115 protein-coding genes, 1 tRNA gene and 1 pseudogene (1 of these 117 cut by a window edge) are annotated in these 111,304 nt (G+C 65.8%); 61 read left to right on the top strand and 56 right to left on the bottom strand.

What is annotated here, in order from left to right; translation table 11 throughout:
* Positions 1-3 precede the first annotated feature (3 nt).
* The 4 genes from ASD05_RS13480 (at position 4) to ASD05_RS13465 (ending at position 6,085) form a co-directional block, all read left to right on the top strand.
* The gene (locus ASD05_RS13480) at positions 4-2,238 is read left to right on the top strand and encodes a LamG-like jellyroll fold domain-containing protein (protein ID WP_056592835.1); all 2,235 of its coding nucleotides are present in this window, start codon (positions 4-6) and stop codon (positions 2,236-2,238) included.
* 460 nt (positions 2,239-2,698) lie between these two features.
* Positions 2,699-3,667 (top strand): hypothetical protein, encoded by a 969-nt coding sequence (locus ASD05_RS13475; protein ID WP_235507992.1) that lies wholly within the window; start codon positions 2,699-2,701, stop codon positions 3,665-3,667.
* Between the two features lie 448 nt (positions 3,668-4,115).
* Positions 4,116-5,108: an ornithine cyclodeaminase family protein gene (locus tag ASD05_RS13470; protein WP_056592830.1), complete on the top strand. Its 993-nt coding sequence runs from the start codon at positions 4,116-4,118 to the stop codon at positions 5,106-5,108.
* On the top strand, positions 5,105-6,085 hold the full coding sequence (locus ASD05_RS13465) for a threonine/serine dehydratase (protein WP_235507956.1): 981 nt from the start codon (positions 5,105-5,107) through the stop codon (positions 6,083-6,085). The genes ASD05_RS13470 and ASD05_RS13465 overlap by 4 nt, the downstream gene beginning before the upstream one ends.
* Positions 6,086-6,100: 15 nt before the next feature.
* On the opposite strand, the gene ASD05_RS13460 is transcribed toward ASD05_RS13465, so the two are convergent.
* Genes ASD05_RS13460 through ASD05_RS13445 form a run of 4 tightly spaced genes read right to left on the bottom strand, consistent with a single transcriptional unit; the run spans position 6,101 to position 9,737 of the window.
* Positions 6,101-6,601, bottom strand: coding sequence for an Lrp/AsnC family transcriptional regulator (locus ASD05_RS13460; protein ID WP_056592826.1), 501 nt, complete (start codon positions 6,599-6,601; stop codon positions 6,101-6,103).
* A 15-nt stretch (positions 6,602-6,616) separates the two neighbouring features.
* Complete coding sequence (locus tag ASD05_RS13455; RefSeq protein ID WP_056592823.1) at positions 6,617-7,975, bottom strand: aspartate aminotransferase family protein; 1,359 nt, start codon at positions 7,973-7,975, stop codon at positions 6,617-6,619.
* The gene (locus tag ASD05_RS13450) at positions 7,972-9,072 is read right to left on the bottom strand and encodes a phosphotransferase (protein WP_200955425.1); all 1,101 of its coding nucleotides are present in this window, start codon (positions 9,070-9,072) and stop codon (positions 7,972-7,974) included. The genes ASD05_RS13455 and ASD05_RS13450 overlap by 4 nt, the downstream gene beginning before the upstream one ends.
* Positions 9,072-9,737, bottom strand: coding sequence for a haloacid dehalogenase type II (locus tag ASD05_RS13445; protein WP_082572050.1), 666 nt, complete (start codon positions 9,735-9,737; stop codon positions 9,072-9,074). Before ASD05_RS13445 ends, ASD05_RS13450 begins: the two co-directional genes overlap by 1 nt.
* A 238-nt stretch (positions 9,738-9,975) precedes the next feature.
* Here ASD05_RS13445 and ASD05_RS13440 point away from each other — a divergent pair, with 238 nt between their 5' ends.
* From ASD05_RS13440 to ASD05_RS13425, 4 genes are all read left to right on the top strand, one after another.
* Positions 9,976-10,941, top strand: coding sequence for a LysR substrate-binding domain-containing protein (locus tag ASD05_RS13440; RefSeq protein ID WP_009124794.1), 966 nt, complete (start codon positions 9,976-9,978; stop codon positions 10,939-10,941).
* 138 nt (positions 10,942-11,079) lie between these two features.
* Complete coding sequence (locus tag ASD05_RS13435; protein ID WP_056592820.1) at positions 11,080-11,655, top strand: Dps family protein; 576 nt, start codon at positions 11,080-11,082, stop codon at positions 11,653-11,655.
* Positions 11,645-12,544 carry a 4-hydroxybenzoate octaprenyltransferase gene (ubiA, locus tag ASD05_RS13430; protein ID WP_200955424.1) on the top strand — a complete coding sequence of 300 codons (900 nt, stop codon included), beginning with the start codon at positions 11,645-11,647 and terminating at the stop codon, positions 12,542-12,544. Before ASD05_RS13435 ends, ubiA begins: the two co-directional genes overlap by 11 nt.
* A gap of 10 nt (positions 12,545-12,554) precedes the next feature.
* Positions 12,555-13,025, top strand: coding sequence for a MaoC/PaaZ C-terminal domain-containing protein (locus tag ASD05_RS13425; protein WP_056592814.1), 471 nt, complete (start codon positions 12,555-12,557; stop codon positions 13,023-13,025).
* A 2-nt stretch (positions 13,026-13,027) separates the two neighbouring features.
* Here the strand turns inward: ASD05_RS13425 and proC are convergent, their stop codons facing one another.
* Both proC and ASD05_RS13415 read right to left on the bottom strand, forming a co-directional pair.
* Positions 13,028-13,885, bottom strand: a complete 858-nt coding sequence (gene proC, locus ASD05_RS13420; RefSeq protein WP_056592811.1) for a pyrroline-5-carboxylate reductase — start codon at positions 13,883-13,885, stop codon at positions 13,028-13,030.
* The gene (locus ASD05_RS13415; RefSeq protein ID WP_414930045.1) at positions 13,882-15,045 is read right to left on the bottom strand and encodes an esterase-like activity of phytase family protein; all 1,164 of its coding nucleotides are present in this window, start codon (positions 15,043-15,045) and stop codon (positions 13,882-13,884) included. Before ASD05_RS13415 ends, proC begins: the two co-directional genes overlap by 4 nt.
* A gap of 213 nt (positions 15,046-15,258) precedes the next feature.
* Between ASD05_RS13415 and rplN the strand changes: the two genes are divergently transcribed.
* The 18 genes from rplN to ASD05_RS13330 all read left to right on the top strand — a co-directional run bounded on the left by rplN (position 15,259) and on the right by ASD05_RS13330 (position 24,189).
* Positions 15,259-15,627 carry a 50S ribosomal protein L14 gene (gene rplN, locus ASD05_RS13410; RefSeq protein WP_009124801.1) on the top strand — a complete coding sequence of 123 codons (369 nt, stop codon included), beginning with the start codon at positions 15,259-15,261 and terminating at the stop codon, positions 15,625-15,627.
* Positions 15,628-15,640: 13 nt separating this feature from the next.
* Entirely contained in the window at positions 15,641-15,973 is a 333-nt protein-coding gene (gene rplX / locus ASD05_RS13405) for a 50S ribosomal protein L24 (RefSeq protein WP_056592808.1), read from the top strand.
* 11 nt (positions 15,974-15,984) lie between these two features.
* The gene (gene rplE, locus ASD05_RS13400; RefSeq protein ID WP_009124804.1) at positions 15,985-16,524 is read left to right on the top strand and encodes a 50S ribosomal protein L5; all 540 of its coding nucleotides are present in this window, start codon (positions 15,985-15,987) and stop codon (positions 16,522-16,524) included.
* 8 nt (positions 16,525-16,532) lie between these two features.
* Positions 16,533-16,838, top strand: a complete 306-nt coding sequence (gene rpsN / locus ASD05_RS13395) for a 30S ribosomal protein S14 (RefSeq protein ID WP_009124806.1) — start codon at positions 16,533-16,535, stop codon at positions 16,836-16,838.
* A 20-nt stretch (positions 16,839-16,858) separates the two neighbouring features.
* A complete protein-coding gene (rpsH, locus tag ASD05_RS13390) occupies positions 16,859-17,254 on the top strand; it encodes a 30S ribosomal protein S8 (RefSeq protein ID WP_009124808.1) in 396 nt (131 codons plus the stop codon).
* 24 nt (positions 17,255-17,278) lie between these two features.
* A complete protein-coding gene (gene rplF, locus ASD05_RS13385; protein ID WP_009124809.1) occupies positions 17,279-17,812 on the top strand; it encodes a 50S ribosomal protein L6 in 534 nt (177 codons plus the stop codon).
* 14 nt (positions 17,813-17,826) lie between these two features.
* Complete coding sequence (rplR, locus tag ASD05_RS13380) at positions 17,827-18,192, top strand: 50S ribosomal protein L18 (RefSeq protein ID WP_042672913.1); 366 nt, start codon at positions 17,827-17,829, stop codon at positions 18,190-18,192.
* An 18-nt stretch (positions 18,193-18,210) separates the two neighbouring features.
* Entirely contained in the window at positions 18,211-18,729 is a 519-nt protein-coding gene (gene rpsE, locus ASD05_RS13375; protein WP_009124813.1) for a 30S ribosomal protein S5, read from the top strand.
* A gap of 35 nt (positions 18,730-18,764) precedes the next feature.
* Positions 18,765-18,950 carry a 50S ribosomal protein L30 gene (gene rpmD / locus ASD05_RS13370; RefSeq protein ID WP_009124818.1) on the top strand — a complete coding sequence of 62 codons (186 nt, stop codon included), beginning with the start codon at positions 18,765-18,767 and terminating at the stop codon, positions 18,948-18,950.
* A gap of 11 nt (positions 18,951-18,961) precedes the next feature.
* A complete protein-coding gene (gene rplO / locus ASD05_RS13365; protein ID WP_009124820.1) occupies positions 18,962-19,393 on the top strand; it encodes a 50S ribosomal protein L15 in 432 nt (143 codons plus the stop codon).
* Between the two features lie 27 nt (positions 19,394-19,420).
* Positions 19,421-20,734 carry a preprotein translocase subunit SecY gene (gene secY, locus ASD05_RS13360; protein WP_009124822.1) on the top strand — a complete coding sequence of 438 codons (1,314 nt, stop codon included), beginning with the start codon at positions 19,421-19,423 and terminating at the stop codon, positions 20,732-20,734.
* 64 nt (positions 20,735-20,798) lie between these two features.
* Entirely contained in the window at positions 20,799-20,912 is a 114-nt protein-coding gene (rpmJ, locus tag ASD05_RS29465; protein WP_013544106.1) for a 50S ribosomal protein L36, read from the top strand.
* A gap of 23 nt (positions 20,913-20,935) precedes the next feature.
* Entirely contained in the window at positions 20,936-21,301 is a 366-nt protein-coding gene (rpsM, locus tag ASD05_RS13355) for a 30S ribosomal protein S13 (protein WP_013544105.1), read from the top strand.
* Between the two features lie 12 nt (positions 21,302-21,313).
* A complete protein-coding gene (rpsK, locus tag ASD05_RS13350) occupies positions 21,314-21,718 on the top strand; it encodes a 30S ribosomal protein S11 (protein ID WP_009124825.1) in 405 nt (134 codons plus the stop codon).
* 130 nt (positions 21,719-21,848) lie between these two features.
* On the top strand, positions 21,849-22,472 hold the full coding sequence (rpsD, locus tag ASD05_RS13345) for a 30S ribosomal protein S4 (protein ID WP_009124826.1): 624 nt from the start codon (positions 21,849-21,851) through the stop codon (positions 22,470-22,472).
* Positions 22,473-22,614: 142 nt separating this feature from the next.
* On the top strand, positions 22,615-23,604 hold the full coding sequence (locus ASD05_RS13340) for a DNA-directed RNA polymerase subunit alpha (RefSeq protein WP_009124827.1): 990 nt from the start codon (positions 22,615-22,617) through the stop codon (positions 23,602-23,604).
* 91 nt (positions 23,605-23,695) lie between these two features.
* A complete protein-coding gene (gene rplQ / locus ASD05_RS13335; protein ID WP_056592806.1) occupies positions 23,696-24,094 on the top strand; it encodes a 50S ribosomal protein L17 in 399 nt (132 codons plus the stop codon).
* Positions 24,095-24,112: 18 nt separating this feature from the next.
* Positions 24,113-24,189 (top strand) — tRNA-Met (locus tag ASD05_RS13330).
* A 136-nt stretch (positions 24,190-24,325) separates the two neighbouring features.
* On the opposite strand, the gene ASD05_RS13325 is transcribed toward ASD05_RS13330, so the two are convergent.
* The 6 genes from ASD05_RS13325 to ASD05_RS13300 are packed head-to-tail and all read right to left on the bottom strand — an operon-like array spanning position 24,326 to position 31,257.
* Positions 24,326-24,724, bottom strand: a complete 399-nt coding sequence (locus ASD05_RS13325; protein WP_009124829.1) for a RidA family protein — start codon at positions 24,722-24,724, stop codon at positions 24,326-24,328.
* Positions 24,721-26,343 carry an AMP-binding protein gene (locus tag ASD05_RS13320; protein WP_056592804.1) on the bottom strand — a complete coding sequence of 541 codons (1,623 nt, stop codon included), beginning with the start codon at positions 26,341-26,343 and terminating at the stop codon, positions 24,721-24,723. The genes ASD05_RS13325 and ASD05_RS13320 overlap by 4 nt, the downstream gene beginning before the upstream one ends.
* 5 nt (positions 26,344-26,348) lie before the next feature.
* Entirely contained in the window at positions 26,349-27,542 is a 1,194-nt protein-coding gene (locus ASD05_RS13315) for an acyl-CoA dehydrogenase family protein (protein ID WP_056592800.1), read from the bottom strand.
* A 4-nt stretch (positions 27,543-27,546) separates the two neighbouring features.
* Positions 27,547-28,401: an enoyl-CoA hydratase family protein gene (locus tag ASD05_RS13310; protein ID WP_056592798.1), complete on the bottom strand. Its 855-nt coding sequence runs from the start codon at positions 28,399-28,401 to the stop codon at positions 27,547-27,549.
* The gene (locus ASD05_RS13305; RefSeq protein WP_009124835.1) at positions 28,398-28,880 is read right to left on the bottom strand and encodes a MarR family winged helix-turn-helix transcriptional regulator; all 483 of its coding nucleotides are present in this window, start codon (positions 28,878-28,880) and stop codon (positions 28,398-28,400) included. Before ASD05_RS13305 ends, ASD05_RS13310 begins: the two co-directional genes overlap by 4 nt.
* A 1-nt stretch (position 28,881) precedes the next feature.
* Positions 28,882-31,257, bottom strand: a complete 2,376-nt coding sequence (locus ASD05_RS13300; RefSeq protein WP_056592795.1) for a bifunctional salicylyl-CoA 5-hydroxylase/oxidoreductase — start codon at positions 31,255-31,257, stop codon at positions 28,882-28,884.
* Between the two features lie 131 nt (positions 31,258-31,388).
* On the opposite strand from ASD05_RS13300, the gene ASD05_RS13295 reads away from it, so the two are divergent.
* Positions 31,389-32,657, top strand: coding sequence for an SAM-dependent methyltransferase (locus ASD05_RS13295; protein ID WP_056594366.1), 1,269 nt, complete (start codon positions 31,389-31,391; stop codon positions 32,655-32,657).
* An 11-nt stretch (positions 32,658-32,668) separates the two neighbouring features.
* A complete protein-coding gene (locus ASD05_RS13290) occupies positions 32,669-32,992 on the top strand; it encodes a DUF1840 domain-containing protein (protein ID WP_056592792.1) in 324 nt (107 codons plus the stop codon).
* A 109-nt stretch (positions 32,993-33,101) separates the two neighbouring features.
* On the opposite strand, the gene ASD05_RS13285 is transcribed toward ASD05_RS13290, so the two are convergent.
* Both ASD05_RS13285 and ASD05_RS13280 read right to left on the bottom strand, forming a co-directional pair.
* A complete protein-coding gene (locus tag ASD05_RS13285; protein WP_056592790.1) occupies positions 33,102-34,130 on the bottom strand; it encodes a Bug family tripartite tricarboxylate transporter substrate binding protein in 1,029 nt (342 codons plus the stop codon).
* 66 nt (positions 34,131-34,196) lie between these two features.
* Positions 34,197-35,123 (bottom strand): LysR family transcriptional regulator, encoded by a 927-nt coding sequence (locus ASD05_RS13280; protein WP_056592787.1) that lies wholly within the window; start codon positions 35,121-35,123, stop codon positions 34,197-34,199.
* A 123-nt stretch (positions 35,124-35,246) separates the two neighbouring features.
* Here ASD05_RS13280 and ASD05_RS13275 point away from each other — a divergent pair, with 123 nt between their 5' ends.
* The 5 genes from ASD05_RS13275 (at position 35,247) to ASD05_RS13255 (ending at position 40,776) form a co-directional block, all read left to right on the top strand.
* Positions 35,247-36,011, top strand: a complete 765-nt coding sequence (locus ASD05_RS13275; protein WP_056594363.1) for an SDR family oxidoreductase — start codon at positions 35,247-35,249, stop codon at positions 36,009-36,011.
* Positions 36,012-36,199: 188 nt separating this feature from the next.
* Positions 36,200-37,222 (top strand): D-xylose ABC transporter substrate-binding protein, encoded by a 1,023-nt coding sequence (gene xylF, locus ASD05_RS13270; protein WP_056592784.1) that lies wholly within the window; start codon positions 36,200-36,202, stop codon positions 37,220-37,222.
* A gap of 96 nt (positions 37,223-37,318) precedes the next feature.
* Positions 37,319-38,509, top strand: a complete 1,191-nt coding sequence (locus ASD05_RS13265) for a sugar ABC transporter permease (protein ID WP_007830539.1) — start codon at positions 37,319-37,321, stop codon at positions 38,507-38,509.
* A gap of 301 nt (positions 38,510-38,810) precedes the next feature.
* A complete protein-coding gene (locus ASD05_RS13260) occupies positions 38,811-39,611 on the top strand; it encodes an ATP-binding cassette domain-containing protein (protein WP_056592781.1) in 801 nt (266 codons plus the stop codon).
* 1 nt (position 39,612) lies between these two features.
* A complete protein-coding gene (locus ASD05_RS13255) occupies positions 39,613-40,776 on the top strand; it encodes an ROK family transcriptional regulator (RefSeq protein ID WP_056592779.1) in 1,164 nt (387 codons plus the stop codon).
* Between the two features lie 4 nt (positions 40,777-40,780).
* Here the strand turns inward: ASD05_RS13255 and ASD05_RS13250 are convergent, their stop codons facing one another.
* Positions 40,781-42,052, bottom strand: a complete 1,272-nt coding sequence (locus tag ASD05_RS13250) for a helix-turn-helix domain-containing protein (RefSeq protein ID WP_056594361.1) — start codon at positions 42,050-42,052, stop codon at positions 40,781-40,783.
* A gap of 143 nt (positions 42,053-42,195) precedes the next feature.
* Here ASD05_RS13250 and ASD05_RS13245 point away from each other — a divergent pair, with 143 nt between their 5' ends.
* On the top strand, positions 42,196-44,310 hold the full coding sequence (locus ASD05_RS13245; RefSeq protein ID WP_056592776.1) for a PQQ-dependent dehydrogenase, methanol/ethanol family: 2,115 nt from the start codon (positions 42,196-42,198) through the stop codon (positions 44,308-44,310).
* A 161-nt stretch (positions 44,311-44,471) separates the two neighbouring features.
* Here ASD05_RS13245 and ASD05_RS13240 read toward each other — a convergent pair whose 3' ends face one another.
* Positions 44,472-45,446, bottom strand: coding sequence for a tripartite tricarboxylate transporter substrate-binding protein (locus tag ASD05_RS13240; protein WP_056592772.1), 975 nt, complete (start codon positions 45,444-45,446; stop codon positions 44,472-44,474).
* A 301-nt stretch (positions 45,447-45,747) separates the two neighbouring features.
* On the opposite strand from ASD05_RS13240, the gene ASD05_RS13235 reads away from it, so the two are divergent.
* Positions 45,748-46,317 carry a type 1 glutamine amidotransferase domain-containing protein gene (locus ASD05_RS13235; RefSeq protein WP_056592768.1) on the top strand — a complete coding sequence of 190 codons (570 nt, stop codon included), beginning with the start codon at positions 45,748-45,750 and terminating at the stop codon, positions 46,315-46,317.
* A 134-nt stretch (positions 46,318-46,451) separates the two neighbouring features.
* Positions 46,452-47,459 (top strand): hypothetical protein, encoded by a 1,008-nt coding sequence (locus ASD05_RS13230; protein WP_056592764.1) that lies wholly within the window; start codon positions 46,452-46,454, stop codon positions 47,457-47,459.
* Here the strand turns inward: ASD05_RS13230 and ASD05_RS13225 are convergent.
* From ASD05_RS13225 to ASD05_RS13195, 7 genes are all read right to left on the bottom strand, one after another.
* Positions 47,450-48,700 carry a phenylacetate--CoA ligase family protein gene (locus ASD05_RS13225; RefSeq protein ID WP_056592762.1) on the bottom strand — a complete coding sequence of 417 codons (1,251 nt, stop codon included), beginning with the start codon at positions 48,698-48,700 and terminating at the stop codon, positions 47,450-47,452. The two genes, ASD05_RS13230 and ASD05_RS13225, sit on opposite strands and share 10 nt — an antisense overlap.
* A gap of 320 nt (positions 48,701-49,020) precedes the next feature.
* On the bottom strand, positions 49,021-49,833 hold the full coding sequence (locus ASD05_RS13220) for an ABC transporter ATP-binding protein (protein WP_007830556.1): 813 nt from the start codon (positions 49,831-49,833) through the stop codon (positions 49,021-49,023).
* 172 nt (positions 49,834-50,005) lie between these two features.
* Positions 50,006-51,337, bottom strand: coding sequence for an ABC transporter substrate-binding protein (locus ASD05_RS13215; RefSeq protein WP_056592759.1), 1,332 nt, complete (start codon positions 51,335-51,337; stop codon positions 50,006-50,008).
* 55 nt (positions 51,338-51,392) lie between these two features.
* The gene (locus tag ASD05_RS13210) at positions 51,393-52,457 is read right to left on the bottom strand and encodes a branched-chain amino acid ABC transporter permease (RefSeq protein ID WP_007830558.1); all 1,065 of its coding nucleotides are present in this window, start codon (positions 52,455-52,457) and stop codon (positions 51,393-51,395) included.
* A 5-nt stretch (positions 52,458-52,462) separates the two neighbouring features.
* Positions 52,463-53,392 carry a branched-chain amino acid ABC transporter permease gene (locus ASD05_RS13205; RefSeq protein ID WP_007830559.1) on the bottom strand — a complete coding sequence of 310 codons (930 nt, stop codon included), beginning with the start codon at positions 53,390-53,392 and terminating at the stop codon, positions 52,463-52,465.
* A 168-nt stretch (positions 53,393-53,560) separates the two neighbouring features.
* Positions 53,561-54,346 (bottom strand): ABC transporter ATP-binding protein, encoded by a 786-nt coding sequence (locus tag ASD05_RS13200; protein WP_056592756.1) that lies wholly within the window; start codon positions 54,344-54,346, stop codon positions 53,561-53,563.
* The gene (locus tag ASD05_RS13195; protein WP_200955423.1) at positions 54,343-56,340 is read right to left on the bottom strand and encodes an AMP-dependent synthetase/ligase; all 1,998 of its coding nucleotides are present in this window, start codon (positions 56,338-56,340) and stop codon (positions 54,343-54,345) included. Before ASD05_RS13195 ends, ASD05_RS13200 begins: the two co-directional genes overlap by 4 nt.
* Positions 56,341-56,382: 42 nt before the next feature.
* On the opposite strand from ASD05_RS13195, the gene ASD05_RS13190 reads away from it, so the two are divergent.
* The 4 genes from ASD05_RS13190 (at position 56,383) to ASD05_RS13175 (ending at position 58,731) form a co-directional block, all read left to right on the top strand.
* Entirely contained in the window at positions 56,383-57,156 is a 774-nt protein-coding gene (locus ASD05_RS13190; RefSeq protein WP_056592749.1) for a Crp/Fnr family transcriptional regulator, read from the top strand.
* The gene (locus tag ASD05_RS13185) at positions 57,153-57,623 is read left to right on the top strand and encodes a hypothetical protein (protein ID WP_056592746.1); all 471 of its coding nucleotides are present in this window, start codon (positions 57,153-57,155) and stop codon (positions 57,621-57,623) included. The genes ASD05_RS13190 and ASD05_RS13185 overlap by 4 nt, the downstream gene beginning before the upstream one ends.
* 65 nt (positions 57,624-57,688) lie before the next feature.
* Positions 57,689-58,453: an SDR family NAD(P)-dependent oxidoreductase gene (locus tag ASD05_RS13180; protein WP_056592743.1), complete on the top strand. Its 765-nt coding sequence runs from the start codon at positions 57,689-57,691 to the stop codon at positions 58,451-58,453.
* 20 nt (positions 58,454-58,473) lie between these two features.
* Complete coding sequence (locus tag ASD05_RS13175; RefSeq protein ID WP_056592740.1) at positions 58,474-58,731, top strand: hypothetical protein; 258 nt, start codon at positions 58,474-58,476, stop codon at positions 58,729-58,731.
* A 132-nt stretch (positions 58,732-58,863) separates the two neighbouring features.
* On the opposite strand, the gene ASD05_RS13170 is transcribed toward ASD05_RS13175, so the two are convergent.
* Positions 58,864-59,841 (bottom strand): Bug family tripartite tricarboxylate transporter substrate binding protein, encoded by a 978-nt coding sequence (locus ASD05_RS13170; RefSeq protein WP_056592737.1) that lies wholly within the window; start codon positions 59,839-59,841, stop codon positions 58,864-58,866.
* 252 nt (positions 59,842-60,093) lie between these two features.
* On the opposite strand from ASD05_RS13170, the gene ASD05_RS13165 reads away from it, so the two are divergent.
* A complete protein-coding gene (locus ASD05_RS13165; protein ID WP_056592734.1) occupies positions 60,094-60,471 on the top strand; it encodes a VOC family protein in 378 nt (125 codons plus the stop codon).
* A 4-nt stretch (positions 60,472-60,475) separates the two neighbouring features.
* On the opposite strand, the pseudogene ASD05_RS13160 reads toward ASD05_RS13165, so the two are convergent.
* Positions 60,476-61,140 (bottom strand): annotated as a pseudogene (locus ASD05_RS13160) (superoxide dismutase).
* Positions 61,141-61,189: 49 nt separating this feature from the next.
* On the bottom strand, positions 61,190-62,503 hold the full coding sequence (gene xseA, locus ASD05_RS13155) for an exodeoxyribonuclease VII large subunit (protein WP_056592732.1): 1,314 nt from the start codon (positions 62,501-62,503) through the stop codon (positions 61,190-61,192).
* A gap of 315 nt (positions 62,504-62,818) precedes the next feature.
* Here xseA and ASD05_RS13150 point away from each other — a divergent pair, with 315 nt between their 5' ends.
* The 6 genes from ASD05_RS13150 to adk all read left to right on the top strand — a co-directional run bounded on the left by ASD05_RS13150 (position 62,819) and on the right by adk (position 66,643).
* Positions 62,819-63,451 (top strand): MotA/TolQ/ExbB proton channel family protein, encoded by a 633-nt coding sequence (locus tag ASD05_RS13150; protein WP_042674017.1) that lies wholly within the window; start codon positions 62,819-62,821, stop codon positions 63,449-63,451.
* Positions 63,452-63,462: 11 nt separating this feature from the next.
* Entirely contained in the window at positions 63,463-63,888 is a 426-nt protein-coding gene (locus ASD05_RS13145) for an ExbD/TolR family protein (protein ID WP_042674034.1), read from the top strand.
* Positions 63,889-64,920: a tetraacyldisaccharide 4'-kinase gene (lpxK, locus tag ASD05_RS13140; RefSeq protein ID WP_056592728.1), complete on the top strand. Its 1,032-nt coding sequence runs from the start codon at positions 63,889-63,891 to the stop codon at positions 64,918-64,920.
* Positions 64,901-65,083 carry a Trm112 family protein gene (locus ASD05_RS13135; RefSeq protein ID WP_007836935.1) on the top strand — a complete coding sequence of 61 codons (183 nt, stop codon included), beginning with the start codon at positions 64,901-64,903 and terminating at the stop codon, positions 65,081-65,083. The genes lpxK and ASD05_RS13135 overlap by 20 nt, the downstream gene beginning before the upstream one ends.
* Complete coding sequence (gene kdsB, locus ASD05_RS13130) at positions 65,080-65,853, top strand: 3-deoxy-manno-octulosonate cytidylyltransferase (protein WP_056592726.1); 774 nt, start codon at positions 65,080-65,082, stop codon at positions 65,851-65,853. The genes ASD05_RS13135 and kdsB overlap by 4 nt, the downstream gene beginning before the upstream one ends.
* Positions 65,854-65,986: 133 nt before the next feature.
* Positions 65,987-66,643, top strand: coding sequence for an adenylate kinase (gene adk, locus ASD05_RS13125; RefSeq protein WP_056592723.1), 657 nt, complete (start codon positions 65,987-65,989; stop codon positions 66,641-66,643).
* Positions 66,644-66,679: 36 nt separating this feature from the next.
* On the opposite strand, the gene ASD05_RS13120 is transcribed toward adk, so the two are convergent.
* Positions 66,680-67,645, bottom strand: a complete 966-nt coding sequence (locus tag ASD05_RS13120) for an asparaginase (RefSeq protein ID WP_056592720.1) — start codon at positions 67,643-67,645, stop codon at positions 66,680-66,682.
* A 73-nt stretch (positions 67,646-67,718) separates the two neighbouring features.
* Between ASD05_RS13120 and lexA the strand changes: the two genes are divergently transcribed.
* The 9 genes from lexA to ASD05_RS13075 all read left to right on the top strand — a co-directional run bounded on the left by lexA (position 67,719) and on the right by ASD05_RS13075 (position 76,769).
* The gene (lexA, locus tag ASD05_RS13115; RefSeq protein WP_013541704.1) at positions 67,719-68,402 is read left to right on the top strand and encodes a transcriptional repressor LexA; all 684 of its coding nucleotides are present in this window, start codon (positions 67,719-67,721) and stop codon (positions 68,400-68,402) included.
* Between the two features lie 138 nt (positions 68,403-68,540).
* Positions 68,541-68,918, top strand: coding sequence for a hypothetical protein (locus ASD05_RS13110; RefSeq protein WP_056592717.1), 378 nt, complete (start codon positions 68,541-68,543; stop codon positions 68,916-68,918).
* 90 nt (positions 68,919-69,008) lie between these two features.
* Entirely contained in the window at positions 69,009-70,016 is a 1,008-nt protein-coding gene (locus ASD05_RS13105; protein WP_007836951.1) for a D-2-hydroxyacid dehydrogenase family protein, read from the top strand.
* The gene (locus ASD05_RS13100; protein WP_056592713.1) at positions 70,013-71,170 is read left to right on the top strand and encodes an MFS transporter; all 1,158 of its coding nucleotides are present in this window, start codon (positions 70,013-70,015) and stop codon (positions 71,168-71,170) included. Before ASD05_RS13105 ends, ASD05_RS13100 begins: the two co-directional genes overlap by 4 nt.
* An 85-nt stretch (positions 71,171-71,255) precedes the next feature.
* A complete protein-coding gene (locus ASD05_RS13095) occupies positions 71,256-72,776 on the top strand; it encodes a 3-hydroxyacyl-CoA dehydrogenase (protein WP_056592709.1) in 1,521 nt (506 codons plus the stop codon).
* A 6-nt stretch (positions 72,777-72,782) separates the two neighbouring features.
* Positions 72,783-73,562: an oxepin-CoA hydrolase, alternative type gene (locus ASD05_RS13090; RefSeq protein ID WP_056592706.1), complete on the top strand. Its 780-nt coding sequence runs from the start codon at positions 72,783-72,785 to the stop codon at positions 73,560-73,562.
* Positions 73,563-73,623: 61 nt separating this feature from the next.
* The gene (locus tag ASD05_RS13085; protein WP_007836955.1) at positions 73,624-74,343 is read left to right on the top strand and encodes a Crp/Fnr family transcriptional regulator; all 720 of its coding nucleotides are present in this window, start codon (positions 73,624-73,626) and stop codon (positions 74,341-74,343) included.
* A 16-nt stretch (positions 74,344-74,359) separates the two neighbouring features.
* Positions 74,360-75,466: a phosphotransferase gene (locus ASD05_RS13080; protein ID WP_056592703.1), complete on the top strand. Its 1,107-nt coding sequence runs from the start codon at positions 74,360-74,362 to the stop codon at positions 75,464-75,466.
* A gap of 28 nt (positions 75,467-75,494) precedes the next feature.
* Complete coding sequence (locus tag ASD05_RS13075) at positions 75,495-76,769, top strand: acyl-CoA dehydrogenase family protein (protein WP_056592700.1); 1,275 nt, start codon at positions 75,495-75,497, stop codon at positions 76,767-76,769.
* Positions 76,770-76,850: 81 nt separating this feature from the next.
* Here the strand turns inward: ASD05_RS13075 and ASD05_RS13070 are convergent, their stop codons facing one another.
* The 5 genes from ASD05_RS13070 to ASD05_RS13050 all read right to left on the bottom strand — a co-directional run bounded on the left by ASD05_RS13070 (position 76,851) and on the right by ASD05_RS13050 (position 82,359).
* Positions 76,851-77,351 (bottom strand): GNAT family N-acetyltransferase, encoded by a 501-nt coding sequence (locus ASD05_RS13070; protein WP_056592698.1) that lies wholly within the window; start codon positions 77,349-77,351, stop codon positions 76,851-76,853.
* Between the two features lie 14 nt (positions 77,352-77,365).
* Complete coding sequence (gene glmM, locus ASD05_RS13065; protein ID WP_056592695.1) at positions 77,366-78,694, bottom strand: phosphoglucosamine mutase; 1,329 nt, start codon at positions 78,692-78,694, stop codon at positions 77,366-77,368.
* Positions 78,691-79,503: a dihydropteroate synthase gene (gene folP / locus ASD05_RS13060; RefSeq protein ID WP_056594358.1), complete on the bottom strand. Its 813-nt coding sequence runs from the start codon at positions 79,501-79,503 to the stop codon at positions 78,691-78,693. Before folP ends, glmM begins: the two co-directional genes overlap by 4 nt.
* Positions 79,504-79,606: 103 nt before the next feature.
* Positions 79,607-81,523, bottom strand: a complete 1,917-nt coding sequence (ftsH, locus tag ASD05_RS13055) for an ATP-dependent zinc metalloprotease FtsH (RefSeq protein WP_056592692.1) — start codon at positions 81,521-81,523, stop codon at positions 79,607-79,609.
* A gap of 167 nt (positions 81,524-81,690) precedes the next feature.
* The gene (locus ASD05_RS13050) at positions 81,691-82,359 is read right to left on the bottom strand and encodes an RlmE family RNA methyltransferase (protein ID WP_056592689.1); all 669 of its coding nucleotides are present in this window, start codon (positions 82,357-82,359) and stop codon (positions 81,691-81,693) included.
* Between the two features lie 33 nt (positions 82,360-82,392).
* Here ASD05_RS13050 and ASD05_RS13045 point away from each other — a divergent pair, with 33 nt between their 5' ends.
* On the top strand, positions 82,393-82,872 hold the full coding sequence (locus ASD05_RS13045; protein ID WP_056592686.1) for a YhbY family RNA-binding protein: 480 nt from the start codon (positions 82,393-82,395) through the stop codon (positions 82,870-82,872).
* A 41-nt stretch (positions 82,873-82,913) separates the two neighbouring features.
* Entirely contained in the window at positions 82,914-83,633 is a 720-nt protein-coding gene (locus tag ASD05_RS13040; protein ID WP_056592683.1) for a hypothetical protein, read from the top strand.
* Positions 83,634-83,666: 33 nt separating this feature from the next.
* Here the strand turns inward: ASD05_RS13040 and ASD05_RS13035 are convergent, their stop codons facing one another.
* The 21 genes from ASD05_RS13035 to rpsB all read right to left on the bottom strand — a co-directional run bounded on the left by ASD05_RS13035 (position 83,667) and on the right by rpsB (position 105,408).
* Positions 83,667-84,083 (bottom strand): DUF4149 domain-containing protein, encoded by a 417-nt coding sequence (locus ASD05_RS13035; protein ID WP_056592680.1) that lies wholly within the window; start codon positions 84,081-84,083, stop codon positions 83,667-83,669.
* A gap of 11 nt (positions 84,084-84,094) precedes the next feature.
* Positions 84,095-84,571, bottom strand: coding sequence for a transcription elongation factor GreA (gene greA, locus ASD05_RS13030; protein WP_056518766.1), 477 nt, complete (start codon positions 84,569-84,571; stop codon positions 84,095-84,097).
* Between the two features lie 66 nt (positions 84,572-84,637).
* The gene (locus ASD05_RS13025; RefSeq protein WP_056592676.1) at positions 84,638-85,507 is read right to left on the bottom strand and encodes a Kdo hydroxylase family protein; all 870 of its coding nucleotides are present in this window, start codon (positions 85,505-85,507) and stop codon (positions 84,638-84,640) included.
* 8 nt (positions 85,508-85,515) lie between these two features.
* Positions 85,516-88,764: a carbamoyl-phosphate synthase large subunit gene (gene carB / locus ASD05_RS13020; protein WP_056592673.1), complete on the bottom strand. Its 3,249-nt coding sequence runs from the start codon at positions 88,762-88,764 to the stop codon at positions 85,516-85,518.
* Positions 88,757-89,941: a glutamine-hydrolyzing carbamoyl-phosphate synthase small subunit gene (gene carA / locus ASD05_RS13015; RefSeq protein ID WP_056592670.1), complete on the bottom strand. Its 1,185-nt coding sequence runs from the start codon at positions 89,939-89,941 to the stop codon at positions 88,757-88,759. The genes carB and carA overlap by 8 nt, the downstream gene beginning before the upstream one ends.
* A 142-nt stretch (positions 89,942-90,083) precedes the next feature.
* Complete coding sequence (locus ASD05_RS13010) at positions 90,084-90,872, bottom strand: TrmH family RNA methyltransferase (RefSeq protein WP_056592668.1); 789 nt, start codon at positions 90,870-90,872, stop codon at positions 90,084-90,086.
* Positions 90,873-90,877: 5 nt separating this feature from the next.
* Positions 90,878-91,600 carry a ribonuclease HII gene (gene rnhB / locus ASD05_RS13005; RefSeq protein WP_056594355.1) on the bottom strand — a complete coding sequence of 241 codons (723 nt, stop codon included), beginning with the start codon at positions 91,598-91,600 and terminating at the stop codon, positions 90,878-90,880.
* Positions 91,572-92,720, bottom strand: a complete 1,149-nt coding sequence (lpxB, locus tag ASD05_RS13000) for a lipid-A-disaccharide synthase (RefSeq protein ID WP_082572077.1) — start codon at positions 92,718-92,720, stop codon at positions 91,572-91,574. The genes rnhB and lpxB overlap by 29 nt, the downstream gene beginning before the upstream one ends.
* 10 nt (positions 92,721-92,730) lie before the next feature.
* Positions 92,731-93,519 carry an acyl-ACP--UDP-N-acetylglucosamine O-acyltransferase gene (gene lpxA / locus ASD05_RS12995; RefSeq protein WP_056592665.1) on the bottom strand — a complete coding sequence of 263 codons (789 nt, stop codon included), beginning with the start codon at positions 93,517-93,519 and terminating at the stop codon, positions 92,731-92,733.
* A gap of 26 nt (positions 93,520-93,545) precedes the next feature.
* Positions 93,546-94,004 (bottom strand): 3-hydroxyacyl-ACP dehydratase FabZ, encoded by a 459-nt coding sequence (gene fabZ / locus ASD05_RS12990; protein ID WP_007836981.1) that lies wholly within the window; start codon positions 94,002-94,004, stop codon positions 93,546-93,548.
* Between the two features lie 23 nt (positions 94,005-94,027).
* Positions 94,028-95,005: a UDP-3-O-(3-hydroxymyristoyl)glucosamine N-acyltransferase gene (gene lpxD / locus ASD05_RS12985; RefSeq protein ID WP_056592662.1), complete on the bottom strand. Its 978-nt coding sequence runs from the start codon at positions 95,003-95,005 to the stop codon at positions 94,028-94,030.
* A 14-nt stretch (positions 95,006-95,019) separates the two neighbouring features.
* Positions 95,020-95,565: an OmpH family outer membrane protein gene (locus ASD05_RS12980; RefSeq protein WP_056592658.1), complete on the bottom strand. Its 546-nt coding sequence runs from the start codon at positions 95,563-95,565 to the stop codon at positions 95,020-95,022.
* On the bottom strand, positions 95,566-98,037 hold the full coding sequence (gene bamA / locus ASD05_RS12975) for an outer membrane protein assembly factor BamA (protein WP_056592655.1): 2,472 nt from the start codon (positions 98,035-98,037) through the stop codon (positions 95,566-95,568). It abuts the gene before it with no gap.
* Positions 98,038-98,075: 38 nt separating this feature from the next.
* Positions 98,076-99,449 carry an RIP metalloprotease RseP gene (gene rseP / locus ASD05_RS12970; protein ID WP_056592652.1) on the bottom strand — a complete coding sequence of 458 codons (1,374 nt, stop codon included), beginning with the start codon at positions 99,447-99,449 and terminating at the stop codon, positions 98,076-98,078.
* Between the two features lie 30 nt (positions 99,450-99,479).
* Positions 99,480-100,670, bottom strand: a complete 1,191-nt coding sequence (ispC, locus tag ASD05_RS12965) for a 1-deoxy-D-xylulose-5-phosphate reductoisomerase (RefSeq protein ID WP_056592648.1) — start codon at positions 100,668-100,670, stop codon at positions 99,480-99,482.
* Complete coding sequence (locus tag ASD05_RS12960; RefSeq protein WP_056592645.1) at positions 100,667-101,512, bottom strand: phosphatidate cytidylyltransferase; 846 nt, start codon at positions 101,510-101,512, stop codon at positions 100,667-100,669. The genes ispC and ASD05_RS12960 overlap by 4 nt, the downstream gene beginning before the upstream one ends.
* A gap of 19 nt (positions 101,513-101,531) precedes the next feature.
* On the bottom strand, positions 101,532-102,251 hold the full coding sequence (gene uppS / locus ASD05_RS12955) for a polyprenyl diphosphate synthase (protein WP_056518791.1): 720 nt from the start codon (positions 102,249-102,251) through the stop codon (positions 101,532-101,534).
* 8 nt (positions 102,252-102,259) lie between these two features.
* Positions 102,260-102,820, bottom strand: coding sequence for a ribosome recycling factor (gene frr, locus ASD05_RS12950; RefSeq protein ID WP_056592642.1), 561 nt, complete (start codon positions 102,818-102,820; stop codon positions 102,260-102,262).
* An 11-nt stretch (positions 102,821-102,831) separates the two neighbouring features.
* Positions 102,832-103,554 (bottom strand): UMP kinase, encoded by a 723-nt coding sequence (gene pyrH / locus ASD05_RS12945; protein WP_007836993.1) that lies wholly within the window; start codon positions 103,552-103,554, stop codon positions 102,832-102,834.
* A gap of 96 nt (positions 103,555-103,650) precedes the next feature.
* Positions 103,651-104,574, bottom strand: a complete 924-nt coding sequence (gene tsf, locus ASD05_RS12940) for a translation elongation factor Ts (protein WP_007836995.1) — start codon at positions 104,572-104,574, stop codon at positions 103,651-103,653.
* Positions 104,575-104,655: 81 nt separating this feature from the next.
* Positions 104,656-105,408, bottom strand: a complete 753-nt coding sequence (gene rpsB, locus ASD05_RS12935; protein ID WP_007836997.1) for a 30S ribosomal protein S2 — start codon at positions 105,406-105,408, stop codon at positions 104,656-104,658.
* A 208-nt stretch (positions 105,409-105,616) separates the two neighbouring features.
* Here rpsB and ASD05_RS12930 point away from each other — a divergent pair, with 208 nt between their 5' ends.
* Together ASD05_RS12930 and ASD05_RS12925 are read left to right on the top strand one after the other, a co-directional pair.
* Positions 105,617-106,939, top strand: coding sequence for an amidase (locus ASD05_RS12930; protein ID WP_056592640.1), 1,323 nt, complete (start codon positions 105,617-105,619; stop codon positions 106,937-106,939).
* A gap of 56 nt (positions 106,940-106,995) precedes the next feature.
* Positions 106,996-108,249 (top strand): D-amino acid dehydrogenase, encoded by a 1,254-nt coding sequence (locus ASD05_RS12925; RefSeq protein ID WP_056592637.1) that lies wholly within the window; start codon positions 106,996-106,998, stop codon positions 108,247-108,249.
* On the opposite strand, the gene ASD05_RS12920 is transcribed toward ASD05_RS12925, so the two are convergent.
* On the bottom strand, positions 108,239-108,667 hold the full coding sequence (locus ASD05_RS12920) for a hypothetical protein (protein ID WP_056592635.1): 429 nt from the start codon (positions 108,665-108,667) through the stop codon (positions 108,239-108,241). The genes ASD05_RS12925 and ASD05_RS12920 overlap by 11 nt on opposite strands.
* A gap of 41 nt (positions 108,668-108,708) precedes the next feature.
* Here ASD05_RS12920 and ASD05_RS12915 point away from each other — a divergent pair, with 41 nt between their 5' ends.
* Complete coding sequence (locus ASD05_RS12915) at positions 108,709-110,169, top strand: bifunctional ADP-dependent NAD(P)H-hydrate dehydratase/NAD(P)H-hydrate epimerase (protein WP_056592632.1); 1,461 nt, start codon at positions 108,709-108,711, stop codon at positions 110,167-110,169.
* A 6-nt stretch (positions 110,170-110,175) separates the two neighbouring features.
* Here the strand turns inward: ASD05_RS12915 and ASD05_RS12910 are convergent, their stop codons facing one another.
* Entirely contained in the window at positions 110,176-110,940 is a 765-nt protein-coding gene (locus ASD05_RS12910; RefSeq protein WP_056592630.1) for an SDR family oxidoreductase, read from the bottom strand.
* Positions 110,941-110,994: 54 nt separating this feature from the next.
* A protein-coding gene (gene rnr, locus ASD05_RS12905) for a ribonuclease R (RefSeq protein ID WP_235507955.1) crosses the window boundary here: on the bottom strand, positions 110,995-111,304 show its end. It continues 1,952 nt past the right edge of the window; only the last 310 of its 2,262 coding nucleotides appear in the window; its start codon lies beyond the right edge, outside the window; the stop codon is at positions 110,995-110,997.

The following is a 111,304-nucleotide window of genomic DNA, read 5'->3' as shown; positions in this document are numbered from 1 at the left end:
TTCATGAGCGACGACAAGAGCGACTTTCTGCTGGATCGACGCACCTTCTTCCTTGGTACGGCGAGTGCGCTGGCACTGGGAACGACGGCCTGCGGCGGAGGAAGTCAGGGCAGCAGCTTCTCGCCCATAGGTGGGGCGGCCGCGCAGCAGACGCCGCCGCAGCTGACACCTGCTGCGGTTGCCGGTGTCGATTCCCCCAATACCCCCGGCACCCCCGTTACTCCCGAAACCCCAGCGCCCGAGCCGACCACCCCTGAGCCCCAAGTACGCAAGATCGTGCACCCGGGCCTGCTGGTCACGGAGGACGATCTGCAGCGCATCCGTGACAAGCTGGCCGCCAAGGCGGAGCCCTGGGTGGGCGGCTTGAACATGATGCTCAAGACGAACAACACCAACCTCGATGCGAAGCCGCGCCCCCTGGCGGTGGTGATACGCGGCGTCGAGGGCGAGAACTACGGCCAGATGATCGGCGACTTTGTGCGCGCCCTTCATCTCGCATTGCGCTGGAAGATCACGAACGACGAGGCCTACGCGAAGAAGTCGGTGGAGTTCCTCAATGCATGGTCGTCGACCTTGACCGAGCTGGGCGGCAACTCGAACGTCTACCTGGCCTCCGGCCTCTATGGCGCCCAGTGGGCCAATGCCGCGGAACTGATGCGGACCTACCCCGGCTGGGCGAAGGAAGACGTCGCGCGCTTCCAGGCCATGCTGCTGAACGTGTTCTACCCGAAGGCCCACGACTTCCTGGTCAACCACAACGGCACGGAGACCAGAAAGGTCACCCACTACTGGGCCAACTGGGACCTGGCCAACATCTGCGCCATCTACGCGATCGGCGTGTTCTGCGACCGGAGCGACCTGGTCGCCGAAGCAAGCAACTACTACAAGAGCGGCCGTGGCTGCGGCGCGAGCGCCAACAACGTCTACCACGTGCATCCTGGCTATCTGGGGCAGTGGCAGGAGAGCCATCGCGACCAGGGCCACTCGACCCTCGGCATCTCTCTGGCCGGCATGCTGTGCCAAATGGCCTGGAACCAGGGCGAGGATCTCTTCGGCTATTGGAACAACCGGCTGCTGGCCGGCGCGGAGTACGTGGCCAAGACGAACTTGGCCGATACCAATGGCAACGCGCTGTACACGATGCCGTTCGCGCCCTACAACGGCGTCCACGGAGAAGGGACTGCTGCTGCGGGCACGAACAGCCTGCGGCCCAACTGGGACCTCATCTACAGCCACTATGTGAGCCGCAAGGGACTCTCGGCACCCTGGACCAAGGCGATGCTCGACAAGATCCGGCCCGAACGCGTCGACGGCGGCGACCAGCCGGGCATGGGCACGCTGCTCTATGCGCGCGATCCGGTTCCTCCCGCCAGGCCCAGCGGGCTGAGCGCATTCCTGAATGACGGAAAGGTGCAGCTGTCCTGGTGGGGCACCGCAGGCGCTTCCCAGTACCTCGTGCAGCGCGCGGCTTCGCCGAACGGTCCGTTCACGACCCTCGCGCCGGTCACCGAACCGCGCACCTACACCGACGATCCCGGCCAAGGCACCTGGTACTACCGGATCGACGCGGTGGCCGACGCCGGGGAGATGACCGGTGCGGATACCTTGCGCGTGGCGGTTCCGGGCGAGCTGTGGCTGCACTTGCCGCTCAACGGCGATGCCAACGACGCCAGCGGCCGCGGCCTGAACGCGCAGTTGAAGGGCGGCACGAGCTGGGGCGAAGGACGCAACGGCGGAAGCGCCGTGCAGCTCGATGGCCGCAGCGGCCATATACAGCTGCCCGACGGAGCCGTGTCGGCCCTGGGCGATTTCACGATCGCGGTGTGGGTCTACTGGGATACCGCGTCGGTCATCGCGCGCGTTTTCGACTTCGGCTCCAACGACGTGGCCTACATGATCCTGATCCTGCGCGATGGCAACAAACAGCTGCGCTTTTCAGCCTCGCGCAATCAGTTCTGGAAGGAAGAGTCGGTAGCTGGCGGCGAGACTCCCACCGGGCGCTGGGTGCATCTGGCGGTCACGCTCTCCGGCACCACAGGTACGCTCTACATGGACGGCGCGCAGGTCGCCACCGCAGACGACATCTGGATCAATCCTTTTCAGTTGGGCAACACCACCCGGACATGGCTGGGCCGCTCCCAGTACGGCGGCGACCCGTACTTCAAGGGCCGCATGCAGGACTTCCGCATCTACAGCGGCGCGCAGGACGCGGCCTTCATCGCGAACCTCGCCCGCTGACGGTTGTCGGATAGCCGCGCGGCGCAACCGACCCTGAATTTCAACCGGCCCGCGCGCGCCTTTCGGGGCGCGCCGGGGCTTTCTTCCTCCTAAACAGACTTTTCCCATGAACTTTGCTTCTCAACGATGCGCTTGCGCACTGATGACTTCGCTGCTGCTTTTCGGCTGTGGCGGCGGAGGCGGGGGCGGTAGCGGAGCCGGCGTTGCGTTGGTCGGCAGCCCGACAGGCCAGTCCGGCAGCGGCGGTCCATCCAATGCCGGCCAGAGCGGCAGCCAAGGCGGCAGTGGCAGCACGACCGGAAGTGGCAGCACGACCGGAAGTGGCACCCAGACCGGTGGTGGCACCACGGGCAACCCGGGCGGCGACGCTGCACCCGTTGCAGCGTCGGCAGCCCTGGTCGCGAAGCTCGGCAAGCCCTCTCGCGTGTTGGTTGGCCTGGGATCGACTTCCATTGACGACATGAAGAGCCAGGACATCCACCCCGACATCGTGGATCAGTACCTGGTGGGCGTCGGCCCGGGCTCGTGGCCCACGTGGAACAGTCCCGATGGGGCCTACGTCACCTTCACCGCGCAGGCCGCCCAGGCCTATGGTGCGGTTCCCATGTTCACGCTCTACCAGATGACGGCGAACGGCGAGGGCAACCTGAGCGGCATCAGCGACGCGACCTTCATGAACAAGTACTGGGGCCAAGTCCGCTTGATGTACCAGCGCATCGCGGAATGGGGCAAGCCTGCGCTGGTCAATGTGGAGCCGGACTTCTGGGGCTTCGCCGCGTCGCAGGCGCCTGGTCGCGATCTGACGAAGATGGCCGCCGCCGTGAGCGGCCAGCCGGAATGCAGCACGTTGCCCGACACCGTCGCGGGCCTCGGCCAGTGCTTCGTGCAGATGGGCCGCAAGGTTGCGCCGAAGACGCTGATCGGGTTCCCGCCCGCTTTCTGGAATGGCACGCCCGTCGAGGTCGCCGCGATGATGCGGGCCGCCGGCGCGAACCAGGCCGACTTCATCGTCGCACAGACCAGCGACCGCGACGCGGGCTGCAGGGAAGTCGCATCGCCGCCCGCGGAATGCCAGAACGGAAGCGCTCCGTTCTATTGGGACGCGAGCAACAAGACCAGCCCGAACTTCCACGATTCGCAGAAGCAGTATTCGGACTACCGCGCGGCGCTGGGCAACGGCCTGCCGATCCTGTGGTGGCAGACACCGATGGGCGTGCCTTCCGACACACCCGGCGGCACCGACCAGCACTACCGCGACAACCATGTCGACTACATGTTGCGCAACACCCAGGAATACGCCGACATGCACACCTTCGCGATCGTCTTCAGCGCGGGCGGCAGCCACCAGACCTCGATCAGCACGGATGGCGGCCAGTTCGCGCGTCTTTCAGCGCAGTACCTCGCGGGAAGCGGTGCTGCCTTGAAGTAGCGGTTTTCTGTCGAAGGGGGGCGGGTGCAATGGCGTTCACGACACCATAGGCATATCTCGACAGCGATTCCGACCGCATGCCTGCAATCGAAGACGTCACCACGATGCGGCGCTATGCCGAAAGAGACCTGGTAGTGCCACCCGCCGCGCCTTGAACAGCCACGGTGGGGTTCGCCAACGGGCCATGCCACCCGTCGTCGGCCACGGAAGTAGCGGAATGCGAGAAGAAAACGGCGGGCTTTGGTGCTTGTCTTGGACGACATCGCGGCTTCGCACCAGCGGTGAACGGGGGGGGTGCCCGCAACCTGCAGGCATCGTCTGCGGGGCCTCTTGGTTTTGCAATTTGCTGCGGCCTGAGGGGCGCTTATGGGCACAAATGCCGGGCCTTAATGCCTAGCATCAGTCATCCAACTCATCCCCCCAATTCGAGAATACAGAGGCCACCTCAATGAAAACGCTGCTGTTGAAAAAACAGGAAGTCAGCCGATTGATTTCCATGAAGGAAGTCATCGAGACGGTGGAAGAGGCATACAAAGCCTTCAACAGCCAGCAGGTGGTGCAGCCTGGCTATGTCGAGATTCATCTTCCGACGCCACGCGGCGAAATCGACTTCAAGTTGGGCTACTACAAAACCAATGAGGTGATCTCCATGAAGGCCTCATCCGGGGGATTCCCGAACAACCCGGCGGAGCACGGCGTGCCCAGCGGCATGGGCACCATCCTTCTGTTCGATGCCAGAAGCTGCGCCCTGGTGTGCGTCATGGACGGAAGTTTGATCACGGGCCTGCGAACCGGGGCGGCAGGCGCCGTTTCAGTGAAAGTGCTGGCCAGAAAGAATGCAAGAAAAGTCACCTCGATCGGCACCGGCAATCAGGCCCGCATGCAAATCCGTGCGATCCACGAGGTGATGAAGATCGAGGAGATTCACGCGTGGGACAACCACCCCGAGACGCTGTCCCGATACAAGGCGGACATCGAAAGCGAGTTCGGCATTCCGGTGGTGATGGCCCACTCCAAAAAGGAGGCGGTTGAACAGGCCGACATCCTGGTCACCACGACCCGCGGAAAGGGCTCGCTGGTGGAGGCCGATTGGGTCAAACCCGGCACGCACATCGTCGCCATCGGTACGGACACGCAAGGCAAGCAGGAGCTGGCGCCGGAGATTTTCAGGAATGCCAGGATCGTCAACGACTCCATGGCGCAGTGCATTGAAAAGGGTGAAACCTGGCACCCGCTTCATCACAACATCATCACCCAGGCAGACATCCACGCAGAAATTGGTGAAATCCTGCTGGGCCAGAAGCCAGGCAGAGAAAACGACGAAGAGACCACCATCTTCGACTCGACGGGCATGGCCATACAGGACAACACCACGTCGAGCAGGATCTATCGGAACGCCATCGCCGGCAACACTGGCACCGCCTTCGAGTTTTTTCAATGACGACCATGCTCGAACACCCCACCCTGCAGGACATCCACGAAGCCCGGGCACGGCTGAAACCGCACATCAGACGCACGCCGTTGTTGCGCGCGGAAAAGATGGAGAACGCCTTGGGATGCCATGTTTATCTGAAGCCGGAAATGCTGCAGATCACGGGGGCCTTCAAGATCCGGGGCGCCTTGAACAAATCGCTGTCGCTTCCAAGGGACGAGATCGCCAACGGCATCATCGCCACCTCTTCGGGCAACCATGCGCAAGGGCTTGCCTATGCCGCTCGGATGCTGGGTGTGAAGGCGATCCTGGTCGTGCCAGTGACCACGCCCAAAATCAAGATCGAGAATACGAAGGCGCTCGGCGCAGAAGTGGTTCTGTTTGATGGCGATACCGCCGCCCGATGGAAGAAGGTTTACGAAATCGCCGAAGAAAATCACTACTCGGTTGTGCACGCCTTCGAGGATCCTTTGGTCATGGCCGGCCAGGGAACCATTGGCTGCGAAATCCTGGAAGACCTGGACGATGTCGACACGGTCATCATTCCCATGGGTGGCGGCGGCCTCATTTCCGGGATCGCTACCGCCATCAAGGAAACCAAGCCCTCGGTGCGCGTGATCGGCGCCGAACCTGCCCTGACACCCAAGTACTTTCACAGCCGGATCAACCAGGAACGCATATCGCTCCCGCTGAAGAACACCATTGCGGATGGTTTGCGAATCAGTGTTCCGGGGCAGAACCCCTACCCCATCATCGAGAAGTATGTGGACGAGATCGTTCTTGTCGATGACGAACACATCATTGCGGGCATGCGCACGCTGGCCAAGGATGCGAAGCTGATCGCGGAACCTGCGGCGTCCATCGGCATCGGCGCCCTGCTGGCCGGTGGCGTGAAGGTCAGGCCGGACGAAAAAGTCTGTGTGGTTCTGACAGGCGGAAACTGGGACCTGTGCGATCTCGCCGAGATATACCAGCGCGCTGAATAGGCTGGCCCACAACCATCAATCCCACCGTTTCTGGGTCGCAATGATGCGCAGCGGATACCCGCGCCGGCCCAGCGACTGGCGCAGCACGATCCGGCTGGCGAAGCGCTCGATGCCGATGTCGTCTTCCAGCATCTTTTCCATCAGTGCCTGGAAATAGCCGACGCCGGGCGCCACGATCTTCAGCAGGTAGTCATAGCCGCCGCTGACGTTGTAGCACTCGACGATCTCCTCGTACTTCCCGGCGGCTTCCTCGAATCTGCGGAAATCATCCGGTCGGTGGCTGCCGAGGGTGACCTCCGAGAACACGATGACGTGATCTCCAAGCCTTTCCAGCGCGATGTCGGCGCTGTAGCCGCGGATCAGCCCGGTCTCCTCCAGCCGCTTGGTGCGCATGAGACACGGGCTGGGGCTGAGGCCTATGGACTCGGCCAGATCGACATTCGAGCAGCGCCCCTCGCGATGGAGATGCACCAGGATCTTGAGGTCGAACCGGTCGAACGAAACTGCTGATCTCATGGAGTGATCGTACCGTCAACGCGAGCCCGGCGACCCGCGCTTCGCCTCGGTAAGCGATTCGTCGAGCGCCTCGATAACCATGCCGGCCTGCTCCGCCGTGAGCACCAGCGGCGGGCGGATCTTCAGCACGTTGTGCCCCTGGGCGCAGGCGCTGAGCAGCACGCCCTTGTCACGCATCAGGTTGACCACCTGGCTGGTAAGGCCGCGGTCCGGCGCCCGCGTCGTGCGATCCGACACGAGCTCGACGCCGACGAAAAGCCCTGCCCCCCGCACGTCGCCGATGGCCTCGTGCTTCGCGCCGAGCCCGACGATGCCGTCGAGCAGCACCTTGCCGACCTTGGCTGCGTGCGGCACCAGCTGGCTCCGCTCGATGGTCTCCAGCACTGCCAAGGCAGCCGCGCATGAGACCGTGTTGCCGGCGAAGGTGTTGAAGTAGCGGGAGTTCTTGCCGAATTCCGCCAGGGCATCGGCTGTCGCGAGGAGGCCCGCGATCGGCTGGCCGTTGCCCATCGGCTTGCCCATGGTGACGATGTCAGGAACGAGGCCGTGGCGCTGGAAGCCCCACATGTGCTCGCCCGTGCGGCCGAAGCCGGGCTGCACTTCATCGGCGATGAACAGGCCGCCAGCACGCTTGATCGCCTCGACCGCTCCCTTCAGGAAGCCCGCAGGCCCGGGCAGGATGCCGTCGCTGGTGAAAAGCGAATCGACGATCAAGGCCGCCGGCTTGATGCCGTGGCGCTGCAGGTCGGCGATGGCCGCCTCGACGTCGCGCGTAAAGCGCTCGCCAAGGTCGGTGCCTTCGGCGTGGTACAGGCGCGGCGCCGACACCAGGCGAACGTGCGGACCAAGGGCGACGCTCACGCCGAGCGAGGGCGAGAACTGCGACACCGCGTCGGTGATGCCGTGGTAGGCCGTGTCGGTGACGATCACACCCGTGCCGCCGGTGCGTACCTTGGCGATGCGATAGGCCAGGTCGTTGGCCTCGCTGCCGGTGCAGGTCAGCATCAGGTGGGCGAGGTCCGTGCCGGGCACGCTGGCGAGCAGGCGCTCCGCCAGCTCGAGGATGGTGTCGTGGAGGTATCGCGTATTGGTCGCAAGCGTCTGCACCTGGCGGCAGATCGCCTCGGTCACCGCGGGGTGGCAGTGACCGAGCGAGGTGACATTGTTGTAGACGTCGAGGTATCGGCGGCCTTCCGGGTCCATCAACCACACACCGTCACCGCGCACGATGTGCAGCGGGTGTTCGTACATCAGCCGGTAGGCCGGGCCGAGCAGCGCATTGCGCCGCTCGATCATTGCCTCGGTGACGGGGCCGACGTTGGCGCGGCCGGGGATGTAGGCGTTGACCATGTTGAGGTCAGCAGTGGCTTTCATGGAGAGGTTCCGTTTCGTCGTGATGGCGTCAACAAGCGGTCGCGTGCTTCATGGCGCGAGAGGTCTGCCATCTGTGACAGTGCCTCCCACGCCGCGGGGTTGTGGCGCATGATGTAGCTGCGGTTTTCGGGATAGCGCAGGGCGCGCCACTCCGAGATCAGCGCCGTGATGAGGTGGCGTGTTGCCATGAGGTCGGCGACGATGTCCTGCTCCGGCTCGGTCAATGGCAGGACGGCCTGGTAGGCGCCGACGAACTGTGCCGGACCCTCGAACGGGTCGGCGCTGCCGGCCATGTGGAAGGCGGCGGCCGTCGCCACCTCGCCGACCAGTGGCGCATGGAGCATGTCGCCGAAATCGATGATGCCGGTGATGCGCGCCTGATCGTCCGGCGCGACCAGCACGTTGTAGAGGTGATAGTCGTTGTGGATCACCTGCGCCCTCACCGACGCAAGGCGGGGCAGCACATGCTCGGTGAAGCGCGTCATGAACGATCGGGCCAGCGCACGTCGTGGTCCTTCGACCAGGCTGTCGAGTTGGACGGTCAGTCGGTGCGCGGCCGACACGTTCCACAGCAGGTCGTGCGTGGCCGCAGGGTGCGTGAAGCCCTGCAGGGCAAGGTTCAGTTCGGCCAGACCCTTGCCCATCGCCACGCGCTGTGCGGCGGTGCGCTGTGTCTCCCGGACCTGGATGCCCTCCAGGTAAGTGAGCATGCGCACGGTGGTCCGGGCGCCGTCGGCGAGCGTCACGGTTTCACGCGTGCGGCCGTCTGCTGTCCGAACGACGCGAGGGACAGGCTGGCCGGGCGATGTGCGGGCGATGTGCTCGATGGCGGCGATCTGGAAATCGACCAGCGATACCGGCTCGGAGGGGTTGCTGATCTTGAACACGTAGCGCGTGCCGTCGGCGGACTCCACGGCGCAATTCTGGTCGCGCTCGCCGGCCAGCGACTTCACCACGCCATGGATGCCGTAGAGGCGTTCCACCAGCGCCTGCACCTCGGCCGGCGCCAGGTCGGGCGCCGGGGTGCTCAGCGCGGCGGCCTCGGTCGGGCGCCCCTCGGGCACCCGGGGTCCAGGGTGGAGGTGCAGGCTGGCCATCAGAGTCCGAGCAGAGCAGGAAGCTGACGAACGTCGGTCAAGCGGCTCACGCCATATTCGCTTGACGTGGGCTCGTGACCACGGTCGATGAAAGCCTTGGCCATGAAGCCCAGGTCCGACGCTGTCATCAGGTCATACCGGAAGCTCGACGAGACATGCATCATCTGATCGGGCCCGCAGCCGAGTTCGTCGAACATGTATTCGAAGGCTTGCATGCGCGGCTTGTACGCGCGCGCTTCCTCGGCGGTGTAGACCGCATGGAAAGGGGCCTTGAGATGCGCGACGCTGCGAGGGATGAGGTCGACCATCGAGTTCGACAAAATCACCAGCGGCACGTGCGGCGCGATCGCCTCCAGCACCTCGACCACGTTTGGATGAGGCTGCCAGGTCGGCACCGCGTCGTACAGGGAGACCGCATCCGATGCCAGGTATTCGATACCGTGCGCTTTGCAGGCACGCTGGATGGAGTTCGCCACCACGTCGTAAAACGGCTTCCAGTCGCCCAGTACCTCGTCAAGGCGATAGGCGCGGAAACTGTCCAGGAACGCCGGCATCCGGTCGACCGGCACGCGGTCCTTGAACAGGACTTTTGCCGTCGGGCCCATCTCGAAATTGATGAGCGTTCCATAGCAATCGAAGCTGATAAATTTTGGTTTGAACATCATGGGCGCGCCCGCTGCGTTGAGATGGAGCAAGTCTAGGTTTGCCCCCTTTGCAGGAGATGCCGTATCGCAATGGGACCCAAGCAGTTTCTTTGTCAATCCGCAGAGGGCCTGGCATTTTTGAGTGGTTCGGGATTGAAGCGTGTTCTTGCCGATCCTCGTAGATTTTGAATCTCTGTCAGGGGCTTCTAAAGCCCTATACGGTCGGGTCACAAACCCTTGCGCATAATTGACGCAAGCTATGACTCTCACCGAACTCAAATACATCGTCGCAGTGGCCCGCGAACGGCACTTCGGCAAGGCGGCCGAGGCCTGCTACGTTTCCCAGCCGACCCTGTCGGTCGCGATCAAGAAGCTCGAGGACGAGCTCGAAGTCAAGCTCTTCGAGCGCAGTGCCGGCGAAGTGACCGTCACGCCGCTCGGCGAGCAGATCGTGCAGCAGGCCCAAAGCGTGCTCGACCAGGCGGCCAGCATCAAGGAGATCGCCAAGCGCGGCAAGGACCCGCTGGCCGGTCCGCTGAACCTCGGCGTGATCTACACCATCGGGCCGTACCTGCTGCCCGACCTCGTGCGCCAGGTGATCGCGCGCACACCGCAGATGCCGCTGGTGCTGCAGGAAAACTTCACCGTCAAGCTGCTCGAGATGCTGCGCGCCGGCGAGATCGACTGCGCCATCATGGCCGAGCCCTTTCCCGACACCGGCCTCGCGATGGCGCCGCTGTACGACGAGCCCTTCATGGCGGCTCTGCCCAACAAGCACAAGTTGGCCGACCGCGAATCGATCACCTCGGAAGAACTGCAGAGCGAGACCATGCTGCTGCTGGGCACCGGCCACTGCTTTCGCGACCACGTGCTGGAGGTGTGCCCGGAGTTCGCGCGCTTTTCCAGCAACGCAGAGGGCATCCGCAAGAGCTTCGAAGGCTCGTCGCTGGAGACCATCAAGCACATGGTGGCCTCGGGCATGGGCGTGACGCTGGTGCCGCGCCTGTCGGTGCCGGCCGATGCGCTCAAGCCGAAGCTCAAGGGCCGCAAGGAACTCGAGCAGATGGTGCGCTACCTGCCGGTGCGCGACGCGCAGGACCGCGACCCGCCCACGCGCCGCGTGGTGCTCGCATGGCGGCGCACCTTCACGCGCTACGAGGCCATCGCGGCACTGCGCAACGCGATCTATGCCTGCGAGCTGCCGGGCGTGAAGCGCCTTTCGTAGCGGCATTTGCGGGGTTGGCCTACGCGCCGGCCGTTCTGAATCGTTGATCGCTGAGATAGAGTGGCGCTGTTGCGAAGCCGCATGCCGGCTTTCAAAATCGGGTGTCCACCCTCCCAATTTGAAGAAAGACTTCCCGCCATGGCCAAAGCCTCGAAGAAATCGTCGTCCGCGTCCTCCTCCGGCAAGGTGCCCAAGAAGGGCGGCACGGTGGTCGCGCAGGAGTCGGGCAGCCGCAATGCGCCGATCATCAACATCGGCATCGAGCGCCAGGACCGCGCCGCCATCGCCGAAGGCCTGAGCCGCGTGTTGGCCGACACCTACACGCTCTACCTCACCACGCACAACTTCCACTGGAACGTGACCGGCCCGCACTTCAACTCGCTGCATGCGATGTTCATGGGCCAGTACACCGAGCTGTGGGGCGCGACCGACGTGCTGGCCGAGCGCATCCGCGCGCTGGGCCACTACGCGCCGGGCTCGTACGCCGAGTTCAGCAAGATTGCCACCGTGCCCGACGTGCCGCAGACCCCGCCCAAGGCGATGGAGATGGTGCGCATCCTGGTGAAGGGCCACGAAACCGTGTCGCGCATTGCGCGCGAATTCATTCCGGTCGCCGAAGAAGCAGGCGACGACCCGACGGCCGACATGCTGACCGCGCGCTGCACGGTGCACGATCAAACGGCCTGGATGCTGCGTTCGCTCCTTGAAGACTGAGTCCGCTCCCCCCACCGCCGCGCCCGTGCCTCCTCGCGGGCGTTTTGCGTTGTACCTCGACCTGATCCGCTGGAACCGTCCGGCGGGTTGGCTGCTGCTGCTGTGGCCCACGCTGGGCGCGCTCTGGTTTGCAGCCGGCGGATGGCCCGGCTGGCATCTGCTGGTCGTGTTCACGCTGGGCACCTTCCTGATGCGCAGCGCGGGCTGCTGCGTCAACGACGTGGCCGACCGCGACTTCGACCGCCATGTGAAGCGCACCGCGCAGCGGCCCGTCACCAGCGGCGCGATGTCGGTCAAGGAGGCGCTGGGGCTGGGTGTGGTGCTGGCGCTGGCGGCCTTCGGGTTGGTGCTCACGACCAACCGCACGACGGTGCTGTGGTCGTTCGCGGCATTGGCCATCACGCTGATCTACCCGTTTGCCAAGCGCTTCGTCTCGGTCCCGCAGGCGGTGCTGGGCATTGCCTTCAGCTTCGGCATTCCGATGGCCTTCGCGGCGGTGCAGTCCACCGTGCCGGTCTTCGCCGCGTGGCTGCTGGCGGGCAACCTTTTCTGGGTTCTCGCCTACGACACCGAGTACGCGATGGTCGACCGCGACGACGACCTCAAGATCGGCATGAAGACCTCGGCCATCACCTTCGGCCGCTTCGATGTGGCGGCGGTGATGGCGAGCTACGCGATCTTCCTCGCGGTCTGGACCTGGGCCGGCGCGAGCAGCTCGCTGGGCACGCTGTTCTACGCCGGCATCGCCGCGGCGGCGGTGCAGGCGCTGTGGCACTGGCGGCTGATTCGCGATCGCACGCGCGAGGGCTGCTTCAAGGCCTTCCGCCTGAACCACTGGCTGGGCTTCACGGTGTTCGCCGGCATCGTGGCCGGCTACGCCGTCCGCTGAGAGGGCCTGCATGCTGGAACAGTTGAAGCGAAAGATCGGCCAGGAGGGCTTCTCCGAATGGCACTGCATCACGCAGGAGATGGTCCAGCGCTATTCGGAACTGTCGGGCGACGGCGAAGGCGAGTGGATCCATCTCGATCCCGAGCGCGCGGCGCGCGAGGCGGACTACGGCGGCACCATCGTGCAGGGCTTCTTCCAGGTCTCGCACCTGGTCCGGCTGACCGGCGAGGCCATGCGCACGCTGCTGCCCTTCGATTCGAACCACGCACTGAACTACGGCTTCGACCGCCTGCGCTTCGTGCGACCGATGCCGGTGGGCGCGCGCTTCCGGGCGCGCGTGCGCATCATGGACGTGACGCCCAAGCCCGGCGACAGCTTCATGGTGAAGGAGGAAGTCCTGCTCGAGCTGGAAGACGGCACCGTCACGCTGGCCGCCGAGTGGTTGTTCTTCCTTGGGCCGGGCGCACTGCCGCCGGCCTGAAATCAGCCGCGGCCGAATTCCTCGCCCAGTTCGGCGGCGCGCTTCTGCGCCGCGCGGATCGCGGTCTTGAACTGCGCCTTCACGTCGGCCTGCTGCAGCGAGGTGATGGCCGCGTAAGTGGTGCCGCCCTTGGAGGTCACGCGCTCGCGCAGCACCGACGGCGGTTCGGTCGCGCTGTGCGCCAGCGCCGAGGCGCCGGTGAAGGTGCCGATGGCCAGCCGCTGGGCCTGTTCGGGCGTCAGGCCCATCTCGACGCCGGCTTCGGTCATCGCCTCGATGAAATAGAAGACGTACGCCGGGCCCGAGCCTGACATGGCGGTCACGGCGTCGAGTGCCGATTCGGTGTCGACCCAGATCAGCTCGCCGGTCGGTGCCAGCAGCTGCCCGACCAGCGAGCGGTCGGCCCCTTCGACGCCGGGTCGGGCGTACAGGCCCGTCATGCCCTTGCCCACGAGTGCCGGCGTGTTGGGCATGGCGCGCACCACGCGCTCGGTGCCGAGCCAGCGGGCGATGCTGTCGGACGGGATGCCCGCGGCCACGCTCAGGTGCAGCGCGTCTTCGGTGAAGCCGCGCACCGGCCGGGCGGCTTCGGCAAAGGCCTGGGGCTTGACCGCCCACACCACCACCCCGCAGCGCGACAGCGCCTCGCCCGCCTCGGCCTTCGCGACGATGCCGAATGACTGGGCCAGCTTCGTGCGGGCCTCCTCGAAGGGCTCGACCACCTCGAACGCATCCGCCGGAGTGCCTTGCTGGATCAGGCCGCCGATGATGGCGCTGGCCATGTTGCCGCCTCCGATGAAGGCGACGGGGGGCAGCGGCGCGGGGCCGGTGCGGGGCAGGAAGGTCACGGCGATGGTCATGGTCGGTCGGCGTATTCGAAGGCGGCGAACTGGGTGATTTGAAGCGGATTGAAATTGTCGTCGCTCACGACCACCAGCATGCGCTTGCCGTCCGGCAGGGGCGGTCCCCAGCACATGCCCTCGGTGTTGTCGAGGCGGGACAGGCCAAGCGCGGCGAAATCGGCCACCAAGGTCTTGGCCGCCGGCCGGTGGTTGTTCGGCGCCAGTGCGTCGATGGCGAGCACGTCGCTGGCGGCACGGGTGTCGATTTCATACAGGCGCAGCGAATTGCCGGCGCCGGTGGCGTAGGCGCGCTCCAGCACCAGCATGCGGTCCGCATCGAGCATCAGGATCTCGCTCACGCCGTTGTCGGCGTAGCTGCCGGGAATCAGCGGGCGCAAGGGGATGGCGTCGGGAACGTAGGCGATCTGGCGGTCGGCCTGGCCGGTTTCCAGGTCGATCCGGGTGAAGCGGCAAGGCCCGCCGGGGGCGCCGGTGGTGGGCTCGGGGCCGTCCTGGATCAGGGCGTTTTCCATGCCGAGCCAAGCGAAGCGGCCGTCGGGTGTGAGGGCGAGTCCTTCGAGCGTCAGGTTGTCGCGCGGGCCGCGGCGCTGGGCCGGATCGGGCCTGAACATGGCCGGGAGGGAGAATTCACGCAAAAAGCGGCCGTCGCGGGCCGATTCGTACAGCGCCGGGCCGAAGCCGCGGGCGATGTCGCCCTCGCTGGTCCACAACAGGGTGTTGGTTGCGGGCCGCAGCCGCAATGCCTCGGGGTCGGGAACCGGAAATCCCTCGACCGCCCGGCGCCGGTTGGGCCAGGGGCCGCCGCCGGGGCGTTGCAACTGCACCACGCCGAGGGGTTCGGGGCGGGCGGCCTGCGGCTGGGGCCATCGGGCGATGTAGTAGCGCACAGGCGCGAGGTCCGACCGGTCATCGCTGATAAGCAGGTACTCACCTCGGATCGGGTCGTAGTCGATGCCCGAGAGGCCTCCGGCCACGGTGCCCTCTATATTGAAGTGGTGCGGCCAGCGGGCCTCCGCGATGCGCCGCAGCCGGCCGGGGTCCGGGTTCGGCGCCGCGCTCCTGCAGCCGGCCAGGCCCAGCGCCAGCAGGCCGGCCGCGCCCGCCAGCACGCGCCGACGCTTCGGCTGCGAAAAGTAGAAATTCAGGGTGTCGCGCACCGCCCGGAGTCTAGTGCCAGCGCGGTGATGTAATGGGGTTGTTGACATCGGCAGTAGTGCGTGCCACAATCGCTGGCTTCGCTTTCAAAAGGCGAAGCTTTCAGCCCAAAGCGGAAGTGCCTCGAGTGGTTCGAGGCATGGACGACGGGCCCAAGACTGACCGCGGTGCTTCCCTCCTGGAGGCACATCGGTACAAGTTGGGAATATCAAGAAATGATCCAAACTGAATCCCGGCTCGAAGTGGCCGACAACACGGGCGCGAAATCCGTCCTGTGTATCAAGGTGCTCGGTGGCTCCAAGCGGCGTTACGCCAGCGTGGGCGACGTCATCAAGGTCAGCATCAAGGAAGCCGCTCCACGTGGTCGCGTCAAGAAGGGCGAGATCTACAGTGCAGTGGTGGTCCGTACCGCCAAGGGCATCCGTCGCGCCGACGGTTCGCTCGTCAAGTTCGACGGCAATGCCGCCGTGCTGCTCAACGCCAAGCTGGAGCCCATCGGCACCCGCATCTTCGGACCGGTCACGCGCGAACTGCGCACCGAGAAGTTCATGAAGATCGTGTCGCTGGCACCCGAAGTTCTGTAAGGACAACAACGCCATGAACAAGATTCGCAAAGGCGACCAGGTCATCGTGTTGGCCGGTCGTGACAAGGGCAAGCGGGGCACCGTCTCGCTGCGCAAGGATGACTCGCACGTCGTCATCGAAGGCCTGAACCTCGTCAAGAAGCACACCAAGCCGAACCCGCTCAAGGGTACGACCGGTGGCATCGTCGAGAAGTCCATGCCCATTCACCAATCCAACGTGGCGATCTTCAATGCTGCGACCGGCAAGGCCGATCGCGTGGGCATCAAGATCACCCAGGGTGCCGACGGCAAGCGCGTGGCTGTTCGCGTCTTCAAGTCGAGCGGCGACGAAATCAAGTTCGCCTAAGAGGTACTCACATGGCACGTCTCCAACAACACTATCGCGAAAAGATCGCGAAAGACCTGACGGAAAAGTTCGGCTACAAGTCGCCGATGCAGGTTCCGCGCCTCACCAAGATCACGCTCAACATGGGCGTGGGTGAAGCAGTCGCCGACAAGAAGGTTCTCGACAACGCTGTCGCCGACCTGACCAAGATCGCTGGCCAGAAGCCCGTGGTGACCAAGTCGAAGAAGGCCATCGCCGGCTTCAAGATTCGCGAAATGCAACCGATCGGCTGCATGGTCACGCTGCGCGGCGTTCAGATGTATGAATTCCTGGACCGTTTCGTGACCATCGCGCTGCCGCGCGTTCGTGACTTCCGCGGTATTTCGGGTCGTGCCTTCGACGGTCGTGGCAACTACAACATCGGCGTCAAGGAACAGATCATTTTCCCTGAGATCGAGTACGACAAGGTCGACGCCCTGCGCGGTCTCAATATCAGCATCACGACGACGGCCAAGACCGACGAAGAAGCCAAGGCGCTTCTCGCTGGTTTCCGTTTCCCGTTCAAGAACTGAGGCGAATCATGGCAAAACAATCCCTGATCCAGCGCGAACTCAAGCGCGACAAGCTGGTTGCCAAGTTCGCTGCGAAGCACGCGGAACTGAAGGCAATCTCCAACGACGTGAAGAAGACCGACGAAGAGCGCGCTGCTGCCCGCCTGGGCCTGCAGAAGCTCCCGCGCAACGCGAACCCCACGCGTCAGCGCAACCGTTGCGAAATCACTGGTCGCCCCCGCGGCACCTTCCGTCAATTCGGTCTGGCTCGCGCCAAGATCCGTGAACTGGCCTTCGCTGGCGACATCCCCGGTGTCACCAAGGCCAGCTGGTAAGCCAGGCAGGAGCAAACAACATGAGCATGAGTGATCCCATTGCCGACCTGCTGACGCGTATCCGTAACGCGCAGATGGTGGCGAAGCCCACCGTGTCGGTCCCGTCTTCCAAGGTGAAGGTCGCGATCGCACAAGTCCTGAAGGACGAAGGCTACATCGACGGCTTCCAGGTCAAGACCGAAGCCGGCAAGAGCGAACTTGAAATTGTTCTGAAGTACTACGCTGGCCGTCCGGTCATCGAGCGCATCGAGCGCGTGAGCCGCCCTGGCCTGCGCGTCTACAAGGCAAGCTCTTCCATTCCGCAAGTCCAGAACGGCCTCGGCGTTGCGATCGTCACGACCCCCCAGGGCGTGATGACCGACCGCAAGGCACGCGCCACCGGTGTCGGCGGCGAAGTCCTGTGCTACGTCGCCTAACCGAGACATCGAGGAGTTACTGAAATGTCCCGAGTAGGAAAAATGCCGATCACCATCCCCGCTGGCGTGGATGTGTCGATCAAGGAAGACCAGATCAGCGTCAAGGGCACGGGCGGCACGCTCAACCTCGCACGCAATGCACTGGTCAAGATCGTCAGCAATGACGGCAAGCTGAATTTCGAACCCGCCAACGAATCGCGCGAAGCGAATGCGATGAGCGGTACGATCCGTCAGCTGGTGAACAACATGGTGGTTGGCGTGACCAAGGGCTTCGAGAAGAAGCTCAACCTGGTCGGCGTCGGCTACAAGGCTGCAGCCTCCAACAACAAGTTGAACCTGCAAGTCGGTTACTCGCACCCGGTCAACATCGACATGCCGCAAGGCATCACGGTGGCCACCGCGACCCCGACCGAAATCGTGATCAAGGGTGCTGACCGTCAGCGCGTTGGTCAAATCGCCGCTGAGATCCGCGCTGTTCGTCCGCCTGAGCCTTACAAGGGCAAGGGCATCCGTTATTCGGACGAGAAGATCGTGATCAAAGAGACCAAGAAGAAGTAAGGGGCAGCAAAATGATGTTGACCAAAAAAGCACAGCGTCTTCGCCGCTCGCGCCAGACCCGCATCCGCATCGCGACGCAGGGCGTGGCCCGTCTGACGGTGAACCGCACCAACCTGCACATCTACGCCACCGTCATCTCCGACGACGGCACCAAGGTGATTGCAACCGCATCGACGGCCGAAGCCGAAGTGCGTACCTCGCTCGGCGGTTCGGGCAAGGGCGGCAATGCCGCTGCTGCCACCGCCGTCGGCAAGCGCATCGCTGAAAAGGCGAAGGCTGCCGGCGTCGAGAAGGTCGCCTTCGACCGCGCAGGTTTTGCGTACCACGGCCGCGTCAAGGCGCTGGCCGAGGCGGCTCGCGAAGCCGGTCTGCAGTTCTAACCGGACACGAGATTCAAAATGGCAAAGATTCAAGCAAGAACGCAGAACGAAGGCCCTGAAGACGGTTTGCGCGAGAAGATGATCGCGATCAACCGCGTCACCAAGGTGGTGAAGGGTGGTCGTATCCTCGGTTTCGCAGCACTCACCGTCGTGGGCGACGGCGACGGCCGCGTCGGCATGGGCAAGGGCAAGTCGAAGGAAGTGCCTGCTGCAGTGCAGAAGGCAATGGAAGAAGCCCGTCGCAACCTGTTCAAGGCTCCGATCAAGAACGGCACGCTGCACCACCGCGTGACGGGTCACCATGGCGCCGCTTCGGTCGTCATGATCCCCGCACCGAAGGGTACCGGCATCATCGCCGGCGGCCCGATGCGCGCTGTGTTCGAAGTCATGGGCATCACCGACATCGTGGCCAAGAGCCATGGTTCGTCGAACCCCTACAACATGGTTCGCGCCACGCTCGACGGGTTGAAGAACTCGACGACCGCGTCCGATGTGGCTGCCAAGCGCGGCCTGACCGTCGAAGAAATCTTCGCCTGAGCGCAAGCTCTCGCAAGGCTGAAGGAAGCATTCAAATGACGACGCAACAACAAACCCTCAAGGTGCAACTGGTCAAGAGCCCGATTGGCACCAAGGAATCGCATCGCGCGACCGTGCGTGGCCTCGGCCTGCGCAAGCTCAACAGCGTGAGCGAGCTGCAGGACACCCCGGCGGTGCGCGGCATGATCAACAAGATCAGTTATCTGGTCAAGGTTCTGTAAGAGAGACTGATATGGAACTCAATGGCATCAAGCCGGCAGCCGGCGCCAAGCACGCGAAGCGTCGCGTCGGCCGCGGTATCGGCTCCGGCATCGGCAAGACCGCAGGCCGCGGTCACAAGGGTCAGAAGTCGCGCGCAGGCGGTTTCCACAAGGTCGGCTTCGAAGGCGGTCAAATGCCGCTGCAGCGTCGCCTGCCGAAGCGTGGCTTCAAGTCGCACCTGCTGAAGTTCAACGCCGAAGTCACGCTGACTGCCCTCGAGCAGCTCGGCCTGGCTGAAGTGGATGTCCTGGCGCTGAAGCAAGCCGGCCTCGTGGGCCAGCTCGCCAAGGTCGTCAAGGTCGTCAAGACCGGTGAACTCACCAAGGCCGTCAAGCTGACGGGCGTGGGCGCAACGGCTGGCGCCAAGGCTGCTATCGAAGCAGCCGGCGGCAGCATCGCCTGATCACCATCGGACTGAAAGAAGTTCTTCGTGGCAACTAACGCGGCAACGATCGCAAAAACAGGCAAGTTCGGCGACCTCCGTCGTCGGCTCGTCTTTTTGCTGCTCGCGCTCGTGGTCTACCGGATTGGCGCGCACATTCCTGTGCCGGGTATCAACCCGGACCAGCTGGCGGCGTTGTTCCAGGGCCAGCAGGGCGGCATTCTGAGCCTGTTCAACATGTTCTCGGGCGGTGCGCTGTCGCGCTTCACCGTGTTCGCGTTGGGGATCATGCCGTACATCTCGGCGTCGATCATCATGCAGCTGATGACCTACGTGCTTCCGACCTTCGAGCAATTGAAGAAGGAAGGTGAGGCCGGCCGCCGCAAGATCACGCAGTACACGCGCTACGGCGCGCTGGGTCTGGCACTGTTCCAGTCGTTCAGCATCGCAGTTGCACTCGAATCGTCGGCCGGTCTGGTCATCGCCCCCGGTTTCGGCTTCCGCCTGACCGCCATGGTGAGCCTGACGGCAGGTTCGATGTTCCTGATGTGGCTCGGCGAGCAGATCACCGAACGCGGCCTGGGCAACGGCATCTCGATCCTGATCTTTGCAGGTATCGCGGCCGGTTTGCCCAACGCCATCGGCGGCCTGGCTTCGCTGGTGACGACCGGTGCGATGAACCCGATCATTGCGCTCTTCATCATCGCGGTTGTGGTTCTGGTGACCTACTTCGTGGTGTTCGTCGAACGCGGCCAGCGCAAGATCCTCGTGAACTATGCGCGGCGCCAGGTCGGCAACAAGGTCTATGGCGGCCAATCGTCGCACCTGCCCTTGAAGCTGAACATGGCCGGTGTGATTCCACCGATCTTCGCTTCGTCGATCATCCTGCTGCCCGCAACGGTGGTTGGCTGGTTCAGCACCGGTGAAGGCGGTTTCCGCTGGATCAAGGACGTTGCCGGCGCACTGCGTCCGGGSGAGCCGATCTACGTGCTGCTGTACGCCGCCGCGATCGTTTTCTTCTGCTTCTTCTACACGGCACTCGTGTTCAACAGCAAGGAAACGGCCGACAACCTGAAGAAGAGTGGTGCATTCATTCCTGGCATTCGCCCGGGTGACCAGACCGCTCGCTATATCGACAAGATTCTGGTTCGCCTGACGCTGGCCGGCGCGGTGTATATCACCTTCGTCTGCCTGCTGCCCGAGTTCCTGATCCTGAAGTACAACGTGCCGTTCTACTTCGGTGGTACCTCCCTGCTGATCATCGTGGTCGTCACGATGGACTTCATGGCCCAGGTGCAAAACTACATGATGTCCCAGCAGTACGAATCGCTGCTGAAGAAGGCGAACTTCAAGACATCGTAGGGCTGTGTTGCAGTATTGAGTCCGGGCGGTAGACCGCCACGTTAAACAGTTTTAGGAGAATGAAATGAGAGTTTCGGCTTCGGTCAAAACCATCTGCCGTAATTGCAAGGTCATCCGCCGTAAAGGTGTGGTGCGTGTGATTTGCACCGACCCGCGCCACAAGCAGCGCCAGGGTTGATTGAAGAGTATTAGAGGACGCACATGGCACGTATTGCTGGCATCAACATTCCGCCGCACAAGCACGCTGAAATCGGCCTGACCGCCATCTTCGGCATCGGTCGCACCCGCGCCCGTCAGATCTGCGAAGCGAGCGGCATCGAATATTCGAAGAAGATCAAGGATCTGACCGACGCCGATCTCGAGAAGATCCGCGACCAGATCGCTCTGTTCACCATCGAAGGCGATCTGCGTCGCGAGACGACGATGAACATCAAGCGTTTGATGGACATCGGCTGCTATCGCGGCTTCCGTCACCGTCGCGGCCTGCCGATGCGCGGCCAGCGCACGCGCACCAATGCCCGCACCCGCAAGGGTCCGCGCAAGGCAGCGCAGTCCCTGAAGAAATAAGGATAGACAAGCATGGCTAAAGCACCTGCAAACAACGCCGCACAGCGCGTTCGCAAGAAGGTTCGCAAGAACGTTGCGGACGGCATCGCCCACGTGCATGCCTCGTTCAACAACACCATCATCACGATCACCGATCGCCAGGGCAACGCCCTGTCGTGGGCTTCGTCGGGTGGCCAGGGCTTCAAGGGCTCGCGCAAGTCGACCCCGTTCGCTGCGCAGGTCGCTTCCGAAGTGGCCGGCCGTGCTGCTGTCGAACAAGGTATCAAGAACCTCGACGTCGAGATCAAGGGCCCGGGCCCCGGTCGCGAATCGTCGGTGCGCGCACTGGCTGCGCTCGGCATCCGGATCAATTCCATCGCCGACGTGACGCCCGTTCCGCACAACGGCTGCCGTCCCCAGAAGCGTCGCCGCATCTGATCGTCAGTCCGCAAGGCGCAGCCGGCTTTGAATAGCGGCTGCGCATTTGTTTTTTATCTAAGCCCACCGCCACTCGCGTTTCGCAAGTGGCTCCCGCAGGCAACTGCGGCAGATACACAAAGGAAGAATCGTGGCACGTTACCTCGGCCCCAAGGCCAAACTTTCCCGCCGTGAAGGCACCGACCTGTTCCTGAAGAGCGCCCGCCGTTCGATCCAGGACAAGGCCAAGTTCGACTCCAAGCCCGGCCAGCACGGTCGTACCTCGGGTCAGCGCACTTCCGACTACGGCCTGCAACTGCGTGAAAAGCAGAAAGTCAAGCGCATGTACGGCGTGCTCGAAAAGCAATTCCGCCGCTACTTCGAAGAAGCCGATCGTCGCCGTGGCAACACCGGCGCCAACCTGCTGTTCATCCTCGAATCGCGCCTGGACAACGTCGTCTACCGCATGGGCTTCGGCTCGACCCGCGCCGAAGCGCGTCAGCTCGTGTCGCACAAGGCGATCACGGTGAACGGTCAGTCGGTCAACATCCCGTCGTACCTGGTCAAGACCGGTGACGTGATTGCCGTGCGCGACAAGTCGAAGAAGCAGAACCGCATTGTCGAAGCGCTGCAACTCGCCCAGCAAGTCGGTATTCCGGCTTGGGTCGACGTGAACGCCGACAAGGCCGAAGGCACGTTCAAGAAGGTGCCCGATCGCGACGAATTCGCAGCCGACATCAACGAATCGCTGATCGTCGAACTGTATTCGCGTTGATTTTTTCTACCCGCCTTGGCGCATTCGCGCCGGCGGGAGATTGATATTGTTGTTCACGTTCCTGCTCCGCGCTTCGTCGCGGATCAGGTGCTTCACCAGCCTTACCGGTGTAACGAGCCGGGGGTATTGAGAGGAAGTCTGCATGCAAACCACCCTGCTGAAACCCAAGACCATCCAGGTCGAGCAACTTGCTGCCAACAAGGCCAAGGTGACGCTCGAGCCTTTCGAGCGCGGCTATGGCCACACGCTCGGCAACGCGCTGCGTCGCGTTCTGTTGTCGTCCATGGTGGGCTACTCGGCCACCGAAGTCACGATCGCCGGCGTTCTGCATGAGTACTCGTCGATCGACGGCGTGCAGGAAGATGTCGTCAACATCCTGCTGAATCTCAAGGGCGTGGTGTTCAAGCTCCACAACCGCGACGAAGTCACGCTGAGCCTGCGCAAGGACGGCGAAGGCCCGGTCCTCGCATCGGACATCCAGACCCCGCACGACGTCGAGATCATCAACCCCGACCACGTGATCGCGCACCTGTCGCAAGGCGGCAAGCTCGACATGCAGATCAAGGTTGAAAAGGGTCGCGGCTACGTGCCCGGCACGATGCGCCGCTACGCCGACGAGCCGACCAAGTCGATTGGCCGCATCGTCCTCGACGCCTCGTTCTCGCCCGTCAAGCGCGTGAGCTACACGGTCGAAAGCGCCCGCGTTGAACAGCGTACCGACCTGGACAAGCTGCTGGTCGAAATCGAAACCAACGGTGCGATCACCGCCGAAGACGCCGTGCGCGCTTCGGCTAAAATCCTGGTTGAACAGCTCGCCGTGTTTGCACAGCTCGAAGGTGGCGAACTCGCTGCATTCGATGCACCCGCACCGCGCAGCGCACAGCAATTCGATCCGATCCTGCTGCGCCCTGTCGACGAACTCGAACTGACGGTGCGTTCGGCCAACTGCCTGAAGGCCGAAAACATCTACTACATCGGTGATCTGATCCAGCGCACCGAAAACGAGCTGCTCAAGACCCCGAACCTGGGTCGCAAGTCGCTCAACGAAATCAAGGAAGTGCTCGCCTCGCGCGGCCTGACCTTGGGCATGAAGCTCGAAAGCTGGCCGCCGGCCGGCCTCGACAAGCGTTGATTTGAATTTTTGAATTTGGCCCCTGAAAGGGCCAGTGCACCGGGCAGTACCTGATACGGCTGCCTGTTTTTATAAAGTAAAGGAAAGCACCATGCGTCACGGACACGGACTCCGCAAACTCAACCGCACCAGCTCGCACCGCCTTGCGATGCTGCAGAACATGATGAATTCGCTCATCGAGCACGAAGTCATCAAGACCACGGTCCCCAAGGCCAAGGAACTGCGCCGCGTCATCGAGCCCATGATCACGCTCGCCAAGAAGCCCACGCTCGCCAACAAGCGCCTGGCCTTCGACCGCCTGCGCAGCCGCGACAGCGTCGTCAAGCTGTTCGGCGAACTCGGCCCGCGTTTCGCAGCGCGTCCGGGCGGCTACACCCGCATCCTGAAGATGGGTTTCCGCGTGGGCGACAATGCTCCGATGGCACTCGTCGAACTGGTCGACCGTCCTGAAATTAAAGAAGAAGCAGCCGAGCAAAGCGCTGCAGAATAAGCTATAATTCCATCTTGCCGCGCGATGGAGCAGCCTGGTAGCTCGTTGGGCTCATAACCCAAAGGTCGCAAGTTCAAATCTTGCTCGCGCAACCAATTTAAAAGGCCCTTTGAATTTCAAAGGGCCTTTTTCTTTTGTCGATGAATTGAAGAAAAAAATGCCCTCGCGAAGAGGGCATTTCTATTTCCGCCGGCCTTTGCCGGTGCGTGCAGCGCTGCCGCTGCCGCCCGATCAATCGGGAATGACTGCCGTGACTTCGATTTCCACCTTGGCGCGATGCTCGACCAGCGCCGCCACCTGCACGCAGGTCATGGCCGGGAAGTTGCGGCCCATCGCGTCGCGATAGACGGGCCCGAGCTCGGAGAGCCGGCGGCTGTATTCGTCGCGGTCCGTCACGTACCAGGTCATGCGCACCATGTGCTCGGGACCCGCGCCGCCTGCACGCAGCACCTCGGCGATGTTGCGCAGCGCCTGGCCGCATTGCTCGATGAAGTCGTCCGACTCGAACTGCTGTTGTGCATTCCAGCCGATCTGGCCGCCGACGAACAGCATCGTGCCGCGTGCAGCGACACCGTTTGCATAGCCCTTGGGAGGCAGCCAGCCTTCAGGCTGCAGGAGTTTGTTGATCATGGTTTGGTGTTGAGTTGTCTCAGTTTGAATCGCTGGAGCTTGCCGGTTTCGGTGCGCGGCAGCACCGCGACGAACTCGATCTCCCGTGGGTACTTGAACGGTGCGATCGTCGCTTTCACATGGTCCTGCAGCGCCTTCACGAGGGCCGCGTCGCCTTCGTGCCCCGGCTTGAGCACGCAGAATGCCTTCACGATCATGCCGCGGTCGGCGTCGGGCTTGCCGATCACGCCGCACTCGGCAACCGCCGGGTGCTTGAGCAGCGCGTCTTCGACCTCCGGCCCGCCGACGTTGTAGCCGGCCGTGATGATCATGTCGTCGGCGCGCGCCTGGTAGAAGAAATAGCCGTCGTCGTCCTGCACGAAAGAATCGCCCGGGTAGTTCCAGCCGTTCTTCACGTAGCCGGCCTGGCGCGGATCGTCGAGATAGCGGCAGCCCACGGGGCCTTGCAGCGCGAGCTTGCCGACCGTGCCGTGCGGCACTTCATTCCCCGCGTCGTCCACCACCTTGGCGGTGAAGCCGGGAACCACCTTGCCCACCGCGCCGCGGCGTACGTCGGCGCCCGCGGCGGAGATGTAGATGTGGAACACCTCGGTGCCGCCGATGCCGTCGAGCATCTCGATGCCGGTGGCTTCCTTCCACAGCTGGCGTGTGGCGTCGGGCAACGCCTCGCCGGCACTCACGCTGATGCGCAGGCTGGGCATGCCGTGCTGCTTCACGAAGGGCGCCATCTGGCGATAGAAGGTCGGCGCCGTGTAGCAGATCGTCGCGCCCACCTCGTTGATGAGCTTCACCAGCCCTTCGGGCGTGAACGGCGCGTCGGCAAAGTACACCGAAGCGCCGGCCCACATCGGGAACACGAGCAGCCCGCCGAGCCCGAAGGTGAAAGCCAGCGGCGGCGAGCCGATCACAATGTCGTCGCTGCGCGCGCGCAGCACATGGCGCGGCCAGGTCTCGCACATCGCGAGCACGTCGCGGTGCGTGGTGACGGGCGCCTTGGGCTTGCCCGTGGTGCCCGAGGTGAAGGCCAGCAGCGCGATGTCGTCGGAAGCCGTGGGGCAGGCCGTGAACACGCCGCTCTTCTTCGCTGCGCGCGCGGAGAGCGAGTCCGGCGCATCGGGCTTGTTGAATGCGATCACCGTGGCCAGCACGGGGTGCTCGCGCTGCGCGATCGCGAGTTCGTCGAGCAGGCGGCCATCGCACAGCGCAGCAACGGGCTGCGCCTTCTCGATGATGTCGCCCAGCTCCTTTGCGCGCAGCAGCGGCATCGTCGCCACCGCGATCAGTCCGGCCTTCACCACCGCGAGCCACGACAGCGCCATGGCCACCGAGTTGCCGCCGCGCAGCAGCACGCGATTTCCCGGCACGAGTCCGAGATCTTCGGTCAGCACCTGCGCGATGCGGTTGACCTCGATGGCGGCCTGCGCATATGTCAGCGTACCCTGCGGTGAACGCAGCATCGGCTTGTCGCCGAAGCCCTTCGCCGCAGCCTTGTCGAGCAGTTCCTCGACCAGGTTCAGCTGGTCGGGCAACTGCAGCTCGGGCAGGTCGTAGCGAAAGACGGGCAGCTGCTCGGCGGGCGGCAGGCGGTCGTGAACGAAGCGGTCGACTTGGGCAGACACGGTGTTTATCCCCGCAGAACGGATTTGCCAATGATCAGTTGTTGAACCTCCGTCGCGCCTTCGTAGATGCGCAGCGAGCGGATGTCGCGGTAGAGGCTCTCAATCTTCGTGCCAACCTTCACGCCGAGGCCGCCGTGCATCTGCAGTGCCATGTCGATCACGCGGCTGGCGTTCTCGGTGGCGCACATCTTGGCCATCGCGGCAGCGGCCGACACATCGCCGACCGCAGGCGCGCCGCGCTGCTCGGCGTCATCGCGCATCCATGCGGCGCGGTAGGTGAGCAGCGCCGCGCTGTCGATCAGCGCGGCCATCTCGCCGAGCTTGGCCTGCGTGAGCTGGAAGTCGGCGAGCGTCTGGCCGAACATGCGCCGGTTCTTCGAATGCGAGATGGCTTCGGCCAGTGCGCGGCGACCCATGCCGAGCGCTGCCGCCGCCACTGAGGCGCGGAAGATGTCGAGCGTGCGCATCGCGAGCTTGAAGCCGCCGTTGAGTTCGCCGAGCTGCGCCGTGCGCGGCACGATGCAGTTCTCGAAGCGCAGCGTGGCGAGCGGATGCGGTGCCATCACGTCGATGTGCGCGGAGGTGTCGAGACCGGGCGCCGTCGCGTCGACGATGAAGGCCGTGATGCCGCGCGTGCCGCCCGTGGGATCGGTCTTCGCGAACACGCAGTAGAAATCGGCGATGCCACCGTTGCTGATCCAGGTCTTCTCGCCATTCAGGCGCCAGCCGTCGGCGGTCGCTTCGGCGCGCATGGCCATTGCACCCACGTCGGAGCCTGCCTCGGGTTCGCTGAGCGCGAAGGCCGCGATCTTGCTGCCCTTCGCCACGGCCGTCAGGTAGCTTGCATGCTGTTCTGGCGTGCCGGCGAGCGTGATCGCACCGCTGCCGAGGCCCTGCATGGCGAAGGCAAAGTCGGCGAGCGGCGAATGGAAGGCGAGCGTCTCGCGCAGCAGCACGAGTGCGCGCGAGTCGAGGCGCTCGAGCGCACCGCCAGCGCTGCCGGGCACGGCATAGCGCAGCCAGCCGCCGTCGCCGAGCCGCTTCACCCAGTCCCGGCACGCCGCGCGGTCATCGCGCTCGTCCACTTCCTGTGCGGCGGCCCAGGGCAACAGGCCATCGGCCAGTGCGCGATGTGCATCGTCGAAGAACGGCAGCGCGAGGTGCGCGGTCGACGGCGGTGCGGGTGCTTTGGTCATCATCGCGTCAATCTCCGCCGAACACGGGTTTGCGCTTGGCCGCGAAGGCCTCGTACGCCCGCTTGAAGTCTTCGGTCTGCATGCAGATCGCTTGCGCCTGCGCCTCGGCCTCGATGGCTTGATCGATGGTCATGGACCATTCCTGCGACAGCATGGTCTTGGTCATGCCATGCGCGAAGGTCGGGCCCTCGGCCAAGTCGCGCGCCACCTTGGTGGCGGCTTCGAGCAACGCATCGCTTTCGTGCAGGGCGTTGAAGAAGCCCCAGGCATGGCCTTCCTGCGCGGTCATGGCGCGGCCGGTGAACAGCAGTTCCGACGCACGGCCCTGGCCGATCACGCGCGGCAGCAGTGCACAGGCGCCCATGTCTGCACCGGCAAGTCCAACTCGCGTGAAGAGGAATGCGGTGCGCGTGGCCGGCGAGCCATAACGCAGGTCGCAGGCCAGCGCGATCATCGCGCCGGCACCGGCGCACACGCCGTCGATGGCGCCGACGATCGGTTGCGGGCAGGCGCGGATCGCCTTCACCAGGTCGCCCGTCATGCGCGTGAACTCCAGCAGCTCGGGCATGCGCATGCCGGTCAGCGGGCCGATGATCTCGTGCACGTCGCCGCCCGAGCAGAAGTTGCCGCCCGCGCCGGTCACGACGATCACCTTCACGTCGGTGGCGTAGGCCAGTGCGCGGAACAGATTGCGCAGTTCGGCGTACGAGTCGAAGGTCAGCGGGTTCTTGCGCTCGGGCCGGTTCAGCGTGATGGTGCCGACACCGGCTTCAAAACTCCACGCGAAGTGTTCGGCCTTGTAGGCCGCCTTCGCCTCGAATTGCGCGCGCATGGGGTTGCCTGCGCCGATGTAGTGCTTCATTCGGTCTCCGCCATCAATAGTTGGTTGTGTGAGTGTTGCTTGACCTTGCCGAGCAGCTTGTGGAGCTGCGCGATCTCCTTGCCGCTGAGGCCCGCGAAGGCCTCGACGATCCAGTCTTCATGCTGCTGCGCCATCTCGTTGAAGAGCTTTCGCCCGCGCGCGGTGAGCCGCACGCGCCACGCGCGCCGGTCGCCCTCGACGTTGATCCGCTCGACCAGTCCTTCGGCCACGAGCTGGTCGGTGATGCCGGTCACGTTGCCGCCCGTCACCATCATGCGGCGCGAGAGCTCGTTCATCTTCAGCCCGTCGGGCGAGCGCTCGAGCTGCGACATCAGGTCGAAGCGTGGCAGCGTGGTGGCGAACTGGGAGCGCAGTTCGTTGCGCACCTGCTTCTCGATGAGCTGGGTGCAGGTCAGGAGCCGCAGCCAGAGCCGCAGCGCCTCGGGGTGTTCGCTGTGCGCGCGGGCTTCGAGGTCCATGTCAGTGCGTCTCCTCGTTGTTCTGTGCCGTCACCGCAGCCGCGGCCATCTGCTGCTGCTTCGCGATCTCGCGGTACATCTGGTCGCGGCCGCTCAGGTATTGCTTGGGCCAATCGACGTCGCGGCTCTGCAGTTTGGCGGCCTCGTGCAGCGTCCACGCGGGGTCGGCGAGGTGTGGGCGGGCCACGGCGCAGAGGTCGGCGCGGCCGGCGGCAATGATGCTGTTGGCCTGGTCGGCATCGGTGATGGCGCCCACGGCGATGGTCGAGATACCGACCTCGTTGCGGATGCGGTCCGAGAACGGCGTCTGGTACATGCGCCCGTACACCGGCTTCGCGGCGCGCGTGGTCTGGCCCGACGACACGTCGATGAAATCGGCGCCGGCTTCCTTGAAAAGACGCGCGACCACGATCGCATCGGCATCGGTGTTGCCGCCGGGCGCCCAGTCGTGCGCGGAGATGCGCACGCTCATCGGTTTGTCCGCGGGCCACACAGCGCGCACGGCGCGGAACACTTCGAGTGGGTAGCGGCAGCGCGCCTCGATGTCGCCGCCGTATTCGTCGGTGCGCAGGTTGGTGAGCGGGCTGATGAAGGCCGACAGCAGGTAGCCGTGCGCGCAGTGCAGCTCGAGCCAGTCGAAGCCGCATTCGGCGGCGCGGCGGGTGGAGGCTACGAACTGCTCGCGCAGCGTGTCCATCTCGGTGCGGGTGATCGCCGCGGGCAACTGGTTCTGCTCGCCGTAAGGCACGGCACTCGCGCCGAGCACCGGCCAGTTGCCGCTTTCGAGCGGTTCGTCGGTGCCTTCCCAGCCCACGCGGGTCGAGCCCTTGGGGCCGCTGTGGCCGAGTTGCATCGCGATCTTCGCGCTCGACTGCGTGTGCACGAAATCGACGATGCGCTTGAATGCGGCCTGCTGCGCGTCGTTGTACAGGCCCGTGCACGCCGGCGTGATGCGGCCTTCGGGCGTCGGGCTCGTCATCTCGACGAACACCATCGCGGCGCCGCCGAGCGCGCGGGCGCCCAAGTGCACCAGCAGGAAGTCTTGCGGCACACCGTCGACCGCGCTGTAGGTGGCCATCGGCGACACGAGGATGCGGTTCTTCAGCGTGAGCCCGCGCACCTTGTACGGCATGAGCATCGGCGCCATCGCCTTGCCGCCTGCGAGCCACTGCTCGTAGCCGCCGAGCCATTGCGTGTCGCGCACGCGCAGGTTCTCGTGGCTGATGCGCTGCGAACGCGTGAGCAGCGAGTAGGCGAACTGCTCGATCTGCATGCCCGTGTAGCGCGGCACGTTCTCGAACCACTCGGTGGAGTTGCGCGCGGCGTTCTGGATCTTCAGCACCTCGACGCTGCGGCGCGCCTCGTAGCCTTCGAGCACATGGTCGACCGTGCCGCCCTGCGCGAACTCGTTGGCCAGGTCGATCGCGTCCTCGAGTGCGAGCTTGGTGCCCGAACCGATCGAGAAGTGCGCCGTGTGCGCGGCGTCGCCCATCAGCACCACGGGCACCGAGCGGCCTTCGACGTCGATGCGGTGCGTCCAGCGCTCGCACACCACGCGCGGAAAGCGGATCCAGTTGGCCGAGCCGCGCAGGTGCGTGGCGTTGCTGATGAGCGGGTGGCCGCCCAGGTACTTGGCGAACAGCTTCTCGCAGAAGGCGATGGCCTCCGGCTGCTCCATTTGGTCGAGGCCGTGGGCCTTCCACACGGCCTCGGGCGTCTCCACGATGAAGGTCGAGGTCTTGTCGTCGAACTGGTAGGCATGGGCCTGGAACCAGCCGTGCTCGGTCTGTTCGAAGGCGAAGGTGAAGGCGTCGAAGGTCTGGTGCGTGCCCAGCCACACGAAGCGGCAGTTGCGCAGGTCGATGTCGGGCTTGAACACGTCGGCGTAGCGCTGGCGGATGCGGCTGTTGAGGCCGTCGCTGGCAATAACCAGGTCGGCGTTGTACTTGGCGGCGATCGCCTGGTCGTCCGTGGCGTCGGTTTCGAACACGAGGTCGACGCCCAGTGCCAGGCAGCGCTCCTGCAGGATGTTCAGCAGCCGCTTGCGGCCGATGCCGCAGAAGCCGTGGCCGCCCGAGCGCACCTGGCGGCCCTTGAAGAAGACCTGAATGTCGTCCCAGTGATGGAACTCGTTGCCGATCAGCGCCGCGGTTGGCGCATCGGCCGCGCGCAGGTTGCCCAGCGTCTGGTCGCTCAGCACCACGCCCCAGCCGAAGGTGTCGAAGGGGCGGTTGCGTTCCACCACCGTGATCTGCAGCGCGGGGTTGCGCGCCTTCATCAACAGGGCGAAGTACAGGCCCGCCGGCCCGCCGCCGATGCACAGGATGCGTTGGAGGTCCGAGGCGGGAGCGGGTTTGACCGTGCTGAGGCTGTTCATGGTTCAATAGTTTAGACATAAACGATTTGCTGTCAATGCCGATTCGTAACGACCATCCGGCGCGCGGGTCGCGGCTTCGGCCGACAAGGGCAGTCATGCAAAAACTTTGAAAAATCAATACCATGGGCTCCATGCAAAACTTGATACCCAAGATCGAGTCGCAGCTGGCTTCGCTGCCTGTCCCCATCGCGCTGGAACTGCCCGATGGCCGGCGCGTTGTCCAGGCGGGAGCCCGTGTCACGCTGGCCTTCAAGGAGTGGGCGGTGCTCGCCAAGCTGGCAGCGCGGCAGGTGGGCGCCATCGGCGAGGCGTACGTCGAGGGCAAGGTGCAGATCGAGGGCGCCATGCGCGACCTGATCGACGCCACCGTCGGCATGCTGCCCGGCAACCCGGCCGAAACCGACACCGGCTGGTGGAGCCGCCTGCAGCACATGGCCAAGTCGCACGGCTCGCACTCGCTGCGCAAGGACGCGGCCCAGATCGAGTTCCACTACGACGTGTCCGACGACTTCTACGCGCTGTGGCTCGACCCGCGCCGGGTCTATTCATGTGCGTACTTCCGTACGCCCGATCTCACGCTGGCGCAGGCGCAGGAAGCCAAGCTCGACCACATCTGCCGCAAGCTCATGCTGCAGCCGGGCGAGCGCTATCTCGACATCGGCTCGGGCTGGGGCGCGTTGCTGCTGTGGGCGGCCGAGCATTACGGCGTGGACGCCACCGGCATCACGCTGTCGAAGAATCAGCACGCGTACGTGCAGCGGCTGATCGCGGAAAAGGGCCTGCAGGGCCGCGTGCGCGTCGAACTGCGCGACTACCGCGAGCTGTCGGTCGACCAGCCTTTCGACAAGATTTCCTCGGTCGGCATGTTCGAGCATGTGGGCGCGGCCAACATGCCAACCTACTTCCGCAAGATCCATTCGCTGCTGAAGCCGGGTGGGCTGGTGATGAACCACGGCATCACCTCGGGCGAACTCAACTACCGCCAGCTCGGCGCCGGCATGGGCGACTTCATCGAGAAGTACATCTTCCCCGGCGGCGAGCTGCTGCACGTGACGCATGTGCTGCGCGAGACGGCCGCGGCCGGCCTGGAGATGGTCGACACCGAGAGCCTGCGCCCGCACTACGCGCGCACGCTATGGGCTTGGTCGGATGCGCTCGAGGCACAGCTCGATGCGGCGCGCGAGGTGCTGCAGCGCAGCGGCGGCCGCCAGAGCGACAACGCCGAGCGCATCCTGCGGGCCTATCGCCTGTACCTCGCGGGCTCGGCCATGAGCTTCGAGCAGGGTTGGATCTCGCTGCACCAGATGCTGTCCACCAAGCCAGACGGCAAGGTCGAACACGGCGTTCTGCGCGGCGCGCAATCGGTGTACCCTTTTGCCCGTGACTACATCTACAAGTGAGTGAGAACACCATGCTCTATCGATTCCAGTCCCGAGCCTCTCCCGACTTCGTGATGCTCGAAGTGCATGCCCGGCAGTTGTTCGACATCGTCGGCAAGTCGGTTGCACCGCAAGGCATCATCACGGTCGAGCAAATTCCGGGCGCCATTGCGGCCCTCGAAGCCGCGCTGGCGCGCGAGGCCGCCAACGCCCACAACAACGACGATTACGCCGTCGAAGGCCACGCCAGCGAGGCCGAGAAGCAGCATGTCGGGCTGCACCAGCGCGCGATCCCTCTGCTGCATATGCTGAAGGATTCGCTGGCCGAGAAAAAAGACGTGACCTGGAAGACCTGATCGAACGGTCCCAGTCGCGAGACGCCGCGGAACCGGCTCTGCCGGGCCGCAGGCGTTGCCCCCTGCAAGGGGTTGGCGTCAGCGACACGAAGTGCGCGAAGCCTGGGGGTCAGTCAACTTTCGCGCCGGAGTCCTTCACCACCTTGGCCCACTTCACGTGCTCGCTCGCAATGAGCTTCGTGAAATCGGCGGGTGAATTTCCGCTCGGGATCGCGCCCTGCGCGAGCATCTTTTCCTTGATGGCCGGCGTGCTCAGCGACTTGGCCACTTCCTGCTGGATGCGGTTCACGATCTCCGGTGAGGTTCCGGCCGGGGCCAACAGCCCGAACCACGAGCTTGCCTCATAGCCCTTGAGCGACGGGCCTCCCGCTTCAGCCACCGTCGGAATGTCCGGCAGCGCGGGCGAACGCTGCGCGCTCGTCACGGCCAGCGCGGTGAGCTTGCCGGCCTTGATCTGCGCCATCGACGAGGGCAGGTTGTCGAACATCACGTCGGCGTTGCCGCCCACCATGTCCAGCAGCGCCGGGCCGGAGCCCTTGTACGGGATGTGGGCCATGAACGTGCCAGTCATGCTCTTGAACAGCTCGCCGGCGAGATGGATCGACGTGCCGCTGCCGCTCGACGCCATGTTGAGCTTGCCCGGGTTGGCCTTGGCGTACTTGATGAAGTCCTGCACGTTGTGGATGTTCAGCGTCTTCGCCTTGTCGGCGTTCATCTCCATCACGTTCGGCACGGCGGCCACCAGCGTGATCGGGGCGAAGTCCTTGATCGGGTCGAAGGGCAGCTTGGGGTACAGCGCGCGGTTGATGCCGTGCGTGCCCACCGTGCCCATCAGCAGCGTGTAGCCGTCGTTCGGCGCGCGCGCCACGAGTTCGGCGCCCACGTTGCCGCCCGCGCCCGCGCGGTTGTCCACGATGAACTGCTGGCCGAAAGCCTTCGACAGCTCAGGTGCGACGGCGCGCGCCAGGATGTCGGTGGTGCCGCCGGCCGCGAAGGGCACGACGATGCGTACGGGCTTGGTCGGCCAGGTGCCTTGGGCCCATGAAGGAGCGGCCATCAGCGTGAGGGCGGTGGCGACGGAAGCGGCCAGCGCGGTGCGGCGATGGGTCCGGAAGGAAGAGCAGAAGAAAGAAGTCATGCGCGCGTTTGTACAGGCGCGCGCCGCGCACGTCGCGGGTGAAAACCCCGTGAGCTGGCAGGCCGCTCAGGCCACCTGCATCCGCTGCGCAAACCGCTCGTCGAGAAAACGTTCGAGCACGAAGTCGATGAACACGCGCGTCTTCGGCGGCAGCAGCTTCTTGCTCGGGTAGTACAGCCACACCGCGCCCGCATCCTGGTGCCAGTCGGGCAGCAGCCGCAGCAGCTCGCCGCTGCGCAGGCCGCGCTCCACGAAGGGCATCGGCAGCATCGCCACGCCCAGACCCATCAGCGCCGCATGCGCGATGGCCTCGGGGTCGTTGAAGATCGCGCGCGGCCGGGGCAGTTCCACCGTGGCCTCTTCGCCGCGCGCATGCCGCAGCGTCCAGCCGCGCAGCCGGCCCGTGGGCGAGGAGCGGCGCAGCAGCGTGTCGAGCGCCGCCAGGTCCGAGGGATGCCGGGGCCGCTCGCGCCCCTCCATGTAGCGCGGCGATGCCACGGCCACCACGTGGATGCGCGCCAGCTCCCGCGCTATCAGCCCGGCCGAGAGTTCGATGCCGCCGCCGATGGCCGCGTCGAAGCCTTCGCCCACCAGGTCCACCTGGTGGTTGTCGAAATGCCAGTCCGGCAGGATGGCCGGGTAGCGCGCGAGGAAGTCGCCCATCATCGGCAGCACGTGCTCGCGCCCGAAGGCCTGGCCCATGCTCACCTTCAGCGTGCCGGCGGGCTGGCCGTCGTCCTTGTCGATGCCGGCCACCGCCTCCTGCAGCGTGGCGAGCGCGCCGCCGATCTGCGCCAGGAAGCGCTCGCCGCCCTCGGTCAGCGTGAGGCGGCGCGTGCTGCGCTGGAACAGCCGCACGCCCAGCCGCGCTTCGAGCCGTGCAACATTCTTGCTCACGGCCGCCGGCGTCAGCCCCAGGCGCCGGGCCGCCGCCGAGAAGCTGCCGCCCTCGGCGCTTTGCACGAAGGATTCGAGGTGACTGAGCGGTTCCATGGCCGCATTGTCATTCCCATCTTCAACTCCGGGTTGAATTTGATTGCGCCGATTGACGGCTACCGTCCCAGGAATGAATTGCCGACACTGAAGGCCTTCCTCCTCCACCTGATCGGAAAAATCATGGCCTCCAACACTGCTTCTTCTTCTCCTGTCCTGGCCGGCAAGGTCGCATTCGTCACCGGCGGTTCGCGCGGCATTGGCGCCGCCATCGTGCGCCGGCTGGTGCGCGACGGCGCCGCCGTGGCCTTCAGCTACGCCAGTTCCAGCGCCCCGGCCGACGAACTGGTGCGCAGCATCCAGTCCGAAGGCGGCCGCGCCCTTGCGCTGAAGATCGACAGCGCCGATGCCGCCGCGCTCACCGCCGGCATCGACGAAGCGGCCCGCGCGCTCGGCAAGATCGACATCCTCGTGAACAACGCCGGCGTGTTCCTCGGCGGCACCCTCGACGACTTCTCGCTCGAGGACTTCGACAAGACGCTCAACGTCAACGTGCGCGCCGTGTTCGTCGCGGCCAAGGCGGCCTCGCGCCACATGGGCGACGGCGGCCGCATCATCAACATCGGCAGCACCAACGCCGAGCGCATGCCCTGGCCCGGCGGCAGCGCCTATGCCATGAGCAAGTCGGCGCTGGTCGGCCTGGTGCAGGGCCTGTCGCGCGACCTCGGTCCGCGCGGCATCACGGTCAACAACGTGCAGCCGGGTCCGGTCAACACCGACATGAACCCGGTCGACGGCCCCAACGCCGCCGCCATGCACGGCCTGATGGCGCTCGCCCGCCACGCCCGCCCCGAAGAGATCGCCGGCATGGTCGGCTACCTGGCCAGCCCGGAAGCCGCGTTCGTGACTGGCGCCAGCCTGAACATCGACGGTGGCTTCGCCGCCTGAAGCGGCGCGAGTTCGCGAAAAGGCCGGGACCTCCCGGCCTTTTTCGCGTGCGCCTTCCCCCGCATGGCGCTTCGGGAATTCCCGGATGCCCAGAGTCTCGCCCCGATGGGATAGTTAGTTCGCCCTTCAAACTAACTAATTTCTTACCGCCGGTTCCTGCGGGGCGCACCAACACTGGAGAGACATCGATGCAACTGAAACACACCCTGGCCGCCATGGCCTTCGGTTTCACGGCCGTGGGCGCCCTGGCGCAAACCGTGGTCGGCGTGAGCTGGTCCAACTTCCAGGAAGAACGCTGGAAGACCGACGAGGCCGCCATCAAGGCCCAGCTCGAGAAGCTCGGCGCCAAGTACATCAGTGCCGATGCGGGCGGCTCGCCCGAGAAGCAGTTGGGCGACATCGAGGGCCTGATGTCGAAGGGCGCCAAGGCGCTCATCGTGCTGGCGATGGACAAGGACGCCATCCTGCCCGCCATCACCAAGGCCACGCGCCAGAAAGTGCCCGTGGTGGCCTACGACCGCCTGATCGAGGCGCCGGGCGTGTTCTACATCACCTTCGACAACGTCGAGGTCGGCCGCATGGAGGCGCGCGAAGTCTTCAAGGTCAAGCCCAAGGGCAACTACGTGATCATCAAGGGCTCGCCCAGCGACCCGAACGCCGACTTCCTGCGCGCCGGCCAGCAGGAAGTGCTGGACGCCGCGATCAAGAAGGGCGACATCAAGATCGTCGGCGACGAATACACCGACGGCTGGAAGCCCGACGTCGCGCAGAAGAACATGGAGCAGATGCTCACCAAGAACGGCAACAAGGTCGACGCGGTGGTCGCGGCCAACGACGGCACGGCCGGCGGCGCGGTGGCGGCGCTCACCGCCAAGGGCCTGCGCGGCATCCCGGTGTCGGGCCAGGACGCCGACTTCGCGGCGCTCAACCGCATTGCGCTGGGCACGCAGACCGCCACCGTCTGGAAGGATTCGCGCGAACTCGGCCGCGAAGCCGCCTCCGCCGCCATGGCGCTGGCCGCCGGCAAGCCGGTCGACAAGGCCGCCCCGTGGGCCGGCGGCGCCAAGAAGATCTCGCTGTCCTCGCGCCTGCTGACGCCGGTGCCGATCACGCGCGACAACCTCGACGTGGTCGTCAAGGCCGGCTGGATCAAGAAGGACGAGCTCTGCAAGGGCGCCACGGGTGCGAGTGCGCCCGCCGCCTGCAAGTAACGAGTCTGCCAATCCGCGCCACGCGGCGTCCGGCCGGCCCCTGGGGCTGGCCGGTACGCGGTTGCGCACCTGCCGTTCCAAGGGGCACCTTCAAAAATGAGCAATGAAACTCCGGGCTGGTGGCGCCGCACGGGCATCGACCTGCGGCTGATCCTGATGTGCGTGCTGCTGGCCGTGATGGCGGTGGTGTTCAGCGTCATGTCGGGCGGCGTGTTCCTGTCGCCCGAAAACCTCTACAACGTCGCGCAGCAGACGGCCGTGGTCGGCATCGTCTCGACCGTGATGGTGCTCGTCATCGTGGCGCGCCACATCGACCTGTCGGTCGGCTCGGTGATGGGCTTCGTCGGCGTGCTGATCGCGTACCTCCAATACACCTCGGGCTGGTCGTGGCCCACGGCCTGCCTCGCGGGCCTTGCCGTGGCACTGCTCGTGTCGATCTATCAAGGCTGGCTCACGGCGGTGCTCGGCGTGCCCTCGTTCGTGGTCACCCTCGGCGGGCTGATGTCGTTCCGCGGCGCGGCCTTCCTCGTGGCCGACGGCAAGACGCAGCCGGTGAACGACGAATTCTTCCAGCGCCTGGGCGGCGGCTACGACGGCGGCATCGGCGTCACGGCGAGCTGGGTGCTCGCGGGGCTGGTCGCGCTGGTGCTGTTCGGGCGCATGCTGCAGAAGCGCCGCGCGCGGCAGCGCTACGAGATGCCGACCGAGGCGCTGTGGCTCGACGTGCTGATCACCGCGGTGCCGGTGGCGGTGGTGTTCGGCTTCGCATGGGTCATGAACAACTACCAGATCTCGTCGAAGAGCGAGCCGCAGGGCATTCCGATCCCGGTGCTGATCTGGGCGGTGGTGGCGATCGTGCTGTCGTTCATCGTGCACCGCACGCGCTTCGGGCGCTATGTGTTCGCGATGGGCGGCAACCCCGATGCCGCGGCGCTGGTGGGCATTCCGGTCAAGCGCGTCACGCTGATGCTGTTCGCGCTGCTGGCGGTGCTGGTCACGGTCGCGGCCATCGTGTCGATCGCGCGGCTCAACGCGGGCACCAATTCGCTGGGCACGGGCATGGAGCTGTACGTGATCGCCGCGGCCGTGATTGGCGGCACGGCTCTGGCGGGCGGCAGCGGCTCGATCTTCGGCTCGGTGCTGGGCGCGCTGATCATGCAGTCGCTCGACAGCGGCATGTTGCTGCTCGACGTGCCGATCGGCAAGCGCATGGTCATCATCGGGCAGGTGCTGATCGTGGCTGTGGTATTCGACGTTCTGTACCGCCGCAAGTTCGGGGAGAACTAGGAATGAACGCGTTTGCCTCGTGGGGCGATCACGCCGACGGCGTGCTCCTTTTCTCGAATGTCCCCCGTCCTTCGGGCTCCTCCCTTATTTCGCGAAAAGGAGCCCACCGCCGACGTGATCGTTCAGAGCCGTCGTTGATCGGCCGCACACCAACAGCGTGCCCTGATGCACAGGGCGCCGGGTGCTCCCCGCAGCGAAATAAAGGAGGAGGCCGAAGGCCGGGGGACATTCGCGGAGGGGAGTACCCGGCGGCCTGTGCACACGCCCTGAATGAACGACAGCAAGCCCCGGAGCCAACGAAATGAGCGACACGATCGATATCTCCAAGCCACTCGTAGAACTGCGCGACATCCGCAAGGCCTTCGGCGGCGTCAAGGCCGTGGACGGCGTGAGCGTGAACCTCTACCCCGGCGAAGTGGTCGCGCTGCTGGGCCACAACGGCGCCGGCAAGTCCACGCTGATGAAGATGCTCGCGGGCGCCTATCCCATCGACTCGGGCGACACGCTGATCGCGGGCGAGAAGGTCCACATCCGCACGCCCGCCGAAGCGCAGGCGCAGGGCATCGAGACCATCTACCAGACGCTCGCGCTGGCCGACAATCTCGACTCGGTGTCGAACCTCTTCCTCGGCCGCGAGAAGATGACGCCGTGGCGCACGCTCGACGACCACTTCATGGAAGTGCAGGCGCGCAAGGTGTTCCATCGCCTCAACAGGAACTTCACCAACATCCGCGTGCCGGTGCGCCGGCTCTCGGGCGGGCAGCGGCAGGTGGTGGCGATCTCGCGCGCGCTCTACTTCAATGCGCGCATCCTCATCATGGACGAGCCCTGCGCCGCGCTCGGCCCGGAAGAAACCGCGATGGTCGGCGGCCTCGTGAAGCAGCTCAAGGCCGATGGCGTGGGCATCTTCCTGATCACGCACGACATGCCCGACGTGTTCTCGCTGAGCGACCGCCTCGCGGTGATGAAGAACGGCAAGCTGGTCGGCACCTACCGCACCACCGACGTGACCGAGGACGAGGTGCTCGGGATGATCATTGCCGGCAAGCGGCCAGAGGGCAAAGAGCAGGCCCATCACGCCGAGACTGCAGCGCTCTCCTGATGTGACCACTATCGGCGACCAGCAACTGTTGAAGCGCATGAACCGCAGCGTGCTGCTGCGGCTGCTGCGCGCGCAGCCCGGCCTGTCGCGCGCGCGGCTGGCGAGCGAGAGCGGGCTCACCAAGTCGACCGTCAGCCTGCTGGTGCGCGAGCTGCTCGACGAAGGCTGGCTCAGCGAGGCCGGTGCGACGGTGGCCGACGGCATGGGCCGGCCTTCGACGCCGCTGCAGATCAACGTCGGCGTGCGCGCGCTGATGGGGGTGGAGATCGCCGTCGAGACCGTGCGCCTCGTGTGCGTGTCGCTGCAAGGCGAGGTGCTGCACGCCGACACCCATGCGTTGACCGACGGTTCGCCGGCCGGCGCATGCGCGCAGGTCGCGCGCATGGCCGCCGCCGCGCACGTGGTGCTCGAGCGGCTCGGCCTGCGCCTGTCGAGCATCGGCGTGTGCGTGCCGGGCGCAGTGGACGACTGCACCGGCGTGGTCCGCTTCGCGCCCAACTTCGGCTGGCGCAACGTGAGCCTGCTGCCTGCGCTTGAGAAAGCCTTTGCCGCCGTCGGCCTGCCCGGCGTCACCGTGCAACTGCAGAACGACGCCGATGCGGCCGCGCTCGGCGAGTACGAGTTCGCGGCGAGTGAAGGCCAGGACGGCGAAGACCCGCTGATTTTTGTCAACTGCGACGTGGGCGTGGGCGCCGGCGTGGTGCTGAACGATCGGCTTTTCACCGGCGCGCAGGGCATGGCCGGGGAGATCGGCCACACCATCCTCGAACTCGACGGGCCGTTGTGCTCGTGCGGCCGGCGCGGCTGTGCCGAGGCCTTCTTCGGCTCGCGCGTGCTGGAGCGCGAGGGCGCCGACATGCAGCGCGCCGCGGCCTTCTTCGGCGTGCTGCTGCAGAACCTGTGGGTTACCTTCAATCCGCGCGCGATCGTGCTTGGCGGCAAGGCCTGCGCCGACCATCGCGGCTTTGCGCAGGCAGCGTTCGAAAGCGTGAAGCGCCACGCCGACGGTGCCGGCATGCCTCCGCCCGACCTGCGCACCGCGCGCTACGGCGCGCTGGCACCCGCGGTGGGCGCGGCCGCGCTGGCGCTGCACGAATATCTGCGGCCGCTGCAGCCCGACGCAAAGGCACGCCGCGCGCGTGCGCTGGCGCGCGGCGCCGCCTGATCGATCAGGCCGGCGACGCGCCTTCTTCTGCGCCGTTGTTGTCGCGCCAGCCGTGCAGCCGCCGATAGAGCGTGCCGCGCGACACGCGCAGCTGCCGCGCCGCCTGCGACACATTGCCGCCATGCGCGGCGAGCGTTTCCTCGATCAGCTTGCGGCTGTGCTCGCGCAGCGTCGCCTGCGCAGGAGACGCAGATTCGCCAGGGTCCGCGCGCTCGCGGGCTTCGGGCGCGTGCATCCGCGCATCGTCCTGCCGCTCGAGGGCCAGCGGTGCCGCCTCGCCGGGCATCGCCACCGCATGCCTGAAATCCGCACCGTCCGCGCCCTTCAACCGTGCCTGCACCCACACGCCCAGCCCGCTCGCCAGCCGCAGCGGCTGCGCCGCCTCGCGCCGCCCGAGCCGCAGCAGGCTCGCGAGGTCGTGCCCCAGCAGGTATTCGACGTCCCGCTCGTCCGCCGCCTCGGGCAGCCGTCCCAGCAGCCGTGCGCCCGCGTTGTTGAGCCAGGCGATCGTGCCGTCGGGTGCGACGCCCGCCAGCGCTTCGAGCGGCGTGCCCAGCAGCGTGGGGCTGGCCTGGAAGCGCAGGATCAGGTGGTCGCGCGACTGCGCCTGCAGCAGCCGGTTCTCGATGGTCGTGGCATGGAGCGCTACCATCGACGCCGCGTCGAAGCCGAAACGGCGCGCCTCCACCGTGAGGTCGAGCACGCCCGCGAGCTGCCCCGCCACGTCGCGGATCGGCGCCGCCGCGCACTGCATGTGGCCCAGCACGTCGAAGTAGTGCTCCGCGCCATCGACCGCGCAAGCCTGCCCGGTGCTCGCCACGATGCCCGGCGCCGTGGTGCCGACGACGCGCTCGGAGATGTTCACGCCCACGCGCGATGTCTTGCGCAGCACCGGCTGGTGCGCGGCGGCGGGCTGCTGCGTGACGTGCACCACCACGCCCTCGCGGTCGGTGAGGATCACGCGGCAGTCGGTGCCCGCGAGCGCGTGCTCCATCTGCGCCAGCTCCTGACGCGCCGCATCGAGCAGCTCGCGGCTGCGCGCGAGCGTGGCGTGCAGGCGGCTCGGCGTGACCGCGTCGAAGGTCACGATGCGCTGGCGGTCGGTGTGCGTGCGGCTGCAGCGCATCCACGACTGGATCACCGCCTCGCCCACGAGGCCCGAGGGGCGCACGCCTTCCTCGAAGAACTGCTGCCGCGCGAGCGCCACGCGCTGCGCGGGCGTGCTGGCAAAGAGCTGGCGCGGCGCGTCCGGCGTGCCGATTCTGTCGAGGGCCATGGGTTCGCTGCCTCCCTGGGTGGGGTCGGGGTCGGGACCAGCGCTGAATGTGTTCCGCAATGGAACAGCGCCGGACTGGGGAAATCCCGGGGGTGAACCCGGAGCCCGCGCGCACGATCCTTGAGGGACAAAGGAGACCTGCGATGAAAAAAACACACTCCGGGCTGCTCGTGCTGGCCGGCGCCTTGCTGTGCCTGGGCGCATCGACCGCGGCCTCGGCCCAGAATGCACAGGACCGCGCAGCCGCTGCCACGAAGCGCGTCGACGGCAGCTTCATCCGCGCCAACGCGACGCAGAAGAAGACGCCCGACTGGCCCAGCGTCGGCCTCGACTATTCGGAGTCGCGCTTCAGCAGGCTCGACCAGGTGAACGCCGGCAACGTGAAGCAGCTGGGGCTGGTCTGGTCATACAACCTCGAATCGACGCGCGGCGTGGAAGCCACGCCGCTGGTGGTGGACGGCACCATGTACGTCACCGCCTCGTGGAGCGTGGTGCACGCCATCGACACGCGCACCGGGCAGAAGCTGTGGACCTTCGATCCGCAGGTCGACAAGTCCAAGGGCTTCAAAGGCTGCTGCGACGTGGTGAACCGCGGCGTGGCGATCCACGAAGGCAAGGTCTACGTGGCGGCCTACGACGGCCGGCTCATTGCGCTCGACGCGGCCACCGGCCAGAAGGTCTGGGAGAAGAACACCATCGAGGGCCAGAAGGGCAGCTACACCATCACCGGTGCGCCGCGCGTGTTCAAGGGCAAGGTCATCATCGGCAACGGCGGTGCCGAGTACGGCGTGCGCGGCTACGTCACCGCCTACGACGCGAAGACCGGCGACCAGAAGTGGCGCTGGTTCGTGGTGCCCGGCGACCCCAGCAAGCCCTTCGAGGACGAATCGATGGCGCGCGCCGCCAAGACCTGGGATCCATCGGGCAAGTACTGGGAAGCCGGCGGTGGCGGCACCGCGTGGGACAGCTTCGCCTTCGATCCCGAGCTCAACCTGATGTACGTGGGCACCGGCAACGGCTCGCCCTGGTCGCACAAGGCGCGCAGTCCCAAGGGCGGCGACAACCTGTACCTGGGCTCGGTGGTGGCGCTCAACCCCGACACCGGCAAGTACGTGTGGCACTACCAGGAGACGCCGGGCGACAACTGGGACTACACCTCCACGCAGTCGATGATCCTGGCCGACATGAAGCTCGGCGGCAAGCCGCGCAAGGTGCTGCTGCATGCACCGAAGAACGGCTTCTTCTTCGTCATCGACCGCACCAACGGCAAGTTCATCTCGGCGAAGAACTTCGTCGAAGTGAACTGGGCCACGGGCTATGACAAGAACGGCCGTCCCATCGAGATCGCAGCGGCGCGCGACACCACCAAGCCCGGTGACTCCATTCCGGGGCCGTTCGGCGCGCACAACTGGCACCCGATGTCGTTCAACCCGCAGACCGGCTTCGCCTACCTGCCCGCGCAACATGTGCCGATCAACCTGATGGACGACAAGGACTGGAAGTTCAACGAGGACGTGCCGGGCCGACCGCACTCGGGCATGGGCTGGAACCTCGGCAAGTTCGCCAATGCCGAGCCGCCCAAGAGCAAGCCCTTCGGCCGCCTCGTGGCCTGGGACCCGGTCGCGCAGAAGGAAGCGTGGGGCGTCGACTACGCCTCGCCATGGAACGGCGGCACCCTCACCACCGCGGGCAATCTCGTGTTCCAGGGCACGGCCGACGGCCGCCTGCTGGCCTACGACGCGAAGACGGGCGAGAAGCTGTGGGAAACGCCCACCGGCACCGGCGTGGTGGCGGCGCCCTCGACCTACATGGTCGACGGCAAGCAGTACGTGTCGGTCGCGGTGGGCTGGGGCGGCGTGTACGGCCTGGCGCAGCGTGCCACCGAGCGTCAGGGTCCCGGCACGGTCTACACCTTCGCGGTCGGCGGCACGGCGAAGATGCCGGACTTCGTTCAGTACCGCATGGACAAGCTGGTGCAGGGCGTGAAGTACGACCCCGCGAAAGTGCAGGCCGGCACCATGCTCTACGTGAGCAACTGCGTGTTCTGCCACGGTGTGCCGGGCGTGGACCGCGGCGGCAACATCCCCAACCTGGGCTACATGGATGCGGCCTACATCGAGAACCTCGACAAGTTCATCCTCAAGGGCCCGGCCATGGCGCGCGGCATGCCCGACTTCACGGGCAAGCTCTCGGGCGACGAGATCGAGAGCATCAAGGCCTTCATCCAGGGGACGGCTGACGCCATCCGGCCGAAGTAGCCGCAACGAAAAAAGCCGCCGTCCTCAAGAGTACGGCGGCTTCTGCGAATTCAAATCCAGGAACACCGCGGAACCGGCTTTGCCGGGCCGCTGGTGTTGCCCCCGGTAGGGGGAAGGCGAAGCGGGCACGAAGTGCCGCGCAGCCTGGGGGCGAGCAAAAGCTAGTCGGCGTAGACGCCAGCGGCCTTGATGATCGGACCCCACTTGGCGATCTCGGCCGAGACGAACTTCTTGTGCTCGGCCGGCTCGGTGCGCTTGTCGGTCGTGATCACCGCGCCCAGCGCCTCTTCGCGCTTGATGAAGCCCGGGTCCTTCATCGCGGCCTTGATGGCCTCGTTGAGCTTCTTCAGCACCGGCGCGGGCGTGCCCTTGGGCGCATACACGCCGTGCCAGATCGTCACCTCGAAGCCCTTGAGGCCCGACTCGTCGAGCGTCGGCAGGTCCTTGAGCGCCGGCGTGGTCAGGCGCTTGCTCGTGGTCACGGCATAGGCCTTGACCTTCTTGGCCTCGATCTGCGAGGTGGTGTTGGTGGTCTGGTCGCACAGCAGGTCGATCTGGCCGCCCAGCAGGTCGGCGATGGCCGGGGCCGTGCCCTTGTACGGCACGGGCGTCATCTCGACCTTCAGCGCGCTCTGGAACAGCAGGCCGCACAGGTGCGAGGCGGCGCCCAGGCCGGCGTTGCCGAGGTTGATCTTGCCCTTGTTGGCGGCGATCCAGGCCGTCAGTTCCTTGTAGTTGTTGGCAGGCAGGCCGGGCTTGCCGATCAGCGTCATCGGCACTTCGTTGACCATGCCGAGGTACTCGAAGTCGTTTTCGACGTTGAAGGGCAGCTTGCGGTAGAGCGCCGGCATCGTCGACATGCCGATGTGGTTCAGCAGCAGCGTGTAGCCATCGGGCGCGGCGCGCGCCACCTTGGCGGTGCCGATGGAGCTGCCCGCGCCCGCGGTGTTGTCCACCACGATGGTGGTGCCGAGCGTCTTCTGCATGGCTTCCGCCAGGTCGCGTGCGACACGGTCGGTCGGGCCGCCGGCCGCGAAAGGCACCACCAGCGTGACGGTCTTGCCCGCAGGGAAATCCTGGGCGTGGACACCGGCGGCTGCGGCGGCAATCGCCGCGAGGGCGAACAGTTTCTTCATGACGTCTCCGGGAGGGGGATAAAAAGGCCGCGATCTTAAAGGCTGACCACAGCCTGACCTATACCGGATAGCCCTTAGAGATGGCCGGGGGCCGAGGGCGCCCGGGCTCGACGATTCCTTCGGGTGAAATATGTCTGCCCTGCGGAATCGGGCAAACAAATCCTGAGACTCGTAAGAGGAGTTTGCCGCCCGTCGAACTGTCCGACAGGCGGAGCCGGCGCAGGACGATGCGGGCGAGGTGGGCGTGGCCTAGGGTGAATCTTCATTGCTTTTTTTATGCAACCCCGAAGGAGATTCACTCATGCCCATCACCTCCTCTTCCCTCGACGGAATGAAGATCGCCATCCTCGTGTCGGACGGCTTCGAGCAGGTCGAGATGACCGAGCCGCGCAAGATGCTCGACGGTGCCGGTGCGCAGACGCAGATCGTCTCGCCGCTCGCCGGCAGCGTGCGCGGCTGGCACCACCATGAGCCTGCCGACAGCTTCGCGGTCGACGTGCCGCTGAAGCGCGCCGACGCCGGCGACTTCGACGCGCTGCTGCTGCCCGGTGGCGTCATGAACCCCGACGCGCTGCGCATCGACGAGAAGGCCGTGGCGTTCGTGCGCGCCTTCGTCGAAGCGGGCAAGCCCATCGCGGCGATCTGCCATGGGCCGTGGACGCTCATCGAGGCGGGCGGCGTCAAGGGGCGCAAGATGACCTCGTGGCCTTCGCTGCGCACCGACCTGAAGAACGCCGGAGCGAAGTGGAGCGACAAGGATGTCGTGGTCGACCAGGCGCTCGTGACGAGCCGCAAGCCCGACGACCTGCCGGCATTCAACCGCGAGGTGACGAAGCTCTTCGAGCTGGCGCATGAGCCCGAGCTTCATTGACCGACGCGGCTGGCCGCGTGGCGCATTCGTGCACTGAACCTACACCGCACACCCGCCGTCATCCGATACCCTCGCTCGCTCTCTCTCTCTCTTCGCATGCAGCGGCATGCGCCCTGCAAGGCGAAAGTATTCCAATGACGGCAACCCCTTCTCACGCACGCGCGCGGCGACTGCCGCGCGATCTCGCGCTCGTCACCGTGGCCATCGGTGCCGCGGTGCTGCTGGTCAACATGGTCATGCTGCTCTGGCCCGACTCGCCTGACGGCGAGCAGCTGCGCAGCACCTATGCCCTTCCGGGCGTGTGGATTCCAATGGTGTTCAGCGTCGGCATGGCCTGGTTGCTGGCAGCGGCGCTGGCCTGGAGCCATGGGCGCGACGCGCTCGAAAAGCGCGGCGTGGACAGCGTGGCGAAGCTGTCCCATCCCCGCAGCCGCTATGGCGCGGCATACGCGGTGGTGCTGGTGCTGAACTTCTACGCGCTGAGCCCGCTGCTCTACGAAGTGCAACTGCTCTTCATGCCGGGCGGCCGCCTGCAGGACTTCTTCGGTCCGGATTCCATGCGCACTGCGATGGCCGCGTTCATGTTCCTGCAGTCGATCGTCCAGCTGATCGTGCTTGTGCTCGGTGTGTGGGCCGCGGCATGGTTCGCCCTGAGGGCAGGCCGCGCCGCGCCCTCCGCCGTGCAAGATGATGAAGCCGCCGGCTCCTCGCCACGCCGCGCCGTGGCGTTGGTGGGCGCCTCGCTGTTCGCGTCGCTGCAGATGTGGAGCGGCGTGGTCGTGAGCCGCTGGACTTCCGTGGCGAGCGGCATGGAGGGGCTCGAGCTGCTGCTCGCCTGGATGGTGCCGCCGCTGGTGGCCTTCGCGCTCGCATTGTGGGGCGGCTGGCTCGGCGCCAACGCCGGGCTGGTGCGTGTGCGGCCTTTCAGGGCCGTGACGGCGGCGGTGCTGGCCTTCGTGCTGGTGCAGGCGAGCTGCATCGCCATCGCGCTGGCGTGGCTGATGCTGTCGATGTGGGCGCGCGGCCACGACCCCGCGGGCGGGCTCATCGGCTTCGCCCTGGCGCTCGTGCTGGCCTATTCGGTGCTCGTGGTGGTGCTGATGCGCGCCACCACGCGCGGGCTGTACCGCCGCTACTTGTAGCTGCGCACGTCGTCGATCACCTTGCCGTCATTGGGCAGTTCGCCTGCGCCCACGACGACCACTTCGCCGCGCAGCTTGGTGACTTCGCGGATCGCATCGCCCACGCGGGCCTGAAACCCTATGGGCACGGCACCCGCGCATTCAAGTGTCAGCGTCATCTTGTCGTCGCCCATCTCGCCCGACACCACGAGCCGCGCGCGCTGCGCCTCGGGAAAGCGCCGCACGATCTCTGCCACCTGCGAGGGGTGCACGAACATGCCGCGCACCTTCGTGGTCTGGTCGGCGCGGCCGAGCCAGCCCTTGATGCGCTTGTTGGTGCGGCCGGTGGGGCAGGTGCCCGCGAGCACGGCCGAGAGGTCGCCGGTGCCGAAGCGCACGAGCGGGTAGTCGGGGTTGAAGCTGGTGACGACGATCTCGCCGACCTCGCCGTCGGGCACCGGGTCGCCGGTGCCGGGGCGCACGATCTCGACCAGCACGCCTTCGTCGATCACCAGGCCTTCGCGCGCGCTTGTTTCGTAGGCGATGAGGCCGAGGTCCGCCGTGGCGTAGCACTGGATGCCCTTCACGCCATGCGCGGCGATCCAGTCGCGCAGGCTCGGCGGAAAGGCTTCGCCCGACACCAGCGCCTTGGTGAGCGAGGGCAGCTTCATGCCTTTCTCCTCGGCCTTCTCGAGCAGGATCTTGAGGAAACTCGGCGTGCCGGCATAGCCCTCGGGCTTCAGGTCGGCGATGGCTTCGAGCTGCTGCTCGGTCTGCCCGGTGCCGCCCGCGAACACGGTGCAGCCGATGGCGCGCGCACCGCTTTCCATGATGGAGCCCGCGGGCGTCATGTGGTAGCTGAAGCTGTTGTGGATCAGCTCGCCGCTGCGAAAGCCCGCCGCATGCAGTGCCCGTGCGGTGCGCCAGTAGTCGCGCGCCTCGCCCTCGGGTTCGTAGATGGTGCCGGGGCTCGCGAAGATGCGCAGCATGCGCGGCCCGCGCACGATGGAGGCAAAGCCACCGAACGGGTCGTCCGCGCGGCGTGCCTTTTGCAGGTCGAGCAGTTCGGATTTGCGCGTGACAGGCAGTTTGGCGAGGGCTTCGCGCGTCGTCACGTCGGCAGGCTTCACGCCGTCGAGGATCTTTGCGAACGCTGGTGCGGCGGTCTGCGCTTGCGCGATCTGCTTCGGCAATGCGGCCAGAAGGTCGCGCTCGCGTTCGGCGGGGTCGCGGATTTCAAGCTTGTCGTAGTGGTCGGTCATGTCCGTCCCCTTTGTCTTTCAATTCGGTTTTCCAACTACGCTGGGGTTGTTCAGGGCGCGTGCACAGGCCGCCGGGTACTCCCCTCCGCGAATGTCCCCCGCCCTTCGGGCTCCTCCTTTATTTCGCTGCGGGGAGCACCCGACGCCCTGCGCACCATGGGCGCGGCTCACGCATTCGCCGACCAACGACTGGTTTGAACGATCACGTCGGCGGTGGGCTTCTTTTCGCGAAATAAAGGAGGAGCCCGAAGGGCGGGGGACATTCGAGAAAAGAAGCACGCCGTCGGCGTGAGCGCGCCCTGAAGAACCACACACATCCGTCAAGCCAGCCACCTCTTGCGCCGCTTGTAGCTCTTCACGTCGCGGAAGCTCTTGCGATCCGCACCGCCAACGCCCAGGTAGAACTCCTTCACGTCCTCGTTCTCGCGCAGGCTCTGCGCCGCGCCGTCCATCACGATGCGGCCGTTCTCCAGGATGTAGCCGTAGTCGGCATAGCGCAGCGCCATGTTGGTGTTCTGCTCGGCCAGCAGGAAGGTCACGCGCTCCTTGGCATTGAGGTCTTTCACGATCTCGAACACCTCTTCGACGATCTGCGGCGCCAGGCCCATCGAGGGTTCGTCCAACAGCACCATGCTCGGGTTGGCCATCAGCGCGCGGCCGATGGCGCACATCTGCTGCTCGCCGCCCGAGGTGTAGGCCGCCTGCGAAGTGCGCCGCGTCTTCAGGCGCGGGAAGTACGCGTAGACCTTCTCCAGCGTCTGCTGCACCGCGGCCTTGCCGTCGGTGCGCGTGTAGGCGCCGGTCATCAGGTTCTCTTCGATGGTCAGGTGCGCGAAGCAGTGGCGGCCTTCCATCACCTGGATCAACCCGCGCTTCACAAGCTCGGCCGGCGACAGCGCCTCGATGCGCTCGCCGCGCAACTCGATAGTGCCCTTGGTGACGGCGCCGCGTTCGCCCGCGAGCAGGTTGCTCACAGCGCGCAGCGTGGTCGTCTTGCCCGCGCCGTTGCCGCCGAGCAGCGCCACGATGCCGCCATCGGGCACGGTCAGCGACACGCCCTTGAGCACGAGGATCACGTGGTTGTAGATAACCTCGATGCCGTTGACGTTGAGAAGGATGTTGGGTTCGCTCATGGTGTGGTCCGAAGCATTCGAAAGAACTAGCGCGATGCCGTTCTTTCGGATGCCCGCTTGGCCTGCCGCCCTTCGGGGAACACCGCGGAACCGGCTTTGCCGGGCCGCAGGTGTTGCCCCCTGCAAGGGGGTAGGCGAAGCGACACGAAGTGCGCGCAGCCTGGGGGTGTGCCTAGGACTGGCAGTCCGCCGCTTCGCGGCGCGTCAGCTTCTTCTCGCCCGCGTACTTGTCGGCGGCGGCCTTCACCATTGGCTTGATGATCTGGCTGTCGGCCTCGTACCAGTCGGACATGCCGCCCCACTTGGCACCGTCCCAGGTGTGCACGCGCGCCCAGGTCGAGCCCATGTGGTCCTGGCACGAGGTGCTCACCGGGCGCATCACGCCTGAGAAGCCCAGCGCGTCCAGCTTCTTCTGGTCGAGCGCGAGGTTCTCCATGCCCCAGCGCACCTGCTCGCCGGTCATGACCTTGCCCTTGCCGAAGCGCTCCTGAGCGCGCCGCACGGCCTCGACGCCGAGCATCTGGATGATCACGCCGCGCGTGTAGAGCACCGAGCCCACTTCTTCCTTCGGCCCCGTGCCCTGGCCCTTGTCATGCACCTGCTTCAGGATGTCCTGGATCACCTTGGGTTGCGTGCCCGAGGTGTTGAGCGCGAGCGCGTTGTAGCCCTTGGCGTTGGCGCCCACGTCCTTCACGTCGGGCTCGGCGCCGGCCCACCACACGCCGTACATCTTCTCGCGCGGGTAGCCCGTGGCCACGGCCTCCTTGAGCGCGGTGGAGTTCATCACGCCCCAGCCCCACAGCAGCACATAGTCGGGCCGCTGCTGGCGCACCTGCAGCCAGGCCGACTTCTGCTCCACGCCGGGCGCGGTCACCGGGATCAGCGAGAGCTCGAAGCCGTTCTGCTTCGCGCGCTCCTGCAGCAGCGGGATCGGTTCCTTGCCGAACGGCGAGTCGTGGTACACGAGGGCGATCTTCTTGCCCTTGAGCTTGTCCATGCCGCCTTCCTTCTTCCCGATGTGCTGGATCAGGATGTCGGCCGCAGTCCAGTAGGAGCCCATCAGCGGGAAGTTCCACTTGAAGACGCCGCCATCCTGCGAGGCCGAGAGGCCGTAGCCCAGCGTGATCAGCGGAATCTTGTCGGTGGGCACCTTGTCGGTCAGCGCGAAGGTGATGCCGGTGGCCTGCGGGTCGAACAATGCCACGCCGGGGTGGCCCTTCAGGCGCTCGTAGCATTCCACGCCCTTGTCGGTGGCGTACCCGGTCTCGCACTCTTCGTACGCGATCTTCACGCCGTTGATGCCGCCGGTGGCATTGATGTACTTGATGTAGTCCTGCTTGCCGTTGGCCCAGGGCGTCCCGTTGGGCGCGTAGGGGCCGGTGCGGTACACCAGCAGAGGGAAGAACTGCTCCTTGGCCTGCGCCTGCGCTATCGATGGCACGAGCAGGGCGCCGAGGGTGCTGGCCACCAGGGCGGCGGTCAGAGCGAGCGATTTCAGTTTCATGCCTGTCTCCTTATGTGGGCACCTCGGTGCCGGGTTTTTACGTGCGAACGGAAATTCAGTGAGGGAAGGGCCAGAGCCGCAATTTCTCCTTGGCCGTGGACCACAGCCGCGCGAGGCCGTGTGGCTCCACGATCAGGAAGAACACGATCAGCGCACCGAAGATCATGGTCTCCAGGTGCGAGGCCAGCGCGGTGGAAATCGAGAAGCCCAGCCACCCCGGCAGCTGGTTCAGAAAGAGCGGCAGCAGCACGATGAAGGCGGCGCCGAAGAAGCTGCCCATGATCGAGCCGAGGCCGCCGATGATCACCATGAACAGCAGCTGGAACGAGCGGTCGATGCTGAACGCCGCCGGCTCCCACGCGCCCAGGTGCACGAAGCCCCACAGCGCGCCGGCCACGCCGACGATGAAGCTGCTCACCGCGAAGGCCGTGAGCTTGGCGTACACCGGGCGAATGCCGATCACGGCGGCGGCCACGTCCATGTCGCGCATCGCCATCCACTCGCGGCCGATGGCGCTGCGCACCAGGTTCTTGGCGAGCAGCGCGAACACCGCCACGAAGATCAGGCAGAACAGGTACTTCTGCACCGGCGACTCGATGGGCACGCCGAACACGTTGAGCCCCGCCACGCTCACCGAGCCCGAGGACGAGTTGTTGGTGAACCACTGGATGCGCAGGAACGCCCAGTCGGTGAAGAACTGCGCCGCCAGCGTGGCGACTGCAAGGTACAGGCCCTTGATGCGCAGGCTCGGAATGCCGAACAGCACGCCGATCACCGTGGCGCACAGGCCGCCCAGCAGCAGCGAGGCAATGAGCGGCATGCCGTCGATGCGCACCTGGAAGTTGTAGGCCGCGTACGCGCCCACCGCCATGAAGGCGCCGGTGCCCAGCGAGATCTGCCCGCAGTAGCCCACGAGGATGTTGAGGCCCAGCGCCGCGAGCGAAAGAATAAGGAAGGGCGTGAGGATGGCGCGCATCCAGTAGTCGGACACGCCGAGCGGCACCACGACGAAAGCCACGAGCAGCAGCACGAGGATCGCGAGGCGGTCCTGCGCGATCGGGAAGATCTGCTGGTCGGCGCGGTAGCTCGACTTGAACTGGCCGTTTTCTCTGTAGAACATTTCGTTCACACCCGATCAATGATTTTTTCGCCGAAGAGGCCCTGCGGCCGCACCAGCAGGAACACCAGCGCCAGCACATAAGCAAACCAGATCTCGATGCCGCCACCAAGCATGGGGCCGAGATAAATTTCAGACAGCTTCTCGCCCACGCCGATCAACAGGCCGCCGATGATGGCGCCCGGAATCGATGTGAGTCCGCCGAGGATCACCACCGGCAACGCCTTCAGCGCCACCAGCGAGAGCGAGAACTGCACGCCGAGCTTGGAGCCCCAGATGATCCCGGCCACCAGTGCCGAGAAGCCGGCCACCGACCACACGATCACCCAGATGCGCTTGAGCGGAATGCCGATCGACTGCGCAGCCTGGTGATCGTCGGCCACCGCGCGCAGGGCGCGGCCCGTGGCCGTCTTCTGAAAGAAGATCGCCAGCACCACCACGAGCCCTGCCGCCACCAGTGCGGCGATCAGGTCTTCCTGGCTCAGCAGCAGCCCGCCCTGGAAGGTGCCTTCGAGCACCATCAGCGGCTCCTTGGGCATGCCCACGTCGATCTTGTAGATGTCGTTGCCGAAGATCGTCTGGCCCACGCCGTCGAGGAAGTAGGCGATGCCCAGCGTGGCCATCAGCAGCGTGATGCCTTCCTGGTTCACGAGCTTGCTGAGCGCGAGCCGCTCGATCAGCCAGGCCACCACGACCATCACCGCCATGGCCGCGACGAAGGCCAGGATGTTCGCGAGGATCTGGTTCTCGAAGCCGAACCACTGCGGGAACCACTCCGAGAAGCGCGCCATGGCCAGCGCCGCGAACAGCACCATCGCGCCTTGTGCAAAGTTGAAGACGCCCGAGGCCTTGTAGATCAGCACGAAGCCGATGGCGATCAGCGAATAGAGCATGCCGACCATGAGGCCGCCGAAGAGGGTTTCGAGGAAAAAGCCCATGGTCAGTTTCTTTCTTGACTTTCTCCCTCCCCCGCTGGGGGAGGGTTGGGGTGGGGACACGCGGCGTCCGATGAGGCGCTGCCTTTTTGCGAAGGCCGCTGTGCCCCCATCCCAGCCTTCCCCCAGAGGGGGAAGGAGCAATACTTCAGCGCGAGGTTTCGCATGGCTTCAGTGCTCCACGCCGAGATACGCCCGAATAACGTCCTCGTTATTGCGCACTTCATCCGGCGTCCCGTCGCCGATCTTCTTGCCGTAGTCCAGCACTACCACGCGGTCGGAGATGTCCATCACCACGCCCATGTCGTGCTCGATGAGCACGATGGTCGCGCCGAACTCGTCGTTCACGTCGAGGATGAAGCGGCTCATGTCCTGCTTCTCCTCCACGTTCATGCCGGCCATCGGCTCGTCGAGCAGCAGTACCTGCGGCTCCATCGCGAGCGCGCGGCCGAGGTCGACGCGCTTCTGCAGGCCATAGGGCAGGCGGCCGACCGGCGTCTTGCGGTGTGCCTGGATCTCGAGAAAGTCGATGATGTGCTCGACGAACTCGCGGTGCCGCAGCTCCTCGCGTTCGGCCGGGCCCCAGCGCAGCGCCTGCGCGAACAGGCCGCTCTTCATCTTGAGGTTGCGCCCCGTCATGATGTTGTCGAGCACGCTCATGCCCTTGAACAGCGCCAGGTTCTGGAAGGTGCGCGCCACGCCCATCTCGGCCACCTGGCGCGAGTTCATGTGCTTGAAGGTCTGGCCGCGGAAGGTGATGGAGCCCTGCTGCGGCCAGTACACGCCGTTGATGCAGTTCAGCATCGAGCTCTTGCCCGCGCCGTTCGGGCCGATGATGGCCCGCACTTCATGCTCGCGCACGTTGAAGCTGATGTCCGTCAGCGCCTTCACGCCGCCGAAGCTCAAACTGATGTTCTGTACGTCGAGGATGACGTCGCCGATTTTCCTGTTGCTCATGCAGCGGCCTTCACGATGGGGAAGGTCTTGGCTTCGTTGATCTTCAGCGTGGCGCTGACAACCCCCGTGCGACCGTCCTCGAACTTGACCTGCGTCTCGATGAACTGCTCGGTCTTGCCGCCGTAGAGCGCACTGACCAGCACCGCGTATTTCTCGGCGATGAAGCCGCGGCGCACCTTGCGCGTGCGGGTCAGTTCGTCGTCGTCGGGGTCGAGCTCCTTGTGCAGCACCAGGAAGCGCGCGATCTGCGTCTCGCCCATGCCGTCTTCGCTCGCAAGGTCGGCATTCACCTTGGCGATGCAGTCGGCCACCAGCGCCAGCACCTCGGGCTTGCCGGCCAGATCGACGTAGCCGCCGTACGCCAGCCCGCGGCGCTCGGCCCAGTTGCCGACGGCCTCGTAGTCGATGTTGACGGCCGCGCACACTTCGTCGCGCCCGTTGCCGAAGCACACGGCTTCCTTGATCTGCGGAAAGAACTTGAGCTTGTTCTCGATGTAGTTGGGCGCGAACATCGCGCCGCCCACGAGACGGCCCACATCCTTCGCGCGGTCGATGATGCGCAGGTGGCCTTCGCTGTCGAGCACGCCCGCGTCGCCGGTGTGGAAGTAGCCGTTGGCGTCGAGCACCTCGGCCGTGGCGTCGGGGCGCTTGTAGTACTCCTTGAGCACCGACACGCCGCGCACCAGCACCTCGCCGTCGTCGGCGATCTTCAGTTCGATGCCGGGCGCGGCCGTGCCGACGGTCTGCAGTTTGACCTTGCCGTCCTGCTGCAGGCACACGTAGGCGCAGGTCTCGGTCTGGCCGTAGAACTGCTTGAGGTTCACGCCGATGGAGCGGTAGAAGCGGAACAGGTCGGGCCCGATGGCGGCACCGGCCGTGTAGGCCACGCGGATGCGGCTCATGCCCAGCACGTTGCGCAGCGGGCCGTAGATGAGCAGGTTGCCCAGGCTGTACATGAACCGGTCGCCGGTGCTCACGGGCGCGCCGTTGAGGATGTCCGCGCCCACGCGCTGTGCCAGCGCCATGAACTTGGCATACAGCCAGCGCTTGGGCGCGGCCGCGTCTTCCATGCGGATCGACACCGCAGTGAGCAAGCCCTCGAAGGTGCGCGGCGGGCCGAAGTAGTAGCTTGGGCCGATCTCGCGCATGTCGTTCATCACCGTCTCGGCCGACTCGGGGCAGTTGAGCGTGAAGCCGCCCACCAGCCACTGCGCCACCGAGAACAGGTGGTCGCCCACCCACGCCATCGGCAGGTAGCTCATGATGTTGTCGCCGGGGCCGAGCCTGTCGGTCTCCACGCCGCCGCGGCCTGCCGCGATGAAGCTCGCATGCGTCTGGCACACGCCCTTGGGGCGCCCGGTGGTGCCGGAGGTGTAGAGGATCACGCCCACGTCGGTGGCTTCGCCGCCGGCCACTGCGCGGTCGTAGTAGCCCAGGTTGGCCTTGTCGAACTCCCGGCCCAGCGCGCGCAGCTGCTCGTAGCTCATCAGCCCCGGCTGGTCGTAGTGGCGCAGGCCCTTGGGGTCGTCGTAGATGATGTGGCGGATGCCGTGCCGCTGGTCTTTTTGCAACTCGCGGCATTCGAGCAGCTTGTCGACCTGCTCCTGGTCTTCGACGACCACGAACTCCACGGCCGCGTCCTGCAGCATGAAGACCATTTCGCTCGCCACCGCGTCCTGGTACAGCGGCACCGGCACGCCGCGCAGGCTTTGCGCGGCGATCACCGCCATGTACAGGTGCGGCCGGTTGGCGCCGACGATGGCGAGGTTGTCGAAGGCCTTGAAGCCGAGGCTCGCGAGACCACAGGCCATTTCGCGCACTTCCTGCGCCACGGCGTTCCAGGTCCAGGTTTGCCAGATGCCGAGGTCCTTCTCGCGCACGGCGGGCGCCTCGGGTTGGGCCTCGGCATGCGCGAGCAGCAGACGGGGGAAGGTGGGGGCGGTTGTTTGCACAGTGGGCGGATCGTAGGTCTCACTTTGACGCCCGGTTGTCATTCCAACGACAATCCTAGGGACACTACTCCCCGGAGTTTCCCGATGCCTCGCGGTGACCTCAACCACAACAACCTGCTCGGCGGTTCGATCAAGGATCGCGCGCGTCCCGCCAACGCCGCCGAGCTCGACGGCATTCCGTGGCTGCCCACGCTCACGCCCACCGAGCGCCGCCGCGCCGAGACCACGCTGGTGGTCGGCGAGGCCGAGCCCGGCGACCTGGTGTGCCGCGTCGGGCGCTCGCCCACCTACTGGTTCGGCGTGCTCGAGGGCCTGCTCAAGATGAGCAACGACAACGCCGATGGCGGCTCGGTCACCTACACCGGCGTGCCGCCCGGCGGCTGGTTCGGCGAAGGCACGGTGATGAAGCGCGAGCCCTACCGCTACAACATCCAGGCGCTACGGCGCAGCCTGATCGCCGGCCTGCCGATCGAGAGCTTCCACTGGCTGCTCGACCACTCCATCGGCTTCAACCGCTTCGTGATGAACCAGCTCAACGAGCGGCTCGGCCAGTTCATCGCAGCGCTGGAGATCGACCGCCTCAACAACCCCGACGCGCGCGTGGCGCGCAACCTCGTTTCGCTGTTCAACCCGGTGCTGTACCCGGGCGTGGGCGAAGTCCTGCGCATCACGCAGCAGGAGCTGGCCTACCTCGTCGGCCTGTCGCGCCAGCGTGTGAACGAGGCGCTCAACGGCCTGTCGGCGCAGGGGTTGATCCGCGTGGAGTACGGTGGCCTGCGCGTGCTCGACCTGCCGGGGCTGCGCGCGACCGCGATGTCGAACAAGAAGAACCTGCCAACGCCAACGGAAACCCCATGACCCTGACCGACAAGCTCCAGATCGTGCCCGCGAACGCGGAGGCCGGCTTCGTTCCACCGCCCGAGGCGCCGAAGGACAAGCCCGCAGAAGCCGGCCCGACGCTGGAAGAAGCCATTGCGCGCAACGAGCAGTTGACCGAGAAGATCGACGCGCTCAACGCGGTGCTGGCCAAGCCGCTCAACGAGATCCTGGCCGACCGCGAGAAGGCCGACGAAGCCGCGCTCGCGTGGGACCGCTTCGGCGCGATGTGGATGCTCTCGCAGCGCGCCATGCGGCGCGTGGCGCTCGACCTCGCTGCGCAGCTCGGCGTGAGCGAGGAGGAAGTCGTCGCACGGGCGATGGCCAACGCCAACGCGGTGCTCAATGGCGCGGACGAAGTCGACCTCGGCGGCAGCGTCGCGCCCGCGCAGCTGCAGCACATCGCCCGCCACCGCAACTTCCTGCGCAAGCAGTTCCGAACCGGTTGAGCGCGCCACGTGCCCATCCGATTGCGCTTACCCTTCCTGCCTTCGCTCCAGAAAGACTTTTTCCGATGACCGCTTCCCATCTCACCCTCATCACCGGCGCCTCCCGCGGCCTGGGCCGTGCCATGGCCGAACAGCTGCTGCAAGCCGGCCACGTGGTGCTCGGCATTTCGCGCAAGCAGGACGCACAACTGGCCGAGGCCGCCAAGGTTGCCGGCGCCGAACTCGTGCAATGGGAGCAGGACCTGTCCGACCCGGTCGCCGCGGCAGCCCGCGTGTCGGCTTGGCTCAAGACCATTGACCCGCAACGCTTCGACAGCGTCACGCTCATCAACAACGCCGGCACCGTCGGCAACCCCGCGCCGCTGTCCAGCGCCGTCGAAGCCGAGCTGTCGCTGGCCCTGCGCATCGGCCTCGAAGCGCCGATGCTGCTCACGGCCGCTTTCCTGGGCGCGACGCGCGAATGGCGTGGTGCACGCAAGGTGCTGAACATCTCGTCGGGCCTGGGCCGCAACGCCATGGGCAGCCAGGCGCCCTACTGCGCGTCCAAGGCCGGCATGGACCATTTCTCGCGCGCCGTGGCGCTGGAGGAAGCGAATGCGCCGAACGGCGCGCGCATCGTCTCGCTGGCCCCTGGCATCATCGACACCGACATGCAGGTGCAGCTGCGCGGCGCATCGGCCGAGAAGTTTCCGGACCGCACGCGCTTCGAGAAGATGAAGAACGACGGCATGCTCGACAGCCCCGCCACGGCGGCCGCCAAGGTGCTGAAGTACCTGGCCCGCGCGGATTTCGGTACGAACCCCGTGGCCGACGTGCGCGACCCGGCCTGAAACTGCAGGACGCACACACCATGGCCACCGCCAAGTCGATCGACACCAACGACTACAAGCTCTTCCCGTCGCCGAGGAATGTGCACCGCATCGTCTTCGAACACCAGGTCTTCGTGCCGTACCCGTACGCGCTGATCGTGATGGACGAGTTCTACTTCAAGGGCCGCTACAGCCTGTTCTCGGCCTGCAGGATGAGCGACGGGAAGATGGGGCAGGTGGCGACGTTCGAGGACGCGGCTGACGTGGAGATCTTCAACAAGAAGTTCACGCCGGACTGAGCCCGTATTTCTCCCTCCCCTTCCGGGGGAGGGCAGGGGTGGGGGCAGGCGGCGCATCCATTGCTCATGGCTTTTTCAATGCCGTGAGCCCCCATCCCAACCTTCCCCCAAAGGGGGAAGGGGCAAGAAGGGCTATTCGATCGTCGCGCCCGAAGCCTGCACGATGCCCTTCCACTTCTCGTAGTCGGTCTTCAGCAGCGCCTCGAACTGTTCGGGCGTCATGCTTTGCGGCTCGGCGCCCTGCGCGACGATGGCGGCTTTCATCTCGGGCGTGGCCAGCAGCTTGTTCACTTCTGCATTCAGCGTGGCGATCACGTCCTTCGGCGTCCTGGCCGGCACGAAGAGACCGTACCAAGTGGACACGTCGAAGCCCTTGTAGCCGAGCTCGGCCACGGTGGGCGTGTCGGGCAGCGAGGTGCTGCGCTTGGCGGAGGTCACGGCCAGCGGACGCAGCTTGCCGGCCTTGATCTGCGCCAACGCCGAGGGCACCGACGACACCATCAGGTCGACGTTGCCTGCGAGCACATCCATCATGGCCGCGTTGGAGCCCTTGTAGGGCACGTGGCGCATCTTGATCTGGGCTGCGCCGTTGAAGATCTCGCCGGCCAGGTGGATGGTGGTGCCGTTGCCGGGCGAGCCGTAGGTGACGGTGTCGGGCGCGGCGCGCGCGGCCTTCACCACGTCGTCGAGCGTCTTGAACTTCGAGTTGGCCTGCGTGACGATCACCACCGGCGTGTAGGCCACGTGGGCCACGGCGGTCAGGTCCTTCACCGGGTTGTAGCTCAGGTTCTTGTAGAGCCAGGGCGCGACGACCATGTTGTCCTTCTGGCCCATCACGATGTCGTAGCCCGTGGGCGCGGCGCGCGCGGCCTCGGCAATGCCGATGGTGCCGCCGGCACCTGCGCGGTTGTCGGGCACCACGGTCCAGTGGTTCGTCTCGGTGAGCTTCTGCGCGACCAGGCGCGCCAGGATGTCGGTGCCGCCGCCGGGAGGGAAGGGCACGATCATGCGCACGGGCTTGGCGGGGTAGGACTGTGCCTGTGCGGTGGCTGTGAAGGCCAACGGGAATGCCAGCGCAATGGCCAGCGTGCCGAGGTGTCTGCGAATCATGGGTTGTCTCTTTGTCGAGGTCGTTTCGGGGTTGCAGTCGTTGTCGTCGTGACTGCACCGAGGTGCAGTGTGCCGGACACCGATCGAGAAGGAATTCTTCATTCGCGATGGGGCTCGTATCGGCCTGCGGGGGGGCTATTTTCCGATGCCTTGACAGGGCCCCGCCCGATGCGAATACTGCACCGCATGGTTGAGTATTTTTGGCTCGCCTGGCGTGCCTCGGCAGGTCGCCGGGCTTCGAAGGAGACTCGCATGCTCGGAAACATCGACGCGGTGGCCAACCTCGCGGTCAAGGACCTCGCCGTGGCCCGCCGTTTCTACGAAGACACGCTGGGCCTGTCGCAGGTCGATGCGGAAGGCGACGAGGTCATCGTCTACCGCAGCGGCAACACGCGCATCAACGTGTATCGCTCGCAGTTCGCGGGCACCAACCAGGCCACGGCCGTGACCTGGCAGGTGGGCGACGACATCGGCCGCATCGCCGCCGCGCTCAAGGACCGGGGTGTGCGCTTCGAGCACTACGACATGCCCGGCACGACGCTCGAGGGCGACCTCCACGTCATGGGCGGCATGAAGGTCGCGTGGTTCAAGGACCCGGACGGGAACATCCTGAACCTCATCAACGGCTGAACTTTCAGCCGAAGTTCTTCGCCGCGAAGTCCCAGTTCGCCAGCTTGGCCAGGAAGGTCTCGACGAACTTCGGGCGCAGGTTGCGGTAGTCGATGTAGTAGGCGTGCTCCCACACGTCCACCGTCAGCACCGGGGTGTCGCCGGTGGTCAGCGGCGTRCCCGCGGCGCCCATGTTCACGATGTCCAGCGAGCCGTCGGCCTTCTTCACSAGCCACGTCCAGCCCGAGCCGAAGTTGCCCACGGCCGAYTTCACGAAGGCTTCCTTGAASGCGTCGTAGCTGCCCCAYTTGGCGTCGATGGCCTTGGCCAGGGCGCCGGTCGGAGCGCCGCCGCCCTGSGGCTTCATGCAGTTCCAGAAGAAGGTGTGGTTCCAGATCTGCGCGGCGTTGTTGTAGATGCCGCCGCTGGACTTCTTGACGATCTCCTCGAGCGTCATCGATTCGAATTCTGGTGAAGAGGCATTCGAGTGTGCGAGCGGTCGCGTGCGCGACATAGGGGCTGGGAAGCATCGAGCGTCATCGATTCGAATTCGGTGCCCTTTTGCAGGTTGTTGAGGTTCACCACGTAGGCGTTGTGGTGCTTGCCGTAGTGGTATTCGAGGGTTTCCTTCGAGTACTCGGGCGCCAGTGCGTCAAGGGCGTAAGGCAGGGGTGGGAGCACATGTTCCATGGTTTTTTCTCGTGGGTTGGTTGTAGGAATCAGCGATTCTAGGAAGTAATTACCGAGGCAGCGTCAGACGTGTGCCCGTTGCATCGCCTGGAGTGACGGTCAGGTCGACCTCGCCATCGGCAAGCCGCGCCTTGACGGCGTCACCCGCTGCCAGTTGCGTTGCGCTGACGATCGCATGACCGTCTGTGTCGGTCAGCCACGCATAGCCGCGTTGCAAGACCAGGGCCGGGTCGAGCAGCCGCAAACGCAGGGCCATGCGCTCCAGGCGCTCGCGACGCTGAACCAGTGCACGCCCCAGCCGCAAGGGAAAGTCGGCCGCTATCGACCGCGGCGTCTGCGACAGGCGCTCCCGTCTGGACAGCATCGCATACCGCAGGCGCTGCGCATGATGCGCCAATCGGAGCTGCTGCCGCGCCACGAGGTTCGAGGGGCGGCCCAGGCGTCCCGCGGCCTGGTCGATGCGCTGCCCGAGCGCGTCGATGCGCCCATCCAGCGCATCGCTGAGCCGCTCGTCGAGCAGATCGAGTGCACCGAGCCACAGGTCGCGCGGCGCGCTCACCAGTTCTGCCGCGGCCGTGGGCGTGGGCGCGCGCAGGTCGGCGCAGAAATCGGCGATGGTGAAGTCGGTTTCGTGGCCCACGCCGCTGATCAGCGGCACCGGGCTCTGCACGATGGTGCGCGCCAGCGCCTCGTCGTTGAAAGCCCAGAGGTCTTCGATCGAGCCGCCGCCACGCACCAGCAGGATCACGTCGACGGCAGGTTCGAGGCGGTAGAGCGACTGCAACGCCCGCACCAGCTCGGCTGGTGCGCCGGCTCCCTGCACTGCCGCCGGTGCGAGCACGACCGGAATGTGCGGAACACGCCTTCGCAGCGCCGTCACTACATCGTGCAAGGCTGCCGCGCCCAACGACGTGACGATGCCGACCGCCCTCGGCATGGCCGGCAACGCCCGCTTGCGCGCCGGATCGAACAGGCCTTCGGCTTCCAGGCGTGCCTTGCGCTGCATGAACTGCTCGAACAGGGCGCCCTGCCCGGCCCGCCGCAAGCTCTCGACCACCAGTTGCAGATCGCCGCGAGGCTCATACACCGCAAGGCGCCCACGCACTTCGACCTGATCGCCATCGCGCGGCGAAAAGTCGAGCAAACCGGCAGCGCGGCGGAACATCGCGCAGCGCAGCTGGCCGGACTCGTCCTTGAGCGAGAAGTAACAATGTCCACTTGAGGCCCGCGAGAAGCCGGAAATTTCGCCCCGCACCGCGACCGGATTGAAGCGCGCGTCGAGCGCGTCGGCCACCGCTCGGCACAACGCGCCGACGGCCCAGACGCGCGGCCCGGGCGCGGAGTTCGATTCACGCAAGTTCACAGAATGCACGCTCGGCCGGATGCCACTCGTCCACAACAGGCCGCATGCGGCCCCGCGTCTGCCCCTGGAGCGAGGCAAACGCACGGTTTCTCGTGCAAGCCGTTGATTTCATTAAAAAAAGTGCTGCTCAAAATTCAGTCGATCTAGCAGAAAGGCCGCCCCATGCGGGCCCGGACGAGTTGCGTAGCAGGTTAATCACAAAGTTATCCACAGAATCTGTGCGTCCTTTCCGACACAAAAACAACGTGCGTGCCAATGGTGGGCTCAGTGGATAATCGCCGCGCATTTGCAGTCTACGGGCCGGAGGATTTTTTCTTGTTTTCCATCATAGTTGCCGCGGGTTGGCCAATCTGGCCCTTGCTCGCTTGTTCGGTCATTGCGCTCGCGCTGGTTATAGAACGTTTCACGAGTCTGAAGACCGTGAGGGTACTTCCGCCGAAGCTGCTCGACGAAACCATCACCGTGTCGCACGGAGCCATTCCCGGTCCCGACATCGTGACCAAACTTGAACGCAACTCGATGCTCGGCCAGGTGCTGGCCGCCGGCCTGCGTGCGCTGAACGCCAACCCGCGCTGTACCGAAGACGATCTGCGTGCCGCCATGGAAGCCTCGGGCCGCACGGTGGCGCACAAGCTGGAGCGCTACCTGCCGGCGCTGGCCACCATCGCCTCGGCGGCCCCGCTGCTGGGGCTGCTGGGCACGGTGATCGGCATGATCGAGATCTTCGGCTCGCAGTCGCCGGGCAGCGGCGCTGTCGGCTCGGGCAACCCGGCTCAGTTGGCGCACGGCATCTCGATCGCGCTCTACAACACGGCCTTCGGCCTGATCGTGGCCATTCCGACGCTGATCTTCTGGCGTTACTTCCGCAGCCGCGTCGACGAATACCTGCTGAACCTCGAACTGTCCGGCGAACGCTTCGCCCGCCACCTGAACGCACTGCGCAAATGACCCGCGGCCGCATGCAGTTCCGCCATGGTGCGCGCGACGAGCCGGAGATCAACCTGATCCCGTTCATCGACGTGCTGCTGGTGATCCTCATCTTCCTCATGCTGTCGACCACCTACAGCAAGTTCACCGAAATGCAGCTGAGGCTGCCGACGGCGGACGTCGACGCGCAGCGTGACTATCCGAAGGAAGTGATCGTGGCGGTGTCGGCCGACGGCCGCTACTCGATCAACAAGAGCCCGGTGGCCGACCGCAGCGTGGAAACCGTGACGGCAGCCCTCGCCGCCGCGGCCACCGGCGGCAAGGACAGCGTGGTGATCATCAGCGCCGACGCGACCAGCCCGCACCAGGCCGTGGTGACGGTGATGGAGGCCGCCCGCCGCGCCGGCATGATGCAGATCACCTTCGCAGCCCAGTCGACGGCACAAGCCGGGCACTGAGTGCCTTCCGACGGCCGCAGCAGCAGCAAGGCGGGTTCGCCGTCCGCCTCGCGGCTGCAGCGCGCCTGGCTGCGCCGAGGCCCGCTGGCTTGCCTGCTGTGGCCACTGTCGTTGCTTTATGCCGCGCTCTTCGCGGTGCGGGGCTGGCTCTATCGGCTGGGATGGCTGCGGACCGAGCGGGTGTCAGTGCCAGTGATCGTGGTCGGCAACGTGATCGCGGGTGGAGCGGGGAAAACACCGGTCGTGATGGCCGTCGTCCAGCATCTGCAGGCGCGAGGACTGACGGTCGGCGTGGTGTCGCGCGGCTACGGCCGGCGCACCGACGATTGCCGCGAGGTGCTAGGCGACAGCGATCCGCAGGATGTCGGCGACGAACCTGCGCTGATTCACCATGCCACGAAGGCGCCGGTGTTCGTGGCGCGCAAGCGCATCGATGCGGCGCGCGCCCTGCTCGCCAGCCACCCGACCACGCAGGTCGTCGTGAGCGACGACGGCCTGCAGCATCTGGCACTGGGTCGCGATATCGAGATCTGCGTGTTCGACGACCGCGGCATCGGCAACGGTTGGCGACTGCCTGCAGGCCCGTTACGCGAAGCCTGGCCGCGGCCATGCGATCTGGTGCTGCACAGCGGCGCACGGCCCGCGTTCGCCGGTGGCTACACCGCCGCCCGCGCCCTCGCACCCGATGCCTTGACCGGCGGCGGACAACGCGTGCCCCTGGCAACCCTTGCAGGCCGGCCCCTGGTGGCACTGGCAGCCATTGCGCGGCCGGAGGCCTTCTTCGAGATGCTGCGCGCGCGCGGCCTGACGCTCGCCGAAACCATCGCACTGCCCGACCACTTTGATTTCAGGAGTTGGCAGCGCCCTGCAGCCCCCGAACGCACCATCGTCTGCACGGAAAAAGATGCCGTCAAGGTGTGGCGCAAGGCGCCCGATGCGCTGGCGGTGCCATTGCACTTCGCGCCCTCGCCGGAATTCTTCACCGCACTCGACGCAAAGCTATCATCGCTCGATGGATACCAAGCTGCTTGAACTGCTCGTCTGCCCCGTCACCAAAGGTCCGCTGACCTGGAACCCCGAGAAGCAGGAGCTCTGCTCGCGCAGCGCGCGCCTCGCCTACCCGGTGCGCGACGGCATTCCGGTGTTGCTCGAGAACGAAGCACGCACGCTCTCCGACGAAGAGCTCGGGCTGTGAGCTTTACCGTTCTGGTGCCGGCGCGCCTGGCGTCGACACGGCTGCCCAACAAACCGCTGGCCGACATCGCTGGCTTGCCCATGGTGGTGCGCGTGGCGCAGCGCGCCGGCGAATCCAGCGCGGCGCGCGTGGTGGTCGCCGGCGACGATCCTTCGATCGTTGCGGCATGCAAGGCGCACGGCGTCGAAGCCATCCTCACGCGCCAGGACCACCCTAGCGGCACCGACCGGCTGGCCGAGGCCTGTGAGCAGCTTGGCCTGGACGGCGACGACATCGTTGTCAACGTACAGGGCGACGAGCCACTGATCGATCCTGCGCTGATCGACGCCGTGGCATCAACGCTGGCCACCCATGCGGAAGCAGCGATGAGCACCGCGGCCCACGAGATCGACTCGATCGGCGACTTCATGAACCCCAACGTGGTGAAGGCCGTGCTCGACACGCAGGGCAACGCCATGTACTTCAGCCGCGCACCGATCCCGTGGTGGCGCGACGGCTCCGCCAACGGCGCGGCACCCGCGGTGCTGCCCACGCCCGCCCCGCTGCGCCACATCGGCATCTACGGCTATCGCGCGGGTTTCGTGCGGAAGTTTCCGTCGCTGCCGCCGGCGCCTGTCGAGGCAACCGAAGCACTCGAACAGCTGCGCGCGCTATGGCACGGCCATCGCATCGCGGTGCATGTGAGCCATGTCGCCCCCGGACCGGGCATCGACACGCCCGAAGACCTGGTGCGCGTGCGTGCCGTCTTTGCCGCCGCGCCCCCCGCCTGAGACGCTCTGCAGCCTGCCCGGCAGCGGAAATTCTTCGCGGGCACGCGTGCTATCCTCGAAGCAACTCCGCCTAGCCCAGCCCTGGGGCCGACGCTTGGTGCGACACAAAATCCAAGAACCGTCCGAGGAAACCATGAGACTAATTTTGCTGGGCGCGCCCGGGGCGGGCAAAGGCACGCAAGCGGCCTTCATCTGCCAGAAATACAGCATTCCCCAAATCTCGACCGGCGACATGCTGCGCGCCGCCGTCAAGGCCGGCACGCCGCTCGGCCTGCAGGCCAAGGCCGTGATGGACGCCGGCGCACTGGTCAGCGATGACCTGATCATCAATCTCGTGAAGGAACGCATTGCGCAACCCGATTGCGCCAGCGGCTTCCTGTTCGACGGCTTCCCCCGCACCATTCCCCAGGCCGATGCCATGAAGGCGGCGGGCGTCAAGCTCGACTACGTGCTCGAGATCGACGTGCCTTTCAGCGACATCATCGAACGCATGAGCGGCCGCCGCTCTCACCCCGCCTCGGGCCGCACCTATCACGTCAAGTTCAATCCACCCAAGGTTGAAGGCAAGGACGACGTGACCGGCGAGGAACTGATCCAGCGCGAGGACGACAAGGAAGAAACCGTGCGCAAACGGCTCGAGGTGTATAGCCAGCAGACGCGTCCACTGGTCGACTACTACTCGGCCTGGGCCGAGGCCGACCCGGCCGCCGCCCCGAAATACCGCGCCATCAAGGGCGTGGGCACGGTGGACGAGATCACGCAACGTGCACTGGCTGCCCTGAACAGCTGATCCTCCCAACCGCCCCTGTACGGGGCGGTTTTGCTTTCACCCCAGCAGTTCCAGCATCAGCGCAATGCGCGCCTTCACGGGCGTCAGCGCGCCAGCATCGCGCAGCGCGTCCCCGGCCTTCGGCAGGATGCGCCCGTTGGCGCAACGCGTGGCGCGAACGATCGCAACGCCTGCGTCCTGTGCCTTGAGCGCGGCCGCTTCCAGGGCGTGGTGCAGGGTGCCGTTGCCAGTGGCGGCAAGCACCAGTCCTCGCACGGGATCGGCACCGCCGGACTGCAGCAGCGCATCGATCACAGCACCGCTGGCGCCGGCATGGCTCACGATGATCTCGACGCGGGGCCACTGAACCGCAGCCTCCAGAAAAATCTTCGACGCGCGTGATGCAGCGCCTTCCGGCCACGACCGGACAAGGCGAAGCTCCCCTTCCTCGACATAACCGACGGGCCCCGCGTCGCCTGAAGCAAAGGCGTCAGGCCGATAGGTGTGCACCTTCTGGATGTCAATGCCGCTGTGGATCGTGCCGGCGCACACCACCGATACGCCTCGCGCGCCCTGCGTCGCGGCAACGCTGATGGCGTCACGCACGTTCTGCGGTCCGTCGGGCGCCAGCGCGGTCGCCGGGCGCATCGCGCAGGTCAGTACCACGGGCTTGGAAGGCGCCAGCACCGAGTGCAGGAAGAACGCGGTCTCTTCGAGCGTGTCGGTGCCGTGCGTGATCACCACGCCCGCCACGTCGGCCTGCGCCAGCCAGTGCGCACAGCGCCGGGCCAGTTGCTGCCAGATGGCGAACGACATGTCCTTGCTGTCGAGCTGCGCGACCTGCTCCGCCTCCAGCAACACGCCTTCGGGCGCCTCGATGCCGCCCAACAGGTCGGCCACGCCGACCTGTCCCGCGGTGTAGCCGATGTTGTCGCCGCTGCTGGCGGCCCGGCCGGCAATGGTGCCGCCCGTGCCCAAAACCACGACACGGCGGCGCGATTCAGGCGAAGAGGAATTGACCATGGCTTGTCAACTTTTAAAAACTGGTTAAAAATACAGCTACTGGATATCTAGCCAGTGCCGCAAGGAACCACATATGCAGTTCGCCGTGAAGCTTACAGCCCGCCAGCAGCAGATCCTGGACCTGATCCAGAGCGCCATCGCACGCACCGGTGCGCCGCCCACGCGCGCCGAAATCGCCAACGAGCTCGGGTTCAAGTCGGCCAACGCCGCCGAAGAGCATTTGCAGGCACTGGCGCGAAAGGGCGTCATCGAGCTCGTGAGCGGCACCTCGCGCGGCATCCGCCTCAAGGGCGACGCCCTGCGTTCGCTCAATGAAACACGCCACCGCGAAGGCGGCCAGTTCTCGCTCTCGCTGCCCGGCATGGCCCAGCTGGCATTGCCGCTCATCGGCCGCGTCGCAGCCGGCTCGCCCATCCTCGCGCAGGAGCACGTCGACCAGACCTACTACGTCGAGAACACGCTGTTCCAGCGCCAGCCCGACTACCTGCTCAAGGTGCGCGGCATGTCGATGCGCGACGCCGGCATCATGGACGGCGACCTGCTCGCGGTGCAGGCCACCAAGGAAGCGCGCAACGGCCAGATCGTGGTTGCGCGCCTGGGCGACGAAGTGACCGTCAAGCGCCTGAAGCGCAACAAGCAGGTCATCGAACTGCACGCCGAGAACCCCGACTACCCGACCATCATCGTCCAGCCCGGCGAGCCTTTCGAAATCGAAGGCCTCGCGGTCGGGCTCATCCGCAACACCATGCTGATGTAGGCCCTGCGGCCTGCTTTCCGCAGCACCCCATCCGGCAGCAACAGGTGGCGGGCGTATGGCGAAGAGTCGCCATCACCCTGTCGCAGCCGATTCAAGAAATCCTGCCTGTGTTCAACCTCATACTTTTTTGGAGTTCACATGGGAATCGCCCTCCTCGCCATCGCTGATTTCTGGATGCCGCTGCAATCGCTGGCCAGCCGCCTGATGCCGGCACACCGTCCTCGCCGCAGGGATCGCCTCGACGCTGCCGAATCCTCGGCCGGACTTCGCTACGTGGCGGTGCGCCCTGCCTGCACCGCCCGCGCCGGCGGCGGCGCAACACCCGCAGCAGCCAGCGCCACGCCGGCGCGTCCGTTGCGCGTGGTTCGCGTGGTCGACGGCATGGGCCAGCAGCGCAGCAACCGCGTCGTGATCTCGGGCCGCATGGCCGATGTCTGCGCCGAACTCGACCGGCTGGCCGCACTCGAAACCGCCGAAACCACGGCCGCGGCCCCTCGTTCGACCCGCCTGCACTGAGCCCGAACACCCCTGCGAGCGGCTGCGGGGGTGGGTATCCAAACGTTCACTGGCACGACATTCCAATGCTGCGAGGCACAATGGCACGCCATGAACATTGTGATCCTCGACGATTACCAGGACGCCGTGCGCAAACTGCGCTGCGCCGCCAAGCTGGACGCGTACGCGGCCAAGGTCTATACCAATACGGTGAAGGGCATCGGGCAGCTTTCGGTTCGCCTCAAGGATGCCGACGTGATCGTGCTGATCCGCGAGCGCACCCAGATCTCGCGCCAGCTGATCGAAAAGCTGCCGAAGCTCAAGCTCATCTCGCAGACGGGGCGTGTCGCCGGGCACATCGACGTTACTGCCTGCACGGAACGTGGCGTCGCGGTTGCGGAGGGCTCGGGCTCGCCGCAAGCGCCTGCCGAGCTCACCTGGGCGCTCATCATGGCCGCCATGCGCCGGCTGCCGCAGTACATCAGCAACCTCAAGCACGGCGCGTGGCAGCAGTCGGGGCTCAAGTCGGCATCGATGCCGCCCAACTTCGGGATCGGCTCGGTGCTCAAGGGCAAGACGCTGTGCATCTGGGGTTATGGCCGCATCGGCCAACTGGTGGCGCGCTATGGGCAGGCTTTCGGGATGCAGGTCGTGATCTGGGGCCGTGAAGCCAGTTGCGCCAAGGCCCGCTCCGACGGCTTCCAGGTCGCACAGAACCGCCACGAGTTCTTTGCCGCGGCCGACGTGCTGTCGGTGCATCTGCGTCTCAACGAAGAGACCAACGGCCTCATCACGCTGGAAGATCTCTCGCGCATGAAGCCGACGGCGCTGTTCGTCAACACTTCGCGCGCCGAACTGGTCGAAGCCGACGCCCTGCTCGCCGCGCTCAACCGCGGCCGCCCCGGGCTGGCCGCCATCGACGTGTTCGAGAGCGAGCCGCCGCTGCAAGGCCATGCGCTGCTGCGGCTCGAGAACTGCATCTGTACGCCGCACATCGGCTATGTCGAGCAGGAGAGCTACGAGAGCTACTTCGGTCAGGCGTTCGACAACGTGGTGAGCTACATCAACGGCAATCCGACGAACATCGTGAATCCCGGCGCGCTGCAGGTTCGCCGGTGAACCGGCCGGCGCCCCAGGGTGCGCTCTGGGCGCTGCTCGCCGGCAATTTCGTGATCGGCACGGGCGTGATGGTGGTGCCCGGCACGCTCAATGAAATCAGCACATCGCTTTCGGTCACGGCCGCCACCGCGGGCCAGCTGATCACGGCCGCAGCGGCTGTGATGTGCGTCGGCGCACCGCTGCTGGCCGCGGCGGTCGCGGGCTGGGACCGCCGCCAGTTGTTGGCGCTCAGCCTGCTCTGGTACGCCGCGGGCCACATCCTCTGCGCTCTGATGCCGAGCTTCGGCGCCCTGCTGCCGGTGCGCATGCTCACGGTGGTCGCTCCAGCCATCTTCACGCCCCAGGCCGCGGCCTGCGCCGGCATGCTGGTGCCGCCGGAGCAGCGCGGACGCGCCGTCACCTTCGTCTTCCTGGGCTGGTCCATGGCCTCGGTGCTGGGCCTGCCCATCGGCGCGCTGATCGGCGGCCACCTGGGCTGGCGCATGGCTTTCCTGGCCATTGCGGCGCTCAGTGTCGCAAGCGCGACAGCGGTCTGGCTCACATTGCCGAACGGCGTCCGCCCCGCCGCGCTGACCGCCGAAGCATGGTCGCGCGTGCTGCGCAGCCCGGTGCTGATGGGCATCGTTTCGGTCACGGCGCTGCAGGGGGCCGGCCAGTTCGTGCTGTTCAGTTATTTCGGCCCGGTCCTCAAGCAGGGCTTCGGCGCGGATGCCACCACGCTGAGCGTGATGTGGGCGCTGTTCGGCGCCTGCGGGCTGGTCGGCAACATGGTGGTCAGCCGCTTCATCGACCGCGTGGGCGCCGGGCGCATGGTGCTGATCACCACCGTGCTGATCGCCTCGAGCCTGCTGCTGTGGCCGCTGGCCTCCACGCTCGCCTGGCTGGCTGTCGTGCTCGTTCCGTGGGGGTTGGGCTGCTTCTCCGCCAACTCGGCCCAGCAGGCCCGTCTGGTGGGCCTGGCGCCGGCCCTCGCGCCAGGCTCCGTGGCGCTCAACAGCTCCGGCATCTATACCGGGCAGGCCGTGGGCGCCGCGGTCGGCGGCTGGCTGCTTGCCAACGACGCCGGGGCATGGATGAGCTGGGTCGGTTTCGGCCTGCTGCTGGTCGCCATCTCGCTCAGCGTGGCCATCGATCGCAGCCGCCGCGCGGCCTGAAAGCGCGCCCCCGCGTTAAACCCGTCACGCCCCACCCGCGCGGGGCTGCAAAATCAGAGTCTTCGACAGCATCAACCTCCAGCAAATGACAGTGAACTACACCCGAATCGGCGTCATCGGCGCAGGCGCCATGGGTCGCGGCATCGCACAGATCGCCGCCCAGGCAGGCAGCGAAGTGCTGCTGCTCGACAGTTTCGCAGGCGCCGCCGAGCGCGGCCGCGAAGCCCTCGTTGCGCAATGGAACAAGCTGCACGAGAAGAACAAGATCGACGCCGCCACGCGCGATGCCCAGATCGCCCGCGTCAAGGCGGTCGACAGCATCCAGGCTCTGGCCGGCTGCGACCTGGTGATCGAAGCGGTCATCGAAGACCTCGAAGTCAAGCGCAAGCTGTTCCGCGAGCTCGAAGGCGCGGTGAGCGAGACCGCCACGCTGGTCACCAACACCTCGTCGCTCTCGGTGACGGCCATCGCCGCCGGCCTCAAGCACCCGGAGCGCTTCGCGGGCTTCCACTTTTTCAACCCCGTGCCGCTGATGAAGGTGGTCGAGGTGGTCGCGGGCTTCAAGACCGCGCCCGATGTCTGCAAGCAGCTGGCCGGCTACGCGGTGCAGATGGGCCACAGCGCCGTGCAGGCGCAGGACACGCCAGGCTTCATCGTCAACCACGCGGGCCGCGGCTATGGCACCGAGGCGCTGCGCATCGTCGGCGAAGGCGTGACCGACTTTGCGACCATCGACCGCATCCTCAAGGACCAGGCGGGCTTTCGCCTGGGCCCGTTCGAGCTGCTGGACCTGACGGCGCTCGACGTGTCGCATCCGGTGATGGAGTCGATCTACCACCAGTATTTCGAGGAGCCGCGCTTCCGACCGAGCGTGATCACCGCGCAGCGACTGGCTGCGGGCGCGCTGGGCCGCAAGACCAACGAAGGCTTCTACCGCTACAACGACGGCGTGATGCAGCAGGCGCCCGAGGCCCCTGCGCCGGTGGTCGAGGGCACGCCTTCGGTCTGGGTGTCTCCGCGCGCAGCACGCCGCGCCGAGCTGCTGCGCCTGGTGAACACGCTGGGCGCGCAGATCGACAGCGGCGCCGCGGCCGCGCCGCAGTCGCTGATCCTGGTTGCGCCGCTGGGCTTCGACGTGACCACGGTCGCCGCGGTCGAGCGCCTGGACGCCACGCGCACCGTCGGCATCGACATGCTCATCGACGACGACGCCACCAAGCGCCGCGTGATCGCCACCAACCCTGCGACGCGCCGCGACGTCCGCGATGCGGCACACGCCCTCTTCGCGCGCGACGGCAAGGCCGTGAGCGTGATCCGCGACAGCGGCGGCTTCGTCACGCAACGCGTGATCGGCACCATCGTCAACATCGCCACCGACATGTGCCAGCAGCGCGTGTGCACGCCGGCAGACCTCGAGACCGCGGTGCAGCTGGGACTCGGCTATCCGCGCGGCCCGCTCGCCATGGGCAATCTCTACGGTCCGACCAACATGCTCGAAGTGCTGTTCAACCTGCAGACGGTGTACGGCGATCCGCGCTATCGCCCGAGCCCGTGGCTGCGCCGCCGCGGCGCGTTGGGCCTGAGCCTGCTGCACGAAGAAGAATAGACAACCATGACCGCCGAACTCAAGAGCACGAGCGAAGGCAGCACCATGGTGCTGACGATCGCAAACCCAACCCAGCGCAACGCACTGGGCCCGGAAATCTATGCCGCGGGCATCGAGGCGCTCAACGGCGCCGAGAACAGCGCCGAGATCCGCAGTGTCGTCATCGTGGGCGAAGGCGCATGGTTCTGCGCCGGCGGCTCGCTGCAGCGGCTGCTGGCCAACCGGCAGCTCGACCGCTCGGTGCAGGCCGAGAGCATCGAGGGCCTGCACAACTGGATCGATTCGATCCGCACCTTTCCCAAGCCGGTCATCGCAGCGGTCGAAGGCGCGGCTGCCGGTGCCGGCTTCTCGCTCGCGCTGGCCTGCGACTTCGTCGTGTCGGCCCGTGACGCGGTGTTCGCGGCCTCGTACAGCAATGTGGCGCTGTCGCCCGACGGCGGGCTGAGCTGGCACCTGGGGCAGCAGTTGCCGCGCCAGCTGGCGAGCGAATGGCTCATGAACGGCGAGCGCATCGACGCACCGCGCCTGCATGCGCTCGGCCTCGTCAACGAACTCACGGAAAACGGCCAGGCGCTCGCAGGTGCGCTGGCGCTGGCCGCGAAGCTCAATGCACGCGCGCCGAACTCGCTGGCCAGCATCAAGGAACTGCTCAGCGAGGCGCGAGGCGCCACGCTGGCCACGCAGCTCTCGCAGGAGCGCGACCACTTCGTGCGCAACCTGCACCATGCGAACGCAGGCATCGGCATCGCCGCGTTCCTCGAAAAGAAGCCGCCGCAGTACGAGTAACGCCAAACGGCGTCGCTCCCGTGACACCCACCAGCATTCCAGTCGCCGAGAGGACAGACCAATGGACGACCCCATTCTTACCATCGAAGAACGTGAAGCGATCAACAGTGGTCGCTGGTTTTCTTCCCTATCTCCATCGCTACGGCACGACATCCTCCGATGCGCCTTCGTCAAACGCTACAAGGACGGCGACCTGATCGCTGCCCGCGGCGATCCTCCCGAACACTGGATCGCCTGTGCCAAGGGTGCGGTGCGCGTGAGTTCGACGGCCGTCTCCGGCAAGCAGGTGACGCTGACCTACGTGGAGCCGGGCATCTGGTTCGGCGACGTGGCGATGTTCGACGGGGACCGGCGCACGCACGATTCCTACTCGCACGGCGACACCACGATCCTGTGCGTGGCGCGCGCCGACTTCCAGAAGATCCTGGCCTCGCACGTGGAGCTGTACGAGGCGCTGATGCGGCTGCAGGCACGCCGCATCCGCACGCTGTTCGGGCTGGTGGAAGACCTCAACACCCTGCCCCTGCGGGCACGGCTGGCCAAGCAGCTCATTCACCTCGTGCGCAGCTACGGCGTGCCGAACCTGGAAGACGGCAACCAGATGCGCATCGGCCTGCAGCTGGCGCAGGAAGAGCTGGCGCAGCTGCTGGGCGCATCGCGCCAGCGGGTCAACCAGGAACTCAAGACCATGGAGCGCGAGGGCAGCATCCGCATCGAACAGGGCGGCCTGGTCGTGCTGGACCGCGCAGCCTTGAGGCGCATTTCCGAAGCCGAGAACTGAAAAGCCAGACGCAGACATGAGCCAGGACTTCTCCAACTTCATCGGCACCCGTGCCGTCTCGCAACAGCACGCTTTCGACGTCGACGCGCTCGCGGCCTGGCTCGAGAAGAACCTCGAGGGGTTCAAGGGTCCGCTCGCGGTCGAGATGTTCAAGGGCGGCCAGTCGAACCCGACCTACAAGCTCGTCACGCCGTCGCAAAGCTACGTGATGCGCGCCAAGCCGGGTCCGGTCGCCAAGCTGCTGCCCTCGGCCCACGCGGTGGAGCGCGAGTTCAAGGTGATGAGCGGCCTGGCCGGCACCGATGTGCCCGTGCCACGCATGTACTGCCTGTGCGAAGACGAGGCCATCATCGGCCGCGCCTTCTACGTCATGGAGTTCATGCAGGGCCGCGTGCTGTGGGACCAGTCGCTGCCCGGCTTCAGCAATGCCGAACGCGCGGCCCACTACGACGAGATGAACCGCGTCATCGCGGCGCTGCACACGGTCGACTTCGCCGCCCGCGGCCTCGCCGACTACGGCAAGCCCGGCAACTACTTCGAGCGCCAGATCGGCCGCTGGAGCAAGCAGTACAAGGCCTCGGCCGACGGCACCGGCGAACTCTCCCAGCCCATCGAGGCCATGGAGCGCCTGATCGACTGGCTGCCCGCCCACATGCCGGCGAGCGCGCGCGACGAGAGCAAGGTGTCGATCGTCCATGGCGACTATCGCCTCGACAACGTGATGTTCCACGCCACCGAGCCGCGGATCATCGCGGTGCTCGACTGGGAACTCTCCACGCTGGGCCACCCGCTGGCGGACTTCAGCTACCACTGCATGTCCTGGCACATGCCTCCCACCACGGGACGCGGCATCGGCGGCGTGGACGTCGCCGCGCTGGGCATCCCCACCGAGAGCGAATACATCCGCCGTTATTGCGAGCGCACCCGCATCAGCACGCCCGAGGCGCTGGCGCCCGACTGGAATTTCTACCAGGCCTACAACCTGTTCCGCATGGCCGCGATCCTGCAAGGCATTGCCAAGCGGGTCGAGGCCGGCACCGCGTCGAGCGAGCAAGCCGTGGCCTCGGCCCGCGGCGCCCGCCCCATGGCCGAAATGGCCTGGCAGTTTGCCCAAAAGGCATAAGCCGCCCCACACCCACCAGGAGACGAAGATGGATTTCGAATACTCGGCCAAGACCAAAGACCTGCAGAAACGCGTCCAGGCATTCATGGACGACCACATCTATCCGGCCGAAGCCGAGTACCACGCCGAACTGGCCGCCAACACGGTCGCCGGCAAGCGCTGGTCGGCTCTCAAGACCGTCGAGAAGCTCAAGGAAAAGGCCAAGGCCCAGGGCCTGTGGAACCTGTTTCTGCCGGTCGACAGCGCCGCCGCCTCGGGCTATGAGGGCGCGGGCCTGACCAACCAGGAATACGCCCCGCTGGCCGAAATCATGGGCGCGGTGCCATGGGCGAGCGAAGCCTTCAACTGCTCGGCGCCCGACACCGGCAACATGGAGACCATCGCACGCTACGGTTCGGAAGAAATCAAGGCCCGCTGGCTCAAGCCGCTGCTCGAAGGTCAGATTCGCTCGGCCTTCGCGATGACCGAGCCTGAAGTGGCATCGAGCGATGCCACCAACATCGCCACGCGCATCGAACGCCAGGGCGACGAATACGTGATCAACGGCCACAAATGGTGGATTTCGGGTGCGGCCGATCCGCGTTGCGCGGTCTTCATCACCATGGGCAAGAGCGACCCCGATGCGCCGCGCCACTCGCAGCAGAGCATGGTCATCGTGCCGGCGGATGCCAAGGGCATCCGCATCGTGCGCCCGCTGAACGTGATGGGCTACGACGATGCGCCGCACGGCCACGTCGAGATGTACTTCGAGAACGTTCGCGTGCCCGTCAACAACATTCTGCTGGGCGAAGGCCGTGGCTTCGAAATCGCCCAGGGCCGCCTCGGCCCTGGACGCATCCACCACTGCATGCGCCTGATCGGCCTGGCCGAGCGCGCGCTCGAGTTGATGTGCAAGCGCGCCTCGTCGCGCGTGGCCTTCGGCAAGACCGTGGCCTCGCAGACCGTGACGCAGGAACGCATCGCCGAAGCCCGCTGCAAGATCGACATGGCTCGCCTGCTCACGCTGAAGGCCGCCTGGCTGATGGACGTGGCCGGCAACAAGGTCGCCAAGAACGAGATCGCCATGATCAAGGTGGTCGCGCCGTCGATGGCCTGCCAGGTGATCGACTGGGCCATGCAGGTCCACGGCGGCGGCGGCATGTGCGACGACTTCCCGCTTGCGGCCGCCTACGCCGGTGCGCGCACGCTGCGCTTCGCGGACGGCCCGGACGAAGTGCACCGCAATGCAATCGCCAAGTGGGAGCTGGGCAAGTACGCCCCGACCAAGGCCGGCGATGCCGAAATGCCGGTAACGCGCTTCTGATCTGTCTTGCTCCCTCTCCCCGCGGGGAGAGGGTTGGGGTGAGGGCCGACGGCGACAGGTACGCCTCGGCCCTTTTCTTTTTCAGAGCTTCTTCTGCAGGAAGACGGCGCTGCCGAACGCCGGATCGAGCTGATAGCTCACGAACCCGTCGCGCTCATAGGCGCGCAGCGCTGGCGCGTTGCCCGACAGCACTTCGAGCGTGAGCTTGCAGGCGCCGCGCCTGCGCGCCTCCTGCTCCACCTGAGCGAACATCTTCTGCGCCACGCGCTGCCCGCGATGGCCGGCCAGCACGACCACATCGTGCACGTTCACCAGCGGCTTGCAGGCAAAGGTCGAGAAGCCTTCGATGCAGTTGATAAGGCCCACGGCCTGCTCGCCGTCGTAGGCCAGCACGCTGAAGGCCTGCGGGCGCGCCGCCAGCGCCGCAGGCAAGGCTTCGCGCACGGCCGCGTCGAGCGGCGTGCCGCCACCTGCCGGGTCGCGGGCATAGCTGTCCAGCAGGGATACGACAGCCTCGGCGTGCGCGGGATTGCGATAGTCGGCGATCAGGGTCTCGATCGCGGCGTGGTCGGGCGTCGACATGCAATGCGCGCCGATCAGCCCAGCGTGGCCGCCAGGCGCCGGGCGTACGAGTCGGCTTGTGCCGCATCGCGCGCCTCGACCATCACCCGCACCAGCGGCTCGGTGCCGCTCGCGCGGATCAGCACGCGGCCGCTGTCGCCGAGCTCCGCCTCGATGCGTTGCGTTTCACTCGCGAGCGCCTTGTTGGACTTCCAGTCCTGGTCCGGAGACAGGCGCACGTTGATCAGCGTCTGCGGGAACAGCGTGACGCCTTCGAGCAGCTGCGCCACGGTCTTGCCGCTGCGCACGCAAGCCTGCAGCACCTGCAGTGCGCTCACGATGCCGTCGCCCGTGGTGTGGCGGTCGAGCGCCAACAGGTGGCCCGAACCTTCACCGCCCAGCAGCCAGCCGCGCTTGTCCAGTTCTTCGAGCACGTAGCGGTCGCCGACCTTGGCACGCACGAACTCGATGCCCTGCCCGCGCAGCGCCACTTCGACGGCCTTGTTGGTCATGAGCGTGCCGACCACGCCCGCCGGTTTCTCGCCGCGCGCGATGCGCTCGGCCACCATGAGGTAGAGCAGCTCGTCGCCGTTGAACAGGCGCCCGCTGGCATCCACCAGCTGCAGGCGGTCGGCGTCGCCGTCGAGGGCAATGCCATAGTCGGCCTGCTGCGTCGTCACCGCGGTCACCAAGGCCTGCGGATGCGTGGCGCCGAAGCCCTTGTTGATGTTGAGCCCGTCGGGCGAAACGCCGATGCTGCTGACTTCCGCACCCAGCTCGTGGAACACGTTGGGCGCGACCTGATACGCCGCGCCGTGCGCCGCGTCGACGACCAGCTTCATGTCGCGCAGGGTCAGGTCGTTGGCGAAGGTGCTCTTGCAGAACTCGATGTAGCGCCCCGGCGCGTCGTTGAGGCGGCGGGCCTTGCCCAGGTCGGCGGAGGCTGCCCATACCGGCGCTTCTTCCAATGCCGCCTCGACAGCCAGTTCCCAGGCGTCGTCGAGCTTGGTGCCCTGCGCGCTGAAGAACTTGATGCCGTTGTCGGGGTAGGCGTTGTGGCTCGCGCTGATCACCACGCCCAGGCTCGCGCGCTGGGCGCGCGTGAGGTACGCCACGCCGGGCGTCGGCAACGGGCCGAGCAACACGACATCGACGCCCGCCGAATTGAAGCCCGACTCGAGCGCCGACTCGAGCATGTAGCCCGAGATGCGCGTGTCCTTGCCGATCAGCACCGTGGGACGCGCCTGGGTCCTCTTGAGCACGCGGCCCACGGCGTGTGCGAGGCGCAGCACGAAATCGGGCGTGATGGGAGCCTGGCCGACAGTGCCGCGGATGCCGTCGGTACCGAAATATTTGCGGGTCATGTGGTTTCCTCTTTTCTTTGTTGTGGTTCTTCTGCCGCCTTCATTGCTCGCCATACGGCGAGGGCGGCCACAGTGTCGCGCACGTCATGCACGCGCACCACGGCCGCGCCGCGGTCCACGGCCAGCACCGCCGCGGCGACGCTGGGCACCATGCGCTCGCCCGCCGCCTCGATGCCCGTGACGGCGCCGATGGACGACTTGCGCGACCAGCCCAGCAGCAGCGGGTAACCGCCGGCGAGCAACTCGCGCTGGCGCGCCAGCAAGGCGAAATTCTGCATCACGGTCTTGCCGAACCCAACGCCAGGGTCGAGCGTGATGCGCGAAGAATCGACTCCCGCCGCACGAAGAAGTTGCGCCTGCTCCCCGAGGAAAGACAGCACTGCCGGGATCACGTCGCCCGCCATGGGCACGGCCTGCATGGTCTGCGGGTCCCGATGCATGTGCATCAGGCAGATGCCGCACGAAGGGTGCGCCGAGACGGCTTCGCGCGCGCCCGGCTGGCGCAGCGCCCAGATGTCGTTGACGATGTCCGCGCCCAGGTCGAGCACGGCACGCATGACCTCTGGCTTGTAGGTGTCGATGGAGATCGGCACGTTCAGCTTCACCGCCTCGCGCACCACGGGCAGCACGCGTGCCAGCTCGGCATCGAGCGGCACCGCGGGGCTTCCGGGGCGGGTCGATTCACCGCCGATGTCGAGGATGTCGGCGCCCTCCTTCAGCAGCTGCTCGCAGTGCTTCAGCGCGCTGCCGGTGGAGGCGTGGGCACCGCCATCGGAGAAGGAGTCGGGCGTGACGTTGACGATGCCCATCACGCGCGGCTGCGCGAGGTCGATGCGAAAGCGTGAGGTCTGCCAGACCTCTCCATGGAAAACGGGGCCAGAGGCCCCGTTGTTGCTTGCTGCCAAGTCCACTTCAAGCCGCAGTGGGCGCCGGGTCGGGATTGACCGCCGGCGTGCCGCCGCTGCCGCCGCTGCCCGAAGGCGGGATGCGCGGCGTCCAGTCCTTGGGCGGGCGCGGTGCACGACCGGCCATGATGTCGTCGAGCTGTTCGCTGTCGATGGTTTCCCATTCGAGCAGCGCCTTGGCCATGGCGTGCATCTTGTCGCTGTTCTCTTCGATCAGGCGGCGCGCCAGGGCGTACTGCTCGTCGATGATGCGGCGCACCTCGCTGTCGACCTTTTCCATGGTCTGTTCGCTCATGTTCGTGGTCTTGGTAACCGAGCGGCCCAGGAACACTTCGCCTTCGTTCTCGGCGTAGACCATCGGGCCCAGCGCATCGGTCATGCCGTAGCGCGTGACCATGTCGCGGGCAATGGAGGTCGCGCGCTCGAAGTCGTTGCTGGCGCCGGTGGTCATCTGGTGCATGAACACTTCCTCGGCGATGCGGCCACCGAACAGCATGCTGATCTGGTTGAGCATGTATTCGCGGTCGTAGCTGTAGCGGTCCTGCGAAGGCAGGCTCATGGTCACGCCGAGGGCTCGGCCGCGCGGGATGATCGTGACCTTGTGGACCGGGTCGCACTTGGGCAGCAGCTTGCCAATGAGCGCGTGGCCGGACTCGTGGTAGGCCGTGTTGCGGCGCTCTTCCTCGGGCATGACCATGCTCTTGCGCTCCGGGCCCATGAATATCTTGTCCTTGGCCTTCTCGAAGTCCTGCATCTCGACCACGCGCGCATTGCGGCGTGCGGCCATCAGGGCAGCTTCGTTGCAGAGATTGGCCAGGTCGGCACCCGACATGCCGGGTGTGCCGCGGGCGATCACGCTCGGGTTCACGTCCTGGCCCAGCGGGACCTTGCGCATGTGCACGCCGAGGATCTGCTCGCGGCCGCGGATGTCGGGCAGCGTGACGTAGACCTGACGGTCGAAGCGGCCGGGGCGCAGCAAAGCAGCGTCCAGGATGTCGGGGCGGTTGGTGGCAGCCACCACGATCACGCCGAGGTTGGTTTCGAAGCCGTCCATCTCGACCAGCATCTGGTTCAGCGTCTGCTCGCGCTCGTCGTTGCCACCGCCAAGACCGGCGCCGCGCTGACGGCCCACCGCATCGATTTCGTCGATGAAGATGATGCAGGGTGCGTTCTTCTTGGCGTTCTCGAACATGTCGCGCACACGGGCGGCGCCGACGCCGACGAACATTTCAACGAAGTCGGAACCCGAGATCGAGAAGAAAGGCACCTTGGCTTCGCCGGCGATCGACTTGGCCAGCAGCGTCTTGCCGGTGCCCGGGGGGCCGACCAGCAACAGGCCGCGGGGAATACGGCCGCCGAGCTTCTGGAAGCGCTGCGGGTCTTTCAGGAAGTCGACCACTTCACGGACCTCTTCCTTGGCCTCGTCGCAGCCCGCGACGTCGGCAAAAGTGACCGTGTTGTTGTTCTCATCCATCATGCGGGCCTTGCTCTTGCCGAAGCTGAACGCCCCGCCCTTGCCGCCGCCCTGCATCTGTCGCATGAAGTAGATCCAGACGCCGATCAGCAGCAGCATCGGCCCCCAGCTGACCAGCAGCGTCATGAGGAGCGAGCCCTCTTCGCGCGGCTTGACGTCGAACTTGACGTTGTGGTCGATCAGATCGCCCACGAGGCCGCGGTCGAGCACCGTGGCGGTCGTGCGGATCTTGCGATCGTCGTTGGTAACGGCGACGATTTCACCGCCGGCAGCGCCTTCAGGAATGATGGCGCTCTTGACCTGGTTGTTCCGGACCTGGTCCAGGAACTCGGAATAGCTGACTGTCCCTGAACCGACGCCGCCGCGGGTGTCGAACTGCTTGAACACAGTGAACAACACCATGGCAATGACGAGCCATACGGCAACTTTGGAAAACCACTGATTGTTCAAACGAAGCTCCAGGCTAAAGCGCGTGACAGACAGATGAAAAACGCGCTATGGGTACGCAATTGCGACCCATTTTAGGCTTTTCAAGCTGCGAAAAGCGGGCATTTCCCTAATGTGGCGATAGGCTGGCATGGGTTTGTGCCCCTGGCGAGCCGCTGCGCAGCAAGGTATCAAGGCGTATCCGAGGCCTTGAGGCCCACGCCGACCAGGAAGGTTTCAGCCGATTTGTCCCGCGATGCCTTGGGCTTGAACGGCTTGACGACGCGGAAATTCGCCTTGAAAAGCTTCACCAGGTCGTCGTAGCCGCTGCCATGGAACAGCTTGGCCACCAGTGCTCCTTCAGGCTTCAGATGGTGCTGGGCGAAGTCGATCGCAAGCTCGATCAGGTGCGCCACGCGGGCGGCGTCGGCCGAATGAATGCCTGATAGGTTGGGCGCCATGTCCGACACAACCAGGTCGGCCTTTCGGCCCGCCAGCACGCCCAGCAACTGCTGCAGCAGCGCGTCTTCGCGAAAATCCCCCTGCAGGAAGATCACCCCCTCAATGGGCTCCATCGGCAGGATGTCAAGCGAAACGATGGTGCCGTTCAGCTCGCCGGCCGCCGCCCCGCCGGGCGACATGCGCCGGCGCAGGTACTGGCTCCAGGCACCCGGGGTAGAACCAAGGTCCACCACCAGCTGCCCTGGCTTGACGAGCCCGAGGGACTCGTCGATCTCCTTGAGTTTGTAGGCGGCGCGCGCGCGATAACCCTCCTTGGTGGCGAGCTTCACGTAGGGGTCGTTGATATGGTCGTGCAGCCACGCCTTGTTGACTTTTTTGCTTTTGGCTTTGGTGCTCATGAAGGTCTTCGTGTACGCGTCGATAATACGGGGATGCCCGCCATTCAACTTACCCCTGCCGAGCGCAAGGTGCACCGCGCCGAAGCTCATCACCTGGATCCGATCGTCATGGTCGGTGGAGACGGGCTCACCCCTGCCGTAAAAAAAGAGGCCGATGCGGCGCTCAAGGCCCATGGCCTGATCAAGGTCCGGGTCTTCTCCGACGACCGCCTCGCCCGCGACGCCATGCTGCGCGAGCTGTCCGACGAACTCGGCGCCGCCCCGATCCAGCACATCGGCAAGCTGCTGGTGCTCTGGCGCCCGAAGCCCGAGAAGGAGCGCGTGGTCGATGAAGACCGCATGCCCGGCCCGCGCGACGTCAAGATCGTCAAATACAGCAAGCGCGGCGGCCAGCGCCCCGAAATCAAGACCCTGCGTGTGCTCGGCAATCAGCGCCTCACCCCCGGTGGCACCATCAAGCGCGCCAAGGCGAAGCGGCCGCTGTCGGCCAAGAAGCGCAACCAGTCGGACTGAGCTCGGTGGCAGCGCAAGGCGCCCAGCGCCACATCCTCTGCATGAAATGGGGCACGAAATACGGCCCCGAATACGTCAACCGGCTCTACGCGATGGTGCGCCGCAACCTCCGCGGCGACTTCAAGTTCGTGTGCCTGACCGACGACGGCAACGGCATCCACCCCGAGGTGACGTGCCTGCCGATCCCGCCCCTCAATCTGCACCTGGCCCCGGGCCAGCGCGATGGCGCCTGGAAGAAGCTCACAACCTTCGAGCAGGATCTGCACGGCCTGCGCGGCACCGCCCTATTCCTCGACCTCGACGTGGTGGTCGTCGGCAGCCTGGACGCCTTCTTCGAACAGCCCGGCGAATTCCTGATCATTCACGACTACGCCCGCCCCTGGCGACGCGAGCGGGTCACCGGCAATTCGTCGGTTTACCGTTTCGAGCTGGGCGCCCATGCCGACGTGCTGGCGTATTTCCGCGCCAACATGGACAAGGTCCAGGCCGAGTACCGCAACGAGCAGGCTTACCTCTCTGACGTGCTCCACAAGCAGGGCAAGCTGGCCTACTGGCCTGACGCCTGGTGCCCGAGCTTCAAGTACCACGGCATCCCGACCTGGCCGACCAACTACTGGGAAGAGCCCTTCGTGCCCGAGGGCGCGCGCATCATGGTGTTCCATGGCGAGTGCAACCCGCCGGATGCGCTGGCGGGCCGCCGCAACCGGGCCTTCCGGTACATCCGGCCTGCGGGCTGGGTCGCCAAGTATTGGAAAGAGTGAGAGGCGCGAGGCGGCAGTTGCCGCCTCTGCACTTCAGCCCGGCTTGCGGGCGCCCATGCGCCATAGCAGCACGCCGGCGCACAGCCACTGCGCGAAGTACATGCCGCTGCCCACGGCGTGCCACAACTTGAGGTTCTCGCGCGCCAGGATGCGCGGCGCCACGGCGTACTGCTGAAGCAGCGCCAGCAACAGCGCACCCAGGATGAAGAAGATCGCCGTCATCGCCGGCCCGTCCATGCGCTCGTCGGCCTTGGACCTGAAATGGATCAGCAGGATCAGCCCGCAGGCAATTGCGATCCAGCTCTGCGCCTCGAACAACTGGCCGGCGAAGTTGCCCGCCACCGATGGATTGCCCAGCTTCGCGAACAGCATCGGCACCACCAGGAAACCGATCGTGGTGAGGCTGCCCCACCAGAAGGCGGCCAGCATCAGCGCAATGCGGTCTTTCATGGATCGAAAAATCAGAGGTAGCGCACGGCCACGATCTCGTAGCGCTTGAGTCCGCCGGGCGCCTGCACTTCGGCCGTATCGCCCTCTTCCTTGCCGATCAGCGCGCGCGCGATCGGGCTGGAAATGTTGATCAGGCCGAGCTTCAGGTCGGCTTCGTCCTCACCGACGATCTGGTATTTCACCGCGTCGCCGCTCTCTTCCTCCTCGAGCTCCACGGTCGAGCCGAACACCACCTTGCCGCCGGCATCGAGCTCGCTCGGATCGATGATCTGCGCGGCCGACAGCTTGCCTTCGACCTCCTGGATGCGGCCTTCGATGAAGCCCTGGCGGTCCTTGGCGACTTCGTACTCGGCGTTCTCGCTCAGGTCGCCCTGGGCGCGTGCCTCGGAAATGGCGTTGATGACCCAGGGACGGTCGACCGTCTTGAGCTGGTGCAGTTCGGCACGCAATTTTTCAGCGCCGCGCTTGGTGATCGGAATGGTGGCCATGTTGTTGGTTCTCCATAAAGCGAAACCGCCGAACGATGCCGTTCGGCGGTCGATTGGGGGGACAGGTCAGACGAGATTGCGTCCGGTCAGCCGGCTCAGGATGGCGAGCGGGCTCGAGTCGGGATTGTATTGCTTCGAAGCGGCCAGATGAAGGGTCTGCTCGAGCATGTACTGGCCCGCCATCACGGCGTGCGAAGTCTGGTCGGAGAAGCACACCCACACCGAGCCCGGCGGGAACTCGGCCTTTTCCTGCGGCGAGTTTTCCTGGTACGCCATGTCCGATTTCATGCCGTCGTGCAGCTGCAGCATCAGGTGGTCGTACTCGCTGCGGAAGGACTTGGTCACGTGCAGCGCCTGCAGCAGCGTGGCTTGCCAGCGCACATACGGCTTGGCGCGCGGCAGGAAGCGCTTCGCGATGTTCTCGAAAGGCTCGCCCACGCGCCACACGCGCGGCGCGCCTTCAGGATTGACGTTGGTGAACACACGCAGGATGCGCTCGCCGTAGTTGGGACGCGACGGGAACGCATCGACGTGCAAACGCCGATCGTCCGCGCGCCACGACTGCACGCGCGTCTCGACCTGCGCCGGCCGGTAGCTCGTGGGCGCCAGCCGCAAGGCTGGCGTGTAGTGCGGCAACAGCCCATGAATGAGCTGCGTCGCCTGCGCCCGGAAGCGCCCTACCATCGCCGCAGCCTTGCGCTGCACCGCCTCGTCGCCGACCGCGCCCTTGAGCTTGCCATTGGCATCGAGGCTGATGTTGCGCACATCGGGCGACAGCAGGCTCGGCGTGAGCAGGCTGCGCTCTTCGGGCAGCAGCTCGAAGCCCAGGCGCGGGAAATACAGCACCTTGCCCGCTTCCAGCGCCGCGATCCACGCCTCCTTCGGCGTGGCCGCGTTCCAGTCGCTCAGGTCCAGTTCGACGAGCTGCGTTTCCATGACGGCGCTCAGGCGGCAGCCAGCTGCGCGTGCATCTCCTGCACCGAGATCACGCCCAGCTCGTCCATGAAGCCCATGCCTTCCACCGCAGCTTCGGCACCGAAGATCGTGGTGAAGGTGGTCACGCGCGCCAGCAGCGCCGAAGTGCGGATCTGCCGCGAATCGGTGATCGCATTGCGGCGCTCTTCCACTGTGTTGATGACCAGCGCAATCTCGTTGTTCTTGATCATGTCCACGATGTGCGGGCGGCCTTCGGTCACCTTGTTCACCGTCGCACATTCGATGCCGGCGGCGCCGATGGCGGCAGCCGTGCCCTTGGTGGCGATGATCTCGAAGCCCAGCTTGACGAGACCGCGCGCCACTTCCACGGCACGCGCCTTGTCGTTGTTCTTCACCGAGATGAAGACCTTGCCCGACTTCGGCAGGTGCGTGCCCGCGCCGAGCTGCGACTTCACGAAGGCTTCGCCGAAGGTCTTGCCCACGCCCATCACCTCGCCCGTCGACTTCATCTCGGGGCCGAGGATGGTGTCCACGCCCGGGAACTTGACGAACGGGAACACGGCTTCCTTCACGCTGAAGTACGGCGGCGTGACTTCCTTCGTCACACCCTGCGACTTGAGCGACTGGCCAGCCATGCAGCGTGCCGCCACCTTGGCGAGCTGGATGCCGGTGGCCTTGCTCACGTAGGGCACGGTGCGCGAAGCACGGGGGTTCACTTCGAGCACGTAGATGACGTCTTTGCCATCCTTCTGCTGGATCGCGAACTGCACGTTCATCAGGCCGACCACGTTCAGAGCCTTGGCCATCGCGGCGCTTTGGCGCTTCAGTTCAGCGATGGTTTCTGCACTCAGGCTGTAGGGCGGCAGCGAACAGGCGGAGTCGCCCGAATGCACACCGGCTTGTTCGATGTGCTCCATCACGCCGCCGATCAGCGTGGCGCCTTCGGCGTCGCGGATGCAGTCGACATCGCACTCGACAGCGTCGTTCAGGAAGCGGTCGAGCAGCACCGGCGAGTCATTGCTGACCTTGACGGCTTCGCGCATGTAGCGCTCGAGGTCGCGCTGCTCGTGCACGATTTCCATCGCGCGACCACCGAGCACGTAGCTCGGACGCACCACCAGCGGATAGCCGAGGGCCGCGGCCTTCTCGAGCGCCTCGGGTTCGGTGCGCGCGGTGGCGTTCGGCGGCTGGCGCAGGCCCAGCTCGTGCAGCAGCTTCTGGAAGCGCTCGCGGTCTTCGGCCGCGTCGATCATGTCGGGCGAGGTGCCGATGATCGGCACGCCATTCGCTTCGAGGTCGAGCGCGAGCTTCAGCGGCGTCTGGCCGCCGTACTGCACGATCACGCCGAGCGGCTTCTCGCGGTCGACGATCTCGAGCACGTCTTCGAGCGTCAGCGGCTCGAAGTACAGGCGGTCGGACGTGTCGTAGTCGGTCGAGACGGTCTCGGGGTTGCAGTTGACCATGATGGTCTCGTAGCCGTCCTCGCGCATGGCGAGCGCGGCGTGCACGCAGCAGTAGTCGAACTCGATGCCCTGGCCGATGCGGTTGGGACCGCCGCCGAGCACCATGATCTTCTTCTTGTCGGTCGGATCGGCTTCGCACTCGTCCTCGTAGGTCGAGTACATGTAGGCCGTGTTGGTCGCGAACTCGGCCGCGCAGGTGTCCACGCGCTTGTAGACCGGGCGCACGCCCAGGGCGCGGCGCTTCTCGCGGATGGCCGTGTCGGTGGTCTTCAACTGCCTGGCGAGGCGGCGGTCGGAGAAGCCCTTCTTCTTCAGCGCGAGCAGCGTGTCCTTGTCGATCTGCTCGAGCGACTTGGTTTCGAGCTCGAGTTCGATCTTCACGATCTCTTCGATCTGCACCAGGAACCACGGGTCGATCTTGGTCAGCGCGAACACTTCATCAACGCTCAGGCCCATGGCGAAGGCATCGCCCACGTACCAAATGCGCTCGGGACCGGGCTCGCCCAGTTCCTTTTCGAGCACTTCGCGGTCCTGCGTCTTCTCGTTCAGGCCGTCCACGCCCACTTCGAGGCCGCGCAGGGCCTTCTGGAACGATTCCTGGAAGGTGCGGCCCATGGCCATCACCTCGCCCACCGACTTCATCTGCGTCGTGAGGCGCGAATCGGCCTGCGGGAATTTCTCGAAGGCGAAACGCGGGATCTTGGTGACCACGTAGTCGATCGAGGGCTCGAACGATGCGGGCGTGGCGCCACCGGTGATTTCGTTGCGCAGCTCGTCGAGCGTGTGGCCCACGGCCAGCTTGGCCGCGACCTTGGCGATCGGGAAACCCGTGGCCTTGGAAGCCAGGGCGGACGAACGCGACACGCGCGGATTCATCTCGATGACGACCATGCGGCCGTCCTTCGGGTTGATGGCGAACTGCACGTTCGAGCCGCCGGTGTCCACGCCGATCTCGCGCAGCACGGCCAGCGAAGCATTGCGCAGGATCTGGTATTCCTTGTCGGACAGCGTCTGCGCGGGTGCCACGGTGATCGAGTCGCCGGTGTGCACGCCCATCGGGTCGAGGTTTTCGATCGAGCAGACGATGATGCAGTTGTCGGCCTTGTCGCGCACGACTTCCATCTCGTACTCTTTCCAGCCGAGCAGAGACTCTTCGATCAGCAGCTCGTTGGTCGGCGAGGCTTCGATGCCGCGCTTGCAGATGGTCTCGAACTCGTCGGGGTTGTAGGCGATGCCGCCGCCGGTGCCGCCGAGCGTGAAGCTGGGGCGGATCACGGTCGGGAAGCCGAGCGTCTTCTGCACGGCCCAGGCTTCGTCCATCGTGTGCGCAATGCCCGAGCGCGCCGAACCGAGACCGATCTTGGTCATCGCGTCCTTGAACTTCAGGCGGTCCTCGGCCTTGTCGATGGCCTCGGGCGTGGCGCCGATCAGCTCGACGGGCTTGTTGGTGGCTGCGCCCGTGTATTTGTCGAGCACGCCGTTGCGCCACAGGTCGAGTGCGCAGTTCAGCGCGGTCTGGCCGCCCATGGTCGGCAGGATCGCGTCGGGGCGTTCCTTGGCGATGATCTTCTCGACCGTCTGCCAGGTGATCGGCTCGATGTAGGTGACGTCGGCGGTGGCCGGGTCGGTCATGATCGTCGCGGGGTTGCTGTTGATCAGGATGACCTTGTAGCCCTCTTCGCGCAGCGCCTTGCAGGCCTGCACGCCGGAGTAGTCGAACTCGCAGGCCTGGCCGATGATGATCGGGCCGGCGCCGATGATGAGGATCGATTTGAGATCTGTGCGCTTAGGCATTCTTGCTCTCCGTCTTGTGCTTTTCCATGAGTGCCGTGAAGCGATCGAACAGGTAGCCGATGTCGTGCGGACCGGGCGAGGCTTCAGGGTGGCCCTGGAAGCAGAACGCGGGCTTGTCGGTGCGCGCCAGCCCCTGCAGCGTGTTGTCGAACAGGCTGATGTGGGTAGGACGCAGGGTGGCTGGCAGCGACTTCTCGTCGACCGCGAAGCCGTGGTTCTGGCTGGTGATGCTCACGCGGCCGTTGTCGAGGTCCTTCACCGGATGGTTCGCGCCGTGGTGGCCAAACTTCATCTTGAAGGTCTTGGCGCCCGAGGCCAGCGCCATGATCTGGTGGCCCAGGCAGATGCCGAAGGTCGGGATGCCGGTCTCGATCAGTTCCTTGACGGCGCTGATGGCGTAGTCGCAAGGCTCCGGGTCGCCGGGGCCGTTGGCCAGGAAGATGCCATCGGGCTTGAGCTTGAGCACGTCCGCCGCGGGCGTTTGTGCGGGCACCACGGTGATGCGCGCGCCGCGCTGCGCGATCATGCGCAGGATGTTCTTCTTGACGCCGTAGTCGAAGGCGACGACGTGGAACTTCGGCGTGATCTGCACGCCGTAGCCCGCGCCGAGCTTCCACTCGGTTTCAGTCCATTCATAGGTCTGCTTGACCGACACCACCTTGGCGAGGTCGAGGCCCGACATGCTCGGCGCAGCCTTGGCTGCGGCGATGGCCTTGTCGATCAGCGCCTGCGTCACGGTCTCGCCCACGGCCAGGCCCAGGATGCAGCCGTTCTGCGCGCCGTAAGTGCGCAGGTGTCGCGTGAGCTTGCGGGTGTCGATGTTCGCAATGGCCACCGTGTTGCCCGACACGAGGTACTCGGTCAGCGTGGCGGTCTTGCGGAAGTTGGACGCAACGAGGGGCAGGTCCTTGATGATCAGGCCCGCGGCATGGATCTTGTCGGCTTCGATGTCTTCACCGTTGACGCCGTAGTTGCCAATGTGCGGATACGTGAGGGTCACGATCTGCTGGCAGTAGCTCGGGTCGGTGAGGATTTCCTGGTAACCGGTCATGGCGGTGTTGAACACCACTTCACCGGTCGTGGAGCCGGTGGCTCCGATCGAATTGCCTTGAAAGACCGTGCCGTCTGCGAGCGCCAGGATGGCGGGCGGGAAACTTCCCTTGAGAGACAAAAGCACTGGGTTCTCCGGATGGTTACGGTCGCCCGGAGCCCCAGGCGCGTTGCCTGCGGACTGCTGCTTCAGGGGATTTTGGCGTTAAAGGCGGCCGGGCGACGCTGATTTGCGAGTAAGCCCCCGATTGTAGCCCGGTCTGGGTGTGTTATTCGGCCTGCAGGGCTGCTCCGCTCGCATGCAGGCAGATCGCGGCGGCTGCCGCGACGTTGAGGGACTCCTCGCCGCCCGGCTGGGCGATGCGGATATGGTGCGTGGCGCGCGCCTCGAGCGCGGGTGACACGCCCTGCCCTTCATGGCCCATCAGCCAGGCGCAGGGATGCGGCAGCTCGGCCTTGTGAAGCCACTCGCCGTGGTGCGAACTGGTAGCCATCAACGGTACTTTCAGGCCGTCGAGCACGTCGGCGTCCACGCCCTCGATCAGCCGCAGGCCGAAATGGGCACCCATGCCTGCACGCAGCACCTTCGGCGCCCACAGCGCCGCCGTGCCCTTGAGCGCGATCACCTGGGTGAAGCCGAAAGCAGCCGCGCTGCGAAGGATGGAGCCGGCGTTGCCGGCGTCCTGCAGACGGTCGAGCACCACGCTGGGCGCATCGGGGATCAGCTCCGGCCGCGCTGGCAGGTCGAGCACGAAGCCCATCGGCGCAGGCGATTCCAGGCCGCTGGCGCCGCGCAGCAGATCATCGCTGACCACTACGGTTTTGATAGCACTATTTGCCCATTCGGCAGGGGCTGCAGGCCAGAAAGACTCCGAAAACACCGCAATCGCCGGCTTCACGCCGCGCGCAAGCGCCGCCCGGCACAGATGGTCACCTTCGAGCCAGATGCGGCGCAGCTTGCGATAGGCGCCCGGGTCCTGGGCCAGCTTGCGCAGGTCCTTGAGCAGCGGGTTGTCGCGCGAACTGATGAGGCTCGCGCCGGGATCGGTGGTGGTCATGGGGGTCAGGGCGCGGCGCGCAAGTCGAGGTGCACGGTCTCGACCGTTGCCGCAAACACCGTGGGCGCGGCCGACATGGCCTCGACGACCTGCGCGGTACCCGCTGCCGTTCGAGCCAGCGCGGCGGCAACCGGGCTGAACGACCGGCGGTGATGCACACAGGCGCCGTGGCGCTGCAGCGCTTCCAGGTGCTCCGGCGTGCCATAGCCCTTGTGGCCGGCAAAGCCGTAATTTGGAAATTCGACGTGCAATTGCTCGCAGAGGCGGTCGCGGTGGACCTTGGCCAGGATGGACGCAGCCGAAATCGCCTTGACCAGCGCATCGCCCTTGACCACGGCTTCGGCCAGCACGTCCAGCGTCGGCAGGCGGTTGCCGTCGACCAGCACCTTGGCCGGCTTCAGGCGCAAGCCCTCGACCGCGCGCCGCATCGCAAGCATCGTGGCCTGCAGGATGTTGTGCGTATCGATTTCCTCGACGCTCGCCTGGGCGATGGAGCAGCAAAGGGCCTTGGCCAGGATCTGGTCGTGCAGGCGCTCGCGCTGCAAAGGCGTGAGGGTCTTGGAATCGGCCAGTCCGCGGATCGGCCGGGTGTCGTCGAGGATCACCGCCGCGGCCACGACGGGGCCCGCCAGCGGGCCGCGACCGGCCTCGTCCACGCCTGCGAGCAGGCCCGGCGCGTCCCACACCAAACGGGCTTGCTCAGCTTTCAAGAACTTTCTGGATCGCATCGGCGCAAAGTGTCGGCGTATCGCGCTGCAATTGCACGTGCAGCTCGGAAAATCTTTGTTGCAGGGCCCGTGTCTTTTCGGGATCGTCGAGCCAGGCCAGCGTGGCCTGGGCCAGCGCCTCTGGCGTGGCGGCTTCCTGCAGCAGTTCGGGCACCACGAACTCGCGGCACAGGATGTTGGGCAGGCCGACCCACGGCTGCAACTGCTTGCGCTGCATCAGGCGCCACGAGAGCGCGTTCATGTTGTAGGCAATGACCATCGGCCGCTTGAACAGCGCCGCCTCGAGCGTGGCGGTGCCGCTGGCGATCAGCGTCGCGTCACAGGCGGCCAGCGCGGCGTGCGACTGGCCATCGAGCAGCTTCACCCGGCCCGTCATGCCGCTGGCCTGGAGCAAGGCCTCGACCTCGGAGCGCAGCCCCGGAAGGATGGGCGCCACGAACTGGAGCGCCGGCCGGGCCTTCTGCATCAGCGCGGCGGCGGCGAAGAATCGGTCCGCCAGGTAGCGTATCTCGGAGCGACGGCTGCCCGGCAACAAGGCGACGACCTGAGCGTCGGACGCCAACCCGATCGCGGCGCGGGCCGCGGCGCGGTCGGGCGTCATCGGGATCACGTTGGCAATCGGATGCCCCACATAGCTCGCCGCAACACCCTGCTTTTCGAGCAGTTCGGGCTCGAACGGGAAGATGCACAGCACATGGTCGGCCGCAGCCCGGACCTTCTCGATGCGCTTCGGCCGCCAGGCCCAGATCGAAGGGCAGATGAAGTGCACGGTCTTGATGCCCTGGCTGCGCAGCCCGGCTTCGAGATCGAGATTGAAATCAGGCGCATCGACGCCGATGAACAGTTCGGGCCGTTCGCTCAGCAAACGGGTCTTCAGCTGGCGGCGGATGCCGGCGATCTCGGCATAGTGCCGCAACACCTCGACGTAGCCGCGCACCGCGAGCTTTTCCTGTGGCCACCAGCTCTGGAAGCCATGGGCCAACATGCGAGGGCCGCCGATGCCGACGGTCTGGAGATCCGGCCAACGGGCCTGGAGGCCATCGAGCAGCAAACCCGCGAGCAGATCGCCGGAGGCTTCGCCCGCGACCAGCGCGAAGCGTCGCTGTCCGTCCTTCTGCATCGCGGTCACGTCAGCGCGCGATGCCGCGCGTCGAGTTGGCGAGGAAGGACTCCATCAGCGCGACGTCACCTGCAGCTTCCGGCATTTCCGTCGCGAGCGCGGCAATGGCCGTGCGCGCTTCCTCGAGCGTCTTGCCCTGGCGGTACAGCAGCCGGTGCATCTGTTTCACCGCCGCGAGCCGCTGGGCGGAGAAATCGCGCCGGCGCAGGCCGACGATGTTGAAGCCGCGCACTGCCAGCGGATTGCCGTCGACCAGCATGAAAGGCGGCACGTCCTGCGACACCGCGCTTGCGAAGCCGAGCATGGCATGCGCCCCCACCGAGACGAACTGGTGAATGCCGGTGAGCCCACCGACCGTCACCCAGTCCGCGAGGTGAACGTGGCCGGCCAGCGTGGTGTTGTTGGCCAGCGTGGTGTGGTTGTCGACCTGGCAGTCGTGCGCGATGTGCGTGTACGCCATGATCCAGTTGTCGTTGCCCACGCGCGTCACGCCGCCCGCCCCCGGTACGCCGAGATTGAACGTGCAGAACTCGCGAATGACGTTGCGGTCGCCGATGACGAGCTCGGTCGGCTCGCCCGCGTACTTCTTGTCCTGGGGAATGGCGCCGAGCGACGAGAACTGGAAGATCCGGTTGTCGCGCCCGATGGTCGTGCGCCCCTCGATCACGCAATGCGCGCCGATGGTAGTGCCCGCGCCCACCCGCACATGCGGACCGATCACGGTATAGGGACCGACCGACACCGAGGCGTCGAGTTCGGCCTGGGGGTCGACGAGTGCTGTCGAGTGAACCTGGGTCATGCGTTGTGGAAACGACTGCGGCCGGATCAGTTGATCTGGCGCATGGCGCACATCAGCGTCGCCTCGCAGGCGAGTTCGCTGCCCACCAGTGCCCGGCCCTTGAACTTGGAAATGCCGGCCTTCATGCGCTCGATCTCGACTTCGAGCGTCAACTGGTCGCCGGGTTCCACGGGCCGCTTGAAGCGCGCGCCGTCGATAGCGGCAAAGTAGTAGACGGTGTTGTCGTCCGGCACGATGTCGAGCGAATGGAACGACAGCAGAGCCGCGGCCTGGGCCATGGCTTCGAGCATCAGCACGCCCGGCATCACCGGACGGTGCGGGAAGTGGCCGTTGAAGAACGGCTCGTTCATCGTCACGTTCTTCAGCGCCGTGATGCGCTTGCCCTTTTCCATGTCCAGTACGCGGTCCACCAGCAGGAACGGGTAGCGGTGAGGCAGCAGCTTGAGGATTTGATGGATATCGAGCGCTATCGCTGGCTTTGTCATGATTTTCTGTTCCTGCATCGTCGTCATTTTTTCGAGGGAGCCTTCTCCAGCGCCTTCAGTCGTTCGCGCAGGCTGTGCAACTGCTTGAGCGTTGCCGCATTCTTTTCCCAGCTCGCATTGTCATCGATGGGAAACATGCCGGTGTATTGGCCGGCCTTGTGGATCGAACGGGTAACCACGGTTGCGGCGGACACGTGGACGCCGTCGGCCACCGTCAGATGGCCCAGCACGATGGCGCCACCACCGAAGGTGCAGTTGGCGCCGATGATGGCGCTGCCGGCCACGCCGACACAGCCCGCCATGGCGGTGTTCTTGCCAACGCGCACGTTGTGGCCGATCTGGATCAGGTTGTCGAGCTTCACGCCGTCGTCGATCACTGTGTCGTCGAGCGCGCCGCGATCGATGCAGGTGTTGGCGCCGATCTCGACGTCGTTGCCGATGCGCACCGCGCCCAACTGCTCGATCTTGATCCAGCGCCCCTCGTGCGGCGCCAGGCCGAAGCCGTCGGCACCGATGACCACGCCCGGGTGCAGCAGGCAGCGCTCGCCGATGGTGCAGTCTTCGCTGACCGTCACCCGGGACTTCAGCACAGTGCCCGCACCGATGCGCGCGCCCCGCTCCACCACGCACAGCGCGCCGATGCGCGCAGTGGCATCAACTTGGGCCTCTGCATGGATCACTGCGCTGGGATGGATGCGATCGGCTTCCGGACGCGCGTGGTGCGCCTTCCAGAGCTGTGTCAGGCGGGCAAAGTAGAAGTATGGATCCGGCGTGAGGATGAAAGCGCCACGCGCCGCAGCCGCCTCGCGCATGGCCGGCGACACGATCACGCAAGCGGCCTTCGAAGCCGCCAATTCCTGCTGGTATTTGGGATGGCTCAGAAAACTGAGCGCATCGGGCTGCGCATTCTGCAGCGGCGCCAGCCGCTCGATGGACAGCGCCGCATCGCCATGAAGTTCGCCCCCAAGGGCGTCAACGATGGCTCCGAGCTGCAGTGACACGCCGGCTCCCGGCGTTACTTGCCGGCCGCAGGCGCAGGAGAGCTGACCGACGCGTTCAGCGCCTTGATCACCTTGTCGGTGATGTCGTGCTTCGGATTGATGTAGATCGCCTCCTGAAGGATGGCGTCGTACTTCTCGGCCTCGGCCACCTGCTTCACCACGCGGTTGGCGCGCTCGTAGACCTGCTGGAGCTCTTCATTCTTGCGCGAGTTCAGGTCTTCCTGGAACTCGCGCCGCTTGCGCTGAAAGTCGCGATCCTGGTCGACCAGCCCGCGCTGGCGCGCTGCCCGCTGGCTTTCCGACAGGGTGGGCGCCTCGCGCTCGAACTTCTCCGAGGCCGCTTTCAGAGCGTCGCCCTGCGAAGTCAGATCCTTCTCGCGCTTCAGGAATTCGGCTTCGAGTTTTGCCTGGGCAGTCTTGGCCGGCTGCGCCTCGCGCAGCACGCGGTCCGGGTTCACGAAACCGATGCGAAAGGTTTCCTGCGCCTGGGCGGGCACCGCAGCGAACGCGAGAGCGGAAATCAACGACACGCCTGCCGCGGCGCGAATCAAATGCTTCATTTAGAAAGACGTTCCGATCTGGAATTGGAGGCGCTGAATTCTATCCTTCGGGATGTAGCCGGGCGTCAGCGGGACCCCTACTTCCTTCTGGGACTTGATGGGGAAGGCGTAGGCGAGACGCAGCGGGCCCAGCGGCGAGATCCAGCTGATGCCCAGGCCGACCGAAGCGCGCAGCTTCTTCTCGGCCTTCCATTGCTCGTCGGTCAGGCCGGCGGCACGCGAACCGAACACATTGCCGACGTCGAAGAAGCCGTACAGGCGCAGCGTGCGGTCGTTGCCGGCGCCCGGGAACGGCGTGCTCAGCTCCGCGTTGAAGATGGCCTTCTTGGTGCCGCCCAAAGCAGCACCTTCGCTCTGGCCCAACAGCGGCACATCGCGTGGACCCAGCGAGTTTTGCTCGAAACCGCGAATGGAGCCAAGACCACCCGCATAGAAGTTCTTGAAGATCGGATAGACCTTGCCGCCCAGCGCCTTGGCATAGCCGACTTCGCCGTTGATCGAGAAGGTGTATTGCTTGTTGATCGCGAAGAACTGCTGGTACTGGTAGTTCGTCTTGACGTACTTCATGTCGCCCGCCACCCCCAGTTCGAGGTTGGCACGCTGCAGCCGCCCGGTGGTCGGAATCAACGCGCTGTCGCGGTTGTCCCGGCCCCAGCCCACGCTCAGCGGCACGCCCCAGACGCTGTCCTGCGAGCAGCCCGTGACGAGCCAGCCAGCCGGTGTAGGCGGCAGCAGCGGGCCGTTGCTGACAGGGCTCGTGTTGAGATGGCACTGGAAGTAGTCGAGGTAGGAACGCGGCGTGGTCAAGCCCGCGAGTGCCGTCGTCTTGTTCGGATCGAACGCATACCGCTCCAGGCCGATGCCGAAGAAGACCGTATCGACCTCGCTGAACGGAACGCCAAAGCGGATCGAAGCGCCCTGGTTGACCAGCTTGTAGTCGCCGTCGATGGTCGTCGAATACGGCCGTGTCGTCGTGTGATACACGCTGATCGTGCGCGAGATGCCGTCAGGCGTGAAGTACGGATCGGTGGTCGTCAGCGACAACGTGCGGTTGTACTTGCTGGTGTTGACCTGCACGCCCAGGAAGTTGCCCGAGCCGAACACGTTTTCCTGCGAAATACCGAAGGTCAGTGCGACCTTCTCGGCGCTCGAGTAGCCGGCGCCGAGCTGCAGGCTGCCGGTGGGCTTTTCGGCCACGTTGACGGTCAGGTCCACTTGGTCGGGCGAGCCGGGCACTTCCTGCGTATCGACGTTCACCTCGGTGAAGAACCCCAGGCGGTCCACGCGGTCGCGCGAGAGCTTGATCTTGTCGCCGTCGTACCAGGAGGCCTCGTACTGGCGGAACTCACGGCGAATGACTTCGTCGCGGGTCTTGTTGTTGCCACCCACCGACACACGCCGCACGTACACGCGGCGCGAAGGTTCGGCCTGCAGCGTGAGCGCCACCCGGTTGTTGACACGATCGATCTCGGGGCGCGCCTGCACACGTGCGAACGCGTAGCCGAAGGTGCCGAAATAGTCGTTGAAGGCCTTGGTGGTTTCAGTGACCTGTTCGCCGTTGTAGGGCTCGCCCGGCTTGATGGTGATGAGCGACTTGAACTCCTCGTCGCGACCGAGATAGTTGCCATCGAGCTTGACGCTCGACACAACGAACTTCTCGCCTTCGGTGATGTTCACGGTCACCGTCAGGTCCTTGCGGTCCGGCGAAATGGCAACCTGGGTCGAGTCGATGCGGAACTCGAGGTAGCCGCGCGTGATGTAGTACGAGCGCAGGGTTTCGAGGTCGGCGTTGAGCTTGGCGCGCGAGTACTGGTTCGACTTGGTGTACCAGCTCATGAAGCCGCCGCTGTCCTGGTCGAACAAGCTCAGCAGCGTCGATTCGCTGAAGGCCTTGTTGCCCACCACGTGCACTTCGCGGATGCGGGCCGAATCGCCTTCGGTCACGGTGAAGGTCAGGTTGACGCGGTTGCGCTCGATGGGCGTGACGGTGGTCACGACCTGTGCGTTGTAGAGGCTCTTGCTCACGTACTGGCGCTTGAGCTCCTGCTCGGCACGGTCGGCCAGCGCCTTGTCGTAGGGGCGGCCGTCGGCCAGTCCGACTTCGCGCAGCGCCTTCTGCAAAGCCGCCTTGTCGAACTCCTTGGTACCGACGAAATCGACGTCTGCAATGGTCGGCCGCTCTTCGACGATCACCACCACCACGTTGCCGTTCACGTCGATGCGCACATCCTTGAACAACCCCAAGTCGAACAGCGCGCGAATGGCGGCTGAACCGCGCTCGTCGCTGTAGGTATCGCCCACGCGCAGCGGCAGCGATGCGAAGATCGTGCCGGCTTCGACGCGTTGCAGGCCTTCGACGCGAATGTCGCGCACCGTGAAAGGCTCGACGGCCCAAGCTGCCGTGGCGGCGAGCGCACTGGCGACCACCGCGGCAACGCTACGCAGGCGAAAGCGACTGAAGTTTTTGTTCATCTGTGAATTGAACCGGCACGGAAAGGGCCGGCTGAAAGTTAACCAAAGAGCCGCGTGACGTCGTTGAAGAGTGCGACCGACATCATGACCAGCAGCAGGGCCACACCCCCGCGCTGAAGCCGTTCCATCCAAGCGTCGGAGACGCTCTTGCCGGTCAGGCCCTCCCAAAGATAATACATCAGGTGTCCTCCATCGAGGACCGGCAGCGGCATGAGATTGAGGACCCCGAGGCTCACGCTGATGAGCGCCAGGAAGATCAGATACTGAGTGAAGCCGAGGCTTGCGGACTTGCCCGCGTAGTCGGCGATCGTGAGCGGACCACTCAGGTTCTTGAGCGAGACCTCGCCGATGACCATCTTGCCCATCATGCGCACGGTCAGCGCGGAGACCTCCCAGGTGCGCACCACGCCGCGCCAGACACCGTCGACCGGCCCCTGGCGCACCGTCACCATTTCGGGCGGCGCACCAACGTACGCGCCGATGCGGCCGACCTTGTTGCCACCCTCTTCCCGCACCTCGGGCTTCACTTCGATCGTAAGCAACCGGCCACCGCGCTCGACCTGCCAGACCTGCGTGCGCGGCTGGCCGCCGTCGACCGACGCCCGGATCGCTTCACGCAGCTGCTGCCCGTCGACGATGGCCGTGCCTCCGATGGCACGCACGAGGTCGCCGTTGCGAAGACCGGCACCCTCGGCGGCGCTACCCGCCATGACTTCACCGATCTCGGGCTTGGTCAGGGGTGCCAGCACGCCGATCTTGCGGAACATCTGAGGATCGGCGTCCTTGGCCTCCATGCGGCTCAGCGGCAGCACCAGTTGCCGCACCGGCCGGCCGCCTTCGCCCGCCACTTCGAGCGTCAGGTCGTGTCCGTCCAGCGCGCCGCGGGTCATGCGCCAGCGCAGGTCCTCGAAGGACTGCACCGGCGAAAGGTCGCCATCGAAGCCCGCCCGGGTGATCTGTTCGCCACCGCGCAGGCCCGCTGCCTCGGCCAGCGAAGCCGCCACCGGCCGCGCCAGCTTGGCGACCGGCTCTTGCACGCCGATCCAGTTGACCGCGGTGTAAAGCACGACGGCCAGCAGCAGATTGGCAATAGGCCCCGCTGCGACGATGGCCGCTCGCGAACGCAGAGGCTGAGTATTGAAGGCGCGATGACGCTCTTCGGGCGCTACCGGCCCTTCGCGCTCGTCGAGCATCTTGACGTAGCCGCCCAACGGAAAGGCGCCGATGACGAATTCGGTCTGCTGCCCCGGGTGCTGGCGCTTCGGCTGCCAGCGGAACAGCGCCTTGCCGAATCCGACGGAGAAGCGCTCGACCTTGACCCCACAGGCCACGGCCACGCGGTAGTGCCCGTATTCGTGCACCGCGATCAGGACACCGAGCGCGACCACGAAGGCTATGACTGTGAGCAGCATCGGGATCCTTGGTCTCTTGAGGGGGGTACGTCAGGCTGCGAAGCGCAGCGCAGCGGCATTGGCCGCCGCACGGGCGCTGGCATCGATCGCCAGCAGGTCGGCCAGCGATGCCGGCTTGGAGGGAGAGACTGCTTCCAAAGTTTCCATGTTGACCGCGTGAATGCAATCGAACCGAAGGCGGTGGCTCAGGAAAGCTTCCACCGCAACCTCGTTGGCGGCATTGAGCACCGCCGTCGTGCCCGGCGCGGCGCGCAGCGCGTGCCATGCCAGGCCCAGCCCTGGAAAGAGCGCTGCATCGGGCGCATCGAAGGTCAGCGAGGCCATCTGGCGGAAGTCGAGCCGCGCGGCGCCGCTCTCGATGCGTTCGGGCCAGGCCAGGCCCACCGCGATCGGCACCCGCATGTCGGGCGTACCGAGCTGTGCGATGACCGAGGCGTCGGTGAACTGCACCATCGAGTGCACCACGCTCTGCGGATGGATGACGACCTCGATCTGCTCGGGCGAGACGCCGAACAGGTGACGCGCCTCGATCACTTCGAGCGCCTTGTTCATCATGGTGGCCGAGTCGACCGAAATCTTGCGGCCCATGACCCAGTTCGGATGGGCACAGGCCTGCTCGGGCGTTACCGTGCCCAGGGTTTCCGGAGCACGCGTACGGAACGGGCCGCCCGAGGCGGTCAGGATGATCTTGTCGATGCGCCGTGCCCAGGTGGATGGGTCTTCGGGCAGCGACTGGAAGATGGCTGAATGCTCGCTGTCGATAGGCAGCAGCGTGGCGCCGCCCTCGCGTACGGTGCGCATGAAGAGCTCGCCGCCGACGACCAGCGCTTCCTTGTTGGCCAGCAGCAGGCGCTTGCCGGCGCGCGCGGCGGCCAGGCACGGCCCCAGGCCCGCGGCACCGACGATGGCGGCCATGACGGCATCCGTTTCGTCGTGGGACGCTATCGTTTCGAGAGCACCGTCACCCATCAGGACAACCGTCTTCAGGCTGTTCTGCTTCAGCTTTTCAGCCAGTATCGCGGCATGCGGCGCGCTGGCCATCACGGCGAACCGCGGCAAGAACTGGGCGCACTGCGCCAGCAACTCGTCGACCTTGGTGGCAGCCGAAAGCGCGAACACCTCAAAGCGCTCGGGGTGGCGCGAAATGACGTCGAGCGTGCTCACGCCGACCGAGCCGGTCGAGCCGAGCACCGTGACGCGTTGTCTTCTGGTTGAGTTCACAGGAAAGCCAGCATCATGGCAATAGGAAGCGCCGGCAAGAGGGCATCCACGCGGTCGAGAACACCACCGTGGCCGGGCAACAGCCGACTGCTGTCCTTGGCGCCGGCACTGCGCTTGATGAGAGATTCGACGAGGTCGCCCACGACGCTCATGGCCGAGAGGAACAACGCGGCGAGCAGCAAGAGCCACCAGCCACGCTCGTTGAGACGGGTGTAGAGGCTGGCCACGGCGGCGCCGGTGGCCTTGTCGGCCCAGACCCAGGCAAAGGCCAGCACCACCACGCCGATCATGCCGCCCCAGACACCTTCCCAGCTCTTGCCGGGACTGATCGCGGGCGCGAGCTTGTTGCGCGTGAACCTGAGGCCGAAGGCACGGCCGGCGAAATAGGCGAACACGTCGGCCACCCACACCAGCACCAGGATCGACAGCAGGAAGTTGATGCCGATCATGCGCGCCTGCACCGCGGCAAGCCACGCCACCCAGAGCGCAAGCAGGCCGCCGACCAGCCGCAGCCCACGCGGAATGCGGGGCCAACCCGGCACCGCCACGCGCAGCAGCGCCGCGCCGCCCAGCACCCAGGCCGCGCTGGCCAGGGTCCACATCAGGATCAACGGTTGTTCGAGCAGGCCCAGCCACCACGAAAGCCCGCAAAGCACCACGGTCTCGGCACCCAGGAACAGCGACACCTTCTGGCCGTAGCCGTTGAGACGCCCCCACTCCCACGCAGCCGCACCGATCAGCACGAGCATCACACAGGCGAATGGGATGTAGTTTCGATAGAACAGCGCCGGCAGCAGGATCGCGAGCAGCACGATCGCCGTGAGGATGCGTTGTTTGAGCATGCGTGAAGTTGTGAGGTCTTCAGGCCGCAGCCGTCGAAACCTGTGCCGAGGTCTGGCCGAAGCGGCGCTCGCGGCCCTGGAACGCGGCAATCGCCTCGTCCAGCGCGGCCTCGTCGAATTCGGGCCACAGCTTGTCGCTGAAGAAAAGCTCGGCGTAGGCACTCTGCCAGAGCAGGAAATTGGACAACCGCTGCTCGCCGCCCGTTCGGATGAACAGGTCGGGGTCGGGCACATGGGCCAGGGCCATGGCGCGGTCGAGGCTGACCTCGGTGATCGCTTCGCCCTGCGCCACCAACCTGGCGGCAGCCTGCGCGATGTCCCAGCGCCCGCCGTAGTTGAAGCAGACGTTGAGCACCATGCGCGTGTTGTGCGCCGTGGCAACCTCGGCGTCGACCAGGCCCTTCACCATCTTCGGTGACAGCCCGCCCCGCTCGCCGACGAAATGCAGCCGCACACCGTCGCTGCTGAGCTTGGGCACCTCGCGGGCGAGCGCCCCGACCATCAGCTCCATGAGCCCGGAGACTTCCTCGACGGGCCGGTTCCAGTTCTCGGACGAGAACGCAAACACCGTCAGCACGCCCACGCCGCGATCGGCGCAGGCCTTGACACAGCGCCGCAGCGCTTCGACGCCCTGCTTGTGCCCCGCAACGCGAGGCAGGAAACGTCGCGTCGCCCAACGACCGTTGCCGTCCATGACGATGGCAACGTGGTGGGGAATGCGCGGCGCTGACGAGGCCATGACAGGCCTCAAACGGCCATGATCTCCGCTTCCTTGGCCGCGACCAGGCGGTCGATTTCCGCGATGTGGCGGTCGGTGACCTTCTGGATCTCGGCTTCGGCACGCTTCTGGTCGTCTTCGGAGGCCAGCTTGTCCTTGACCAGCTTCTTGACCGACTCGTTCGCATCACGGCGCAGGTTGCGCGTGGCGATCTTGGCGGTTTCGCCTTCGTTGCGAACCAGCTTGGTCATTTCCTTGCGGCGCTCTTCGCTCATGGCGGGCAGCGGCACGCGGATCAGGTCGCCCATCGAGGCGGGGTTCAAGCCCAGGTCGCTTTCGCGAATGGCCTTCTCGATCTTGGCGCCCATGCCCTTTTCCCAGGGCTGGACGCTGATGGTGCGCGAGTCGAGCACCGACACGTTGGCCACCTGGCTCAGCGGCACCTGCGAGCCGTAGTACTCGACGTGGATCGAGTCGAGCAGCGCCGAATTTGCGCGGCCCGTGCGGATCTTGGTGAGGTTGTTCTGGAATGCGGCGAGCGACTGATTCATCTTCGCGTCGGTCGCATTGCGGATGTCTGCAATGGTCATCTCAAATACTCCTAGGCATGCACCAGCGTGCCCTCGTCCTCGCCCATCACGACGCGCTTGAGCGCACCGTTCTTGAGGATCGAGAACACCTTGATCGGCAGCTTCTGGTCGCGGCACAGCGCGAAAGCCGTGGCGTCCATGATGCCGAGATTTTTTGCGATCGCCTCGTCGAAAGTCAGCGTGGCGTAGCGCGTTGCATCGGGGTTGGTCTTGGGATCGGCGGTGTAGACGCCGTCGACCTTGGTCGCCTTGAGCACGAGCTCGGCACCGATCTCGGCGCCGCGCAGCGCGGCAGCCGTATCGGTGGTGAAGAACGGATTGCCCGTGCCGGCCGCGAACACCACGACCTTGCCCTCTTCGAGGTACTGCAGGGCCTTGGGGCGCACATAGGGCTCGACCACCTGCTCGATGGCAATGGCGGACATCACGCGGGCCACGAGACCCTGCTTGTCCATTGCGTCGGCCAGCGCCAGCGAGTTCATCACGGTGGCCAGCATGCCCATGTAGTCGGCCGTGGCGCGGTCCATGCCGACCGAGCCGCCCGCGACGCCGCGGAAGATGTTGCCGCCCCCGATCACGACCGCCACCTGGACGCCCATGTTCACAACCTCGGCCACTTCCTGCACCATGCGCACGATGGTGGCGCGGTTGATGCCGAAGGCGTCATCGCCCATCAATGCCTCTCCCGACAGCTTCAACAAGATTCGCTTGTGGGCTGGGCGGGCATCAGACATGGGCAATTTCCTTTGATTTGGCGGGGACGAGTGTAAAACGTAGCGATGAAAAAGCGACGGCACGCGTTGGCGCGCCGTCGCTGGAGCCCGAAAGGCTTAGGCAGCGGCCTTGGCTGCTGCGACCTGCGCGGCAACTTCCGCAGCGAAGTCGTCAACCTTCTTCTCAATGCCTTCGCCGACCACGTACAGGGTGAAGCCCTTGATCGAGGTGTCGGCGGCCTTGAGCATCTGCTCGACGGTCTGCTTGTCGTTCTTCACGAACGGCTGGTTGTGCAGCGAGACTTCCTTCAGGTACTTCTGCACGCCGCCTTCGATGCGTTTGGCAACGATGTCGTCGGGCTGCGGCTTCTTGCCTTCGGCCTCGGCCACCTTGCGGTCTTCGGCAGCCTTGCCGGCAGCCACGGCGCGCTCTTTTTCGATCAGTTCGACAGGCACGTCCGACGCCTGGATGGCGACCGGCTTCATGGCGGCAATGTGCATCGCCACGTCCTTGGCCGACGTGTCGTCGCCCTCGAACTCGACCATCACGCCGATGCGCGTGCCGTGCAGGTACGAAGCCAGCTTGCCGTTGCCGGCAAAGTGCTTGAAGCGGCGAAAGCTCATGTTCTCGCCGATCTTGCCGATCAGGCCCTTGCGCACGTCCTCGAGCGTCGGACCGAAGCCGTCCTGCTCGTAGGGCAGCGCGCCCAGCGCAGCGATGTCGGCCGGGTTGTTCTTGGCGACCAGCATCGCGGCAGCGTTGGCCATGGCCAGGAAGCTGTCGTTCTTGGTGACGAAGTCGGTTTCGCAGTTGATTTCGATCATGCCGCCGGCAGCGCCATCGACGAATGCCGTGACCACGCCTTCGGCAGTGATGCGGCCCGATGCCTTGCCAGCCTTGTTGCCGAGCTTGATGCGCAGCAGCTCTTCGGCCTTTTCCATGTTACCGTCGGCCTCGGTCAGGGCCTTCTTGCATTCCATCATCGGCGCGTCGGTCTTTGCGCGCAGTTCGCCGACCATGCTTGCGGTGATTGCAGCCATTGTTGTATCTCCGTAAATCCAAAAATCAGGTTAAAAAAAAGGGGCACCAAAGCCCCTTCTTCAGGCTCGCGAGCGCGCCAATCAGGCCGAAGCGCCCTCTTCGACTTCGACGAATTCGTCGCTGCCTTCGGCGATGGCCTTGACCACGTCACCGGTGGCGCTGTTGCGGCCTTCGATGATCGCATCGGCGATGCCGCGGGCGTACAGCGTGACAGCCTTCGACGAGTCGTCGTTGCCGGGGATCACGTAGTCAATGCCTTCGGGCGAGTGGTTGGAGTCCACCACACCGATCAGCGGAATGCCGAGCTTCTTGGCTTCGGCCACGGCGATCTTGTGGAAGCCCACGTCGATCACGAAGATGGCGTCGGGCAGCGCGGTCATGTCCTGGATGCCGCCGATGTCCTTTTCGAGCTTCTCGATTTCGCGCGAGAAGGTCAGTTGCTCCTTCTTGCTCAGCGAGTCGAGGCCGGCTTCCTGCTGGGCCTTCATGTCCTTCAGACGCTTGATCGATGTCTTGACGGTCTTGAAGTTGGTCAGCATGCCGCCCAGCCAGCGGGTGTCGACGAAAGGCACACCGGCGCGGCGAGCTTCGGCAGCCACGATTTCACGGGCCTGGCGCTTCGTGCCGACCATCAGGATCGTGCCGCGGTTGGCGGTGAGCTGCTTGGCGTACTTCATCGCGTCCTGGAACATCGGGAGCGACTTTTCCAGGTTGATGATGTGGATCTTGTTGCGATGGCCGAAGATGAACGGGGCCATCTTGGGGTTCCAGAAGCGGGTTTGGTGACCGAAATGGACACCTGCTTCCAGCATTTCGCGCATGGTGGTAGACATTGAAATTACTCCAAAGGTTGGGTCTAAAATCCAGCCCGTTTTGTGCTCTTTTGAACGGAGTCACAACACCTTGATTGGGCCGGTTTGCGGATGTGTCTGGCTGGATGCAACGAAAGCCGTCGCTTTGCCAGCGAAACCCAAAGAGTATAGCACGGCCGCCGCCCCTTCTCCCTCGAAACCGAGCCGCCTCACGGCATCCGCAGCGCCCATGAACGATCTTCACGCCACTCGTTTCACCCTTCTGACAGGTGGCTCCGATGCCCGCACCGAAATGGAGCACGCCATCGGCATTGCCCAATCCCCGGCCTGCGTGCACGTCTTCACCCGCACCATGTTCGACGAGGCCCGCCAGACCACCGCCGCGTCGCCCCCCGACAGCCGCCTTTCCGGACTGGCCTTCACCGCGAAGGACCTGTTCGATGTTGAAGGCCAGCCAACGCCCGCCGGCTCCGCGGTGCTGGCCCATGCGCCCGCGGCCAAGGCCGACGCCCTCGCCGTGGCACGGCTGCGCGCCGCGGGCGGCGTGCTGACCGGCCGCACCAACATGACGGAGTTCGCCTTCTCGGGCGTCGGCGTCAATCCGCACCACGGCACGCCGGCCAATGCGTGCGACGCCGCCACGCCCCGCATCCCGGGCGGCTCGTCGTCCGGCGCAGCGGTGTCGGTGGCCACCGGCGCTGCGTTCATCGGGCTGGGCTCCGACACCGGCGGCTCGATCCGCATCCCGGCGGCGCTGAACGGCATCGTCGGCTTCAAGAACACGGCCCGGCTGACGCCCGTGGAAGGCACACTGCCGCTTTCGACCACGCTGGACACGGTTTGCGCCATGACACGGTCGGTGCGTGACGCCATCACGGCGCACGAAATCCTCGCCGCGCGGCGCGTGACCGCCGGTAACGCCCCGCTGGCCGCCTACAGGCTGGCGGTGGTGAAAAACGTGTTCTTCGATGGTGCCGAACCCGCCGTGGCCGCCGCTTTCGAGCGCGCGCTGAAGGCATTGCGGGCCGCCGGCGCCCGCATCGTCGAGATCGAACTGCCCGAACTGGCCGAGTTGATCACCATCAACGCCACCGGCGGTTTCTCGGCAGCCGAGTCGTACGCCTGGCACCGCCTGCTGCTGGAGCGCAGCGGTGCAGGCTACGATCCGCGCGTGGTCCAGCGCATCTTGCGCGGTGCCACGATGAAGGCACACGAATACATCGACCTGATCCATGCCCGCCGCGACTGGATCGCCCGTGTCGAAACCGCGCTCGCCCCGTTCGACGCCGTCCTGTCGCCGACCGTGCCGATCACCGCGCCGTCCATCGCCAGCGTGGCGCCGGGCGCCGAGCGCGACGACGAATTCTTCCGCGTCAATGCACTGCTGCTGCGCAATCCATCGATCGTCAACATGCTCGACGGCTGCGCCATCTCGCTGCCCTGTCACGCCGACGGCGAACTGCCGGTCGGCCTGATGCTGTGGCACGCCGCGCTGCACGACGACGCTGTGCTCGCAGTTGCGCTCCAGGCCGAGCGCACGCTGCAAAAATAGCAGCCGACGCTGCCCAACGCACGGGCGCCAACCATCTCTCTTATCCAGAAAATTCAATGAAAATCGCGATCGTGGGCGCCGGCATCGTCGGCGTCACCACCGCCTGGGAACTGGTTTCCGACGGCCATGAAGTGACCGTGTTCGAGCGCAGGGGCGCCGCCGCAGAAGAAGCCAGCTTCGCCAACGCCGGCGTGGTCGCTCCCGGGTACGTCACGCCGTGGGCCGCCCCCGGCATGCGCGGCAAGGTGCTGCGATCGCTGCTGTCCTCGCACGGCGCCGTCAAGCTGCGCTGGCCGCTGGCTTCGCGCGACCTCGGCTGGCTGTCGCGCTGGCAAAAGGCCTGCAAGCTCGAAACCTACCTCGCCAATCGCGCACGCATGCAGCGCCTGGCCTTCTACAGCCGCAACCGCCTGCACGAGGTGACTGAGGCGCGCGAGCTCAGCTACGAACGCAGCGACGGCTACCTGGTGCTGCTGCGTTCCAAGCGCGAAAAGAAACTGGTGCAGCCCGGGCTCGACGTACTGCGCGCGGCCGGCAGCGCCTTCAAGGAAGTCGATGCAGACGAGGCCCGGCTGATCGAGCCGGCCCTCAACCCCGACTCCCCGCTGGCGGGCGCCATCCACCTGCCCGACGATGAAGTGGCCAACTGCCGGCAGTTCGCTCTGCTGCTCAAGTGGGAGGCCGAGTCGCTCGGTGCTCAGTTTCACTTCAACTGCGACATCGCCCCCCTGAGCCGCGCGGCGCCCACTTCGCTGTCTTTGGCGAGCGGCTCGGATCCGGTGCGCTACGACGCAGTCGTGATGTGCGCCGGCCTGGCATCGGCGTCGCTGCTGCGGCCGCTGGGGCTGCGCATCCCGATGGCGCCGGTCTACGGCCATTCGATCAGCGCGCCGATCCGCGAACCGCTCAATGCACCGCGCAGCGCGGTGATGGACGAGCGCTACAAGGTTGCCATCTCCCGCCTGGGCCAGCGCGTGCGCGTGGCCGGCGGCGCCGAAATCGGCGGCTCGCTCGACACGATGAATCCGGCCGCCGTGCAGACGCTCTACAAGGTGCTGCACGACTGGTTCCCGGGCGCGGCCACGCTGCAGTCCGGCGTGCAGCAGTGGAAAGGCGCGCGGCCGATGCTGCCCGACGGCCCGCCCGTGCTGGGCGCAAGCGGCATCCCCGGCGTGTGGCTCAATCTCGGCCACGGCTCGAGCGGCTGGGCGCTGTCATGCGGCAGCGCGCGCGTGCTGGGCGACCTGATCGCCGGACAGGACCCGGGCATCGACCTCGAAGGCCTGGGCGTCGAACGGCTCAGTCTTTAGGGCCCCACCGGCGCAGGCGCTCGGGGCTGGCCGGCTGCTCGACGGGCAACGCGGGCTCCAGCGGCGGCCGGAGTTTCTGCGCGATCCATCCCAGCAAACCGGGGCCGACCAGCACAAAGAAGCCCAGGCAAAGTGCATCAGCGCTCAGCAGCGCGAGGCGCGCCAGACCGGAAACGGTTTCGGACGGCACGTCAAACCAGCGGACCACGCTGATGCCGAAGCCGACATTGGCGGCCCATGCCAGGTCCCGCAAAGCCACCCATCGCTTCAAATCGGCCAGCAGAAAGACGCCCCACACGCCGCACAGCAGGCCCAGGGCCCATCCCAGCCCGGCTATCCACGACATCGTCGCAGCCACGAAGAAGATGAGCGCCGCGCAAAGCAGGACGAGCACCCAGCCGACGCTCTTGAGATTCATCCCCGGATGATAAGGAGACGACGCGACGGCAAAATGCGCCGATGCAACGCATCACGTCCGCCACCATTGCCGAGCTGTTCGACATCGCCGCCACGCGCCGCATCGAACAGGCTGCGGCGGCCGCCCTGCCCGCGCACGCGCTGATGCAGCGTGCCGGCCTCGCAGTCGCGCGGCTGGCAATGGCGATCGCGCCGCATGCACGAACGATCTGGGTGGCCTGCGGGCCAGGCAACAACGGCGGCGATGGCTTCGAGGCCGCCGCGCAGTTGCGGCACAGGGGCTTCTTTCCGGTCGTCACCTTCCTCGGGGATGAAGGCCGCTTGCCGCCGGACGCCAAGGCATCGCTGCAGCGCGCCCGCGACGCAGGCGTGACATTCGCATCGACACCGCCTTCGGCCTATGAGCTGGCCATCGACGCGCTGCTCGGCATTGGATCGACGCGGCCACCCGAAGGCACGATGGCCGAATGGCTGGCGAATATGCATGCAAGTGCCCGGCCGGTGCTCAGCGTCGACGTGCCATCGGGCCTGAATGCCGACACCGGCACGCTGACCCACGGCATCGAACCTGCCCAATCATCGGCGCGCAGCTGCATCACCTTCCTCACGCTGAAGCCCGGCCTGTTCACGGCCCAGGGCCGCGATGCGGCGGGCGCCGTGTGGTTCGACGATCTGGGTTGCGGCGCATTCAAGGATCAACCCGCGGCCCGGATCGCCGGAGCCCCCGAAGCTCGGCGGCGCGCACATGCGTCGCACAAGGGCAGTTTTGGCGATGTCGCGGTGATCGGCGGCGCGCCCGGCATGGCAGGAGCCGCGCTGCTGGCCGGGTCGGCGGCTTTGCACAGCGGTGCGGGGCGCGTATTTGTCGGACTGCTCGATCCGAGCGCGGCCCCCGTCGACATCGCGCAACCCGAACTGATGCTGCGCGACGCCCGAACGCTCGACTTGTCGGGCATGACGGCAGTGTGCGGATGCGGCGGTGCAGAGGCCGTGGCCGAACTGCTGCCGCGCGTGCTCTCGACGGCGGCCGCACTGGTGCTCGATGCCGACGCACTCAATGCCATCGCAGCCGATGGTGCGCTGCAAGCCCAATTGGTATTGCGAGGAAAAGGCGGAGCCCCCACCGTGATCACGCCGCATCCATTGGAAGCGGCGCGCCTGCTGGGCCGTACGGTCGGCGAGGTCCAGGCCGACAGGCTGGACGCGGCCCGCCAACTTGCCGTGCGCTTCGGTGTCGTGACAGTGCTCAAGGGTTCAGGCACTGTGGTTGCCGACGCCGGCAGCGCGCCACCCGTCATCAACCTGACCGGCAACGCGCGCCTCGCGACGGCCGGCACCGGCGACGTGCTGGCCGGCATGATCGGCGCGGCACTGGCCATGCGCCAGCCAGCCTTCGAAGCGGCGCACGAAGCCGTCTGGCAGCACGGCCACATCGCCGACACCTGGCCGGCCGATGCCGCCCCGCTCACGGCCGGCGCGCTGGCCCGCCGTGCGCCCTCCTGACCGCCCTTAGCCGCGCCCGACGAAGGGCATCTTCGTCGCCATGATGGTGTGGAACAGCACGTTGGCTTCCAGCGGCAGGTTTGCCATGTAGAGCACCGACTGGCCCACGATCTTGACATCGATCAGCGGCTCGATCGCAAGTTCGCCATTGGCTTGCGGCACGCCCTTGGCCATGCGTGCGGCCAGTTCGGTCATGGCATTACCGACGTCGACCTGCCCCACCGCGATGTCGTACTTGCGGCCGTCCAGCGAAGCGGTCTTCGTCAGCCCTTCGACCGCATGCTTGGTGGCCGTGTAGGCCGCCGAGTTCGGCCGCGGCGCGGTGGCCGAGATGGAGCCGTTGTTGATGATGCGGCCACCCATCGGCGTTTGCGCCTTCATCGTGCGGAACGCCTGCTGGATGCAGAAGAACATGCCCGTGAGATTGATGTCGACAACGCCCTGCCACTGCGCGGGCGTCCAGTCCTCGAACGGGCCCGGCGGGTTGCCCACGCCGGCGTTGTTGAACAGCAGGTCGACACGGCCGAGGCGCTCGACCGTGGCCGCGAACAGGGCCTGCACCGAGTCCGCATTGGCCACGTCGGTCGGCACCGCGAAGGCGCGCGCGCCGGCACCCGACTCTTGCGCCACCTGTTCCAGCGGCTCCAGGCGGCGTCCCGCCAGAGCCACGCTCCAGCCGTCGCCCAGCAGCGCCAGTGCGGCTGCGCGGCCGATGCCGGAGCCCGCCCCCGTGACGATGGCGATACGGCCCTTGTTGTCTTCAGCGCTCATGCTGTCTGTCTCTTTCTCTTCTTGGGTTGGTCGATGGTTCGTGCTGCCTGAGCTTCAGCGGCGCGGCTTGCGCCCCTTCATCTTGTTGGCGGCCTTCTTGACCGCCGACTTGAAGGCCTGCATTGCCGACTGCGGTCCGGCCGCGGGCGAGGAACCGCGCTCCGCGCGCGGCTCGGCGTTGCCGGCTTCAGCCTTGTGGCGCGTGCTGCGCTTGGCCGAGGCCTTGACCGGCACGCCCGATGCCACGCCCTTGTCCTTCATGGCACGGGTCGCCAGTTCTTCGCCTTCGCGCACGAGGCGGAAGTCGATCTTGCGGCCGTCCAGGTCGACACGACTCACCTGCACCCGCACCCGCGTGCCGATG

The organism is Variovorax sp. Root434, from assembly GCF_001426595.1.
In the GTDB taxonomy this organism is placed as follows: domain Bacteria; phylum Pseudomonadota; class Gammaproteobacteria; order Burkholderiales; family Burkholderiaceae_C; genus Variovorax.
The sequence above is the reverse complement of the archived record's forward strand: the minus strand, read 5'-3'. Positions and strand labels throughout refer to the sequence as shown.

Coding starts and splice junctions, on each gene's coding strand:
- ASD05_RS13480 (WP_056592835.1), top strand. CDS start 4: ATGAGCGACGACAAGAGCGACTTTCTGCTGGATCGACGCACCTTCTTC.
- ASD05_RS13475 (WP_235507992.1), top strand. CDS start 2,699: ATGAAGAGCCAGGACATCCACCCCGACATCGTGGATCAGTACCTGGTG.
- ASD05_RS13470 (WP_056592830.1), top strand. CDS start 4,116: ATGAAAACGCTGCTGTTGAAAAAACAGGAAGTCAGCCGATTGATTTCC.
- ASD05_RS13465 (WP_235507956.1), top strand. CDS start 5,105: ATGACGACCATGCTCGAACACCCCACCCTGCAGGACATCCACGAAGCC.
- ASD05_RS13460 (WP_056592826.1), bottom strand. CDS start 6,601: ATGAGATCAGCAGTTTCGTTCGACCGGTTCGACCTCAAGATCCTGGTG.
- ASD05_RS13455 (WP_056592823.1), bottom strand. CDS start 7,975: ATGAAAGCCACTGCTGACCTCAACATGGTCAACGCCTACATCCCCGGC.
- ASD05_RS13450 (WP_200955425.1), bottom strand. CDS start 9,072: ATGGCCAGCCTGCACCTCCACCCTGGACCCCGGGTGCCCGAGGGGCGC.
- ASD05_RS13445 (WP_082572050.1), bottom strand. CDS start 9,737: ATGATGTTCAAACCAAAATTTATCAGCTTCGATTGCTATGGAACGCTC.
- ASD05_RS13440 (WP_009124794.1), top strand. CDS start 9,976: ATGACTCTCACCGAACTCAAATACATCGTCGCAGTGGCCCGCGAACGG.
- ASD05_RS13435 (WP_056592820.1), top strand. CDS start 11,080: ATGGCCAAAGCCTCGAAGAAATCGTCGTCCGCGTCCTCCTCCGGCAAG.
- ASD05_RS13425 (WP_056592814.1), top strand. CDS start 12,555: ATGCTGGAACAGTTGAAGCGAAAGATCGGCCAGGAGGGCTTCTCCGAA.
- proC (WP_056592811.1), bottom strand. CDS start 13,885: ATGACCATCGCCGTGACCTTCCTGCCCCGCACCGGCCCCGCGCCGCTG.
- rplN (WP_009124801.1), top strand. CDS start 15,259: ATGATCCAAACTGAATCCCGGCTCGAAGTGGCCGACAACACGGGCGCG.
- rplX (WP_056592808.1), top strand. CDS start 15,641: ATGAACAAGATTCGCAAAGGCGACCAGGTCATCGTGTTGGCCGGTCGT.
- rplE (WP_009124804.1), top strand. CDS start 15,985: ATGGCACGTCTCCAACAACACTATCGCGAAAAGATCGCGAAAGACCTG.
- rpsN (WP_009124806.1), top strand. CDS start 16,533: ATGGCAAAACAATCCCTGATCCAGCGCGAACTCAAGCGCGACAAGCTG.
- rpsH (WP_009124808.1), top strand. CDS start 16,859: ATGAGCATGAGTGATCCCATTGCCGACCTGCTGACGCGTATCCGTAAC.
- rplF (WP_009124809.1), top strand. CDS start 17,279: ATGTCCCGAGTAGGAAAAATGCCGATCACCATCCCCGCTGGCGTGGAT.
- rplR (WP_042672913.1), top strand. CDS start 17,827: ATGTTGACCAAAAAAGCACAGCGTCTTCGCCGCTCGCGCCAGACCCGC.
- rpsE (WP_009124813.1), top strand. CDS start 18,211: ATGGCAAAGATTCAAGCAAGAACGCAGAACGAAGGCCCTGAAGACGGT.
- rpmD (WP_009124818.1), top strand. CDS start 18,765: ATGACGACGCAACAACAAACCCTCAAGGTGCAACTGGTCAAGAGCCCG.
- rplO (WP_009124820.1), top strand. CDS start 18,962: ATGGAACTCAATGGCATCAAGCCGGCAGCCGGCGCCAAGCACGCGAAG.
- rpmJ (WP_013544106.1), top strand. CDS start 20,799: ATGAGAGTTTCGGCTTCGGTCAAAACCATCTGCCGTAATTGCAAGGTC.
- rpsM (WP_013544105.1), top strand. CDS start 20,936: ATGGCACGTATTGCTGGCATCAACATTCCGCCGCACAAGCACGCTGAA.
- rpsK (WP_009124825.1), top strand. CDS start 21,314: ATGGCTAAAGCACCTGCAAACAACGCCGCACAGCGCGTTCGCAAGAAG.
- ASD05_RS13340 (WP_009124827.1), top strand. CDS start 22,615: ATGCAAACCACCCTGCTGAAACCCAAGACCATCCAGGTCGAGCAACTT.
- rplQ (WP_056592806.1), top strand. CDS start 23,696: ATGCGTCACGGACACGGACTCCGCAAACTCAACCGCACCAGCTCGCAC.
- ASD05_RS13325 (WP_009124829.1), bottom strand. CDS start 24,724: ATGATCAACAAACTCCTGCAGCCTGAAGGCTGGCTGCCTCCCAAGGGC.
- ASD05_RS13315 (WP_056592800.1), bottom strand. CDS start 27,542: ATGATGACCAAAGCACCCGCACCGCCGTCGACCGCGCACCTCGCGCTG.
- ASD05_RS13310 (WP_056592798.1), bottom strand. CDS start 28,401: ATGAAGCACTACATCGGCGCAGGCAACCCCATGCGCGCGCAATTCGAG.
- ASD05_RS13305 (WP_009124835.1), bottom strand. CDS start 28,880: ATGGACCTCGAAGCCCGCGCGCACAGCGAACACCCCGAGGCGCTGCGG.
- ASD05_RS13300 (WP_056592795.1), bottom strand. CDS start 31,257: ATGAACAGCCTCAGCACGGTCAAACCCGCTCCCGCCTCGGACCTCCAA.
- ASD05_RS13295 (WP_056594366.1), top strand. CDS start 31,389: ATGCAAAACTTGATACCCAAGATCGAGTCGCAGCTGGCTTCGCTGCCT.
- ASD05_RS13290 (WP_056592792.1), top strand. CDS start 32,669: ATGCTCTATCGATTCCAGTCCCGAGCCTCTCCCGACTTCGTGATGCTC.
- ASD05_RS13285 (WP_056592790.1), bottom strand. CDS start 34,130: ATGACTTCTTTCTTCTGCTCTTCCTTCCGGACCCATCGCCGCACCGCG.
- ASD05_RS13280 (WP_056592787.1), bottom strand. CDS start 35,123: ATGGAACCGCTCAGTCACCTCGAATCCTTCGTGCAAAGCGCCGAGGGC.
- ASD05_RS13275 (WP_056594363.1), top strand. CDS start 35,247: ATGGCCTCCAACACTGCTTCTTCTTCTCCTGTCCTGGCCGGCAAGGTC.
- xylF (WP_056592784.1), top strand. CDS start 36,200: ATGCAACTGAAACACACCCTGGCCGCCATGGCCTTCGGTTTCACGGCC.
- ASD05_RS13265 (WP_007830539.1), top strand. CDS start 37,319: ATGAGCAATGAAACTCCGGGCTGGTGGCGCCGCACGGGCATCGACCTG.
- ASD05_RS13260 (WP_056592781.1), top strand. CDS start 38,811: ATGAGCGACACGATCGATATCTCCAAGCCACTCGTAGAACTGCGCGAC.
- ASD05_RS13250 (WP_056594361.1), bottom strand. CDS start 42,052: ATGGCCCTCGACAGAATCGGCACGCCGGACGCGCCGCGCCAGCTCTTT.
- ASD05_RS13245 (WP_056592776.1), top strand. CDS start 42,196: ATGAAAAAAACACACTCCGGGCTGCTCGTGCTGGCCGGCGCCTTGCTG.
- ASD05_RS13240 (WP_056592772.1), bottom strand. CDS start 45,446: ATGAAGAAACTGTTCGCCCTCGCGGCGATTGCCGCCGCAGCCGCCGGT.
- ASD05_RS13235 (WP_056592768.1), top strand. CDS start 45,748: ATGCCCATCACCTCCTCTTCCCTCGACGGAATGAAGATCGCCATCCTC.
- ASD05_RS13230 (WP_056592764.1), top strand. CDS start 46,452: ATGACGGCAACCCCTTCTCACGCACGCGCGCGGCGACTGCCGCGCGAT.
- ASD05_RS13225 (WP_056592762.1), bottom strand. CDS start 48,700: ATGACCGACCACTACGACAAGCTTGAAATCCGCGACCCCGCCGAACGC.
- ASD05_RS13220 (WP_007830556.1), bottom strand. CDS start 49,833: ATGAGCGAACCCAACATCCTTCTCAACGTCAACGGCATCGAGGTTATC.
- ASD05_RS13215 (WP_056592759.1), bottom strand. CDS start 51,337: ATGAAACTGAAATCGCTCGCTCTGACCGCCGCCCTGGTGGCCAGCACC.
- ASD05_RS13210 (WP_007830558.1), bottom strand. CDS start 52,457: ATGTTCTACAGAGAAAACGGCCAGTTCAAGTCGAGCTACCGCGCCGAC.
- ASD05_RS13205 (WP_007830559.1), bottom strand. CDS start 53,392: ATGGGCTTTTTCCTCGAAACCCTCTTCGGCGGCCTCATGGTCGGCATG.
- ASD05_RS13200 (WP_056592756.1), bottom strand. CDS start 54,346: ATGAGCAACAGGAAAATCGGCGACGTCATCCTCGACGTACAGAACATC.
- ASD05_RS13195 (WP_200955423.1), bottom strand. CDS start 56,340: ATGACAACCGGGCGTCAAAGTGAGACCTACGATCCGCCCACTGTGCAA.
- ASD05_RS13190 (WP_056592749.1), top strand. CDS start 56,383: ATGCCTCGCGGTGACCTCAACCACAACAACCTGCTCGGCGGTTCGATC.
- ASD05_RS13185 (WP_056592746.1), top strand. CDS start 57,153: ATGACCCTGACCGACAAGCTCCAGATCGTGCCCGCGAACGCGGAGGCC.
- ASD05_RS13180 (WP_056592743.1), top strand. CDS start 57,689: ATGACCGCTTCCCATCTCACCCTCATCACCGGCGCCTCCCGCGGCCTG.
- ASD05_RS13175 (WP_056592740.1), top strand. CDS start 58,474: ATGGCCACCGCCAAGTCGATCGACACCAACGACTACAAGCTCTTCCCG.
- ASD05_RS13170 (WP_056592737.1), bottom strand. CDS start 59,841: ATGATTCGCAGACACCTCGGCACGCTGGCCATTGCGCTGGCATTCCCG.
- ASD05_RS13165 (WP_056592734.1), top strand. CDS start 60,094: ATGCTCGGAAACATCGACGCGGTGGCCAACCTCGCGGTCAAGGACCTC.
- ASD05_RS13145 (WP_042674034.1), top strand. CDS start 63,463: ATGCAGTTCCGCCATGGTGCGCGCGACGAGCCGGAGATCAACCTGATC.
- ASD05_RS13135 (WP_007836935.1), top strand. CDS start 64,901: ATGGATACCAAGCTGCTTGAACTGCTCGTCTGCCCCGTCACCAAAGGT.
- adk (WP_056592723.1), top strand. CDS start 65,987: ATGAGACTAATTTTGCTGGGCGCGCCCGGGGCGGGCAAAGGCACGCAA.
- ASD05_RS13120 (WP_056592720.1), bottom strand. CDS start 67,645: ATGGTCAATTCCTCTTCGCCTGAATCGCGCCGCCGTGTCGTGGTTTTG.
- lexA (WP_013541704.1), top strand. CDS start 67,719: ATGCAGTTCGCCGTGAAGCTTACAGCCCGCCAGCAGCAGATCCTGGAC.
- ASD05_RS13110 (WP_056592717.1), top strand. CDS start 68,541: ATGGGAATCGCCCTCCTCGCCATCGCTGATTTCTGGATGCCGCTGCAA.
- ASD05_RS13105 (WP_007836951.1), top strand. CDS start 69,009: ATGAACATTGTGATCCTCGACGATTACCAGGACGCCGTGCGCAAACTG.
- ASD05_RS13095 (WP_056592709.1), top strand. CDS start 71,256: ATGACAGTGAACTACACCCGAATCGGCGTCATCGGCGCAGGCGCCATG.
- ASD05_RS13090 (WP_056592706.1), top strand. CDS start 72,783: ATGACCGCCGAACTCAAGAGCACGAGCGAAGGCAGCACCATGGTGCTG.
- ASD05_RS13085 (WP_007836955.1), top strand. CDS start 73,624: ATGGACGACCCCATTCTTACCATCGAAGAACGTGAAGCGATCAACAGT.
- ASD05_RS13080 (WP_056592703.1), top strand. CDS start 74,360: ATGAGCCAGGACTTCTCCAACTTCATCGGCACCCGTGCCGTCTCGCAA.
- ASD05_RS13075 (WP_056592700.1), top strand. CDS start 75,495: ATGGATTTCGAATACTCGGCCAAGACCAAAGACCTGCAGAAACGCGTC.
- ASD05_RS13070 (WP_056592698.1), bottom strand. CDS start 77,351: ATGTCGACGCCCGACCACGCCGCGATCGAGACCCTGATCGCCGACTAT.
- glmM (WP_056592695.1), bottom strand. CDS start 78,694: ATGACCCGCAAATATTTCGGTACCGACGGCATCCGCGGCACTGTCGGC.
- folP (WP_056594358.1), bottom strand. CDS start 79,503: ATGGGCATCGTCAACGTCACGCCCGACTCCTTCTCCGATGGCGGTGCC.
- ASD05_RS13050 (WP_056592689.1), bottom strand. CDS start 82,359: ATGAGCACCAAAGCCAAAAGCAAAAAAGTCAACAAGGCGTGGCTGCAC.
- ASD05_RS13045 (WP_056592686.1), top strand. CDS start 82,393: ATGCCCGCCATTCAACTTACCCCTGCCGAGCGCAAGGTGCACCGCGCC.
- ASD05_RS13040 (WP_056592683.1), top strand. CDS start 82,914: ATGAAATGGGGCACGAAATACGGCCCCGAATACGTCAACCGGCTCTAC.
- ASD05_RS13035 (WP_056592680.1), bottom strand. CDS start 84,083: ATGAAAGACCGCATTGCGCTGATGCTGGCCGCCTTCTGGTGGGGCAGC.
- greA (WP_056518766.1), bottom strand. CDS start 84,571: ATGGCCACCATTCCGATCACCAAGCGCGGCGCTGAAAAATTGCGTGCC.
- ASD05_RS13025 (WP_056592676.1), bottom strand. CDS start 85,507: ATGGAAACGCAGCTCGTCGAACTGGACCTGAGCGACTGGAACGCGGCC.
- carB (WP_056592673.1), bottom strand. CDS start 88,764: ATGCCTAAGCGCACAGATCTCAAATCGATCCTCATCATCGGCGCCGGC.
- ASD05_RS13010 (WP_056592668.1), bottom strand. CDS start 90,872: ATGACCACCACCGATCCCGGCGCGAGCCTCATCAGTTCGCGCGACAAC.
- rnhB (WP_056594355.1), bottom strand. CDS start 91,600: ATGCGATCCAGAAAGTTCTTGAAAGCTGAGCAAGCCCGTTTGGTGTGG.
- lpxB (WP_082572077.1), bottom strand. CDS start 92,720: ATGCAGAAGGACGGACAGCGACGCTTCGCGCTGGTCGCGGGCGAAGCC.
- lpxA (WP_056592665.1), bottom strand. CDS start 93,519: ATGACCCAGGTTCACTCGACAGCACTCGTCGACCCCCAGGCCGAACTC.
- fabZ (WP_007836981.1), bottom strand. CDS start 94,004: ATGACAAAGCCAGCGATAGCGCTCGATATCCATCAAATCCTCAAGCTG.
- ASD05_RS12980 (WP_056592658.1), bottom strand. CDS start 95,565: ATGAAGCATTTGATTCGCGCCGCGGCAGGCGTGTCGTTGATTTCCGCT.
- bamA (WP_056592655.1), bottom strand. CDS start 98,037: ATGAACAAAAACTTCAGTCGCTTTCGCCTGCGTAGCGTTGCCGCGGTG.
- rseP (WP_056592652.1), bottom strand. CDS start 99,449: ATGCTGCTCACAGTCATAGCCTTCGTGGTCGCGCTCGGTGTCCTGATC.
- ASD05_RS12960 (WP_056592645.1), bottom strand. CDS start 101,512: ATGCTCAAACAACGCATCCTCACGGCGATCGTGCTGCTCGCGATCCTG.
- uppS (WP_056518791.1), bottom strand. CDS start 102,251: ATGGCCTCGTCAGCGCCGCGCATTCCCCACCACGTTGCCATCGTCATG.
- frr (WP_056592642.1), bottom strand. CDS start 102,820: ATGACCATTGCAGACATCCGCAATGCGACCGACGCGAAGATGAATCAG.
- pyrH (WP_007836993.1), bottom strand. CDS start 103,554: ATGTCTGATGCCCGCCCAGCCCACAAGCGAATCTTGTTGAAGCTGTCG.
- tsf (WP_007836995.1), bottom strand. CDS start 104,574: ATGGCTGCAATCACCGCAAGCATGGTCGGCGAACTGCGCGCAAAGACC.
- rpsB (WP_007836997.1), bottom strand. CDS start 105,408: ATGTCTACCACCATGCGCGAAATGCTGGAAGCAGGTGTCCATTTCGGT.
- ASD05_RS12930 (WP_056592640.1), top strand. CDS start 105,617: ATGAACGATCTTCACGCCACTCGTTTCACCCTTCTGACAGGTGGCTCC.
- ASD05_RS12925 (WP_056592637.1), top strand. CDS start 106,996: ATGAAAATCGCGATCGTGGGCGCCGGCATCGTCGGCGTCACCACCGCC.
- ASD05_RS12920 (WP_056592635.1), bottom strand. CDS start 108,667: ATGAATCTCAAGAGCGTCGGCTGGGTGCTCGTCCTGCTTTGCGCGGCG.
- ASD05_RS12915 (WP_056592632.1), top strand. CDS start 108,709: ATGCAACGCATCACGTCCGCCACCATTGCCGAGCTGTTCGACATCGCC.
- ASD05_RS12910 (WP_056592630.1), bottom strand. CDS start 110,940: ATGAGCGCTGAAGACAACAAGGGCCGTATCGCCATCGTCACGGGGGCG.